Origin of the sequence: Burkholderia sp. 9775_39 (genome assembly GCF_015712225.1) — a bacterium.
GTDB classification, from domain to species: Bacteria; Pseudomonadota; Gammaproteobacteria; order Burkholderiales; family Burkholderiaceae; genus Burkholderia; species Burkholderia cenocepacia.
In genome coordinates this window covers 1-113,177 of record NZ_JACCQC010000014.1, presented here as the reverse complement: position 1 = coordinate 113,177, position 113,177 = coordinate 1, and the positions used below count along the sequence as shown (strand labels likewise).

The 113,177-nt window shown below is 68.3% G+C and carries 100 protein-coding genes, 1 other RNA gene and 1 pseudogene (1 of these 102 running past the window's edge); 45 read left to right on the top strand and 57 right to left on the bottom strand.

Annotated features, from left to right (window positions below):
• A protein-coding gene (locus H0X90_RS19990; protein WP_006492344.1) for an amino acid ABC transporter ATP-binding protein crosses the window boundary here: on the top strand, positions 1 to 397 show its 3' portion. Its footprint begins 329 nt before the window's first position; 397 of the gene's 726 nt are visible here — the last part of the coding sequence; its start codon lies off the left edge, out of view; the stop codon is at positions 395 to 397.
• 85 nt (positions 398 to 482) lie between these two features.
• Here the strand turns inward: H0X90_RS19990 and H0X90_RS19985 are convergent, their stop codons facing one another.
• On the bottom strand, positions 483 to 5,771 hold the full coding sequence (locus tag H0X90_RS19985) for an autotransporter outer membrane beta-barrel domain-containing protein (RefSeq protein ID WP_077189468.1): 5,289 nt from the start codon (positions 5,769 to 5,771) through the stop codon (positions 483 to 485).
• 613 nt (positions 5,772 to 6,384) lie between these two features.
• Positions 6,385 to 7,299, bottom strand: a complete 915-nt coding sequence (locus H0X90_RS19980) for a class II glutamine amidotransferase (RefSeq protein ID WP_006483857.1) — start codon at positions 7,297 to 7,299, stop codon at positions 6,385 to 6,387.
• Positions 7,300 to 7,504: 205 nt separating this feature from the next.
• Here H0X90_RS19980 and pyrC point away from each other — a divergent pair, with 205 nt between their 5' ends.
• The 3 genes from pyrC to rnpB all read left to right on the top strand — a co-directional run bounded on the left by pyrC (position 7,505) and on the right by rnpB (position 9,880).
• Positions 7,505 to 8,569 (top strand): dihydroorotase, encoded by a 1,065-nt coding sequence (pyrC, locus tag H0X90_RS19975; RefSeq protein ID WP_006492342.1) that lies wholly within the window; start codon positions 7,505 to 7,507, stop codon positions 8,567 to 8,569.
• Positions 8,566 to 9,456: a DUF3025 domain-containing protein gene (locus tag H0X90_RS19970; RefSeq protein WP_048987075.1), complete on the top strand. Its 891-nt coding sequence runs from the start codon at positions 8,566 to 8,568 to the stop codon at positions 9,454 to 9,456. Before pyrC ends, H0X90_RS19970 begins: the two co-directional genes overlap by 4 nt.
• 12 nt (positions 9,457 to 9,468) lie before the next feature.
• Positions 9,469 to 9,880: RNase P RNA component class A (gene rnpB / locus H0X90_RS19965), an RNA gene on the top strand.
• A 66-nt stretch (positions 9,881 to 9,946) separates the two neighbouring features.
• Here the strand turns inward: rnpB and H0X90_RS19960 are convergent.
• Both H0X90_RS19960 and H0X90_RS19955 read right to left on the bottom strand, forming a co-directional pair.
• On the bottom strand, positions 9,947 to 10,411 hold the full coding sequence (locus tag H0X90_RS19960; RefSeq protein WP_012492957.1) for an OsmC family protein: 465 nt from the start codon (positions 10,409 to 10,411) through the stop codon (positions 9,947 to 9,949).
• Between the two features lie 410 nt (positions 10,412 to 10,821).
• Positions 10,822 to 11,130: a DUF1090 family protein gene (locus tag H0X90_RS19955; protein ID WP_058902139.1), complete on the bottom strand. Its 309-nt coding sequence runs from the start codon at positions 11,128 to 11,130 to the stop codon at positions 10,822 to 10,824.
• A gap of 311 nt (positions 11,131 to 11,441) precedes the next feature.
• On the opposite strand from H0X90_RS19955, the gene rplM reads away from it, so the two are divergent.
• From rplM to erpA, 3 genes are all read left to right on the top strand, one after another.
• Positions 11,442 to 11,870, top strand: a complete 429-nt coding sequence (rplM, locus tag H0X90_RS19950; RefSeq protein ID WP_009687896.1) for a 50S ribosomal protein L13 — start codon at positions 11,442 to 11,444, stop codon at positions 11,868 to 11,870.
• Positions 11,871 to 11,881: 11 nt separating this feature from the next.
• Positions 11,882 to 12,274 (top strand): 30S ribosomal protein S9, encoded by a 393-nt coding sequence (gene rpsI / locus H0X90_RS19945; RefSeq protein ID WP_006476904.1) that lies wholly within the window; start codon positions 11,882 to 11,884, stop codon positions 12,272 to 12,274.
• A gap of 227 nt (positions 12,275 to 12,501) precedes the next feature.
• Positions 12,502 to 12,873, top strand: coding sequence for an iron-sulfur cluster insertion protein ErpA (gene erpA / locus H0X90_RS19940; protein WP_006476903.1), 372 nt, complete (start codon positions 12,502 to 12,504; stop codon positions 12,871 to 12,873).
• A 106-nt stretch (positions 12,874 to 12,979) separates the two neighbouring features.
• Here the strand turns inward: erpA and H0X90_RS19935 are convergent, their stop codons facing one another.
• Complete coding sequence (locus H0X90_RS19935) at positions 12,980 to 14,128, bottom strand: anhydro-N-acetylmuramic acid kinase (RefSeq protein ID WP_006483425.1); 1,149 nt, start codon at positions 14,126 to 14,128, stop codon at positions 12,980 to 12,982.
• 142 nt (positions 14,129 to 14,270) lie between these two features.
• Here H0X90_RS19935 and tyrS point away from each other — a divergent pair, with 142 nt between their 5' ends.
• From tyrS to H0X90_RS19920, 3 genes are read left to right on the top strand one after another with little or no spacing between them, the layout of a single operon-like run.
• Positions 14,271 to 15,512, top strand: coding sequence for a tyrosine--tRNA ligase (gene tyrS / locus H0X90_RS19930; RefSeq protein ID WP_006483424.1), 1,242 nt, complete (start codon positions 14,271 to 14,273; stop codon positions 15,510 to 15,512).
• On the top strand, positions 15,509 to 15,967 hold the full coding sequence (gene dtd / locus H0X90_RS19925; RefSeq protein WP_006483442.1) for a D-aminoacyl-tRNA deacylase: 459 nt from the start codon (positions 15,509 to 15,511) through the stop codon (positions 15,965 to 15,967). Before tyrS ends, dtd begins: the two co-directional genes overlap by 4 nt.
• A 23-nt stretch (positions 15,968 to 15,990) precedes the next feature.
• Positions 15,991 to 16,653 (top strand): histidine phosphatase family protein, encoded by a 663-nt coding sequence (locus H0X90_RS19920; protein ID WP_006483446.1) that lies wholly within the window; start codon positions 15,991 to 15,993, stop codon positions 16,651 to 16,653.
• Between the two features lie 62 nt (positions 16,654 to 16,715).
• Here the strand turns inward: H0X90_RS19920 and H0X90_RS19915 are convergent, their stop codons facing one another.
• From H0X90_RS19915 to H0X90_RS19870, 10 genes are all read right to left on the bottom strand, one after another.
• Complete coding sequence (locus H0X90_RS19915; RefSeq protein WP_102898911.1) at positions 16,716 to 17,840, bottom strand: ParB/Srx family N-terminal domain-containing protein; 1,125 nt, start codon at positions 17,838 to 17,840, stop codon at positions 16,716 to 16,718.
• A gap of 153 nt (positions 17,841 to 17,993) precedes the next feature.
• Positions 17,994 to 18,947 carry an oxygenase MpaB family protein gene (locus tag H0X90_RS19910; protein ID WP_006497524.1) on the bottom strand — a complete coding sequence of 318 codons (954 nt, stop codon included), beginning with the start codon at positions 18,945 to 18,947 and terminating at the stop codon, positions 17,994 to 17,996.
• Between the two features lie 23 nt (positions 18,948 to 18,970).
• Positions 18,971 to 20,041, bottom strand: coding sequence for a Holliday junction branch migration DNA helicase RuvB (ruvB, locus tag H0X90_RS19905; RefSeq protein WP_006483430.1), 1,071 nt, complete (start codon positions 20,039 to 20,041; stop codon positions 18,971 to 18,973).
• Between the two features lie 108 nt (positions 20,042 to 20,149).
• Complete coding sequence (ruvA, locus tag H0X90_RS19900) at positions 20,150 to 20,731, bottom strand: Holliday junction branch migration protein RuvA (protein ID WP_006483429.1); 582 nt, start codon at positions 20,729 to 20,731, stop codon at positions 20,150 to 20,152.
• 174 nt (positions 20,732 to 20,905) lie between these two features.
• Positions 20,906 to 21,448, bottom strand: a complete 543-nt coding sequence (gene ruvC / locus H0X90_RS19895; protein WP_006476894.1) for a crossover junction endodeoxyribonuclease RuvC — start codon at positions 21,446 to 21,448, stop codon at positions 20,906 to 20,908.
• A 154-nt stretch (positions 21,449 to 21,602) separates the two neighbouring features.
• Positions 21,603 to 23,168, bottom strand: coding sequence for a bifunctional phosphoribosylaminoimidazolecarboxamide formyltransferase/IMP cyclohydrolase (gene purH, locus H0X90_RS19890; protein WP_006483450.1), 1,566 nt, complete (start codon positions 23,166 to 23,168; stop codon positions 21,603 to 21,605).
• A 44-nt stretch (positions 23,169 to 23,212) separates the two neighbouring features.
• Complete coding sequence (locus tag H0X90_RS19885) at positions 23,213 to 23,446, bottom strand: Fis family transcriptional regulator (RefSeq protein ID WP_006476892.1); 234 nt, start codon at positions 23,444 to 23,446, stop codon at positions 23,213 to 23,215.
• Positions 23,443 to 24,510, bottom strand: a complete 1,068-nt coding sequence (gene dusB, locus H0X90_RS19880) for a tRNA dihydrouridine synthase DusB (protein WP_006497523.1) — start codon at positions 24,508 to 24,510, stop codon at positions 23,443 to 23,445. The genes H0X90_RS19885 and dusB overlap by 4 nt, the downstream gene beginning before the upstream one ends.
• Before the next feature lie 128 nt (positions 24,511 to 24,638).
• On the bottom strand, positions 24,639 to 25,826 hold the full coding sequence (locus H0X90_RS19875) for a UbiH/UbiF/VisC/COQ6 family ubiquinone biosynthesis hydroxylase (RefSeq protein WP_077189450.1): 1,188 nt from the start codon (positions 25,824 to 25,826) through the stop codon (positions 24,639 to 24,641).
• A gap of 37 nt (positions 25,827 to 25,863) precedes the next feature.
• Complete coding sequence (locus tag H0X90_RS19870; RefSeq protein WP_062884112.1) at positions 25,864 to 27,249, bottom strand: aminopeptidase P N-terminal domain-containing protein; 1,386 nt, start codon at positions 27,247 to 27,249, stop codon at positions 25,864 to 25,866.
• 184 nt (positions 27,250 to 27,433) lie between these two features.
• Between H0X90_RS19870 and H0X90_RS19865 the strand changes: the two genes are divergently transcribed.
• Positions 27,434 to 28,048: a glutathione S-transferase family protein gene (locus H0X90_RS19865; protein ID WP_034178360.1), complete on the top strand. Its 615-nt coding sequence runs from the start codon at positions 27,434 to 27,436 to the stop codon at positions 28,046 to 28,048.
• A 103-nt stretch (positions 28,049 to 28,151) separates the two neighbouring features.
• Here H0X90_RS19865 and H0X90_RS19860 read toward each other — a convergent pair whose 3' ends face one another.
• The 3 genes from H0X90_RS19860 to H0X90_RS19850 all read right to left on the bottom strand — a co-directional run bounded on the left by H0X90_RS19860 (position 28,152) and on the right by H0X90_RS19850 (position 31,571).
• Complete coding sequence (locus tag H0X90_RS19860; protein WP_006483441.1) at positions 28,152 to 29,771, bottom strand: FMN-binding glutamate synthase family protein; 1,620 nt, start codon at positions 29,769 to 29,771, stop codon at positions 28,152 to 28,154.
• Between the two features lie 118 nt (positions 29,772 to 29,889).
• The gene (gene mnmA / locus H0X90_RS19855; protein WP_006497521.1) at positions 29,890 to 31,065 is read right to left on the bottom strand and encodes a tRNA 2-thiouridine(34) synthase MnmA; all 1,176 of its coding nucleotides are present in this window, start codon (positions 31,063 to 31,065) and stop codon (positions 29,890 to 29,892) included.
• Positions 31,062 to 31,571, bottom strand: a complete 510-nt coding sequence (locus H0X90_RS19850; protein ID WP_006493325.1) for an NUDIX hydrolase — start codon at positions 31,569 to 31,571, stop codon at positions 31,062 to 31,064. Before H0X90_RS19850 ends, mnmA begins: the two co-directional genes overlap by 4 nt.
• A gap of 279 nt (positions 31,572 to 31,850) precedes the next feature.
• Here H0X90_RS19850 and H0X90_RS19845 point away from each other — a divergent pair, with 279 nt between their 5' ends.
• From H0X90_RS19845 to H0X90_RS19835, 3 genes are read left to right on the top strand one after another with little or no spacing between them, the layout of a single operon-like run.
• Complete coding sequence (locus H0X90_RS19845; protein WP_012492952.1) at positions 31,851 to 32,990, top strand: Re/Si-specific NAD(P)(+) transhydrogenase subunit alpha; 1,140 nt, start codon at positions 31,851 to 31,853, stop codon at positions 32,988 to 32,990.
• Positions 32,991 to 33,001: 11 nt separating this feature from the next.
• Positions 33,002 to 33,328, top strand: coding sequence for an NAD(P) transhydrogenase subunit alpha (locus H0X90_RS19840; protein WP_006476884.1), 327 nt, complete (start codon positions 33,002 to 33,004; stop codon positions 33,326 to 33,328).
• Positions 33,325 to 34,779, top strand: a complete 1,455-nt coding sequence (locus H0X90_RS19835; RefSeq protein WP_006483443.1) for an NAD(P)(+) transhydrogenase (Re/Si-specific) subunit beta — start codon at positions 33,325 to 33,327, stop codon at positions 34,777 to 34,779. The genes H0X90_RS19840 and H0X90_RS19835 overlap by 4 nt, the downstream gene beginning before the upstream one ends.
• An 89-nt stretch (positions 34,780 to 34,868) precedes the next feature.
• Here the strand turns inward: H0X90_RS19835 and H0X90_RS19830 are convergent, their stop codons facing one another.
• Positions 34,869 to 35,789, bottom strand: a complete 921-nt coding sequence (locus H0X90_RS19830; protein ID WP_077189449.1) for a LysR family transcriptional regulator — start codon at positions 35,787 to 35,789, stop codon at positions 34,869 to 34,871.
• A gap of 107 nt (positions 35,790 to 35,896) precedes the next feature.
• Between H0X90_RS19830 and H0X90_RS19825 the strand changes: the two genes are divergently transcribed.
• Positions 35,897 to 36,820, top strand: coding sequence for a carbon-nitrogen hydrolase family protein (locus H0X90_RS19825; protein WP_059721654.1), 924 nt, complete (start codon positions 35,897 to 35,899; stop codon positions 36,818 to 36,820).
• A 73-nt stretch (positions 36,821 to 36,893) separates the two neighbouring features.
• On the opposite strand, the gene H0X90_RS19820 is transcribed toward H0X90_RS19825, so the two are convergent.
• Together H0X90_RS19820 and H0X90_RS19815 are read right to left on the bottom strand one after the other, a co-directional pair.
• Positions 36,894 to 37,580, bottom strand: coding sequence for a YafY family protein (locus tag H0X90_RS19820; RefSeq protein WP_006497518.1), 687 nt, complete (start codon positions 37,578 to 37,580; stop codon positions 36,894 to 36,896).
• Positions 37,581 to 37,653: 73 nt separating this feature from the next.
• Positions 37,654 to 38,058: a VOC family protein gene (locus tag H0X90_RS19815; RefSeq protein ID WP_006483432.1), complete on the bottom strand. Its 405-nt coding sequence runs from the start codon at positions 38,056 to 38,058 to the stop codon at positions 37,654 to 37,656.
• A 177-nt stretch (positions 38,059 to 38,235) separates the two neighbouring features.
• On the opposite strand from H0X90_RS19815, the gene H0X90_RS19810 reads away from it, so the two are divergent.
• Both H0X90_RS19810 and H0X90_RS19805 read left to right on the top strand, forming a co-directional pair.
• Entirely contained in the window at positions 38,236 to 38,568 is a 333-nt protein-coding gene (locus H0X90_RS19810) for a helix-turn-helix transcriptional regulator (RefSeq protein WP_006483451.1), read from the top strand.
• Positions 38,561 to 39,025, top strand: coding sequence for an SRPBCC family protein (locus H0X90_RS19805; RefSeq protein ID WP_006493327.1), 465 nt, complete (start codon positions 38,561 to 38,563; stop codon positions 39,023 to 39,025). Before H0X90_RS19810 ends, H0X90_RS19805 begins: the two co-directional genes overlap by 8 nt.
• A 73-nt stretch (positions 39,026 to 39,098) precedes the next feature.
• Here the strand turns inward: H0X90_RS19805 and H0X90_RS19800 are convergent, their stop codons facing one another.
• From H0X90_RS19800 to H0X90_RS19775, 6 genes are all read right to left on the bottom strand, one after another.
• Complete coding sequence (locus tag H0X90_RS19800; RefSeq protein ID WP_059721653.1) at positions 39,099 to 40,400, bottom strand: class I SAM-dependent RNA methyltransferase; 1,302 nt, start codon at positions 40,398 to 40,400, stop codon at positions 39,099 to 39,101.
• Between the two features lie 152 nt (positions 40,401 to 40,552).
• A complete protein-coding gene (locus H0X90_RS19795) occupies positions 40,553 to 42,667 on the bottom strand; it encodes a site-specific recombinase (RefSeq protein ID WP_034201014.1) in 2,115 nt (704 codons plus the stop codon).
• Between the two features lie 479 nt (positions 42,668 to 43,146).
• On the bottom strand, positions 43,147 to 43,872 hold the full coding sequence (locus H0X90_RS19790) for a membrane integrity-associated transporter subunit PqiC (protein ID WP_077055954.1): 726 nt from the start codon (positions 43,870 to 43,872) through the stop codon (positions 43,147 to 43,149).
• On the bottom strand, positions 43,869 to 45,488 hold the full coding sequence (locus H0X90_RS19785) for an intermembrane transport protein PqiB (RefSeq protein WP_006482664.1): 1,620 nt from the start codon (positions 45,486 to 45,488) through the stop codon (positions 43,869 to 43,871). The genes H0X90_RS19790 and H0X90_RS19785 overlap by 4 nt, the downstream gene beginning before the upstream one ends.
• Complete coding sequence (locus tag H0X90_RS19780) at positions 45,481 to 46,116, bottom strand: paraquat-inducible protein A (protein WP_043205735.1); 636 nt, start codon at positions 46,114 to 46,116, stop codon at positions 45,481 to 45,483. The genes H0X90_RS19785 and H0X90_RS19780 overlap by 8 nt, the downstream gene beginning before the upstream one ends.
• Positions 46,113 to 46,778 (bottom strand): paraquat-inducible protein A, encoded by a 666-nt coding sequence (locus tag H0X90_RS19775; RefSeq protein WP_012492950.1) that lies wholly within the window; start codon positions 46,776 to 46,778, stop codon positions 46,113 to 46,115. The genes H0X90_RS19780 and H0X90_RS19775 overlap by 4 nt, the downstream gene beginning before the upstream one ends.
• 259 nt (positions 46,779 to 47,037) lie before the next feature.
• Between H0X90_RS19775 and H0X90_RS19770 the strand changes: the two genes are divergently transcribed.
• The 4 genes from H0X90_RS19770 to H0X90_RS19755 all read left to right on the top strand — a co-directional run bounded on the left by H0X90_RS19770 (position 47,038) and on the right by H0X90_RS19755 (position 50,284).
• Positions 47,038 to 47,598, top strand: coding sequence for a cytochrome b (locus H0X90_RS19770; RefSeq protein ID WP_006482464.1), 561 nt, complete (start codon positions 47,038 to 47,040; stop codon positions 47,596 to 47,598).
• An 8-nt stretch (positions 47,599 to 47,606) separates the two neighbouring features.
• Entirely contained in the window at positions 47,607 to 48,167 is a 561-nt protein-coding gene (locus tag H0X90_RS19765; protein WP_006482463.1) for a YceI family protein, read from the top strand.
• A gap of 65 nt (positions 48,168 to 48,232) precedes the next feature.
• Complete coding sequence (locus H0X90_RS19760; protein WP_006476873.1) at positions 48,233 to 48,814, top strand: YceI family protein; 582 nt, start codon at positions 48,233 to 48,235, stop codon at positions 48,812 to 48,814.
• Positions 48,815 to 49,006: 192 nt separating this feature from the next.
• On the top strand, positions 49,007 to 50,284 hold the full coding sequence (locus tag H0X90_RS19755) for an MFS transporter (RefSeq protein ID WP_006482466.1): 1,278 nt from the start codon (positions 49,007 to 49,009) through the stop codon (positions 50,282 to 50,284).
• A gap of 18 nt (positions 50,285 to 50,302) precedes the next feature.
• On the opposite strand, the gene H0X90_RS19750 is transcribed toward H0X90_RS19755, so the two are convergent.
• The 6 genes from H0X90_RS19750 to queA all read right to left on the bottom strand — a co-directional run bounded on the left by H0X90_RS19750 (position 50,303) and on the right by queA (position 58,094).
• The gene (locus tag H0X90_RS19750) at positions 50,303 to 51,712 is read right to left on the bottom strand and encodes a S41 family peptidase (protein WP_012492949.1); all 1,410 of its coding nucleotides are present in this window, start codon (positions 51,710 to 51,712) and stop codon (positions 50,303 to 50,305) included.
• 355 nt (positions 51,713 to 52,067) lie between these two features.
• Positions 52,068 to 53,018 (bottom strand): protein translocase subunit SecF, encoded by a 951-nt coding sequence (secF, locus tag H0X90_RS19745; RefSeq protein ID WP_006482457.1) that lies wholly within the window; start codon positions 53,016 to 53,018, stop codon positions 52,068 to 52,070.
• 18 nt (positions 53,019 to 53,036) lie between these two features.
• Positions 53,037 to 55,058, bottom strand: a complete 2,022-nt coding sequence (secD, locus tag H0X90_RS19740) for a protein translocase subunit SecD (RefSeq protein WP_006482461.1) — start codon at positions 55,056 to 55,058, stop codon at positions 53,037 to 53,039.
• Between the two features lie 106 nt (positions 55,059 to 55,164).
• Positions 55,165 to 55,488, bottom strand: coding sequence for a preprotein translocase subunit YajC (gene yajC / locus H0X90_RS19735; RefSeq protein ID WP_006476868.1), 324 nt, complete (start codon positions 55,486 to 55,488; stop codon positions 55,165 to 55,167).
• A gap of 233 nt (positions 55,489 to 55,721) precedes the next feature.
• Positions 55,722 to 56,909, bottom strand: a complete 1,188-nt coding sequence (gene tgt / locus H0X90_RS19730) for a tRNA guanosine(34) transglycosylase Tgt (RefSeq protein WP_006497510.1) — start codon at positions 56,907 to 56,909, stop codon at positions 55,722 to 55,724.
• Between the two features lie 117 nt (positions 56,910 to 57,026).
• Complete coding sequence (gene queA, locus H0X90_RS19725) at positions 57,027 to 58,094, bottom strand: tRNA preQ1(34) S-adenosylmethionine ribosyltransferase-isomerase QueA (protein ID WP_006482460.1); 1,068 nt, start codon at positions 58,092 to 58,094, stop codon at positions 57,027 to 57,029.
• A gap of 167 nt (positions 58,095 to 58,261) precedes the next feature.
• Here queA and recG point away from each other — a divergent pair, with 167 nt between their 5' ends.
• The 7 genes from recG to ubiA all read left to right on the top strand — a co-directional run bounded on the left by recG (position 58,262) and on the right by ubiA (position 66,470).
• A complete protein-coding gene (gene recG, locus H0X90_RS19720; protein ID WP_034201006.1) occupies positions 58,262 to 60,574 on the top strand; it encodes an ATP-dependent DNA helicase RecG in 2,313 nt (770 codons plus the stop codon).
• A 146-nt stretch (positions 60,575 to 60,720) separates the two neighbouring features.
• A complete protein-coding gene (locus H0X90_RS19715) occupies positions 60,721 to 61,680 on the top strand; it encodes a LysR substrate-binding domain-containing protein (RefSeq protein ID WP_006483664.1) in 960 nt (319 codons plus the stop codon).
• A gap of 394 nt (positions 61,681 to 62,074) precedes the next feature.
• The gene (locus H0X90_RS36040) at positions 62,075 to 62,203 is read left to right on the top strand and encodes a hypothetical protein (protein WP_006483667.1); all 129 of its coding nucleotides are present in this window, start codon (positions 62,075 to 62,077) and stop codon (positions 62,201 to 62,203) included.
• A gap of 101 nt (positions 62,204 to 62,304) precedes the next feature.
• The gene (katG, locus tag H0X90_RS19710) at positions 62,305 to 64,491 is read left to right on the top strand and encodes a catalase/peroxidase HPI (protein ID WP_077055952.1); all 2,187 of its coding nucleotides are present in this window, start codon (positions 62,305 to 62,307) and stop codon (positions 64,489 to 64,491) included.
• 110 nt (positions 64,492 to 64,601) lie between these two features.
• Positions 64,602 to 64,772: a hypothetical protein gene (locus H0X90_RS19705; protein WP_006483662.1), complete on the top strand. Its 171-nt coding sequence runs from the start codon at positions 64,602 to 64,604 to the stop codon at positions 64,770 to 64,772.
• Positions 64,773 to 64,910: 138 nt separating this feature from the next.
• Positions 64,911 to 65,399, top strand: coding sequence for a non-specific DNA-binding protein DpsA (dpsA, locus tag H0X90_RS19700; protein ID WP_006483665.1), 489 nt, complete (start codon positions 64,911 to 64,913; stop codon positions 65,397 to 65,399).
• A gap of 207 nt (positions 65,400 to 65,606) precedes the next feature.
• Complete coding sequence (gene ubiA, locus H0X90_RS19695) at positions 65,607 to 66,470, top strand: 4-hydroxybenzoate octaprenyltransferase (protein WP_034201004.1); 864 nt, start codon at positions 65,607 to 65,609, stop codon at positions 66,468 to 66,470.
• A 101-nt stretch (positions 66,471 to 66,571) separates the two neighbouring features.
• Here the strand turns inward: ubiA and proC are convergent, their stop codons facing one another.
• The 6 genes from proC to H0X90_RS19665 form a co-directional block, all read right to left on the bottom strand.
• A complete protein-coding gene (proC, locus tag H0X90_RS19690; protein ID WP_077189448.1) occupies positions 66,572 to 67,384 on the bottom strand; it encodes a pyrroline-5-carboxylate reductase in 813 nt (270 codons plus the stop codon).
• Positions 67,385 to 67,437: 53 nt separating this feature from the next.
• A complete protein-coding gene (locus H0X90_RS19685; RefSeq protein ID WP_006497504.1) occupies positions 67,438 to 68,136 on the bottom strand; it encodes a YggS family pyridoxal phosphate-dependent enzyme in 699 nt (232 codons plus the stop codon).
• Between the two features lie 128 nt (positions 68,137 to 68,264).
• Complete coding sequence (gene glcF, locus H0X90_RS19680; protein ID WP_006488935.1) at positions 68,265 to 69,491, bottom strand: glycolate oxidase subunit GlcF; 1,227 nt, start codon at positions 69,489 to 69,491, stop codon at positions 68,265 to 68,267.
• A gap of 7 nt (positions 69,492 to 69,498) precedes the next feature.
• Positions 69,499 to 70,587 (bottom strand): glycolate oxidase subunit GlcE, encoded by a 1,089-nt coding sequence (gene glcE, locus H0X90_RS19675; protein WP_006488938.1) that lies wholly within the window; start codon positions 70,585 to 70,587, stop codon positions 69,499 to 69,501.
• 183 nt (positions 70,588 to 70,770) lie between these two features.
• Positions 70,771 to 72,264: an FAD-linked oxidase C-terminal domain-containing protein gene (locus tag H0X90_RS19670; RefSeq protein WP_006492994.1), complete on the bottom strand. Its 1,494-nt coding sequence runs from the start codon at positions 72,262 to 72,264 to the stop codon at positions 70,771 to 70,773.
• Positions 72,265 to 72,301: 37 nt separating this feature from the next.
• On the bottom strand, positions 72,302 to 73,711 hold the full coding sequence (locus H0X90_RS19665) for an FAD-binding oxidoreductase (protein ID WP_077189447.1): 1,410 nt from the start codon (positions 73,709 to 73,711) through the stop codon (positions 72,302 to 72,304).
• A 136-nt stretch (positions 73,712 to 73,847) separates the two neighbouring features.
• Between H0X90_RS19665 and H0X90_RS19660 the strand changes: the two genes are divergently transcribed.
• On the top strand, positions 73,848 to 74,399 hold the full coding sequence (locus tag H0X90_RS19660; RefSeq protein WP_006497500.1) for a cob(I)yrinic acid a,c-diamide adenosyltransferase: 552 nt from the start codon (positions 73,848 to 73,850) through the stop codon (positions 74,397 to 74,399).
• A 94-nt stretch (positions 74,400 to 74,493) separates the two neighbouring features.
• A complete protein-coding gene (gene hmpA / locus H0X90_RS19655) occupies positions 74,494 to 75,702 on the top strand; it encodes an NO-inducible flavohemoprotein (RefSeq protein WP_062884107.1) in 1,209 nt (402 codons plus the stop codon).
• Between the two features lie 72 nt (positions 75,703 to 75,774).
• On the opposite strand, the gene H0X90_RS19650 is transcribed toward hmpA, so the two are convergent.
• From H0X90_RS19650 to aroG, 3 genes are all read right to left on the bottom strand, one after another.
• Positions 75,775 to 76,164, bottom strand: a complete 390-nt coding sequence (locus tag H0X90_RS19650) for a type II toxin-antitoxin system VapC family toxin (protein ID WP_077189446.1) — start codon at positions 76,162 to 76,164, stop codon at positions 75,775 to 75,777.
• A complete protein-coding gene (locus tag H0X90_RS19645) occupies positions 76,161 to 76,430 on the bottom strand; it encodes a type II toxin-antitoxin system Phd/YefM family antitoxin (RefSeq protein WP_006489304.1) in 270 nt (89 codons plus the stop codon). The genes H0X90_RS19650 and H0X90_RS19645 overlap by 4 nt, the downstream gene beginning before the upstream one ends.
• A gap of 109 nt (positions 76,431 to 76,539) precedes the next feature.
• On the bottom strand, positions 76,540 to 77,613 hold the full coding sequence (aroG, locus tag H0X90_RS19640; RefSeq protein ID WP_006489288.1) for a 3-deoxy-7-phosphoheptulonate synthase AroG: 1,074 nt from the start codon (positions 77,611 to 77,613) through the stop codon (positions 76,540 to 76,542).
• Between aroG and H0X90_RS19635 the strand changes: the two genes are divergently transcribed.
• On the top strand, positions 77,612 to 77,833 hold the full coding sequence (locus H0X90_RS19635) for a hypothetical protein (RefSeq protein WP_006497499.1): 222 nt from the start codon (positions 77,612 to 77,614) through the stop codon (positions 77,831 to 77,833). The genes aroG and H0X90_RS19635 overlap by 2 nt on opposite strands.
• Before the next feature lie 177 nt (positions 77,834 to 78,010).
• On the opposite strand, the gene tldD is transcribed toward H0X90_RS19635, so the two are convergent.
• The 3 genes from tldD to H0X90_RS19620 all read right to left on the bottom strand — a co-directional run bounded on the left by tldD (position 78,011) and on the right by H0X90_RS19620 (position 84,652).
• Complete coding sequence (gene tldD / locus H0X90_RS19630) at positions 78,011 to 79,477, bottom strand: metalloprotease TldD (protein WP_006489294.1); 1,467 nt, start codon at positions 79,475 to 79,477, stop codon at positions 78,011 to 78,013.
• A gap of 85 nt (positions 79,478 to 79,562) precedes the next feature.
• The gene (locus H0X90_RS19625) at positions 79,563 to 80,390 is read right to left on the bottom strand and encodes a carbon-nitrogen hydrolase family protein (RefSeq protein ID WP_034200997.1); all 828 of its coding nucleotides are present in this window, start codon (positions 80,388 to 80,390) and stop codon (positions 79,563 to 79,565) included.
• Positions 80,391 to 80,452: 62 nt separating this feature from the next.
• Positions 80,453 to 84,652 carry a YhdP family protein gene (locus H0X90_RS19620; protein ID WP_077189445.1) on the bottom strand — a complete coding sequence of 1,400 codons (4,200 nt, stop codon included), beginning with the start codon at positions 84,650 to 84,652 and terminating at the stop codon, positions 80,453 to 80,455.
• 231 nt (positions 84,653 to 84,883) lie between these two features.
• Here H0X90_RS19620 and glnE point away from each other — a divergent pair, with 231 nt between their 5' ends.
• Positions 84,884 to 87,685, top strand: a complete 2,802-nt coding sequence (glnE, locus tag H0X90_RS19615; protein WP_062911002.1) for a bifunctional [glutamate--ammonia ligase]-adenylyl-L-tyrosine phosphorylase/[glutamate--ammonia-ligase] adenylyltransferase — start codon at positions 84,884 to 84,886, stop codon at positions 87,683 to 87,685.
• Between the two features lie 97 nt (positions 87,686 to 87,782).
• On the opposite strand, the gene recN is transcribed toward glnE, so the two are convergent.
• On the bottom strand, positions 87,783 to 89,432 hold the full coding sequence (gene recN / locus H0X90_RS19610) for a DNA repair protein RecN (protein WP_034200994.1): 1,650 nt from the start codon (positions 89,430 to 89,432) through the stop codon (positions 87,783 to 87,785).
• A gap of 19 nt (positions 89,433 to 89,451) precedes the next feature.
• Positions 89,452 to 90,354, bottom strand: a complete 903-nt coding sequence (locus H0X90_RS19605) for an NAD kinase (RefSeq protein WP_006492558.1) — start codon at positions 90,352 to 90,354, stop codon at positions 89,452 to 89,454.
• A gap of 131 nt (positions 90,355 to 90,485) precedes the next feature.
• On the opposite strand from H0X90_RS19605, the gene hrcA reads away from it, so the two are divergent.
• The 3 genes from hrcA to H0X90_RS19590 all read left to right on the top strand — a co-directional run bounded on the left by hrcA (position 90,486) and on the right by H0X90_RS19590 (position 93,138).
• Entirely contained in the window at positions 90,486 to 91,508 is a 1,023-nt protein-coding gene (hrcA, locus tag H0X90_RS19600) for a heat-inducible transcriptional repressor HrcA (protein ID WP_006484956.1), read from the top strand.
• A gap of 155 nt (positions 91,509 to 91,663) precedes the next feature.
• Complete coding sequence (hemH, locus tag H0X90_RS19595; RefSeq protein WP_077189444.1) at positions 91,664 to 92,728, top strand: ferrochelatase; 1,065 nt, start codon at positions 91,664 to 91,666, stop codon at positions 92,726 to 92,728.
• A gap of 2 nt (positions 92,729 to 92,730) precedes the next feature.
• On the top strand, positions 92,731 to 93,138 hold the full coding sequence (locus H0X90_RS19590) for an RNA-binding S4 domain-containing protein (RefSeq protein WP_006484997.1): 408 nt from the start codon (positions 92,731 to 92,733) through the stop codon (positions 93,136 to 93,138).
• On the opposite strand, the gene H0X90_RS19585 is transcribed toward H0X90_RS19590, so the two are convergent.
• A complete protein-coding gene (locus tag H0X90_RS19585; protein WP_006476841.1) occupies positions 93,110 to 93,271 on the bottom strand; it encodes a hypothetical protein in 162 nt (53 codons plus the stop codon). The genes H0X90_RS19590 and H0X90_RS19585 overlap by 29 nt on opposite strands.
• A 352-nt stretch (positions 93,272 to 93,623) precedes the next feature.
• On the opposite strand from H0X90_RS19585, the gene grpE reads away from it, so the two are divergent.
• The 5 genes from grpE to H0X90_RS19560 all read left to right on the top strand — a co-directional run bounded on the left by grpE (position 93,624) and on the right by H0X90_RS19560 (position 100,040).
• Positions 93,624 to 94,169, top strand: a complete 546-nt coding sequence (gene grpE, locus H0X90_RS19580) for a nucleotide exchange factor GrpE (protein ID WP_006484988.1) — start codon at positions 93,624 to 93,626, stop codon at positions 94,167 to 94,169.
• A 10-nt stretch (positions 94,170 to 94,179) separates the two neighbouring features.
• Positions 94,180 to 94,623, top strand: a complete 444-nt coding sequence (locus H0X90_RS19575; protein WP_006497493.1) for a thioredoxin family protein — start codon at positions 94,180 to 94,182, stop codon at positions 94,621 to 94,623.
• Positions 94,624 to 94,771: 148 nt separating this feature from the next.
• Positions 94,772 to 96,724, top strand: a complete 1,953-nt coding sequence (gene dnaK / locus H0X90_RS19570; protein ID WP_006484920.1) for a molecular chaperone DnaK — start codon at positions 94,772 to 94,774, stop codon at positions 96,722 to 96,724.
• Positions 96,725 to 96,977: 253 nt separating this feature from the next.
• Positions 96,978 to 98,114, top strand: a complete 1,137-nt coding sequence (gene dnaJ / locus H0X90_RS19565; RefSeq protein ID WP_006476837.1) for a molecular chaperone DnaJ — start codon at positions 96,978 to 96,980, stop codon at positions 98,112 to 98,114.
• A 3-nt stretch (positions 98,115 to 98,117) separates the two neighbouring features.
• Positions 98,118 to 100,040, top strand: coding sequence for a chorismate-binding protein (locus tag H0X90_RS19560; protein ID WP_077189442.1), 1,923 nt, complete (start codon positions 98,118 to 98,120; stop codon positions 100,038 to 100,040).
• Between the two features lie 74 nt (positions 100,041 to 100,114).
• Here the strand turns inward: H0X90_RS19560 and panB are convergent, their stop codons facing one another.
• The 6 genes from panB to hda are packed head-to-tail and all read right to left on the bottom strand — an operon-like array spanning position 100,115 to position 105,220.
• The gene (gene panB, locus H0X90_RS19555) at positions 100,115 to 100,930 is read right to left on the bottom strand and encodes a 3-methyl-2-oxobutanoate hydroxymethyltransferase (RefSeq protein WP_006485002.1); all 816 of its coding nucleotides are present in this window, start codon (positions 100,928 to 100,930) and stop codon (positions 100,115 to 100,117) included.
• Positions 100,931 to 100,973: 43 nt separating this feature from the next.
• The gene (locus H0X90_RS19550; RefSeq protein WP_006484932.1) at positions 100,974 to 101,660 is read right to left on the bottom strand and encodes a deoxynucleoside kinase; all 687 of its coding nucleotides are present in this window, start codon (positions 101,658 to 101,660) and stop codon (positions 100,974 to 100,976) included.
• Positions 101,657 to 102,199 carry a 2-amino-4-hydroxy-6-hydroxymethyldihydropteridine diphosphokinase gene (gene folK / locus H0X90_RS19545; protein ID WP_006476832.1) on the bottom strand — a complete coding sequence of 181 codons (543 nt, stop codon included), beginning with the start codon at positions 102,197 to 102,199 and terminating at the stop codon, positions 101,657 to 101,659. Before folK ends, H0X90_RS19550 begins: the two co-directional genes overlap by 4 nt.
• A 35-nt stretch (positions 102,200 to 102,234) precedes the next feature.
• Positions 102,235 to 103,791, bottom strand: a complete 1,557-nt coding sequence (gene pcnB / locus H0X90_RS19540) for a polynucleotide adenylyltransferase PcnB (RefSeq protein ID WP_006497490.1) — start codon at positions 103,789 to 103,791, stop codon at positions 102,235 to 102,237.
• A gap of 5 nt (positions 103,792 to 103,796) precedes the next feature.
• The gene (locus tag H0X90_RS19535) at positions 103,797 to 104,474 is read right to left on the bottom strand and encodes an HAD family phosphatase (protein WP_060213961.1); all 678 of its coding nucleotides are present in this window, start codon (positions 104,472 to 104,474) and stop codon (positions 103,797 to 103,799) included.
• 11 nt (positions 104,475 to 104,485) lie between these two features.
• Positions 104,486 to 105,220, bottom strand: coding sequence for a DnaA regulatory inactivator Hda (gene hda, locus H0X90_RS19530; RefSeq protein ID WP_034200992.1), 735 nt, complete (start codon positions 105,218 to 105,220; stop codon positions 104,486 to 104,488).
• A gap of 247 nt (positions 105,221 to 105,467) precedes the next feature.
• Between hda and purM the strand changes: the two genes are divergently transcribed.
• Together purM and H0X90_RS19520 are read left to right on the top strand one after the other, a co-directional pair.
• The gene (gene purM, locus H0X90_RS19525) at positions 105,468 to 106,523 is read left to right on the top strand and encodes a phosphoribosylformylglycinamidine cyclo-ligase (RefSeq protein ID WP_006497487.1); all 1,056 of its coding nucleotides are present in this window, start codon (positions 105,468 to 105,470) and stop codon (positions 106,521 to 106,523) included.
• A 111-nt stretch (positions 106,524 to 106,634) separates the two neighbouring features.
• Entirely contained in the window at positions 106,635 to 107,030 is a 396-nt protein-coding gene (locus tag H0X90_RS19520; protein WP_077189441.1) for an SgcJ/EcaC family oxidoreductase, read from the top strand.
• Between the two features lie 11 nt (positions 107,031 to 107,041).
• Here H0X90_RS19520 and tet read toward each other — a convergent pair.
• A pseudogene (gene tet, locus H0X90_RS19515) lies at positions 107,042 to 108,208 on the bottom strand (Tet(A)/Tet(B)/Tet(C) family tetracycline efflux MFS transporter); the annotation flags it as partial.
• A gap of 56 nt (positions 108,209 to 108,264) precedes the next feature.
• On the opposite strand from tet, the gene tetR reads away from it, so the two are divergent.
• Complete coding sequence (gene tetR / locus H0X90_RS19510) at positions 108,265 to 108,897, top strand: tetracycline resistance transcriptional repressor TetR (protein ID WP_034200989.1); 633 nt, start codon at positions 108,265 to 108,267, stop codon at positions 108,895 to 108,897.
• A 4-nt stretch (positions 108,898 to 108,901) separates the two neighbouring features.
• On the opposite strand, the gene miaA is transcribed toward tetR, so the two are convergent.
• Together miaA and mutL are read right to left on the bottom strand one after the other, a co-directional pair.
• Positions 108,902 to 109,876, bottom strand: a complete 975-nt coding sequence (miaA, locus tag H0X90_RS19505; protein WP_077189440.1) for a tRNA (adenosine(37)-N6)-dimethylallyltransferase MiaA — start codon at positions 109,874 to 109,876, stop codon at positions 108,902 to 108,904.
• On the bottom strand, positions 109,873 to 111,873 hold the full coding sequence (gene mutL, locus H0X90_RS19500; protein ID WP_077189439.1) for a DNA mismatch repair endonuclease MutL: 2,001 nt from the start codon (positions 111,871 to 111,873) through the stop codon (positions 109,873 to 109,875). Before mutL ends, miaA begins: the two co-directional genes overlap by 4 nt.
• A 183-nt stretch (positions 111,874 to 112,056) precedes the next feature.
• Here mutL and H0X90_RS19495 point away from each other — a divergent pair, with 183 nt between their 5' ends.
• Complete coding sequence (locus tag H0X90_RS19495) at positions 112,057 to 112,740, top strand: DedA family protein (RefSeq protein WP_077189438.1); 684 nt, start codon at positions 112,057 to 112,059, stop codon at positions 112,738 to 112,740.
• A 187-nt stretch (positions 112,741 to 112,927) separates the two neighbouring features.
• Positions 112,928 to 113,113 carry a hypothetical protein gene (locus H0X90_RS19490; RefSeq protein ID WP_077189437.1) on the top strand — a complete coding sequence of 62 codons (186 nt, stop codon included), beginning with the start codon at positions 112,928 to 112,930 and terminating at the stop codon, positions 113,111 to 113,113.
• Positions 113,114 to 113,177 lie beyond the last annotated feature (64 nt).

Sequence of the window (113,177 nt, the reverse complement as noted above, 5' to 3'; positions counted from 1 at the left end):
GGACGAAGCGGCGGAGAAGGGCATGAAGCTGCTCGATCGCGTCGGCCTGAAGGCGCATGCGCACAAGTATCCGGGCCAGTTGTCGGGCGGCCAGCAGCAGCGTGTCGCGATCGCGCGCGCGCTGTCGATGGACCCGATCGCGATGCTGTTCGACGAGCCGACGTCCGCGCTCGATCCCGAGATGATCAACGAAGTGCTCGACGTGATGGTCGAACTCGCGCAGGAAGGGATGACGATGATGGTCGTCACGCACGAGATGGGCTTCGCGAAGAAGGTCGCGCATCGCGTGATCTTCATGGACAAGGGCGCGATCGTCGAGGACGACCGCAAGGACGATTTCTTCTCGAATCCGAAATCGGAACGCGCGAAGGACTTCCTCGCGAAGATCCTGCACTGATGAGCGTTCGCGCGTTTTGGCGCACGACCATGCGAAAACCGCCCGGCAGGCAGCCGGGCGGTTTTTTTTCGTCCGCCGCCGGGCGTTACCAGCTGTACCGGTAGCCGACCTGCCCGACGATCCCGCGCCGGTAGTCACCGCCGATGTTGCGCGCGATCTTCGCATTCGCGTACAACTCGCCCGACTTGCCGAAGCCGGCGGTCACGCCGACGCCGAGCTCGTACCAGGTGCGCCCGAGATGCGTGGCGAACGGCGTGCCGCCGACCACGGTCTGCCCCGGCGACAGGAAGTCGTGCAGCACGTCGGCCGTGAAGTACGGCGTCGCGGCGCCGCCGCCCGCGTCCGACTGGAGGTTCGGCCGGAAGATGCGCACGCCGACGCGGCCGCGCAGCGCATTCGTCGTCGTGCCCGATACGGCCGACACGTTGTCGTTGAACCCGTTCAGCTTCAGGTATTGATACATCAGCTGCGCCTGCGGCTCGATCGCGACGGGGAACGTGCCGATCGCGAACGGCTTGCCGACTTCCTGCGACAGCGCGACGCCGAAGCCGTTCTGCGACGCTTCGTTGCCGTAGCTGTCGCGATAGCGGTTGCCGTAGTGCGTGACCTGCCCGACGCTGTCGAAGTAGGTGCCGTCGGACAGGTAGCGGGTCCAGTAGCCGCCGACGCTCTGTGCATGCATCTCGACCGAGCCCGTCGACGTCGACAGGTTCGGCGAGCCGGCGCGCGCCATGTCGCTGAAGCTCGCATTCGACACGCCGATGCTGGCCGTCACGCCCGCATGCGTGCTGCCGGCGCCGCCCGGTGCCTGGTCGAGGGTCCAGTCCTTGCCGAACTGCGCGAAGAACGTGCGTTCGTCGGCCGAGAAGCGACCCGCGTTCGCATCGAGACTCTGGCCGCCGATGCGCCCCCACACGCCGTCGCGATTGCCGGGCTGTTGCTTCTCGACGTTGTAGAGGTCGCCGACGCGCTCGTGCAGCCTGCCGAGCGTCGAGAAGCCGTAGTCTGCGTTCAGCAGCGGCGTCATCGCGTAGCCGGAGACGCCCGGACGATACGCGAGCGCGCCGCCGTTGCCGTTGCCGTTTCCATTCCCGTTGCTGCCGCCGTCGCCGCCGCCGGACGGGTGGATCGGGTCGACCGGGTCGGTCGGGTCGAGCTGCGAACGCAGGTACCAGCCGCTCGCATCGCCTTGCCCGCCGCGATAGAGCCGGTATTCGTACGCGCCGGCCTGTACCGGGCCGGCGAGATGGAACGCCGACGCGGTGGTCGTGCCGCCGTTGGCCGTGACGACCACGGCAATCCCGTCGCCGGTCGTCTGCGCGCCGGCGCCGGCCGTGTTGGCGATCTTCAGGCCGGTCGTGCCGGTCGCCGCGCCGCCGTTCACGATCAGCCGGTCGGTCGGCGATGCGTCGGCGCCGAGATACGTGTTCAGCGCGATCGTGCCGCCGTTGCCGACGTAGCCGCCGGTCGTCAGCGTCTTGTAGCTGCCCGTCAGCGTCGGCGAGCCGGTCGGCGCGGCGAACGCGACGAGGCCCGCGTTGTTCAGGCGGCTCACGACCGAGCTGCCCGTCATGCGCCACGTGCTCGTGCCGTCGACGCTCAGTGCGACCGGGTCGATCCTGCCGGTCAGCGTGGTGCCGTTCGCGAGGAACACGTTGCCGGTGCTCGACGCGTCCGACACGATGTCGCCCGCGAGGTTGACCGCCGATGCGCTGAACGTCACGTTGCTGCCGTTCGCGAGATTCAGCAGCGTACCGTTGCCGGCCGTCACGACCGTGCCGTTGCGCACCGCGATGTCGGCCGTGCTCCCGCGCGCGGCGAACGCCGGCCCGGTGGCGGACGTCACGCTGCCGCCGTCGACGAGCACCGAGCTGGTCGCGCCGTTCGCGAGCGTGTCCGACGTCAGCACGCCGGCCGTCGCGCCCGTGAGCGCCGTGCCGGTCAACGCGAGCACGCCGCCGCTGTTCGCGGTGGCGCCGCTGCCGGCCGCGCTGGTGAGCGACGAACCCGTATCGGCGATGCGGCCGCCGTTTTGCGCGACGATGCCGTCGGCCGCGTTGCCCGACGCGGTGACTTTCGCGCCCGACAGCAGGGCTGTCGCGCCACCGTCCATGATGATCGCATGCGCGTTCGCGCCGGTCGTCGCGATGATCGTTCCATTGGCTGTAAGCGCGGAATCGGCGCCCGACACGGACACGCCGCGCGCATCGGCCCCCGCCGTGCGGACGACCGTGGCCGCATCGGTCGCGATGCGCGCGCCGGCGCCGGTCGACGTGAGGCCGTCGGCGCCGTTGCCGGTCGTGGCGACCTGCGTGCCGGACAGCGCGATCGTTGCATTCGCACCGAGGTTGCGGACCCCGCTGCCCGAGCCACCGACCGCGATCGACGTCGCGCCGGCCGCGATGCCGCCGCCCGTGACGGTCGAGTCGATCAGCACGCCGTCGGCGTTGCCGTTCGCGATGACGGTGCCGGCGCCCGACAACGCGACCGATGCGCCGGCCCCCGTCAGACGCACGCCCGCGACACCGTCGTCGGCTTCGATCGAACCCGCATTGGCGAGCGTGGCCGACGCACCCTGCACGAGCGCGCCGGTGCCGTTGGTCACGCGGATCGTCGACGCGTTGTTCACCGTGCCGAGCGTGCCGGCCACGACGCCCGTCGAGCCGGCGCCGGTCAGCAGCACCGTGCTGCGGTTCTCGAGCGTGCCGAGATTCTGCGCGATGAAGCCGGTCACGCCGGCGGTCGACGACGTGACGGCCGCGTGGTTGGTCAGCGTCGTCGCGACCGGCGCGCCGGCATTCGCGCCGGCGAGGTCGTGCGCCTGCCCGTCGACGACGCCCGCGGTCGCGCCGGCCGCGTTCAGGTTGATCGTCGCGCCGGCGTCGATCGTGCCCTTCGCGCCGCCTTCGACCGCGATCGCGATGCCGTTCGCGCCGTTGACGTCGTAGACCGCGTTGCCGGTCGACAGCGTGGTGCCGGCGTCGGTCGCGAGTACGCCGCGCGAGCGCTGGCCGTTGACGTCGGTCGTCAGCGCGCCGGCCGTCGATGCACCCGTGTAGGCCGCGCCACCCGCGACGCGGAACAGCGTCGAATCGTCGGTGTCGACGCTCAGGTGCTGCGCGGCGACGTTGATTTTCGAGCCCGCGCCGTAGGCGTAGAAGCCGATCTGGTTGGTGCCGGACATGAAGGCTGGCACGGCGTTCGCGCCGACGTCGATCGTCGCGCCCGAACGCGCATGCACGCCGATCGCGCCCACGCCCGTCAGGTTCAGCGCGCCGTCGAGCGTGGCCTTCGCGAGCGGCCCCTCGGCCCAGACGCCATAGTTGCGCGTGCCCGACGCCGGATCGAGGCCACCCGCCACGTTGATCGTGCCGGTCGACGTCGCGGCCGTCGCGTTCGTGCCGGTGCCGACGACCATCATGCCGATGCCGTTCACGCCATTCAGCGTGATCGTGCCCGTGTTGGTCACGGTCGCGGCGGTGTTGGCCGCCAGCATGCCGACGTTGGCGAGCGGCGTGCCGGCCGCGGCGCCGTTGACGACGATCGCGCCCGCGTTGGTCAGCGTGCCGGAAGTCGAGCCGATGCTCGCCAGCGCGGCGCCGTTCTGGGTCTGCGTGCCGATCACGATCGTGCCGAGATTGGTCGCGGTGCCCGACGCGCCGAGCAGGATGCCGTACGCGTGCGCGGCGAGCGCGACGTCGTTCGTCGCTTCGGGCGCGGCGACGTCGTACTGCGCGGCGCGGCCGAGATAGATCGTGCCGCCGGCTTCGTTCGTGAAGCTGCCGCCGGCGACGAGGCCGCCGATCACCTGGCTGTCCAGCGTCGTCGCGTTGACGCCGACGTTGATCGTGCCGGCGTTCGACGCGTGCGCGCCGTCCGTCGCGGCCACCGCGTAGTTCTGCAGGTCGAGCCGGTTGCGGGTGAGATCCCACGCGCCGACGTTCATCACGCCGTTGTTGACGAACGTGGTGCCCGTGCCGTTCGCATACACGCCGCTGCCTTCGACATACGTGCCGAGCCCGAAGTTGTCGGGCCGGGCGGTGCCCGTGTCGACGTTGTCGCCGGCCGTGTAGCCGGATGAGATCGTGCCGTTGTTGACGCCGCTCGCGCCGCTCAGCAGGCGCACCAGCGTGAAGTCGCCCGACAGGCGCCCGTCGTTGACGAAGTGCGCACCGTTCTCCGCGACGACCGCCGCGCTCGCGTCGATCGTGTTGGAGCCGCGGAAGTCGATCTGGCCGTCCTTGCCGATGTGCAGCGTCGCGTTTGCGCCCGTGCCGTGCATCGCGGACGGGTAGTTCCGGGGCAGCGCGTTCTTGTCGCCGGGCGACACGTTGTTCGCATACTCGAAGGTCTGCGGGGAGAGCGTCACGGCCTGGCCGAATGCGTTGTCGTAGGCGGTCTGCGAGCCGAGCGCGCCGTTGCGGACCGAACGCACGAGAAAGTCGTTGTACGCGGCGAGCGACGCGGCATCGGTGACGGTCCACGTGCTGCCGTCGAACGCGGTGAAGGTGCCGGCGTAGGTCGGCACGTCGAGCTGGATGCTGCCGACGGGGCCGCCGCTCGCGAGATAGTCGCCGGTGATGAACCAGATCTGGTTGCGCGAATTCCAGTTGATGACGCTCGGGACCGAGCCGGTGCCGTCCGCGTAGGTGAGATCGCTCTGCTTGGCCGCGATCGTCATTACGTTGCCGGTCGCCGCGGGCGCGTTCGCCGCGTTGCCGATCGAGACGTCGAGCGTGCCGCCCGAGCTTGCGACCGTGCCGATCCGCGTGTTCACGTACTGGTCGCCGTTCACGTTGTGGTACACCTGCACGACGGTCGAGCCGGCGTTCGACGACACGAACGCGGACGAGTCGTAGGTGGCGACGGACGTGCGACCGCCCGTGATCGAATCGGGGGTGCCGACGCTTTGCGTCTTGCCGCCGAGCGTGACCAACGGCTGATTCGGGTTGCCCGAAATGATGGACGTGTTGGCGAGCGGCATCGGCGTGTAGCCCATGTCGCCGGTCGCGCCCGTCCAGGCGCCCGTCAGGCCGACCCGGTCGCCGCCCGACACGGTCGTGGCGCCGACGAGGTCGTTGTTGACGGTCGGGTTGAAACTGTCGAGCACGCAGGTGCCGCCGCTCGCGATTGCGGCGCCGTTGCCGCAGGTCGACGCGTGTACGGTGCCGACCGACAGCGCGGCCAGGGCGGCGCCGAGCGCCGCGACGCGCAGTGGCGACCGGCGCACGGCGTGACGCGTTGCCTCGTGCGCGGTGCGGCGACTTGCCCCCGATGCGCTGCCCGAGCGCTTGCCGCGCGCCCGGGTCGTTTCCGCCACCGCGACCCAGCAGCCGGCGGCCTCGCTCCATATCGATCGAAATGAGTGATTCACGACATACCCCTCTTTCTTCTTTTGACGTGGCATTCGCCGCCATTCGGCGAATTCGCATTCCGCGGTGGGGAAATAATCCGAAGGGGCGTGCGGCGGCTATGGCTGCGTGTCGCGCCAATCGTGTTTAGTTACACCGAGGATGGGCGGAGTCTACTGATTCGAATGGGCGTCGATTATCGATAAACTGGAAACTGTAATGATGCGAACCGTAGTGCGTGGTATTTTTGATTTGTGTGGGTAATCGAACCGAAAGCTATGGTGGAGGCGGGTTTGGGCGGTGGGTGTGAGAATCCGGGAGGGTGGCCGGAGTGGGTGGGATAGCGCACGGTTCCGGCAGGCGTGGCGCGTTAAAATGCAGGCCCGGATTTTAGTTTTAATTGGTGATTATTTTGTTTGCTGCATCTTTTATTTATTTTCGCTTGTAATTTAATAAAATCAAGCGAATGTTGCGTGGCATCGATTGATTGCGCCGACTGGTGCTCGAAATGGAACCCGATTGGCTGGAGCCGAGCGATTTGCGCCGACGACGCGCGTCGTCGACAGTGCGGTATGACGCCTGCGCAGCCAGCAGAAAATGAGCAGAAAGCGGGCGCAGCCGATGCCGCGCCGGGCGTCAGAAATCGATCGCGTCGTCGGAATCGCCGTCGGCCGCGGTAGCGAGCGCTTCGCGAACCACCGCGCGCGGCGCGGACGCCGACGCGTCGAGTGACGGGTTGCGCAGCTTCTCGAGCACGCGCTCGGGCACCGGAATCTGCATCCGCGCGGCGACGTCGCCGCACTGGAACATGATCAGCTCGCCCGGCTCGAATGCGGTCCAGACTTCGTTGTCGGTGAGCGGCTGTGTCGCGATCACCGCGACGCGATCCTCGGGCGTCGTGTATTTGGCGAAGTCGATCGACAGGTCTTCGTCGACGAGATGCGCGGTCGAGAACGGCCAGCGCCGCACGAGGTAGTGCAGCCGCGTCGAGCAGTGCGCGAAGAGCGCCTGGCCGTTCGACATCAGGAAGTTGAACACGCCGTGATCGGTGATGCCGCGCGTCAGTTCGCCGACCCGCTCGAACAGCTCCGGCAGCGGCGGCTGCGCGCCGGGAAAGGCTTCGCGCAGCCCCTGCATCAGCACGCAGAACGCCTGTTCGCTGTCGGTCGTGCCGACCGGATGGTAGACGCTGCCGTCCATGTCCGGCGCGTAGTCCTGCAGGTCGCCGTTATGCGCGAAGATCCAGTGCCGGCCCCACAGTTCGCGCATGAAAGGATGGCTGTTCTCGAGCAGGATGTGCCCCTGCGTCGCCTTGCGGATGTGCGCGATCGTGTTCTTGGACTTGATCGGGTAGCGCTTCACCATTTCGGCGATCGGCGACGTGGCCGATGCCTGGTGATCGATGAAGAGGCGGCAGGCCTTGTCTTCGAAGAACGCGATGCCCCAGCCGTCGGCATGGTGATCGGTGAGCCCGCCCCGGGCCGCGAAACCTGTGAAGGAGAATGTGACGTCCGTCGGCGCGGCGCAGTTCATTCCTAGGAGTTGGCACATTTTACGTGGGGCGGCAGGCTGAAGCAGGGGGTAACGAACCGGGCGAACCCCGGTACAATGCGGCTTCTAGCATATCACCGAGCCCTGAGCGGTAAAAAGCGGATTCCGCTGGCCAAAGGCCCCGTGTTGCGGTTTGCCGTCAGTCGGCCCGCGCACGTGCGTTCCGGCCCCGCCGATGGCACGCCCGTTCCTCACGACGCCTCCTATGACTGCCTCGAACGCTTCTTCCCCGGCGACGCTTTCGCTCGCCCGTCCCGACGACTGGCACCTGCACCTGCGAGACGGCGACATGCTCGCCGCCGTGCTGCCGCACACCGCCCGCCAGTTCGGCCGCGCCATCGTCATGCCGAACCTGAAGCCGCCGGTCACGACCACCGCGCAGGCGCAGGCGTATCGCGAGCGCATCCTCGCCGCGCTGCCGGCCGGGATGACGTTCGAGCCGCTGATGACGCTGTACCTGACCGACAACACGCCGCCCGACGAAATCCGCCGCGCGCGCGAAAGCGGCTTCGTGCACGGCGTGAAGCTGTATCCGGCAGGCGCCACGACGAATTCCGACCATGGCGTCACCGATCTCGCGAAATGTGCGAAGACGCTCGAGGCGATGCAGGAAACCGGCATGCCGCTGCTCGTGCACGGCGAGGTGACCGATGCGTCGATCGACCTGTTCGACCGCGAGAAGGTGTTCATCGACCGCGTGATGACGCCGCTGCGCCGCGATTTCCCGGGCCTGAAGGTCGTGTTCGAACACATCACGACGAAGGACGCGGCCGACTACGTCCGCGATGCCGACGCGGCGCCCGGCCTGCTCGGCGCGACGATCACCGCGCATCACCTGCTGTACAACCGCAACGCGCTGTTCGTCGGCGGGATCCGCCCGCATTACTACTGCCTGCCGGTGCTGAAGCGCGAGACGCATCGCGTGGCGCTGGTCGAGGCCGCGACGTCGGGCAACCCGCGCTTCTTCCTCGGCACCGACAGCGCGCCGCACGCGCGCGACGCGAAGGAAACCGCGTGCGGTTGCGCGGGCTGCTACACGGCGCTGCACGCGCTCGAGCTGTACGCGGAAGCGTTCGACACGGCCGGCGCGCTCGACAAGCTGGAAGGGTTCGCGAGCTTCTTCGGCGCCGATTTCTACGGGCTGCCGCGCAGCGCCGAGACGGTCACGCTGCGCCGCGAGCCGTGGGAACTGCCGCGCGAGATCTTCGCGGGCGAGACGCCGGTCGTGCCGCTGCGCGGCGGCGAGACGATCGGCTGGAAACTGGCGTGAGCTGCGCGCCGCCGCGCGAACCGGGCCCCGCGGCCGGTCGCGCGGCGGCGGATTTCGCGCGGATCGACTGGTCCGCACCGTGGCTCGCGCCTTACGCGGAGCCGGGCCGCGCGTGGCAGGCGGCTGCCCGTGCGCGCGCGGCCGCGCTGCTCGATGCGTTGAACGGCGCGTTGGATCGCGTATCGCGAGGCGGCGATCGCGTCACCGGTCGCGGCAGGCCGCTGCGCTTCGTGCCGCAGGCCGAACTGCCGCCCGGCGTCGCGTACGAGACCCATATTGCCGACACCGGGCGGGTGCCGACCCGCCACCATCTTCACGACTTCTTCAATGCGCTCGTCTGGTTCGCGTACCCGCGCACCAAGGCCGCGTTGAACGCGCGCCAGGCCGCGGCGATCGACGCGGCGGGCGGCGTCGGCCCGGTGCGCGGCACGTTGCGCGATGCGCTCACGTTGTTCGACGAGAACGGCGCGCTGTTCGTCACCGCCGACCGCGCGCTCGCCGACGCGCTGCGCGGCTTCGACTGGCCGCGGCTGCTGGTGAGCTCGCGCGATGCGTGGGGCACGCGTTGCGAAGCGCGGCTCGTCGGCCATGCGCTGCTCGAACAGCTCGTCGCACCGTACAAGTCCTGCACCGCGCACGCCTGGATCGTCGAAGTGAGCGCCGACTATTTTTCATGGCCCGACGCGCGACGGATCGCGCATGTCGACGCGCACATCGCCGCCGAACTGGCGACGCGCGCGCTGACGAGCCGCGACTTCGCGCCGCTGCCGGTGCTCGGCGTGCCGGGCTGGTGCGCGGCGAACGCCGACGCCGCGTTCTACGACGATCCGGCCGTGTTTCGCCGCGGCCGCCGCTCGCGCGCTGCCGACGGCGGCGCGCAGTGCTAGAATGCGCGTCGCAAAGCAGGCCAGGCAGTCGCGGCCTCGCCGTCTTCGGGCGCGCGGGGGCGAGGAAAGTCCGGACTCCACAGGGCAGGGTGATGGCTAACGGCCATCCGTGGCGACACGCGGAACAGGGCAACAGAAAGCAAACCGCCGATGGCCCGGCGCAAGCCGGGATCAGGTAAGGGTGAAACGGTGCGGTAAGAGCGCACCGCGGCGACGGCGACGTTCGCCGGCACGGTAACCTCCACCCGGAGCAATTCCAAGTAGGCAGGCGCGCATTTTCGGATGCAGGACGGGGCCCCCGTCTCGTCTGCGGGTAGGAAGCTTGAGCGCGTCAGCAATGGCGCGCCTAGAGGAATGACTGCCACGCGTTGCGTGCTTCGGTGCGCGGCGTGCACAGAATCCGGCTTATCGGCCTGCTTTGCCGTTCGAATGCGAAAGGGCCGGCGTCTCCTTGCGGAGCGCCGGCCCTTTTTTCTTGCGCGCCGTGCGGTCAGGCCGCGACGATGTCGAACGAATGCGTGAGTTCGGCCGTCTTCGCGATCATGATCGACGCGGAGCAGTACTTGTCGTGCGACAGGTTGATCGCGCGCTCGACCGTGGCCGGGTTCAGGTTGCGGCCCGTGACCGTGAAGTGGAAGTGCACCTTCGTGAACACCTTCGGATCTTCGCTCGCGCGCTCGGCCTTCAGCGTAACCGAGCAGCCGGTGACTTCCTGGCGGCTCTTCTTCAGGATCAGCACGACGTCATAGGCCGTGCAGCCGCCGGTGCCGAGCAGCACCATTTCCATCGGACGCGGCGCGAGGTTGTGGCCGCCGCCTTCCGGCGCGCCGTCCATCGTGACGAGGTGCCCGCTGCCGGTCTCGGCGGAAAACGCCATGCCGTCCTGACCCATCCAGCTTACTTTGCATTCCATGCTTGCACTCCAGCGTTGCCTGATTCGGATTCGATCCGGCATTGTAGCCCGCGGTGCAACGATCGGCTGATGCGCTGCACGACGCGCCATGCCGGCGCCGCGCGAGCGGGGCGCCGGCCGATGATTTCCCTGCCGGATTTAGGGGTTTTGCTCTAGGCGAGGACGGTTTCAGGTCGTGTGAGAGGTGGTTATGTACCTGATTTAAAACAGAAAGTAGCCTCCGTAAGCTTGCCGGTCGAAATCCCGCATCATGAGATTTGATTTCGCAATGCAAATTTTCTTGTGAAGTCGGCGGGGCATTCGTATAATGAGCCTCATTGGTTGTCGCGCTGCGGCAACCTCCGAATGTCTCCTCCACCCTCCTCCTAAGGTGGATTAAGCCCGAACCAGCCGTTCGGGCTTTTTTTCGTCCCATGCAAACATCGGCGCGCGGCTTGCGCGCGTCGGCACCGTTACGCCGGCTGGCGCGCAGCCGGCTGCGAGGTCGCGTCGGGCGGCGTGCCGCGCGAGCCGGCATCGGGCGCCGGCGCATGGGCGGCGGCCGATGCATGGCCGTGGCTGCGCGCGCAGAAGTGGCGGACGCGTTCGCGCACCGCGCGCAGGCGCGCGATACGATCTTCGGCATGGGCGGTTCGGGCCTCGGCGATGCGCGCATCGAGCGCGTCGAGCTTGGCTTCGCAGCCGGAGCGGGCGGCGACGGCGGGCGCCGCGGCGGCCAGCAGGGCGGCCGCGACGAAGGGCGTAAGTCGTTGTTTCATCATGCTGGTTTGTTGTTTTTCGGGTTCGGCCGGTCTGGCGCGGCAAGGTCATGTGCCGCGCGTCGAGGGGTGCCGCCGCAGGCGCTCGGTTCGCCTGGCTTGTCGGGGCACGACCGAATTTTGGCCCATTTCGGCCGCCACGAACACGGGACGTGGATTCTCTTTGACCACGCAACCGTATTTCCTTTATAATTCAGGGCTTTTCCGCATTCATGCCCACGGAAAAAGAACAGGGAGAGCCTGCACCGCGCCTCGAAGCGCACACAGACAAGCAGGAAGAACACATCGGGCAAAGCATTTTTTTTGGATCGATCATGAAGACGTTTTCCGCAAAAGCCCATGAGGTGACGCGCGAATGGTACGTGATTGACGCGACGGATAAGGTTCTCGGCCGTGTTGCCAGCGAAGTGGCACGCCGTCTGCGCGGCAAGCACAAGCCTGAGTTCACCCCGCACGTCGACACTGGTGATTTCATCATCATCATCAACGCGAGCAAGTTGAAGGTCACGGGCAACAAGACGCTGGACAAGAAGTACTACCGTCACTCGGGCTACCCGGGCGGTATCTATGAAACGACGTTCGGCAAGATGCAGGAACGCTTCCCGGGCCGCGCGCTCGAGAAGGCGGTCAAGGGCATGCTGCCGAAGGGCCCGCTCGGCTACGCGATGATCAAGAAGCTGAAGGTCTACGCAGAAGCGACGCATCCGCACTCGGCTCAACAGCCGAAGGCGCTCGAGATCTAAGGGGAGCCCACATGATCGGTAACTGGAACTACGGCACGGGCCGCCGCAAGAGCGCTGTCGCACGTGTCTTCATCAAGGCTGGCAAGGGCGACATCATCGTCAACGGCAAGCCCATCGCTGACTACTTCTCGCGCGAAACGTCGCTGATGATCGTGCGTCAACCGCTGGAACTCACGAACCACGGCCAGACGTTCGACATCAAGGTGAACGTCAACGGCGGCGGCGAAACGGGTCAGGCAGGCGCAGTGCGCCACGGCATCACCCGTGCACTGATCGACTACGATGCGACGCTCAAGCCGTCGCTGTCGAGCGCAGGCTTCGTCACGCGCGATGCGCGTGAAGTCGAGCGTAAGAAGGTCGGTCTGCGCAAGGCACGCCGCGCAAAGCAGTTCTCGAAGCGTTAATTCCGCTTCATGGCCTCGCCGCTTTCGGGTGGCGTCCGCCGGAAAAACCGCCAGCTTTCACGCTGGCGGTTTTTTTATGCGCGCTGTTTCCCGCGCCCGGGCCGCTGCGGCGGCCGCCCGCGCGGGCACGCTTGATGAAATCGACAAGAACCTATTGATTTCATGGACTTCAGCACGATCTTCTGATCGGCCCTACAATAGCGGCTAAAGCTTTTTGGAGAGTTCGAATGAACGCTGTTACCGAAACCGCAGCAACGACGACCGATATGCCGCTGCCGTTCGTCTTCACCGACGCCGCGGCCGACAAGGTCAAGCAACTGATCGACGAAGAGGGCAATCCCGACCTGAAGCTGCGCGTGTTCGTGCAGGGCGGCGGCTGCTCCGGCTTCCAGTATGGCTTCACGTTCGACGAGGAAGTCAACGAGGACGACACCGTGATGAACAAGAACGGCGTCCAGCTCCTGATCGACTCGATGAGCTACCAGTACCTGGTCGGCGCCGAGATCGACTACAAGGACGACCTCAACGGCGCCCAGTTCGTGATCAAGAACCCGAACGCGACCACCACCTGCGGGTGCGGTTCGTCGTTCTCGGTCTGAGCGGCGACAGATTCGCGCCGGTTCGCCGGAATGAAAAACGGGGCTTCATGCCCCGTTTTTTTATGCGCGCTCGCGCTGCAGCGCTCGCCGCGCGGCGGATATCGCGTCAGCGCGGATAGAGCGCGCCCAGCACGCGGTTGCCGGCTGCGCCGGTGACCGTCGCGAGATTGCCGGGCTGGCGCGCGGTGAAGCGGTACGCGAGCCACGCGAACGCGAGCGCTTCGACCTGCTGCGGTGGCACGCCGAGCGCGGCCGTCGTATCGACGGTGGCCGGCACGCCGGCTTCACGCAGCGCGTGCCGGAGTGCGTCGAGCAGCACCGGATTGCGTGCGCCGCCGCCGCATACGAACACGGCCTTGCAGCCGGGTGCGTGCTGCGCGACTTCGCGCGCCACCGACACGGCGGTGAGCGCGGTGAGCGTCGCCTGCACGTCCTCCGGTGCGACCTGCGAGAACGCGGCGAGCTTCGCATCGAGCCACGCGGGATTGAACAGGTCGCGTCCGGTGCTTTTCGGCGGCGGCGCGGTGAAATACGGCTCGTCGAGCAGCGCAGCGAGCAGCGCCGCGTGGACGGTGCCGCGGGCGGCGAACTTGCCGCCGTCGTCGTACGGCTTGCCCAGATGGCGGGTCGCCCATGCGTCGATCAGCGCATTGGCGGGGCCGCAGTCGAAGCCGCGCACGTCGCCGCCCGCGCCGGGCAGGATCGTGATGTTGCTGATCCCGCCGAGATTGCAGACGACCCGCGTTTCGCCCGGTGCGCCGAACACCGTCGCATGGAACGCGGGCGCGAGCGGCGCGCCGTGACCGCCGGCGGCCACGTCGCGGCTGCGGAAATCGGCGATCACGTCGACCTGCGTCAGTTCGGCGAGCAGCGCTGGATTGTTGAGCTGGCGCGTATAGCCGCGCTCGGGGCGATGGCGCACGGTCTGGCCGTGCACGCCGATCGCGCGGATCTCGTCGCGCGACAGGCCGGCCGTGCGCTGCAATTCATGACAGCACACCGCATAGCGCGTGACGAGCGCATTCGCCGCGAGCGATTCGCGGTCGATCTCGTTGTCGCCGGGCTGCTGCAGCGCGAACAGCGCGTCGCGCAGCGATTGCGCGAAGCCGACGAACGCTTCCGCGAGCACGACCGGCGCGCGGCCGGCCTCGAAACGCACGGCGACGCCGTCGACGCCGTCCATGCTGGTTCCCGACATCAGCCCGAAGTAGATGCCGTCTGCCGGATGGGCAGGCTGCGGCTGTCGTTGCGGCACGTTGGGTTCTCCTGGATCGTGCGGCGCGGGCCGGTGCCGCGCGCCTTGCGCCCGATTATCCGCGTAACGTGACGCGTCGTTAAGCGATGCGCGCGCAAGTTATGGGAAAATCCCTGTTTTTGCGACATTCTTCCTGGCACCGATGAGCACCGAACCCAGTTCCAAGCCCGTTTTCCCGATCACCGACGAAGTCCGGCATGCGCTCGCCGTCACGAAGCGCGGCGTCGACGAACTGCTGATCGAGGAAGAGTTCGCGCAGAAGCTCGCGCGCAGCGCAGCCACGGGCACGCCGCTGCGCATCAAGCTCGGCCTCGATCCGACCGCACCGGACATCCACATCGGCCATACGGTCGTGCTGAACAAGATGCGCCAGCTGCAGGATCTCGGCCATACGGTGATCTTCCTGATCGGCGATTTCACGTCGCTGATCGGCGATCCGTCGGGTCGCAACGCGACGCGCCCGCCGCTCACGCGCGAGCAGATCGAATCGAACGCGAAGACCTACTTCGAGCAGGCCGCGCTCGTGCTCGATCGCGACAAGACCGAGATCCGCTACAACAGCGAATGGTCGATGCCGCTCGGCGCGGACGGGATGATCAAGCTCGCGTCGCGCTACACGGTCGCGCGGATCCTCGAGCGCGAGGATTTCACGAAGCGCTTCCAGGGCGGCGTGCCGATCTCGATCCACGAATTCCTGTACCCGCTGATGCAGGGCTACGATTCGGTCGCGCTGAACGCCGATCTCGAACTCGGCGGCACCGACCAGAAGTTCAACCTGCTGGTCGGCCGCGAACTGCAGAAGCAGTACGGCCAGGAACAGCAGTGCATCCTGACGATGCCGCTGCTCGAAGGCCTCGACGGCGTCGAGAAGATGTCCAAGTCGAAGGGCAACTACGTCGGCATCAGCGAGAAGCCGACCGACATGTTCGGCAAGCTGATGAGCATCTCGGACACGCTGATGTGGCGTTACTTCGAGCTGCTGTCGTTCCGCAGCCTCGACGAGATCGCCGGCTTCAAGCGCGAGGCCGAAGGCGGTCGCAACCCGCGCGATTTCAAGGTGCTGCTCGCGCAGGAAATCGTCGCGCGGTTCCACTCGCAGCCCGACGCCGAGCGCGCGCTCGAGGACTTCAACCACCGCGCGAAGGGCGGCGTGCCGGACGACATTCCGTCGGTCACGCTGGCCGGTGCGCCGCTGGCGATCGGGCAGTTGCTGAAGCAGGCGGGCCTCGTGCCGTCGACCAGCGAAGCGCTGCGCAACATCGAGCAGGGCGGCGTGAAGATCGACGGCGCGACCGTGTCGGACAAGGGCCTGAAGGTCGAGGCCGGCGAGTTCGTCGTGCAGGTCGGCAAGCGCCGCTTCGCACGCGTCACGCTGACCGCATGATCGCGCTGATCCAGCGTGTGACGCGCGCCGACGTGCGCGTCGGCGGCCGGACGACGGGCGAGATCGGCGCGGGCCTGCTCGCGCTGGTCTGCGCGGAGCGTGGCGATACCGAGGCCGCGGCCGACAAGCTGCTCGCGAAGCTGCTCGGCTACCGCGTGTTCAGCGACGCAGCCGGCAAGATGAACCTCCCGGTATCGAACATCGACGGCGAAGGCCGCGCGGGCGGGCTGCTGCTCGTGTCGCAGTTCACGCTGGCAGCCGATACCAACAGCGGACTGCGTCCGAGCTTCACGCCGGCCGCGCCGCCCGACGAAGGCGCGCGGCTGTTCGACTATTTCGTCGCCGCCGCGCGGGCGCGCCATCCGGTCGTCGAGACGGGCGAGTTCGGCGCCGACATGCAGGTGTCGCTCGTCAACGACGGCCCCGTGACGTTCTGGCTGCAAGTGCGGCCCTGATTCTTCCCCGGAGATTCGCCGCGATGGCCACCACGCAGATTCTTTTCATCCGCCATGGCGAGACGGCCTGGAACCGCATCAAGCGTATCCAGGGGCATATCGACATCCCGCTGGCCGACACCGGGCTCGAGCAGGCGCAGCGGCTGGCGGCGCGGCTCGCGAGAGAGGCGCGCGACGGCGCGCGGATCGACGCGGTGTATTCGAGCGACCTGATGCGCGCGCAACAGACCGCGCAACCGTTCGCCGATGCGCTCGGGTTGCCGCTGCTGCTGCGCGAAGGGTTGCGCGAGCGTTCGTACGGCGCATTCCAGGGGCACGACAGCACCGAGATCGAGGCGCTGTTTCCGGACGCGTATGCGGCCTGGCAGACGCGCGACCCGGGCTTCGCGCCGGAGGGCGGCGAGTCGCAGCGTGCGTTCTATCACCGCGTGCTGCATGCGCTCGAACCGATCGTCGCCGCGCATCCGGGCGGCCGCATCGCGTGCGTCGCGCACGGCGGCGTGCTCGATTGCGTGTATCGCTTCGCGAACGGGATCGAGCTGTCGGCGCCGCGTACCTATCAGCTGCTCAACACCAGCATCAACGTCGTCGATTACGTGGATGGTCGTGCGCAGGTCGTGCGGTGGGCCGACGTGTCGCATCTCGAAGCCGCGAGCGACGACGACGGGTACCGCAAGGTGCTTTGAGCGCGCCACCCCCGTCCGGCATGGCCGGCCCGGGGTGCCCTTTCTTCCTTTCGGTGTGATGCTTACTGCGGCAGCCCGTGACGCGTCTTGTAGTCGAGCGCGTACGCGATCTTGCCGGGCTTGTCGGCCGTGATCGGCTGGCGCAGCTTGTCGAATTCCCCCTTGCTGTATTTCTTCCCGCCGTTGATCGCATCGGCGCGCCCGAGGTCGGCGCCCGTCTTGCCGTCGATCACGGGGTCGGTGGCCGCGACCATCCGCGTCGATGCGTTCCAGACCGCATTCAGGTAGCCGGTGTCGGCCTTCGCCGGGTCGGGATCGGTCGTGCCGCCGCGCGTGAGGTCGTAGCTCGCCAGCGCGAACGTGCCGGGCTGCGCGCGCAGCCAGTCGGCCCAGTAGAACTCGAGGTAGTCGGTTGCTTGTGCGGGCTTGCTGTAGCCGATGTCGCGCGTGAAATAAACGAGCGAGCGGTAGCGGTCGTTCGTCATCCCGAGTGTCAGGCCGAGGCCGGTCGGCAGTTGCGCGGTCGTGATCGGCTTGCCTTCGCCGTTCTTCAGGCGCAGGTAGCCGCGGCTTTGCATCTGCTGCCAGAACGCGTCGCCCGAGTAGTCGCTGAGGTTGTCCTTGACGACGACGTGCACGTGCAGCGCCGGGCCGCCGTCGGGCGTCTCGTAATAGGTCGACAGGCCGTGGTGGCCGTCGGTCAGGTACAGCGCGTCGCCGTTCGGGCCGATCACGACGGGGTTCAGCACCGAGCGGTCGCGGGCGTTCGCGTCGGTCGTTGCGCACGTGTAGCTGGCCGGCTCGCGCAGCGACGATCGGGCCGTGTAGCCGCTTGATGCGACGCCGCCGAGGCCTTCATCCGCGCAGAAGTCGTCGAACTTCTTGTCGGGCTGCAGTTCGTAGCGGCCGAGCTTGTAGTAGATCTGGTCGTAGCCGATCGCACCCTGCGTCGGATGGAGATCGCCGAGCGTGACGTCGATCAGGTCGCCGGCGCGGGCCGCCTTCCACTTGCCCGGTGGCGGGGTGGTCGTGGCGGGCGGCGTGGGAGCCGGCGTCGTCGTGCCGCCGGATGGCGGTTGTGCGTCCGTGCGTGCGACGGAGACGACATCATCGCCGCCGCACGCGGCGAGGGCGAAGAGGGTGGACAGGCTGGCGGCAAGGGCGAAACGGATCGGCAGGCGTGGCATCGCGGGCATCGGGTGTCGGTAGCGGGTGGCGGGACACCGCGCGGGCCGCGGGCATGCGTGACAGGCAGGACGTGCGACCGTGCGCGGGTGCAAGCCCGTCAGCTTGTCACAGGTATTTGACGGTAAATTGAAATGATCCGAACAAGCGGATCGTCAGGCTGGCGGAGTGTCGTCGGACGGGGTGGCCGTCGCGCGGCGGCGCGCACGCTTCGACGCGCCGTTGACGAGCGCCCAGCGCAGCACGGGGGCGACCGCGCGGATGCCGGGCCGGACCACCGCACGCCGCAACGGCGCGAACGTCGACACGCCGAGCATGCGCTGCGCCCACGGCGGCAGCAGGTCGATCCCGGCATGCATCACCAGCGACGCGGCAGGCCGCAGCGCGGGCCTCGCGACCGGCACGTTCAGCAGGATCGACATCACGTCGAAGGTACGCGGCCCGGCTTCGAGTTCGGGCAGCATGCGCGCGAGATAGGCCGCCACCTCGGCGCGTGAACGAGGGACCTCATCGGCGCCGAGCAGCTCGGCGATCAGTGCCGTCTCCGCGTAGTAGCGGTCCTGCAGTTCGCCCGGCAGCGCCGGATTCACGTAACGCAGATGCGCGGCGAGGAAGCTCGACACTTCCGCGACGTGCACCCAGGTCAGCAACGCGGGATCGTCGGCGCGGTACGGCCGGCCATCCGGCGCGCTGCCCGTGACGCGCGCATGGATCGCTTTCACGCGCTCGATCAGCGCGAGCGCGTCCGCGCGGCTGCCGAACGTCGTCCCCGTGATGAACGTGGCGGTGCGCCGCAAGCGGCCGAAGATGTCGGTGCGGAACGACGAATGATCCCAGACGCCCGCGAGCGCGAGCGGGTGGAGCGCCTGCAGCAGCAACGCGGCGATGCCGCCCGTCATCATCGACGTGAAATCGGCATGCACGCGCCAGCAGACGGCGTCGGGGCCGAACAGCCCCGGGTCTCCGGGCGGAGAGGAGAGATCGATCGACGGGCCACCGCCGCCGGCCGTCAGGTGCGTGATGCCGGCCACGAGCCGCTTGCGGATCGGCTCGGCCCAGCGCGGGCCCGGCGCGGGCGCGGTGGGGTGGCGGCTGGGCGGCGTCGTCATGGCGGTGCGGCTCGGGCGACGGATTACTTCCCGTCGGGGGTATCCCACTCGTCGCGTTCGGGGCGGCGCGCGTCGGGTACCGACAGCCCGAAGTGGCGATACGTGAGCAGCGTCGCGACGCGCCCGCGCGGCGTGCGCTGCAGGAAGCCCTGCTGGATCAGGTACGGTTCGAGCACGTCCTCGATCGTGTCGCGCTCCTCGCCGATCGCCGCCGCGAGGTTGTCGATGCCGACCGGGCCGCCATCGAACTTGTACAGGATCGCTTCCAGCAGCTTGCGGTCCATCAGGTCGAAGCCGACCGGATCGACGTCGAGCATCGCGAGCGCGGCGTCGGCAACCGCCGCGGTGATCTGGCCGTCGGCCTTCACTTCCGCGAAGTCGCGCACGCGGCGCAGCAGCCGGTTCGCGATCCGCGGCGTGCCGCGCGAGCGTTTCGCGATTTCCAGCGCGCCGTTCGGATCGATCTGCGCATTCAGCAGCGACGCCGAGCGCCGTACGATGCGCGACAGTTGATCGGCGTCGTAGAACTCGAGGCGCGCGACGATCCCGAAACGATCGCGCAGCGGGTTGGTGAGCATCCCCGCGCGGGTGGTCGCGCCGACCAGCGTGAACGGCTGCAGGTCGAGCTTCACGCTGCGCGCGGCCGGGCCTTCGCCGATCATGATGTCGATCTGGTAATCCTCGAGCGCCGGATACAGGATTTCCTCGACGACCGGCGACAACCGGTGGATTTCGTCGATGAACAGCACGTCGTTCGCTTCGAGGTTCGTCAGCAGCGCGGCGAGATCGCCCGCGCGCTCGAGCACGGGGCCCGACGTCTGGCGCAGGTTCACGCCCATCTCGCGCGCGATGATGTGTGCGAGCGTCGTCTTGCCGAGACCCGGCGGCCCGAACAGCAGCACGTGGTCGAGCGGCTCGGAGCGGCGCTTCGCGGCTTCGATGAAGATCTCGAGCTGGCCGCGCACCTTTTCCTGGCCGACGTAGTCGTCGAGCTGGCGCGGTCGCAACGCACGTTCGAACACCTCCTCGTGCGACGAGGCAGGTGTGGCGGCGATGATCCGCTGCTCGGTGGCGAGTTTGTCGGTTTCAATCATGCGGCCATTGTACCGCGCGACGCAGCCCGGGCCACCTGGCCGAACGGCCGACTGGCGAGCGCCGCGCGGCGGCGCGACACTGGCTTCGACGGCCGGATCGAGCGCGCGTTACGCCTTCGACAATGCCTTCAGCGCGAGCTTGATGCCTTCGGACACGCCGGTGCCGGCCGGTACGTTCTTGATCGCGGCAAGGCCTTCCTTCTCGGAGTAGCCGAGCGCCAGCAGTGCGTTGAGGATGTCGGTCGCGTGGTCGGACGGCGACGCGGCGCCGGCGAGCGCGCCGAGGTCGGCGCCGAGCTTGCCCTTCAGTTCGAGCAGCAGGCGCTCGGCGGTCTTCTTGCCGATGCCGGGCAGGCGCGTGAGGCGGGCGGCGTCCTGCATCGTCACGGCCTGCGCGAGTTCCTGCACGCTCATGCCGGACAGCACGGCGAGCGCCATGCGCGCGCCGATGCCGGTGATCTTCAGCAGTTCGCGGAAGGTCGTGCGCTCCTGCTGCGTCAGGAAGCCGTACAGCAGGTGCGCGTCCTCGCGGACGATCTGCTGCGTGAGCAGCACGACGCGTTCGCCCGTTTGCGGCAGGTTGTAGAAGGTGCTCATCGGCACGTCGATTTCGTAGCCGACGCCGTTGCAGTCGACGAGCAGATGAGGCGGGTTCTTTTCGAGCAGGATGCCGGCGATGCGACCGATCATGGAGGACGGGATGCGAGGAAGAAAGCGCGAGTGTAGCGCACGCGCGGCGCAATGCCGATGGGCGCGGCCGTCAGGCCGAAGCGGCGCGGGTCGCGCGCATGGCGGGCGCGGGCAAACCGGGCAAGGCGGCCAATGCAGTCGAGCCGACGTGCCGGGCCGCGGTGTGCAGCGGCGTCAGCCGACCAGTCTGCCGCGCCGCACCCGCAGCCCTTTCTGCGCGAGCGCCGGCGCGAGGCCGCCCAGCGTGCTGAGCGTGTTGCCGCCGTGCGCATGGCAGATCGCCATGCCGAGCGCGTCGGCCGCGTCGGAGCCGGGCTGGCCGGACAGGTTGAGCAGCCGTGTGACCATTTCCTGCATCTGCGTCTTGGTCGCACGGCCGTAGCCGACCACGGCCTGCTTGAGCTGCAGCGCCGTGTATTCGGCGACCGGCAGGCCACCCGCGACGAGGCCGCAGATCGCGGCGCCGCGCGCCTGGCCGAGCAGCAGCGTCGACTGCGGGTTCACGTTGACGAACACCTTTTCGATCGCGGCCTGGTCGGGCGCGTGTTCGCGCACGATCGTCGACACGCCCTGGAAGATCGTGCCGAGCCGGGTGGCCAGGTCGGCCGTCGGCGTGCGGATCACACCGCTCGTGACATAGGCGAGCCGGTGGCCGCTGACGTCGATGACGCCGAAGCCGGTGACGCGCAGGCCGGGGTCGATGCCGAGAATTCGCATGAGTGAGGAGAGTGGCGTGATGCAGCGATACTACAACGAATGGTGCGGCCAACCGGTCGCCCGGTCGTGCGCGAAGGCGTCGCGCAATAAAAAACCCGGCGGGGATGATGCCGCCGGGTTCCGGTGCAGCGGCCGCGCGGGCCGCGTGCGGCGATCAGTGACGGAAGTGGCGCACGCCCGTCAGGATCATCGCGATGTTGTGCTCGTCGGCTGCCGCGATCACTTCGTCGTCGCGCATCGAGCCGCCCGGCTGGATCACGCAGGTCGCGCCGGCCGCCACGACGACGTCGAGGCCGTCGCGGAACGGGAAGAACGCATCCGACGCGACGGCCGAGCCGGTCAGCGTCAGGCCGGCGTTCTGCGCCTTGATGCTCGCGATGCGGGCGGAATCGACGCGGCTCATCTGGCCGGCGCCGACGCCGAGCGTCATGCCATTGCCGCAGAACACGATCGCGTTCGACTTCACGTACTTCGCGACGCGCCATGCGAACAGCAGGTCGTCCATTTCCTTCGGCGTCGGGTGCCGCTTCGTGACGACGCGCAGCTCGTGCGGCTGCACGTTCTTCGAATCGAGCGACTGCACGAGCAGGCCGCCGCCGACGCGCTTCAGGTCGAATGCGTTATGGCCGTCGCCCAGCGCGATTTCGAGCAGGCGCACGTTCTGCTTCGCGGCGAACACCTGCTTCGCGGCGTCGGAGAACGACGGGGCGATCAGCACTTCGACGAACTGCTTCGCAACGGCTTGCGCGGCCGCTTCGTCGACTTCGCGGTTGAACGCGATGATGCCGCCGAATGCCGAGGTCGGGTCGGTCTGGAAGGCCTTCGCGTACGCGTCGGCCGAGTCGTTGCCGACCGCGACGCCGCACGGGTTCGCATGCTTGATGATCACGCAGGCCGGCGCGTCGAACGTCTTCACGCATTCCCACGCCGCGTCCGAATCCGCGATGTTGTTGTACGACAGTTCCTTGCCCTGCAACTGGCGGTAGTTCGCCAGCGCGCCGGCCGGCGCCGCGAGGTCGCGGTAGAACGCCGCGCTCTGGTGCGGGTTCTCGCCGTAGCGCAGGTCCTGAACCTTGTCGAACGCCAGGTTCAGCGTGGCCGGGTACGCGCTGCGCGATGCGTGCTTCAGCTCGTCGGTCAGGCTCGTCAGGTAGTTCGTGATCGCGCCGTCGTATTGCGCGGTGTGCGCGAACACCTTCGTCGCGAGGCGGAAGTTGGTCGGGTAGCCGACCGTATTGCCGTTCGCCTTCATTTCATCGAGCACGACCGCGTAGTCGGCCGGATCGACGACGACCGTCACGTCGCGGTGGTTCTTCGCGGCCGAGCGCAGCATCGTCGGGCCGCCGATGTCGATGTTCTCGATCGCGTCGGCGAGCGTGCAGTCGTCCTTCGCGATCGTCGCGACGAACGGATACAGGTTCACGACGAGCAGGTCGATCGTCGGGATGCCGTGCTGTTCGAGCGCCTGCATGTGCTCGGGCAGGTCGCGGCGCGCGAGGATGCCGCCGTGCACCTTCGGGTGGAGCGTCTTCACGCGCCCATCGAGCATTTCCGGGAAGCCCGTGTAATCGGCCACTTCGGTCACGGGCAGGCCCGCGTCGGCGAGGAGTTTCGCGGTGCCGCCCGTCGACAGCAGCTTGACGCCGAGGTCGGACAGCGACTTCGCGAAGTCGACGATGCCGGTCTTGTCGGAAACGGAAATGAGCGCTTGCTTGATCATGATGGAACCACCAATAGCCAGGGAAACGGGGACGGGACGGCCGCCTACAGCAGGCCGTGCTGCTGCAGCTTCTTGCGCAGCGTATTGCGATTGATGCCGAGGTACTCCGCGGCAAGCGACTGGTTGCCGCCGGCCTGTACGAGCACGACCTCGAGCATCGGCTTTTCGACGCAGGACATCACCATTTCATAGACGTCGTGCGGATTGGAGCCGTCTAGATCCCGGAAATACACGTCCAGGCTCTCGCGGACACATTGTTCGATGTTGTGCTTGCTCATGCTGCTAACTGGTTATGGTCGTCCGACTCGCCCTGGCCGTTTTCCTCTTCGTCGTCGACGTAGACGAGGTGGTCCGACAGCGCCTTTTGCGCCTCGAAGAATGCATTGACGGCGGCGAGTTGCTCGCGGGTGGAATCGAGCGTGTTCATTCGGTGCCGGAACCCGTTGGCACCGGAAAGGCCGCGAGTGTACCAGCCGATGTGCTTGCGCGCAGTACGGACGCCGGTGAATTCGCCATAGAAAGCGTAGTGGTCTTCCAGGTGTTCGTTCATCACGTGCTGGATCTCGTCGATCCGCGGCGGGGGCAGCAGCTCGCCGGTTTGCAGGAAATGATCGATTTCGCGGAACAGCCACGGCCGGCCTTGCGCGGCGCGACCGATCATCAGCGCGTCGGCGCCGGTTGCATCGAGCACGGCCTTCGCCTTGGCGGGCGACGTGATGTCGCCGTTCGCGACGACCGGAATCCGCACGGCCGCCTTCACGGCCGCGATCGTGTCGTACTCGGCGTCGCCCCGGTACAGGTCGGCGCGCGTGCGGCCGTGCACGGTCAGCATCGAGATGCCGGCCGCCTCGGCCAGGCGCGCGACCGTGATCGCGTTCTTGTGCTCGCGGTCCCAGCCGGTGCGGATCTTCAACGTGACGGGCACCGCATCGGGCCCGGTACCGACCGCCGCGACGACCGCCTCGACGATCCGCTGCACGAGCGGCTCGTTCTGCAGCAGCGCGGAGCCGGCCGCGACGTTGCAGACCTTCTTCGCCGGGCAGCCCATGTTGATGTCGATGATCTGCGCGCCGTTGTCGACGTTGTAGCGGGCCGCTTCGGCCATCATCGCCGGATCGGCGCCGGCGATCTGCACCGCGATCGGCTCGACTTCGCCTTCGTGGTTCGCGCGCCGCATCGTCTTCGCGCTTTTCCACAGCTGCGCGTTCGACGCGACCATCTCGGACACGGCGTAACCGGCCCCCAGCCGTTTGCACAGCTGGCGGAACGGACGATCCGTCACCCCGGCCATCGGGGCGACGAACAGGTTGTTACGCAATACGTGAGGGCCGATAACGGGCATCGCAATGGCGCCGCCCGCGGCACGCGCGGGCAGGGGAAGGGAAGACGGAAAACGGGCATTTTACCGTATTCCCATGCCCCGCCGATTTGACCCGGTTTGCCTGGAGAGGCGGTGCGGCGCGCCGCGTGTCAGTTGCGCTGGCCGAACATCATCTGGCGTGCGATCGCCTTCTTGAGCGGCGGCACGAATTCGAGCGCGGTGAGCGCCGCGCCACGCAGCAGCGGCAGCGGGCCCGCATCGATCGTGAACAGGCGCGCCAGCGTGTCGGTCGCGCCGATCGTGAAGCGCCGGTCGAGCGCGCGGCGCGCGTTGAAGGTCGCGAGCGCGGTCGCTTCGAAGCCTTGTGCGGACAGTGTGTCGACGAGCGTGTGTGCATCGCGCAGGCCGAGGTTGAGCCCCTGGCCTGCCACCGGATGCAGCGTTTGCGCGGCATTGCCGACGATCGCGATGCGGCCGTTGACGAGCGTCTGCGCGGCGTTCAGGCCGAGCGGGAACGACGCGCGCCCGGCGATCGCGACGAATTCGCCCATGCGTTCGCCGAACACGCTGCCGAGCTCGCGCAGGAATGCATCGTCGGGCAGCGCGGCCCGTCGCGCCGCTTCGTCGGGCGTACAGCACCAGACGAGCGAGTAGTCGGCCTGACGCGGCCCGCCCAGCGGCAGCAGTGCGAGCGGGCCTTCGTGCGTGAAGCGTTCCCACGCGACGTTCGGGCGCGGCGCCGATACCGTGACCGTGCCGACGAGCGCGGTCTGGCCGTAGTCGCGGCGATGCTTGCCCGTATCGGCCTGCTGCTGGTGGAACAGCCCGCCTTCGGCGTTGATGACGATGCGCGCACGCAGCGTGCGTTCGCCTTGCGGGCCGTCGAGCGTCAGCGTGACGCCGTCGGCATCCTGCTGCGGCGTGTGCGCGGTGGTCGACGTGAGCCAGTCGACGCGCATGCCGCGTACGGCGCCCGCGAGCGCCTGCACGATCGAGCCGTAGCGCACCACGTAGCCGAGCGCCGCGAGCGCGTGTTCGTCGCGGTCGATCAGCGTGCGGCCGAAATGGCCGCGCTGCGACACGTGGATATGTTCGATCGGCGTGGCGTCGGCGGGCCATGCGAGCGTATCGAGCAGCACGCGGCTGCCGTGCGACACGGCGATCGCGCGCGGGTCGTTCGCGCTCGCGGCCGGTTCGCGCGCATCGATCAGCGCGATCGACGCGTGCTGCGTCGCGCTGCGGCGGGCGAGCCAGCCGGCGAGCGCGAGCCCGACGGGGCCCGCGCCGACGATGGCGAGGTCGTAGTCCGGCGTGGCCGGGGAGGAAGCGGTCGTCATCTTGATTCGTGAAACGGAGGGTACGGTCGGCGGCCGGTCATGCGTCCGCGCGCATCAGCGCCTCGATCTCGTCGGCCGCGACCGGCACGCCGCGCGTGATCAGTTCGCAGCCGTGTTCGCGCACGATCGCGTCGTCCTCGATGCGGATGCCGATGTTCCAGTACTCGGGCGGCACGTCGTCGGCCGCGCGCACATACAGGCCGGGCTCGACGGTGAGCGTCATGCCGGGCTTCAGCGTGCGCCACGGCAGCGCGCCGTTGGCGTCGCGCGCGGCGAGCCGCTCGCGGTAGTCGCCGCAATCGTGCACGTCCATGCCGAGCCAGTGGCCGGTGCGGTGCATGTAGAAGCGCGTGTACGCACGCTCGGCGATCACGTCGTCGACGTTCGAGAAGCGCGTTTTCGGGATGATGCCGGTGTCGAGCAGCCCCTGGGCGAGCACGCGTACGGCCGCGTCGTGCGGCGCCTCGAACGGCACGCCCGCGCGCGTCGCGTCGATCGCGGCCTGCTGCGCGGCGAGCACGATGTCGTACAGCGTGCGCTGCGCGGGCGAGAAGCGCCCGTTCGCCGGGAACGTGCGGGTGATGTCGGATGCATAGCCGTCGAGTTCGCAGGCGGCGTCGATCAGGATCAGGTCGCCGTCCCGCGCGGCCGCGTTGCCGGCCGGGTAGTGCAGCACGCACGCGTTCGCGCCGGCCGCGACGATCGAGCCGTACGCGGGCGCCTGCGCGCCGTGCTTGCGGAACAGGTACAGCAGCTCGGCCTCGAGCTCGTATTCGCGGATGCCGGGGCGGCACACCTGCATCGCGCGGCGATGCGCGAGCGCGGAGATGTGCGCGGCGCGCATCATGATCGCGAGTTCGTGTTCGTCCTTCACGAGCCGCATGTCGTCGAGCAGCGGCGTGAGATCGAGCAGCGCGTCCGGCGCGGCGACGCCCGCGCGTGCCTGCGCGCGCACCGCGTCGAGCCAGCCGGCGAGCTGGCGCTCGAAGTCGGCCGATGCGCCGAACCGGTAGTGGACGGTGCCCGCATCGGCGAGCAGGCGCGGCATCTCGGTGTCGATCACGTCGACCGCGAACGCCACGTCGAAGCCGAACGCGTCGCGCGCGGCCTCGGGCCCGTAGTGGAAGCCTTCCCAGATCTCGCGGTCGACGTTCTTGGCGCGGCAGAACAGGATCGATTCCGGCGCGCCGTGCGGCGCGGCCGCGTTCAGCACGAGCACGGCATCCGGCTCGGTGAAGCCCGTCAGGTAATGGAAGTAGCTGTCGAACCGGTACGGGTAGGCCGTATCGCGGTTGCGCAGCATTTCCGGCGCGGTGGGGACGATGGCGACGCCGCCGCCCGCGGCACGCAGTGCGGCAAGCACGCGTTCACGGCGCTGGCGGTAGACGTCGACGGCGATGGCGGTATCGAGGGGCGCGTTCATTCGTGCGATTGTAGCGCCGCGTGACGCCGTGCGTGAGAGTGGGGCCGGAAGCCGCACCGACTGGGCCCGCGCGGCCGCTGTTGCAAACCATCCACAGGCCGGACGGGCGATTTTCTACCCGGCTGCACCGGCCGGTTATGATCGACGACAACGTATACTCTCGGCGGTTCCCTTAAAAAGGCAGATGATGAAATTAATCGGTTCGCTCAGCAGCCCGTACGTCCGAAAGGCGCGGATCGTGCTTGCTGAAAAGAAGATCGACTACAAGCTGGAGCTCGAGAACGTGTGGGCGCCGGAGACGGATATTCATGCTTCGAATCCGCTCGGCAAGGTCCCGTGCCTCGTGATGGAGGATGGTGCCGCGGTGTTCGATTCCCGCGTGATCTGCGAATACGTCGATACGCTGTCGCCGGTCGGCAAGCTGATTCCGCCGTCGGGCCGCGAGCGCGTGGAAGTGCGCTGCTGGGAAGCACTGGGCGACGGCGTGCTCGACGCGGCGGTCGCGATCCGTCTCGAACACACGCTGCGCGAAGAAGGGCAGCGCAGCCCAAGCTGGATCGCGCGCCAGCAACGCAAGATCGACGATGCGCTCGTCGCGATGTCGCAGGGGCTCGGCGGCAAGACGTGGTGCGTCGGTAATCATTACACGCTCGCCGACATCGCACTCGGCTGCGCGCTCGGCTACCTCGACTTCCGGATGCCCGAGCTTAACTGGCGCGATCGCCACCCGAACCTCGACAAGCACTTCGTGAAGCTGCAGCAGCGACCGTCGTTCGCCGATACGCTGCCGCAGAACTGAGCCGCGGCCCGGCCCGCGCGCATTCGGCAGACGAAAGAAAAGCGCCCCGCGGGGCGCTTTTCTTTTTGTCGCGTGGGCCGCCGCAGCGGAGCGGCCGCGCGCGTCACTCGATCGATGCGTACACGGCTTCGCCGAGCGTGAACGAATCGCTGCGCGCGATCGGCCACCACTTGTCGTACAGCGAGAAGCCGCAGGTCTGGCCGTCGAGCAGCGCACCGGGCTTCAGGTACTTCAGCAGTTGCGACATCAATCGCACCTCGTGCGGCGCGACCCGCTGCACGATGTGATGCGCGCGCAGCTCGGACGGATGGGCGAGTCCGGCCGCCTGCACGAGTTCCTGCAGCGCATGCAGCGTGTTGCGGTGGAAGTTGTACACGCGCTCGGCCTTGTCGGGCACGACGAGCGCGCGCTGGCGCACCGGGTCCTGCGTCGCGACGCCGGTCGGGCAGCGGTCGGTGTGGCAGTGCTGCGCCTGGATGCAGCCGACCGCGAACATGAAGCCGCGCGCCGAGTTCACCCAGTCCGCGCCGATCGCGAGCGTGCGCGCGATGTCGAACGCGGTGATGATCTTGCCGCTCGCGCCGAGCTTCACGCGATCGCGCACGCCGATTCCGACGAGCGTGTTGTGCACGAGCAGCAGCCCTTCCTGCAGCGGCACGCCGACGTGGTCGGTGAATTCGAGCGGCGCCGCGCCGGTGCCGCCTTCCGCGCCGTCGACGACGATGAAGTCGGGCACGATGCCGGTTTCGAGCATCGCCTTGGCGATCCCGAAGAATTCCCACGGATGGCCGATGCACAGCTTGAAGCCGGTCGGCTTGCCGCCGGACAGCGTGCGCAGCCGCTCGACGAATTCGAGCAGTCCGCGCGGCGTCGAGAATTCCGAATGCGTCGCGGGCGAGATGCAGTCCTTGCCCATCGGCACGCCGCGCGTCTCGGCGATCTCGGGCGTGATCTTCGCGGCCGGCAGCACGCCGCCGTGACCGGGCTTCGCGCCCTGCGACAGCTTCACCTCGATCATCTTGACCTGCGGATCGGCGGCCTGCTTCGCGAACTTGTCCGGATTGAACGTGCCGTCGTCGTTGCGGCAGCCGAAGTAGCCGGACGCGATTTCCCAGATGATGTCGCCGCCGTGCTCGCGGTGGTACTTCGACAGCGAGCCTTCGCCGGTGTCGTGCGCGAAGCCGCCTTTCTTCGCGCCGAGGTTCAGCGAGCGGATCGCGTTCGCGGACAGCGAGCCGAAGCTCATCGCCGAGATGTTGAAGATCGAAATGTCGTACGGTTGCGCGCGACTCGCGCCGACGCGGATGCGGAAATCGTGGTTCGGCAGCTTCGTCGGCGCGAGCGAATGGCTGATCCATTCGTGCGCGACGGCCTTCACGTTCAGCTCGGTGCCGTACGGGCGGTTGTCGGCGACGTTCTTCGCGCGCTGGTAGACGAGGCTGCGCTGCGCACGCGAGAACGGTTTCTCGTCGGTGTCGTCCTCGACGAAGTACTGGCGGATTTCAGGTCGGATGAATTCGAACAGGAAGCGGAAGTGGCCCCAGAGCGGGTAGTTCCGCAGGATCGCGTGGCGGTCCTGGTTCAGGTCGTACAGGCCGAGCGCGACGAGGGCGACGGGGAGGATGATCCACAGCCACGAAAGCACGTGGATCGACGCGAGTGCGGCCGCGGCGATGAGCAGCAGGACAGCACACCACATCGCGAGGTAGCGTCTTGAAAGCATGGGGACTCCGTAAGAATCTTGAAATACCGCCATGCGTACGCTGCGCGGCGGCGCGCCGGCCGCGGCGGAATCGTGTTCCGCCGGGCGCGACGTGCCGCAAGTCTAAACCGAATGGATGTCAGCGTGCTTCGGCGAGTGCCGGCGCGTGGCCCGCCGACGTGGCCTGACCGGGCTGGCCGGTGGCCGCGGATTCGATGATGCCGCCGCCGAGGCAGATCTCGCCGTCGTACAGCACGGCCGACTGGCCGGGCGTGACGGCCCACTGCGCGTCGTCGAACGCGAGCGAGAAGCGCGCTTCGCCTGCCGGGCCGGCGGCCTCGGCGCCTGTCGCGGCCCGCCCGAATACGCACGCCGCGTCGGCCTGCCGGTAGCGCGTCTTCGCGCCGCACGCGAAGCCGTCGGCCGGCGGCTCGCCGGCGACCCAGCTCACGTTGCCGGCGACGAGCTCGCGCGACAGCAGCCACGGATGATCGTGGCCCTGCACGACGTACAGCGTGTTCGACGCGATGTCCTTCGCGGCGACGAACCACGGCTCGCCGCTGCCGCTCTTGCTGCCGCCGAGGCCGATGCCCTTGCGCTGGCCGAACGTATAGAACGCGAGGCCGATGTGCTCGCCGACCACCTTGCCGTCGGGCGTCTTCATCGGGCCCGGCTTGGTCGGCAGGTAGCGATTCAGGAAATCGCGGAACGGCCGTTCGCCGATGAAGCAGATGCCGGTCGAATCCTTCTTCTTCGCATTCGGCAGCCCGATCTGCGCGGCGATCTCGCGCACCTTCGTCTTCGGGATCTCGCCGAGCGGGAACATCGTCTTCGACAGTTGCGCCTGGTTCAGCCGGTGCAGGAAGTACGACTGGTCTTTCGTATGATCGAAAGCCTTCAGCAGTTCGAAACGCCCGTCGCGTTCGCGCACGCGTGCGTAGTGACCGGTAGCGATCATTTCCGCGTCGAGCGACATCGCGTGGTCGAGGAATGCCTTGAACTTGATCTCGGCATTGCACAGCACGTCGGGGTTCGGCGTGCGGCCGGCCGAGTATTCGCGCAGGAACTCGGCGAATACGCGGTCCTTGTATTCCGCGGCGAAGTTGACGGCTTCCACGTCGATGCCGATCAGGTCGGCCACCGACACGACGTCGATCCAGTCCTGGCGCGTCGAGCAGTACTCGCCGTCGTCGTCGTCTTCCCAGTTCTTCATGAACAGGCCGACCACGTCGTAGCCCTGTTCCTTCAGCAGCCACGCGGTCACCGACGAATCGACGCCGCCCGACATGCCCACCACTACACGGCGCTTGCTCATTTGCTGACCGCCTGACGTTCGAATGCCTCGGGGCGCGGGGCGACCGAATGCGTGTGCACGAAATCGAGCGGGATGCGCCGCCCGGCGAGATAGTCGTCGACGCAGCGCATCACCGCGGGCGAACGATGGCGCTCGCTGCACGCGCGCAGCTCGTCGGCCGTCATCCACAGCGTGCGCACGATGCCGTCGTCGAGCACATGGCCCGCGATCGGCTCGCCGGCCGTGCCGCAGAACGTGAAGCGCAGGTAGGTCGCGCCGGCGCTGCCGGGGCGCTCGTAGTGCGCGAGATAGACGCCGACGAGCGCGTCGGGCGTGAACGGGTGCGCGGTTTCCTCGAGCGTTTCGCGGATCACGGCGTCGGCCAGCGTTTCGCCGGCTTCAAGATGACCGGCCGGCTGGTTGATGCGCAGGCCCGTCGAGGTTTCTTCCTCGATCACGAGAAAGCGGCCGGCGCGCTCGACGAGCGCGGCGACCGTCACATGCGGGGTCCAGAGTTCGGGTTTCATGGTTCGGCATTTTACCGGTTGCGCCCGAACGCTGCCGGCCGTCTGGTTAGACGAATCCGACCCCGGCAGATCGTCCGTGCCGGGGATGCGTGACGGCACGGGGCAAGCGCATGTCGCATTCGAGCACGGTCGTGCGGAAAGTGCTGGCGGGGCCATCGCTTTCGGTTAAAGTGCAGCGTGAAAGCCGTTGCTCGTGAGCCGGTAAGTCAGCCTGTCCGGCTCGTTGCGCAGTAAAAATCGCAAGAAAAGAAATACTGACAATGACTGGAGGAACTGACGATGCATATTGGAGTGCCTGCTGAAACGCGGGCCAACGAGGCGCGTGTGGCTGCGACGCCGGAAACCGTGAAGAAATACGCGGCGGCCGGCCATCGCGTCAGTATCGCGAAAGGGGCCGGCAGCGCAGCCAGCTATCCCGATGAAGCCTATGTGGCCGCCGGTGCCGAATTGACCGACCAGTCGGCCGCTTTTGCCGCCGACCTCGTGCTGAAGGTCCAGGCGCCCACCGACGCCGAACTGCCGTTGCTCAAGCGCGGCGCCGTGCTGGTCGGCATGCTCGAGCCGTTCAACGGCGAGCAGGCGGCGAAACTCGCCGCGGCCGGCGTGACCGGTTTCGCGCTCGAGGCTGCGCCGCGCACCACGCGTGCGCAGAGTCTCGACGTGCTGTCGTCGCAGGCGAACATCGCCGGCTACAAGGCCGTGCTGGTGGCCGCATCGCTGTATCCGCGCTTCATGCCGATGCTGATGACGGCCGCGGGCACCGTGAAGGCGGCGCGCGTGCTGATTCTCGGCGCGGGCGTCGCGGGCCTGCAGGCGATCGCGACCGCGAAGCGGCTGGGCGCGGTGATCGAGGCGTCCGACGTGCGGCCGGCCGTGAAGGAGCAGATCGAGTCGCTCGGCGCGAAATTCCTCGACGTCCCGTTCGAAACCGACGAAGAGCGCGAAGCCGCGCAGGGCGTCGGCGGCTATGCGCGCCCGATGCCGCCGTCATGGCTCGGCCGCCAGGCCGCGCTCGTGCACGAGCGCGCGAAGCAGGCCGACATCGTGATCACCACCGCATTGATTCCCGGGCGTCCGGCGCCGACGCTGATCTCGGTCGACACCGCGCAGTCGATGAAGCCCGGCTCGGTGCTCGTCGATCTCGCGGCCGGCCGCGGCCCGGAAATCGACGGCCGCAAGGGCGGCAACTGCCCGCTGACCGTCGCCGACCAGGTGATCGTGCACCACGGCGTGACGATCGCCGGCTACACGAACCTCGCATCGATGGTCGCGTCGGACGCGTCGGCGCTGTACGCGCGCAACCTGCTGGACTTCATGAAGCTGATCGTCACGAAGGAAGGCACGCTGAACATCGACCTGACCGACGACATCGTCGCCGCGACGCTGCTGTGCCGCGACGGCGAGCTCGCGCGCAAATAACGGAGGAGACCATGGAAGTCATCAATCACACGGTGATCAACGTGATCATCTTCGTGCTGGCGGTGTACGTCGGCTACCACGTCGTCTGGAACGTCACGCCGGCGCTGCATACGCCGCTGATGGCCGTGACCAACGCGATCTCGGCGATCGTGATCGTCGGCGCGATGCTCGCGGCCGCGCTCACCGTCGGCGCGACCGGCAAGTTCTTCGGCACGCTCGCGGTCGCGCTCGCGGCCGTCAACGTGTTCGGCGGCTTTCTCGTGACGAGGCGCATGCTCGAGATGTTCCGCAAGAAGGAGCCCAAGCGTGTCGAGGGCGGCAAGGAGGGCGCGCGATGAGCATGAACGTCGTTACGCTGCTGTACCTCGTCGCGTCGGTGTGCTTCATCCAGGCGCTGAAGGGCCTGTCGAACCCGAAGAGCGCGCGGCGCGGCAACCTGTTCGGGATGGTCGGGATGGCCATCGCGATCCTCACGACGATCGCGCTGATCGTCAAGCAGGCCGCGTGGCTCGGCGCGAACCTGCCGCTCGGCCTCGCGCTCGTGCTCGGCGCGCTGATCGTCGGCGGGGGCGTCGGCGCATTTGTCGCCGCGCGCGTCGAGATGACCAAGATGCCGGAACTCGTCGCGGCGATGCACTCGCTGATCGGTCTCGCGGCCGTGTGCATCGCGTACGCGGTGGTGTCGGAGCCGGAAGCGTTCGGGCTCGTGCCGCAGGACGCGGTGTCGTCGAGTTTCATCCCGTACGGCAACCGCGTCGAGCTGTTCATCGGCACGTTCGTCGGCGCGATCACGTTCTCCGGTTCGGTGATCGCGTTCGGCAAGCTGTCGGGCAAGTACAAGTTCCGGCTGTTCCAGGGCGCGCCGGTCGTGTATGCCGGCCAGCACCTGATCAACCTGATGCTCGCGATCGCGATGCTCGGCTTCGGCATCCTGTTCTTCATCACGCAGGCGTGGCTGCCGTTCATCATCATGACGGCGATCGCGTTCGTGCTCGGCGTGCTGATCATCATCCCGATCGGCGGCGCGGACATGCCGGTGGTCGTGTCGATGCTGAACTCGTACTCGGGCTGGGCGGCGGCCGGCATCGGCTTCTCGCTGAACAACGCGATGCTGATCATCGCCGGTTCGCTGGTCGGCTCGTCGGGCGCGATCCTGTCGTACATCATGTGCCACGCGATGAACCGCTCGTTCTTCAACGTGATCCTCGGCGGGTTCGGCGGCGAAGCGGCGGCCGGTGGCGCGGCGGGCGCGCAGGAGCAGCGGCCGGTGAAGTCGGGTTCGGCCGACGACGCGGCGTTCATGCTCGGCAACGCGGAATCGGTCGTGATCGTGCCGGGTTACGGGCTCGCCGTCGCCCGCGCGCAGCACGCGCTGAAGGAGCTGACCGACAAGCTGGTCGAGAAGGGCATCGACGTGAAGTACGCGATTCACCCGGTTGCCGGGCGGATGCCGGGGCACATGAACGTGCTGCTCGCGGAAGCGGAAGTGCCGTACGAGATCGTGCACGAGATGGAGGACATCAACGGCGAATTCGGCCAGGTGGACGTGGTGCTCGTGCTCGGCGCGAACGACGTCGTGAACCCGGCCGCGAAGAACGATCCGAAATCGCCGATCGCGGGGATGCCGATCATCGAGGCGTACAAGGCGCGCACGGTGATCGTCAACAAGCGCTCGATGGCGGCCGGCTACGCGGGCCTCGACAACGACCTGTTCTACATGGACAAGACGATGATGGTGTTCGGCGATGCGAAGAAGGTCATCGAGGACATGGTGAAGGCCGTCGAGTAACGCCCGCCCCGGCTACGCGGCGCCCGCTTCGATGCGCGGACGTCGCGCCTCCGGACAGGCCCGACCGGTGCAAGCCGGCCGGGTCTTTTTCATGGTGTGACGAGGCGTGCGACGCAGGCGGCGATCGCGTCGCGTACGCGCACGATCGCCGGGTCGCGCTGCGTGCTCGTGCGCCAGCCGATTTCGACCGGATAGCGCGGCAGGTCGACCGGGCACGCGAGCGCGCGCAGCGAAGTCGCCTGCGCGATCGCACGCGCCGCATGCGCGGGAATCGTCGCGACCGCGTCGGAGCCGGCGAGCAGGTACGGCAGCGCGGCGAAATGCGTGGTCGACGCCGCGACGCGCCGCTTGTGGCCGAGCGCGGCCAGCGCCTCGTCGACGATGCCAATCACGCCGCCCGACGACACGAGCAGGTGGTCGCGCCGCAGGAACTCGGCGAGCGTCAGCGTGCGCGGTGTCCGTGCGCGGCCGGCCGGATCGATCAGGCACGCATAGCCGCCGGTGGCGACCGCGTGCCTGCTGAGGCCGTTCGCCGAGAATCCCCCCGACGCGATCGCGAGATCGACGCCGTGCCGCAGCAGCGCGTCGCCGGCGATGCCGCTGTGGGTCTGCCGGAAGATCAACCGGATGCCGGCGGCTTCGTGCGTGACCGCATCGATCAGCGCGCGGCCGAGCGCGATCTCGAAATCGTCGGACAGCCCGATCGAGATCGTGCGGCCAACGCGCTCGCCGCCGTCGGCCGCGATCGCGAGGCTTTCGCGGCAGCGGTCGAGCGCGTCGGACAGGATCGGCTTCAGTTCGTCCGCGCGCGGCGTCGGCGCGAGCCCGCGGCCGGTGCGCACGAACAGCGGATCGGCGTAGATCACGCGCAGCCGCCCGAGTGCCGCGCTGACCGCCGACTGCGTGAGATCGAGCCGCAGCGCCGCGCGGCTCGCGCCGCCTTCCTCGTACAGCGCCTCGAACACCTTCAGCAGGTTCAGGTCCAGGCTGGCGATATCATCTGTATTCATGTCAGTTATCGTTGTATCGATTTGATCGATGAAATGATATCGACAAAGATGGCGTCATCCCATTCACCGCATTCACCGCATTCACCGCATTCACCGGAGACGCCTTCATGTCCACGTCAGTCATCGCCGCGCTGCAGATCGGCGCATCGCCCGCCGGCACGCGCGCCACGCTCGACACGATCCTCGGCTACGAAACCGCGATCCGCGACAGCGGCGCGTCGCTGGTCGTGCTGCCCGAGGCCGTGCTCGGCGGCTATCCGAAAGGCGAAATCTTCGGCACGCGGCTCGGCTACCGGCTGCCCGAAGGGCGCGATGCGTATGCGCGCTACGCCGCGCAGGCGATCGACGTACCGGGGCCCGAAACCGACGAGCTGGCCGCGCTGTCGCAGCGCACCGGCGCGAGCCTCGTGGTCGGCGTGATCGAGCGCGGCGGCAGCACGCTGTACTGCACGGCGCTGTTCTTCGATCCGCGCGACGGGCTCGTCGCGAAGCACCGCAAGCTGATGCCGACCGGCACCGAGCGGCTGATCTGGGGGCAGGGCGACGGCTCGACGCTGCCCGTCGTCGAGACGGCCGCGGGCCGCGCGGGCGCCGCGATCTGCTGGGAGAACCACATGCCGCTGCTGCGCTGCGCGATGTACGCGAAAGGCGTGCAGATCTGGTGCGCGCCGACCGTCGACGAGCGCGACGTGTGGCAAAGCTCGATGCGGCACATCGCGCACGAAGGGCGTTGCTTCGTCGTGAGCGCGTGCCAGGTGCAGCCGTCGCCGCGCGCGCTCGGCATCGACGTGCCGGGCTGGGACCCCGAGCGGCCGCTGATCCGCGGCGGCAGCGTGATCGTCGGGCCGCTCGGCGACCCGTTGACGGAGCCGCTGATCGGCGAGGCCGGGCTCGTCACCGCCCGTATCGACACCGACGAGCTCGTGAAGGCGCGCTACGACTTCGACGTCGCCGGCCACTATGCGCGTGCGGACGTGTTTTCGCTGCACGTCGACGAGCGGCCGAAGCGGCCCGTGGTATTCGGCGGGTAGCGAAAGCGGAGGTGGGCGCCACACGGCGCGCGGAAAACGAAGGGCGGCGGCGGGTGCGCGCCGCCGCGTCGCGTCAGCGCATCGGCGCTTCCGCGATCCGCATGTAGTCGGCGATCCGCCGGCCTTCCATGTCCGGAAACTGCTCGTGCACGGTGATGTCGCCCATCCGCGCGATGTCGAAGGTGCGGAAATCGTCGCGCAGCTCGCACCACGCGCCGATCGTCCAGCGCCCGCCCCAGTAGACGAGCCCGAGCGGCCATACGCGGCGCTGCGAATGCGCGCCGAGCCGGTCGCGATAGTCGAAGCTGACGATGTGGCGCGTGTCGATCGCCTGGTGGATCGCGTCGACCTTCGCGCAAAACGTCTCGTCGATGTGGAACGACGGCGCGAACACGGGCAGGCGGTCGAGCGCCGTGCGCTTGTCGGCCGGCATCGCCGACGCGATCTTCGCGAGCGCCGAGCGTGCGCCGCTCGCGAAACGCGCCCCGCCCCAGGTCTCGAGCATGCGCGCGCCGGTGGCGAGCGCCGCCAGCTCCTCGGCCGTGAACGTGAGCGGCGGCAGGCTCGCGTTGCGGTTCAGCCGGTAGCCGATGCCGGCCTCGCCTTCGATCGGGACCCCTGACAGTTGCAGGTCGCGCACGTCGCGATAGACCGTGCGCGGCGACACCGACAGCCAGTCGGCCAGTTGCTGCGCGGTCGTGAGGCGACGCCCGCGCAACAGCTCGGCGATCTGGAACAGGCGGTCGGCACGGCGGGTCATGACAGCACCTCGATTCCTCTGGCTACGGGGACTTCGCGATGATAGCGCCGCGCCGGCCCGCTGAGCGCCGCGCTCAGTGGCATTTCGGCGCGTGCAGGCCGACGCGGTTGCCTTCCGTGTCGATCAGGTAGCCGACGTAGCCGTAGTTGTTCGGCAGCTCGACGACCGAGCCCTGCACGACGCCGCCCGCGCGCTTCGCGCGTTCGAGTGCCGCGACGACCGATTCGCCGGCGTTCAGGTAGACGAGCACGCCGTTCGCGCTCGGCTTCATCTGCTGCGGATCGAACACGATGCTGCCGCCTGTGCTCGACGCGTCGCGATCGAAGGTCGCCATCGGCACGCCGCCGATGATTTCGCGCTGCAACGTGGTTTGCAGCACGGTTTCGTAAAAGCGGATCGCGCGGTCGAAATCGAGGGACGGAATGTCGAACCAGGCGATCGCGCGTTCCAGGGTGGCAGTAGCGGTTGCTGACGTCATGACGAGCTCCTTGTTGCGTTGTTTGCGTTGTTATGCGGATTCGGTGTGGAAACCAGCCTGCATTGCGCCGGGATTGCAGTGTGATCGCGGGCTGCTGACACCGTATTGTCAGTAGAGTTGTCACCCTTGACATGCAACCATTTGGTTGCATAATGAGGTCATCGACCCGGGAGCGGCATGGACCTCGTTTTCAAGGCGCTGGCCGACGCCACGCGCCGTCAGTTGCTCGACCTGCTGCATGCGAAAAACGGCCAGACGCTGTCCGAGCTGTGCGACGGGCTCGCGATGAGCCGGCAGGCCGTCAGCAAGCACCTTGCGCTGCTCGAGGCCGCGAATCTGGTCGCGACGACGTGGCGCGGCCGGGAGAAGCTGCACTACCTGAATCCGGTGCCGATCCATGACATCGCGGAACGCTGGATCGGCAAGTTCGAGCGTCAGCGCCTGCAGGCGCTGGCGGATCTCAAGCGCGGGCTGGAAGCGCCCCGCGACACAGGAGATGACGATGGGTAATCCCGCCTTTGTGTACGTGACCTTCATCGCGGCCACGCCCGAGCGCGTGTTCGATGCGCTGACCAACGCCGAGCTGACGAAGGACTACTGGGTGCGGCATCGCAACGCGTCGCCCGACTGGCGGCCGGGGTCGCGCTGGGAACATCAGGACTACGACGATCCGTCGCGGGTCGACATCGTCGGCGAAGTGGTCGAGAACGATCCGCCGCGCCGGCTGGTCGTCACGTGGCGCACGCCGTCGGGAGAGGGCGAGGAATCGCGCGTGACCTATCTGGTCGAGCCGTACGAGGGCGTCGTGAAACTGACCGTCACGCACGACGGGCTGGTGCCCGGTTCGGAGATGGATCGCGGGATTCGCGGCGGCTGGCCGGTCGTGCTGTCGAGCCTGAAGACGCTGCTCGAGACCGGGCAGGCGCTGCCGTTCACGATGGCGCGCTGGTCGAAGTCGAAGCACTGACCGGTCGCGCAAAAGCACAGGGGCCGCGATGGCGGCCCCCGGACGTCGTTACTCGTGACAGCGGACGGCTGGCTTACGCGTCGCCTTCCGCGGCCGCCGGGCGCGCCTTCACGCTGCCGGCGATCAGGTCGAAGCGGAACAACCGGCATTCGAGCGCGCCGTTGAACAACGGCGTCTTGGCCGATTCGCGCAGGCGCAACTGGCCCGGCAGCGAACGGTCGGACGTCAGCAGGAACGCCTGCCAGCCCGTGAAGCGCTGCTTCAGCGCATCGCCAAGCGCGTTGAAGAACTCGCTGTCCGGCGCGTCGGTGTGCGTGCGGCGGAATGCGTCGTCGTTGCCGCGGTTGCGGCCGGTTTCGCGCACCTCGCCGCGGGCGCTGCGGCCGCGCACTTCGATCCGCTCGCCGTACGGCGGGTTCGCGAGGAGGATGCCCGGCCCGTCGGACGGCGGCGTCATCCCGCGCGCGTCGACCTGCTTGAGCCACACCGACGGCACGCCCGCGCGTTCGAGGTTCGCGCGCGCCTTCTCGAGCATGTCGCCGGAAATGTCGCTGCCGTAGACGCCGAGCGCTTCGCCGCGCCTGGCGCGCGCCGCGCGCTTCGCGTCGAGCGCCGGGACCTTCAGCCCCTGCCACGCGGTGATGTCGTACTGCTTGAGCTTTTCGAAGCCGAACCGGCGCTCGACGCCGGGCGCCACGCCGAGCGCGATCTGCGCGGCTTCCGCGAGGAACGTGCCGCTGCCACACATCGGGTCGTACAGCGCGGTGCCGGGCGTCCAGCCCGTCAGGCGCAGGATGCCGGCCGCGAGGTTCTCGCGCAGCGGCGCCGCCCCCTTGTCGAGACGCCAGCCGCGCTTGAACAGCGGCTCGCCCGATGTGTCGAGGTACAGCGTGCATTCGTTGGCCGTCAGGAACGCGAACACGCGCACGTCCGGCGCACCGGTGTCGATGCTCGGGCGCGCGCCGGTTTTCTCGCGCATCCGGTCGCAGATCGCATCCTTCACGCGCAGCGTCGTGAATTCGAGGCTCTTCAGCGGCGACTTGATCGCGGTGATGTCGATGCGCAGCGTCTGCGTCGACGCGAACCAGCGCTCCCACGGCTGCTCGAGCGTGAGCGCGTAGACGTCCTGCTCGTTGCGGTACGGGCCGTGCGCGATCTTCAGCAGAATGCGGCTCGCGATCCGCGAATGGAGGTTCGCGGCCATGCCGGCGGCCCAGCCGCCGCTGAAATGGACGCCGCCCGGCACCTGCGCGCCCGCGGTGAACGGCGCGCCGTTCAGGTGGCGGCCGGCGATTTCGGCCAGCTCGGCGGCAAGCGCCGCTTCGAGGCCGCGCGGGCAGGGGGCGAAGAATTCGAACAGGGTGGGCGAGGACATAAGGCGGGTGAGGACGTGCAAAAGTCCACTATTGTACGCGGCGCGGACGACCGGGGCCGGCGTTTCGGCGCGGTGGCGCCGGCGCGACGGTCATAGGTGCGCGCCGGAAGGGCGGCGCGGCGGCGCCCGGCCGCCTCGCACCCCGCCGCAGGTCAGTGCGCGCCCGGCTGGCCGGCGCGCGCGGCGGGGTTGCCCGCCGGCCAGAACAGCGCGAGCGGATTCGACAGCACCGTGCGGACGATCGCCGCGACGAGCGCGCGCACCTTGGTCGGGCGCAGGCTGCGCGAGCGCACGGCCATCGTGAACGCGAGCGCGAAGCTCACGAGCACGTTGAGGATCGCCATGCTCAGCACGCCGGCGCCGGCCCACCACAGTTCGGGCGTACTGAGCGCACCCTTGCCCAGCACGCCGAGCGCGATCCCGATCGAGCCGGCCGACAGCGTCACGTGCCGCACCTCGAACGGGAACATGAACACGGTGACGATCGCCGGGATCAGGCCGAGCATCAGGCCGAGGCCGACGTTCGCGACCACGCCGGCGACGTTCGACCGGCAGAAGTGCGCGAGCTTCGCGGCGCCGGCCGCGCCGAGCGTCAGGCGCAGCCGGCGGTTGTACGCGAGCGCGTCGCCGACCCGGTGCAGCACGAACCAGTTGTCGGCCCAGCCGGCGAGCAGGCTCGACGCCCACAGCAGCACGCCGGTGAGCGCGGCGTAGAACGGCGTCGGGCCGAGCAGCGAGAACGAATGCAGCGTCGCGTGCGCCTTCTCCGGCGAGATCAGGTTCGCGTGCAGCACGTTGCTCGCGAACAGCTGCACGAGCAGGCACACCGGCAGCACGACCAGCACGTTGCCGGAAATCGCGGCCGCCTGCGTGCGGATCAGCGCGATCACCGACGCGACGAACGCCTTCACGCCTTCCTCGTGGCCGGTGTCGTCGAGCTCGCGCGCGAGCGTCGGCGCGGTCATCGCGGGCTGCTTGGTCGCGAGCGTGAAGTGCAGGAAGTGCATCAGCATGAAGCTGGCCGCGTAGTTGATGCCCGCGAGCAGCCCTTCGAGCATCGACTGCAGGTGCGCGCCCGTGATCGCGAACTTCACGCACACGGTCGCGACGGTGACGAGGCCGCCGCCCGCGGCCATCCGCAGCATCTTCAGGTACTCGGCGCGGCCGCGCGAGATGTAGTGCTCGCCGGTGTCCGCGTTGGTCTCGACGAGCTTGCGCGCGAACAGCGAGAAGTTGCTGCGCACGAGGTGCGCGACGCTCTGGCTGTTCTGGTTCGCGTCGACGAGCTCGGCGGTCAGGTGCGCCATCCCGTGCAGGTCGTCGCGCGCCATCCATGCGTTCAGCAGCGTTTCGGCGCGCAGGATGCGCATGCGCATCCGCTCGACCTGGAACACGATGTCGACCGACACGCCGTTGCGGTACAGGTGCGCGAACACGTCGTCGACGGCGATCCGGCATTCGTCGAGCAGCACGCGCAGGTAGTTCACCTCGTGCAGCAGCTTGCTCGGGTCGCCGCCGTCCTCGACGGCCGCATGCGCGGTCTCGACCGCGAGCATCGCGCGCGTGAGGCGGTAGAACGGCTGCGATTCGAGCGGCTTGCGCGCATCGTCGTCGGACAGCCGGCTGCGCACCGTCTGCGACAGGCCCGTCGAGCTGATCTGGCAGGTCAGGTTGTGCAGCGCGGCCAGCAGGTCGCGCGAGAACGAGCCGGGCTCGTGGCGCTCTTCTTCGGTGACGTCGAACGAGATCAGCTCGGCCAGGCGTGCGAGCAGGTCGTCGGGCAGCGCGTCGATCCATTTCGCGTCCTCGGGCGTCGGGAACATCAGCGTGAACAACGCCGACAGCTCGCGGCGGTTCGGCGCGGGCGGGATCAGCGACGAGTCGATCCGCTCGAACAGCGCGCCGAAGAAGCCCGAATGCACGGGCATGCCTGCATCGCACAGCAGCGAGATGCCGTCGCACTCGCGCAGGATGCCGCGCAGGATGCGTGCGGCGTGCGCTTTCCACGCGGGATTGCGGTCGAGCACGTGGAACAGGTAGCGCAACCGCGCATGGGCCGGATACGCGCGCGTGTCGGCGTCGCGTTCGGCCTGCGCGTCCTGCACCGTGCCGTTGCGGCGCAGCCAGTGCGCGAGCTCGATCAGCCATTCGCTGCGCTCGGCGTACGACGCGTCGGCATCGGCGTGCGCGAGCAGCGCATCGAGCTGGTGACCGGCATTGCGCGACGCGCGCCACTTCTTGATCAGGGTCGTCAGGGAACGAAACATAAACGGAATAGCGAAAGCCCGGGACGGGCGGGTTCGGGATGCCGGCCGGAGCAACGGCGCGGCGCCGGTGAGAACGGGTGAGACGGGGCCGGTGCCGGACGACGGGCGGCGACCCGCGATGCGGCTGCCCCGCTGCGGTGCACGCGATTCGCGTGCGGGCGCCGGCAGGCATGGCGGTCGGGCCGAACGCGGCCCGGCGCCGCTGGCTGGTGCGCACGGCGAACGGCGCGAGCCTGAAAGTGCGTAGGATCGTCAATCGGGCCGGAAAACGCAAGCCGACCGCGTTGCATGGCGCGGGTTCCGGCGGCTTTGACAAAGAATGTCAACGACCGCTTGGCCAATGACGCCGATCGGCGAAGCCGGCTGCAGCGGCGTGCGGCCGACGATACTCGGCGGGCACGGCCGAGCGGGCGGCGCCATTCGACACCGCGCAGTTGCACGTCGTGTCGAACGTTCGCCCGCGCGCCGTCCGCGTCCGCTTATGCGCCGGACTTGCCCGTCGCGCCGGCATCGCCGCCGGACGTCGGGCTGGCCGGGCACGGCACGACCGGCGCGGCGGCCGTCTTGCCGCCGGCCGTGGGCGTGGCCGTCGCCGTCGTGCCGCGGCGTGCGGCCATCGCGCGCACGCCGGCCGCGGCCTGCGAGGCGATCACGTCGAGCGCGCGCCGATGGCCGGCGACGAGCGCGTCGTAGCCGTCGGCGACCGGTTCCGCGACGCTCGTGCGGCAGGTCATCACGGCCTGAGTGGCGAGCGAGCGCACGCTCCACACGGCGTCGACCGCGGCGCGCTTGCCCGGCCACGACTCGAAGCGCTGCACGTTCACGCTGATGCGGTACACGGGCACGCCGGGCGGGTAAGCGGAATTCGCGACGTCGATCGTGCCGAGCTGCGCGGCGAGATCGTCCGACAGCGCGCGGCGGATCTCGTCGGCGGGCGGCGACGCCCAGCGTTCCTGCTCGAGCACGTCGACCTGCGCGGCGTTCTTCTGCACGACCAGCTGGCTCTTCGCGACCTGCTCGGGCACGCCGACCGACGGCACCTCGATCAGGAACGCCGGATTGGCCGGCGCGGTGCGCAGCGGCGCCGCGGCGTCGGCCGGGCTGAGCGTGTAGAACCGTGCGGGCGGCGAGCTGCACGCGGCGAGCGCGAGTACGGCGAGCGCCGTCGCCGCGCCGCTCGCGAAACCGTTCACGCGTGTCGTCATTGTTTATCTCCTGGCTTGCCCTTGAGCAGCGATTCGGGGTGGCGCTCCAGATAGTCGGCGAGCGCGTTCAGCGATTGCAGCGTGCGCGTGAGTTCCTTCAGCGCGCCGCGCACGTCGGACTGCAGCGGCGAATCCTGCTGCAGCGTCGCCTCGGCGGTCGAGAAGGTCTGCTTCGCGGCCGACAGCGTGTCGCGCGCTTCCGGCGCGACCTGCGTGTCGAGCTGCTTGAACAGCTTGTCGGCGTTCGCGAGCGCGCTGTTCAGGTTCGCGCCGATCTGGTCGAACGGCACCTTGTCGAGCTTCTTCGCGATGTCGGCGACCTGCAGCTGCAACTCGTCGAGCGTATTCGGCACGGTCGGCAGCTCGAGCGGCAGGCGGCTCGTGTCGATCTTCACGGCCGGCGCCTTCGGGAAGAAGTCGAGCGCGACGTACAGCTGGCTCGTCAGCAGGTTGCCGGTGCGCAACTGGCCGCGCAGCCCGTGCTGGACGAGCCGCTCGACGATCTCGCGGCGCGCCGGTTCGCCCTTGCTCTCGATCGTCTCGCGGAAGCGGCGGCCGAGGCGTTCCGGATACACGTTGATCGTCACCGGCATCAGGAAGTTCTTCGTCTTCGGATCGAAATCGATGCCGATGTTCGTCACTTCGCCGAGCACGATGCCGCGGAAGTCGACCGGCGCGCCGACGGCGAGCCCGCGCAGCGACTGGCTGAAGTTCATCACGACCTGCAGCGGCTGGCCGTCCGGGTCGCGCATCGCGTCGCCCTCGTCGGAGCCGAGGCGGAACGTCGTGTTGTTCGGTGCGGTCGCGCCGCTGCCCTGGTTCGGCGGCGTCTGGAACGCGATGCCGCCGAGGATCACCGTCGCGAGCGACTGCGTGTTCAGCTTCAGGCCGCTCGAATCGAGCCGCAGGTCGACGCCGCTCGCCTGCCACCAGCGCGAGTTCAGGCCGACGTACTGGTCGTACGGCGCATTCACGAACACGTTGAACGTGACGCCCGTGCCGTCCTTGTCGAGCGAGAAGCCGACCACCTGGCCGACCTGGACGCGGCGGTAGTAGACCGGCGAGCCGATGTCGACCGAGCCGAGCGAATCGCCGCGCAGCACGTATTGCGTGCCTTTCTGGTCGCCGGTGACGGCGGGTGGCGTCTCCAGGCCGGTGAAGTCGGTCAGCGTGTCCTGGCCGTGACCGGCGTCGACGCCGATGTACGCGCCGGACAGCAGCGTGCCGAGCCCCGACACGCCGGTCGCGCCGACGCGCGGCCGCACGATCCAGAAGCGCGAACCCTGGACCGCGAAGTCCTCGGCTTCCTTCTTGAGCTGCACCTGGACCAGCACGCGCGACAGGTCCTTCGACAGCTTGATCGTCTTGACCATGCCGATCTCGACGTCCTTGTACTTGACCTGGGTCTTGCCCGGCTCGAGCCCTTCGGCGCTGTGGAAGCTGATCGTGATTTCCGGGCCGCGCTCGCGCACGGACTTGATCACGAGGCCGATGCCGATCAGCGCGGCGATCAGCGGCACGAGCCAGACGAGCGACGGCAGCCAGCCGCTTTTCGTCGAGATCGCCGGATCGGGCGGCCGGGGCGCGTCGTGCTGCGGGCCTTGTGGACTATTCATGGTGATTCCCTGAGGTTTCGACTGGATCCCAGATCAGGCGGGGATCGAACTGCATCGACGCGAGCATCGTCAGGATCACGACCGAGCCGAACGCGAGCGCGCCGGGGCCGGCCGTGATGACGGCGAGCGAACGGAAATGGACGAGCGCGACGGTCAGCGTCACGACGAAGATGTCGAGCATCGACCAGCGGCCGATGCGCTCGACGATCCGGTAGAGGCGCGTGCGCTGCAGCGGCCGCCACGCGGCGCGACGCTGCGCGCTGGTGACGAGGATCGTCAGCACGCCGAGCTTGAGCATCGGCACGAGAATGCTGGCGACGAACACGACCACGGCGAGCGGCCAGTCGCCGGACGTCCAGAAATAGATGACGCCGCTCATGATCGTGTCCTGCTGCGACCCGACGATCGACGACGTGCGCATGATCGGCAGCAGGTTCGCCGGAATATAGAGGATCGCGGCCGCGAGCAGCAGCGCCCACGTGCGCATGATGCTGTTCGGCGTGCGCACGTGCAGCGCGCTGCCGCAGCGCGCGCAATGCGCGTGCGGCCGGTCGATCGTCTGCACGAGCCCGCACGCGTGGCAGCTGGCGTAACCCTCGCGGGCGGCGGTCGGCATGGGCCTCGTCATCGGCGGGGTGCGTCCGGCAGCGGCGCGGCGGCGTCGGGCCGCTCCGGCGCGCGGCCGGCGCGCAGGTCGTCGGCGATGTCCCACAGCGTGCGCGGGTCGAACATCAGCACGACGGCGGTCATCAGCGTGAGCGCGCCGAACGCGAACAGCGCCGCGTCGGGCACGACGCGCGCGAGGCTCACCATCTTCACGATCGTGACCAGGATGCCGAGCATGAACACCTCGATCATCCCCCACGGCCGCACGAGCTGGATCGTGCGCAGCACGAGGTTCAGGCCGGGCGGCACGATGCCGCGCCGGATCGGCAGCAGCACGTACAGCAGCGCGGCCATCTCGACGAGCGGGAACAGCACGGTCGAGCAGAACACCATCACGCCGACGATCGCCATGTCCTGACGCCACAGCGCGTCGATCGCGCCGATCAGCGTCGTCTGCACGCGCGTGCCGTTCAGGTCCATTTCCAGGATCGGGAACGTCTGCGCGATGATGAACGTGACGAGCGCGGCGACCGCGAGCGCGGTGATGCGCTCGATCTGCGTGGTGCTGTTGCGATAAAGCAGCGCGTCGCAGCGCGGACAGCGCGCGATCTCGCGGCCGCTCAGGCGCGGTTTATGCAACAGTGCGTCGCATTCGTGGCAGGCAATCAGGTCGTATCGTTGCATGGAAAAGGCGGTGTCGCGACGGCTGGGGGAACGCGTCGACGGGGCCGGAACCCGCGCCAATCTTACCAAAAGGGCTTTTTCGATGCGTCAAGGATCGTGAGTTTCGTGACCGGTCGGTAACATGGCGGGAAGCCGTCAGCCGGCTGGCGCGCCTGTTCTCGGAGTCCGCGCACGTCAAAAGGTTGCGGTAGCATGGCGCCCTTGACATGCGTCGGACGAATTTACCGGCGCAGCCGTTCGCTGAACTGAGGAATCCAAGATGGCATCGAAATCGCCGCCGGCCGCGCCGGCACGGTACGCACACACCGCGATCGCCTTGCACTGGCTGATCGCGCTGCTGATCGTCTGCGGCTTCGCGCTCGGCTGGGTGATGACGGACATCCCCGGCTTCACGCCGACCAAGCTGAAGTACTTCTCGTGGCACAAGTGGATCGGCGTGACGGTGTTCGCGCTGGCCGTCGTGCGCGTGCTGTGGCGGGCGACCCACGTGCCGCCGCCGCTGCCGGGCGACACGCCGGCGTGGCAGCGCGCGGCATCGCACGGCGTGCACATGCTGCTGTACGTGCTGATGATCGTGATCCCGGTGACGGGCTACCTGTACAGCTCGGCGTCGAACATCCCGGTCGTCTATCTCGGCATCGTGCCGCTGCCGCGCCTGATCGATCCCGATCCGGCGCTCAAGGAAACCTTCAAGACGCTGCACGTGTCTTTGAATTACATTCTGCTTGCGCTCGTCGCGATGCACGTGCTCGCGGCGCTCAAGCACCAGCTGTTGGACCGCGACGGCCTGCTGTCGCGCATGCTTCCCTTTGCCAAATGAAGGATCCCATGAAAGTGTCTTTCTCCCGCTCCATGCTGACCGCGTTCGCCGCGGCGGCGCTTGTCGCGTCGGGCGCGGCGCATGCCGACGTCGATCTCGCGAAGAGCAAGGTGTCCGCCGTGTCGAAGCAGATGAACGTGCCGACCGAAGGCGCGTTCAAGAAGTTCTCCGCGCAGGTGAAGTTCGACCCGGCGAAAGCCGCGCAGGGCAGCGCGCAAATGACGATCGACGTCGCGAGCTTCGACCTCGGCGACAAGATGTACAACGACCAGGTCGCCGGCAAGGACTGGTTCGACGCGAAGACCTATCCGCAGGCGACCTTCGTGTCGTCGGCGATCGCGCCGGCCGGCGGCAACAAGTACAACGTGACCGGCAAGCTGACGATCAAGGGCAAGGCCGAGACCGTCACGGTGCCCGTCACGGTCGCGCAAAACGGCGCGACGCAGACGTTCGACGGCGTGCTGCCGATCAAGCGTTCGGCCTTCAACGTCGGCACCGGCGAGTGGAAGGACACGTCGATCGTCGCGGACGAAGTGCAGATCAAGTTCCATCTCGTCGCCACGAAGTAAGCGGCGGGTTGTTGCCTCAACTGAATGCCGCGCGAGGGCGCGGCGCCGTTTCCAGGAGAAAAGGTTTGAAAAAGCATCTGATCATCGCCGCCGGCGCGCTGGCCGCTTCGCTGTCGTTCTCGGCCTTCGCCGAAAGCGCCACCTACCAGTTCGACCCGAGCCACACGTACCCGAGCTTCGAGGCCGACCACTTCGGCGGCCTGTCGGTCTGGCGCGGCAAGTTCGACAAGTCGAGCGGCACCGTGACGCTCGACCGTGCGGCGAAGACCGGCACGGTCGACGTGACGACCGACATCGCGTCGATCCACACGGGCAGCGCGAAGCTCGACGAGCACCTGCAGACGGCCGAGTTCTTCGATGCGGCGAAGTTCCCGCAGGCGAACTACAAGGGCACGATCAAGTTCGACGGCGACAAGCCGGTGTCGGTGGTCGGCAACCTGACGCTGCATGGCGTCACGAAGCCGCTCACGCTGAAGATCGATTCGTTCAAGTGCATGCCGCACCCGATGCTCAAGCGTGAAGTGTGCGGCGTCGACGCGGTCGGCGAATTCAGCCGCGACGATTTCGGCCTCGACTACGGCAAGCAGTACGGCTTCAAGATGAAGACGAAGCTGCTGATCACGGCCGAAGCGGTCAAGCAGCAGTAAGGCTTCCCGGCACGGCCAGCCATCGTGCCGGCCGCCGCGGATCAACCGCCGCGTTCCCGTTACCGGGGCGCGGCGGTTTTTTTGCGCGCCTATAATCGCCCGAGCGCCGCATGTGGCCATGCGGCGCCGGGCAGGCCGACGGCGCGACGGCGGCCGCCTCGAACAGAACGTACAACGACAAGGAGATCGCCGATGCATGCCGTCACGCAGTCCAGCTCCATTGCCTCGTCGCCGCGCGTCTGGCGCGCGGTGGTCGCCGCGTCGATCGGCAACGCGCTCGAGTGGTTCGATCTCGTCGTCTACGGCTTTTTCGCGGTGACGATCTCGAAGCTGTTCTTCCCGGCCGGCAACGACACCGTGTCGCTGCTGCTCACGCTCGGCACGTTCGGCGTGTCGTTCTTCATGCGGCCGCTCGGCGCGATCGTGCTTGGCGCGTATGCGGACCGCGCCGGTCGCAAGGCCGCGCTGACGCTGTCGATCCTGCTGATGATGGCCGGCACGCTGATCATCGCGGTGCTGCCGACCTACGAGACGATCGGTGTCGCCGCGCCGGTGATCCTCGTCGCCGCGCGGCTGATGCAGGGCTTCTCGGCCGGCGGCGAGTTCGGCAGCGCGACCGCGTTCCTCGCCGAGCACGTGCCCGGCCGGCGCGGCTTCTTCGCGAGCTGGCAGGTCGCGAGCCAGGGGCTCACGACGCTGCTCGCCGCGGGCTTCGGCACCGTGTTGAACGCGCAGCTGTCGGCCGCGCAGATGGCGTCGTGGGGCTGGCGCGTGCCGTTCTTCTTCGGGCTGCTGCTCGGGCCGGTCGCGTACTACATCCGCACCAAGGTCGACGAGACGCCCGAATTCCTCGCGGCCGAAGGCACCGCGAACCCGCTGCGCGATACGTTCGCGTCGCACAAGGCGCGCCTCGTCGCGGCCATGGGCGTGGTCGTGCTCGGCACCGTCGCCACCTACCTCGTGCTGTTCATGCCGACCTACGGCGTGAAGCAGCTCGGCCTCGCGCCGTCCGCCGCATTCGCCGCGATCCTCGTGGTCGGCGTGATCCAGATGGCGTTCGCGCCGCTCGTCGGCCACTGGTCGGATCGCTACGGCCGCGTGCGCGTGATGATCGCGCCGGCCGTCGGCATCCTCGTGCTGATCTATCCGGCGTTCGCGTATCTCGTCGCGCATCCGGGCTTCGGCACGCTGATCGCGCTGCAGGTGCTGCTCGCGTTCCTGATGACCGGCTACTTCGCGGCGCTGCCGGGGCTGTTGTCCGAGGTGTTTCCGGTGCAGACGCGCACGACCGGGATGTCGCTCGCGTACAACGTCGCGGTGACGATCTTCGGCGGCTTCGGGCCGTTCATCATCGCGTGGCTGATCCGCGAGACCGGGATGAAGACCGCGCCGAGCTTCTACCTGATGTTCGCGGCCGTGTTGAGCCTCGCGGCGCTGGTCGTGCTGCGGCGGCGGTTCGGATTCCGCTGAAACGGGGCGGGCGGCGGCTCAGTTGCCGCCGCGCTCGCAGACCGGCTGCGCCGGCATCAGTTGCGCGGGCGCGGCGATGGTCTGCACCGGGCGGCCGGCTAGGGCATCGAGCGCCTGCCGGAGCTGCCAGTCGGCCGCCGTGCCGAATGCGCGCTGCGGCAGCGCCGCGCTCCGCGCCGTATCGACCTTCGCGCGCACGCGCTCGTCGCGCAGCTTCTGGCGGGCCTTGCGCACCTGCGCGAACGGGTCGGGCGCCTGCCGGTCCGCATACGGGGCGCGGGCGAGATCGACTTCCCGGTACCACAGCAGCACGCCGTCGACGTCCGCATCGCGGCGCGGCGGCACGAGCCAGTCCGGCACGACGCCGTAGCCGTCCATCGGGCAGCCGTTCGGCCGCAGATTGCGCGCGAACGTGAAATTCAGGCGCGTGCCGTCGATCAGGTCGACGCCCGTCTGCGCGAGCCCTTTCCCGTAGGTCGGCATGCCGAGCAATTTGGCGCGGCCGAGATCCTTCAGCGCCGCCGCGGTCGCTTCTGCAGCCGACGCGCTTTGCCCGTCGACGAGCACGACGAGCGGCACGGTGCGCCACCAGTCGTCGGCCTGCAGCGGCGCGAGCGGATCCTGGCCGTGCATGACGGGCAGTTCGTAGTCGGGCCAGTTGGTCGTGTATCGGCGGCGATGCGTGTCGCCGCGCTCGACCGTCACCATCGCGGTGCGGTCGCGTCCCGCGAACAGCGCGGTGATGCCGATCGCCGCATTGAGCGCGCCGCCGCCATTGATGCGCAGGTCGAGGATCATCTGCTTGACCGGCGGCCCCGCGCGACGCGCGGCCTGCACCGCATCGATATAGTCGCCGACCGCCGGCTCCGGAAAGCTCGACAGCCGCGTGTACAGGATGTCGCCGTCGAGCCGCTTCACGGTTGCCGGGCGCGGTTTGACGATCGCCCGCACCGGCGCGAAGGTCAGCACCGCATGCTTCGGGCCGCGCTGCACCGTGAGCTTCAGCGGCACGCCCGCGTCGCCCTTCGCGAGTTTCATCAGTTCGCCGCCGTCGATGCCGACGACGCTCCGGTCGTTCATCGCGACGACGAGATCGTCGGGCCGCACGCCGGCCTTTTCCGCCGGCGCATCGGGAACCACGTCGATGATGTGCAGCCCGTCGGGCCGCGTTTCGAACACGATCCCGATGCCCGGCGTGCCGTCGCGGGCGCGCCGCTCGTCGTCGCGCCGTTCCTGCTCTTCCTTCGCGTTGAAGAAGCGCGCGTACGGCAGTGTCTTGATCCCGTCGTGGGTCGCGGCGTCGAGCAGCGCGCCGATGTCGACGTCGGTCAGGTGCTGTTGCTTCAGCACGTCGACGGCCGCCTTCAGTTCGCAGATCTGCGGCTCCCAGTCGGGCGGGCAGGGCGATGGCGGTGGGGCGGCGGGCACCGAAGCGGCGGCGGGTGACACGGCTGGCAGCGCAGCGGCGGCCGGCACGGATGCCGGTTGCGCACCGACGAGCGGCGCATACGGGAACGCGGCCGCGACGGCTGCGCAGACGGCGAGGCGACGAACGACACGCATGGGAGGCATCATCGGGACCGCACGTTCGGACGGGTGAAGAGGGGGGCTTGCCCGGTCCACGCGCGCGGCCGGCAGGCGGCGGGGCAGGGCGGTGACGATTGTAGCCGACACCCGCGACGATGCAGGCCGGGCCGTTGGCATGCCGCATCGTGGCGGCCCGCGCATAAAAAAAGCCGGCCCAGAGGGCCGGCTTTGCTTCGATGCCGAAACGGCGGGGCGCTCAAACCTGCGCGCCGGCGTTCGGATCGTCCGGATCGTGCGCGGTCTTCTTTTCCTTGATCAGGTCTTCGCGCTTGATGCCGAGCCACATCGCGAGCGAGCCCGCGACGAACACCGACGAGTAGATGCCGAACATGATGCCGACCGTCAGCGCGAGCGCGAAGTAGTGCAGCGTCGGGCCGCCGAAGAAGAACATCGACAGCACCATCATTTCCGTCGACGTGTGCGTGATGATCGTGCGCGACATCGTGGTCGTGATCGCGTGGTTGATCACTTCCTGCACGCTCATCTTGCGTTCGCGGCGGAACGTTTCGCGGATCCGGTCGAAGATGACGACCGACTCGTTGACCGAGTAGCCGAGCACCGCGAGGATCGCCGCGAGCACCGCCAGCGAGAACTCCCACTGGAAGAACGCGAAGAAGCCGAGAATGATCACGACGTCGTGCAGGTTGGCGATGATGCCCGCCACCGCGTACTTCCATTCGAAGCGGAACGACAGGTAGATCACGATGCCGATCACGACGCACGCGAGCGCGAGCAGACCGTCGGTCGCGAGCTCGCGGCCGACCTGCGGGCCGACGAACTCGACGCGCTGCAGCGTGACGTCCGGGCTCTGCGCCTTCAGCGCGCCCATCACCTGGTCGCTCTGCTGCGCGGACGTGAGGCCTTCCTTCAGCTGCAGGCGGATCAGCACGTTGCGCGACGTGCCGAAGTTCTGCACCTGCGCGTCGGCATAGCCGAGCTTGCCGAGCGTCGCGCGCACGGGTTCGAGCTCCGCGGCCTGCTGGTACTGCACCTCGATCACCGTGCCGCCGGTGAATTCGACGGACAGGTGCAGCCCGCGGTGGAACAGGAAGAACACGGCGGCGAGGAACGTGACCAGCGAGATCACGTTGAACACCAGCGCGTGCCGCATGAACGGAATGTCTTTACGGATGCGGAAAAATTCCATGGCTTCGTCTCCGGGGCCTTATTGGGTCGAGCCCGGTTTCTTCGGCGACACGCCTTGCTGCGCGCGGTTGCGCAGCTGCGGCTTGCCGGCGCGCGGCGCGTTGCCCTTCGCCGGGGCGGCGAGCTTCGCGGCGCGCGCGGTGTCGGTCGATTCGTCCGCGTCGGTGAACGACGCGGCGGCAGCGGCGCCTTCCGGCTTCCACACCTGGCCGATCGCGAGCGACTTCAGCTTCTTGCGGCCGCCGTACCAGAGGTTGACGATCCCGCGCGAGAAGAACACCGCGGAGAACATCGACGTCAGGATACCGAGGCAGTGCACGATCGCGAACGCGCGAACCGGGCCCGAGCCGAACGCGAGCAGCGCGAGGCCGGCGATCAGCGTCGTGACGTTCGAGTCGAGAATCGTCGCCCACGCGTGTGCGTAGCCGGCCTGGATCGCGAGCTGCGGCGGCTGGCCGGCGCGCAGTTCTTCACGCACGCGCTCGTTGATCAGCACGTTCGAGTCGATCGCCATACCGAGCGCGAGCGCGATGGCCGCGATACCCGGCAGCGTCAGCGTCGCCTGCATCAGCGACAGCACGGCGACGAGCAGCAGCAGGTTCACCGACAGGCCGATCACCGACACCACGCCGAACAGCATGTAGTACGCGATCATGAACACGGCGATCGCACAGAAGCCCCAGATCACCGAGTGCACGCCCATCTTGATGTTGTCGGCGCCGAGGCTCGGGCCGATCGTGCGTTCCTCGATGATGTCCATCGGTGCGGCGAGCGAACCGGCGCGCAGCAGCAGCGCGAGGTCGGCCGCGGCCTGCGGCGTCGGCTGGCCCGTGATCTGGAAGCGGTCGCCGAGTTCGGACTGGATCGTCGCGACCGTCAGCACTTCGCCCTTGCCCTTCTCGAACAGCACCATCGCCATCGGCTTGCCGATGTTGTCGCGCGACACCGTGCGCACCGCGCGGCCGCCCGCCGAATCGAGGCGGATGTTGACCGACGGACGCTGGTGTTCGTCGAAACCGGCCGATGCGTCGATGATGCGGTCGCCGGTGAAGATCACGTCCTTCTTCAGCAGCACGGGCGCCTGGATGCCCTGCGTGAACAGCTCCTCGCCCGGCGGCACGGGGTCGTTCGGGTTCGGGTGCGTGTTGATCGGGTCGGCGAGGCGCGCCTCGAGCGTCGCGGTGCGGCCGATGATGTCCTTCGCCTTCGCGGTGTCCTGCACGCCCGGCAGTTCGACGACGATGCGGTCGCTGCCTTGCTGCTGCAGGATCGGCTCGGACACGCCGAGTTCGTTCACGCGGTTGTGGAGCGTCGTCAGGTTCTGCTTGAGCGCGGCGTCCTCGACGGCCTTCTGCACGGCCGGCGTAAACGTGCCGACCACCTGCGTGCCGCCGCCGCCGGGCTGGGTCGCCCATTGCAGCTCGGTGATCGACGCGGCGAGCACCTTGCGGGCGTCTTCCGCCGTCTGCGCATCGCTGAAGTTGACGACCACGGACTGCTCGACGCGGCTCACGCCGCCGTCGCGGATGTTCTTGTCGCGCAGCAGCGAGCGCGCGTCGGAGGCGTCGGAGTCGAGCTTCTTGGTGAGCGCGCCCGTCATGTCGACCTGGAGCAGGAAGTGCACACCGCCGCGCAGGTCGAGGCCGAGATACATCGGCAGCGCGTGCAGGGCGGTCAGCCAGCGCGGCGACGCGCTCTGCAGGTTCAGTGCGACGACGTACTGCGGATCGTTCGGGTCGGCGTTCAGCGACTTCTGCAGCAGGTCCTTGACGCGCAGCTGCGTATCGGTGTCCTTCAGGCGCACGCGGATGTTCGCGTTGGTCGCCGTGTTCTCGAAGGTGACGTCGTCCGGCTTGATCTGCGCGGATGCGAGCGCCGATTCGACCTGGGTCAGCGTGGTCGAGTCGAGCTTGACCGTGGCCTTGCCGCTCGACACCTGCACCGCCGGCGCTTCGCCGAAGAAGTTGGGCAATGTGTACAGAAGGCCGATGGCGAGCGCCACGACCATCACGACATATTTCCAGAGTGGATAACGATTCATGAGGGGGCCGAACGGGTGGTTGGCGTGAAAGCGTCGCGTCCGGCGCCGCGGCGGCCCGCTCTCTCAGGCGGGCACGGCGCGGGGAGCCGGACGCTCGGTGAAAGCCTTACAGCGACTTGATCGTGCCCTTCGGCAGAATGGTCGTGACGGCAGCCTTCTGCACGGTGATTTCGGTGCCTTCGGCGATTTCGACGCCGATGTAGCCTTCGGTGACCTTCGTCACCTTGCCGACGAGGCCGCCGCTCGTGACGACTTCGTCGCCCTTCGCCATGGCCGCGAGCATGTTGCGGTGTTCCTTCTGACGCTTCATCTGCGGACGGATCATGATGAAGTACAGCACCGCGAACATCAGGATGAGCGGCAGGAAGCTCATCAGGCTCGATTCGGCGCCACCGGCACCTTGCGCGAAGGCATTGGAAATGAACGGCACGTTGGTCTCTCCGTAGGGGAAGATCGAAAAATAAGCCGGTTATTCTACCACCGGCCCCATGCGCAGACGGATCGGCAAATGCGCTTTCGGATCAAGCTGTTAAATCGCCAACCGACACCGTTGCGACTTGTTTGGAAAGGTAATTGTAATGTTTGGCGGTCGCGACCGGTGATTTGATCAGGCCAATTAGTACACGTCCTATGTGACTGGCCGCGATGCGGGCCGCCGGCCCGTCAGTCGACCCCTCTCGCGCGATCCTCCGCGAAGCGTTGCCGGAATGCGTCGAACGTGTGCGTCTCGATTGCCTCGCGGATCTCGCTCATCAGCTGCAGGTAGTAGTGCAGGTTGTGGATCGTGTTCAGCTGCGCGCCGAGGATTTCGCCGACCCGGTGCAGGTGATGCAGGTAGCCGCGCGAGAAGTTCTGGCACGTGTAGCAGGTGCAGGTCGAATCGAGCGGCTTCAGCGAGTTCTTGTGCGTCGCGTTGCGGATCTTCACGTCGCCGAAGCGCGTGAACAGCCAGCCGTTGCGCGCGTTGCGGGTCGGCATCACGCAGTCGAACATGTCGACGCCGTTCGCGACGCCTTCGACCAGGTCCTCCGGCGTGCCGACGCCCATCAGGTAGTGCGGCTTGTTGGCCGGCAGCTTCGGGCCCACGTGGCGCAGCACGCGCATCATGTCTTCCTTCGGCTCGCCGACCGACAGCCCGCCGATCGCGAGGCCGTGGAAACCGAGTTCCGCGAGGCCCGCGAGCGATTCGTCGCGCAGGTCCTCGAACATCCCGCCCTGGACGATCCCGAACAGCGCGTTCGGGTTGCCGAGCCGGTTGAACTCGTCGAGCGAGCGTTTCGCCCAGCGCAGCGACATGCGCATCGAGTCGGCCGCTTCCTGGTGCGTCGTCGGCACGCCGTTGGTCGCGTACGGCGTGCATTCGTCGAACTGCATCACCACGTCGGAGTTCAGCACCTTCTGGATCTGCATCGACACTTCCGGCGACAGGAACAGCTTGTCGCCGTTGATCGGCGACGCGAACGTGACGCCGTCCTCGGTGATCTTGCGCAGGTCGCCGAGCGAGAACACCTGGAAGCCGCCCGAGTCGGTCAGGATCGGCTTGTTCCAGCCCATGAAGCCGTGCAGGCCGCCGTGCGCGTCGATCGTGTCGAGGCCCGGGCGCAGCCACAGGTGGAACGTGTTGCCGAGGATGATCTGGGCCTTGATCTCGTGCAGCTCGCGCGGCTGGATCGCCTTCACGGTGCCGTACGTGCCGACCGGCATGAAGATCGGCGTTTCGACCGTGCCGTGGTTGAGCTTCACGCGGCCGCGGCGCGCGTGGCCGTCGGTCGTCAGCAGTTCGAATTCGAGCCCGTTGGCCGGGCGGTCCTGCACGGGGGCGTGCGTATCGTGGGATGAACCTTCGGTCATCGTGTCGTGCTCCTCGCTACCGGAAAACAGTCCGGCGCATGTTGGAAACGCCGCCGGGAAGCCCGGCGGCGGTGAAAAAACGGGTGACGCACCAGGCGGACGAGCCGCCCGCGGAGCTTACGCGCCCGGCGCCTCCGGCGTGTCGCGCCGCGTGAGCAGCATCGCGTCGCCGTAGCTGAAGAACCGGTAGCGTTCTTCGATCGCGTGCCGGTACGCGGCGCGGATCGTCTCGACGCCCGCGAACGCGGACACCAGCATCAGCAGCGTCGATTTCGGCAGGTGGAAGTTCGTCACGAGCCGGTCGACCACGCGGAAACGGTAGCCGGGCGTGATGAAGATGTCGGTCTCGGCCTGCGTCGCCGCGAGCGGGCGGCCGGCTTCGTCGGCCGAGCGCGCCGCGGCTTCGAGCGCGCGCATCGACGTCGTGCCGACCGCGATCACGTTGCCGCCGCGCGCGCGGGTCGCGGCGATCTTGTCGACGAGCGACTGCGGCAGGTCGTACCACTCGCTGTGCATCTTGTGCTCGGCGATGTTGTCGACGCGCACCGGCTGGAACGTGCCGGCGCCGACGTGCAGCGTGAGCGTCGCGCGCTCGACGCCCAGCGCGTCGAGCTGCTCCAGCAGCGGCTGGTCGAAATGGAGCCCGGCCGTCGGCGCGGCGACCGCGCCCGGGTTGCTCGCATAGACGGTCTGGTAGCGCGTCTCGTCGGTCGCATCGGGATCGTGCTCGATATACGGCGGCAGCGGCAGGCGGCCGTACTGCTCGATCAGGTCGAGGCACGGCGCGGGAAAGTGCAGCGTGAAGAACGGCTCGACGCGCTCGCCGACCGTCACGTCGAACGCGTCGGCCAGGCGCAGCGTCGTGCCGGCGCCCGGCGACTTGCTCGCGCGGATCTGCGCGAGCGCCGTGTGCGTCCCGGTCACGCGCTCGATCAGCACCTCGATCTTGCCGCCGCTGGCCTTCTGGCCGAAGAAACGCGCCTTCAGCACCTTGGTATCGTTGAACACGAGCAGGTCGCCGGGCGCGATGCACGACGGCAATTCGGCGAAATGGCGGTCGACGAGGCGTGCGGGCTCGACGCTGCGGTCGACCTCGAGCAGGCGGCTCGCGGTGCGATCGGGCAGCGCGGTTTGTGCAATCAGCTCGGGCGGCAGATTGAAATCGAAATCGGAAAGCGTGAACATGCGGGCTGGTTCGAAGCGGCCGGCGGGCGTCGCCGGCAGGGCGGAAACGCGTAATCGGGGCGCGCGAGCCGCTATGATGACGGGATGCGCGGCCTGGCCGGCGTCGTTCGTTCGGACGACGTGAAAGCCGCTATTGTACTTGCCTTGCGAAGCACCCAGACGATCCGATGCCTGTGTCACCACGCCGTTCTCCCGCCGCCGTTGCCGATTCCGCCGATCCGTTCGACGCGGACGATGCCGCGTCGCCCGCGCCGTTCGCATCGGGCTCCGGTACGCGTCGCGCCGGCCCGAAGCGCGGCGCCGACGGCCGGCTCGCGCAGCCCGCGGCCGCCGCGCCCGACGCCGACGGCGCCGCCGCGAGCGACGAGGCAGGCGCGGCCGGTGCGAAGCGCAAGAAGAAGCCGGCCGCCGACAAGCCGGTGAAGACCGCCGACAAGCTCGCGAAGCTCGGGCTCACGCGTTCGATCGATCTCGTGCTGCATCTGCCGATGCGCTACGAGGACGAGACCACGCTCACGCCGATCGGCGAGTTGTTGCCGGGCGGCATCGCGCAGACCGAAGGCGTCGTGTTCGACAACGAGGTCGCGTACCGGCCGCGCCGCCAGCTCGTCGTGAAGATCCGGGACGACGACGGCGAGCAGCTCGTGCTGCGCTTCCTGAATTTCTACGGGTCGCAGGTCAAGCAGATGGCCGTCGGCCAGCGGCTGCGCGTGCGCGGCGACGTGCGCGGCGGCTTTTTCGGGATGGAGATGGTGCATCCGGCCGTGCGCGTCGTCGAAGCGGATGCGCCGTTGCCGCAGGTGCTCACGCCCGTCTACCCGAGCACGGCCGGCGTGTCGCAGGCGTATCTGCGCAAGGCGATCGAGAACGCGGTCGAGCGCACGCCGCTGCCCGAACTGCTGCCGCCGGAGATCCAGCGCGATTACCTGAAGCCGCTCGACGTGCCGACGCTCGAGCAGGCGGTGCGCATCCTGCACCACCCGCGCGTCGATTCCGACGAAGCCGCGCTGATGGACGGCTCGCATCCGGCGTGGACGCGCATCAAGTTCGAGGAACTGCTCGCGCAGCAGCTGTCGCTCAAGCGTGCGCACGAGGAGCGCCGCACGCGCGCCGCGCCCGCGATGCCGCGCCGCACCGCGCGCGATGCCGACGCGCTGACCACGCGCCTTTACGCGGCGCTGCCGTTCACGCTGACGGGCGCGCAGGCGCGCGTCGTCGACGAGATCGCGCACGACCTCACGCTCGCGCACCCGATGCAGCGGCTGCTGCAGGGCGACGTCGGCAGCGGCAAGACGGTCGTCGCGGCGCTGGCCGCCACGCAGGCGATCGACGCCGGCTACCAGGCCGCGCTGATGGCGCCCACCGAAATCCTCGCGGAACAGCACGCGCGCAAGCTGCGCGCATGGCTCGAGCCGCTCGGCGTCACGGTCGCGTGGCTCGCGGGCAGCCTGAAGGCGAAGGAGAAGCGCGCGGCGATCGAGGCGGCCGCGCTCGGCACCGCGCAGCTCGTGATCGGTACGCACGCGATCATCCAGGACACGGTCGAATTCGCGCGGCTCGGCCTCGTGATCGTCGACGAGCAGCACCGCTTCGGCGTCGAGCAGCGTCTCGCGCTGCGCGCGAAGGCCGCGAACGCGGCCAACGGCGCGCGCGACTTTCAGCCGCACCAGCTGATGATGTCGGCCACGCCGATTCCGCGCACGCTCGCGATGACGTACTACGCGGATCTCGAAGTGTCGACGATCGACGAGTTGCCGCCCGGCCGCACGCCGGTGCTGACGCGCGTCGTCGGCGACGCGCGGCGCGACGAGGTGATCGCCCGCGTGCGCGAGGCCGCGCTCACCGGGCGTCAGGTGTACTGGGTGTGCCCGCTGATCGAGGAGAGCGAGACGCTGCAGCTGCAGACGGCCGTCGAAACCTACGAGACGCTGGCCGCGGCGCTGCCCGAGCTTAAGGTCGGGCTCGTGCACGGCCGGCTGTCGCCGGCCGACAAGGCGGCCGTGATGGAGGCGTTCACGCGCAACGAAGTGCAGCTGCTGGTCGCGACGACGGTGATCGAGGTGGGCGTCGACGTGCCGAACGCGTCGCTGATGGTGATCGAGCACGCGGAACGTTTCGGCCTCGCGCAGTTGCACCAGCTGCGCGGCCGGGTCGGGCGCGGCACCGCGGCGTCGGTGTGCGTGCTGCTGTACAGCGGGCCGCTGTCGCTCACCGGCCGCGAGCGGCTGAAGACGATGCGCGAGACGACCGACGGCTTCGAGATCGCGCGGCGCGACCTCGAAATCCGCGGCCCGGGCGAATTCCTCGGCGCGCGCCAGTCGGGCGCGGCGATGCTGCGTTTCGCGAACCTCGAGACCGACGGCTGGCTGATCGACCCGGCCCGCGAGGCCGCGGCGCGGCTGATTGCCGCGTACCCGGAGGTCGTCACGCAGCATCTCGCGCGCTGGCTCGGCGCGCGCGAACAGTACCTGAAGGCCTGATCGAGCGGCTCGGGGCCGGATCGAAAGCCGCCGATCGACGCCAATCGACGCCAATCGACGCCTCGCGATGCAGAGAAACTTGGCGAACCGGTGCCAACAGGTGTATAAATTAAACCTATCGCCTGTATATCTCTGATTGACCCACAATGACGCTGACTGAATTGAAATACATCGTCGCGGTTGCGCGCGAGCGGCATTTCGGCCGCGCGGCCGAAGCGTGCTTCGTGAGCCAGCCGACGCTCTCGGTGGCGATCAAGAAGCTTGAAGACGAGCTCAACGTGCAGATTTTCGAGCGCGGCGCGAGCGAAGTGAGCGTGACGCCGATCGGCGACCAGATCGTCACCCAGGCGCAGCGCGTGCTGGAGCAGACCTTCGCGATCAAGGAGATCGCGAAGCAGGGCAAGGACCCGCTCGTCGGCCCGTTCCGCCTCGGCGTGATCTACACGATCGGGCCGTACCTGCTGCCGACGCTCGTCAAGCAGATGATCCAGCGTGTCCCGCAGATGCCGCTGATGCTGCAGGAGAACTACACGCTGAAGCTGCTCGAACTGCTGAAGCAGGGCGAGATCGACGCCGCGATCATGGCGCTGCCGTTCCCCGAAACCGGCCTGATGGTGCGGCCGCTGTACGACGAGCCGTTCGTCGTCGCGCTGCCGGCGGGCCACCCGTGGGAGAAGCGCGACGAGATCGACGCCGAGGACCTGAAGCAGGAAACCATGCTGCTGCTCGGCAACGGCCACTGCTTCCGCGATCACGTGCTCGGCGTGTGTCCGGAACTGATGCGCTTCTCGCAGACGGCCGACGGCATCCAGAAGACCTTCGAGGGCTCGTCGCTCGAAACCATTCGCCACATGGTCGCGAGCGGCGTCGGCATCACGGTGCTGCCGCGAATGTCGGTCGCCGAGATCGGCCCGCGCGCGAACGGTCCCGATGCCGAACTGCTGTCGTACGTGCCGTTCAACGAACCGGTGCCCGATCGGCGTGTGGTGCTCGTATGGCGCAAGAGCTTCACGCGGATGCCCGCGATCGACGCGATCAGCGACGCCATCTCTGCCTGCGAGCTGCCCGGCGTCGCGAAGCTCGACATGCCGGCCACGATGAATTGACGCACCCGCGCATGCGGGTGTGGCGGCATGATGAACGGGGCCTTGCGGCCCCGTTTATTTTTCCCTATCGCATAGATGAAATTTATCAAATTCAAATAATTGATAGATGCAGATACAATCCTCTACATGGATCGGCGTCGTAGCCGACGTGCGGGATGCACGTTGAATGCAAACGTCAAAGGAGGATGTCATGATGCGGTCGGTATTGCAGCACGCGCAACGGAACATCCCGTCGCGCGACATGGTCGTACATCGCGCCAGGGCGGCGGTTCGCGGCCTGCGTCCGATTGCGTTCGCGTACCTGGCGGACCGTGTGTATGGCGGATGAGTGCCGCCGCGCACCGGTTCTGTGTTCCCCCGATTCACCCGCCGTCAAGCCATGAGGGAGCATTGCATGTCCGATACACGAAAAACCACCCGCCGCGCCGGCATGACGACTGCCGGCCGCCGCGTCCCCGAGCGCCCCGCCTGCGGCGCGTTGCAGCGGGAACGCGTGCCGAAGGCCGCGCACGACATCCCGTAGTACGACAGGAGAAGCCGCCTGTTCCGTTTCTTACCCCCCGCAATGCTCCACGAACCGCGCCCGGCACGTGGGGGCCTACGAGCAAGTAAAGGAGAAAAAGCATGTCGAACGAAACCAAGTGCCCGTTCAACCACACCGCAGGCAGCGGCACGACGAACAAGGACTGGTGGCCGAATCAGCTGAACCTCAACGTCCTGCATCGGCATTCGGCGCTGTCCGATCCGATGGACCCGGATTTCGACTACGCCGAGGCGTTCAAGAAGCTGGATCTCGCCGCGGTGAAGCAGGACCTGCACGCGCTGATGACGACGTCGCAGGACTGGTGGCCGGCCGACTTCGGCCACTACGGCGGCCTGTTCGTGCGCATGGCGTGGCATAGCGCGGGCACGTACCGCACGGCCGACGGCCGTGGCGGCGCGGGCGGCGGGCAGCAGCGCTTCGCGCCGCTCAACAGCTGGCCGGACAACGTGAGCCTCGACAAGGCGCGTCGCCTGCTGTGGCCGATCAAGCAGAAGTACGGCCGCAACATCTCGTGGGCCGACCTGCTGATCCTGACCGGCAACGTTGCGCTCGAATCGATGGGCTTCAAGACGTTCGGCTATGCCGGCGGCCGCGTCGACACGTGGGAACCGGACGACGTCTACTGGGGCTCGGAAAAGATCTGGCTGGAACTGAGCGGCGGCCCGAACAGCCGCTACACGGGCAAGCGCGAGCTCGAAAGCCCGCTCGCCGCGGTGCAGATGGGCCTGATCTACGTGAACCCGGAAGGTCCGGACGGCAACCCCGACCCGGTCGCCGCCGCGCACGACATCCGCGAGACGTTCGCGCGGATGGCGATGAACGACGAGGAAACCGTCGCGCTGATCGCGGGCGGTCACACGTTCGGCAAGACGCACGGCGCCGGCCCGGCCTCGAACGTCGGCCCCGAGCCGGAAGCCGCGGGCCTCGAGGAGCAGGGGCTCGGCTGGAAGAGCACCTTCGGCACCGGCAAGGGCAAGGACACGATCACGAGCGGCCTCGAAGTCACGTGGACCTCGACGCCGACGAAGTGGAGCAACGACTTCTTCAAGCACCTGTTCAGCTACGAGTGGGAGCTCACGAAGAGCCCGGCCGGCGCGCACCAGTGGGTCGCGAAGGATGCGGACGAGGTGATTCCCGATGCGTACGACGCGTCGAAGAAGCATCGCCCGACGATGCTGACGACCGACCTGTCGCTGCGTTTCGACCCGGCCTACGAAAAGATCTCGCGCCGCTTCTACGAGAACCCGGCCGAATTCGCCGACGCATTCGCACGTGCGTGGTTCAAGCTGACGCACCGTGACATGGGTCCGCGCTCGCGCTACCTCGGCCCGGAAGTGCCGGCGGAACACCTGCTGTGGCAGGACCCGATCCCGGCCGTCGATCATCCGCTGATCGACGACGCCGACGTCGCCGCGCTGAAGGCGAAGGTGCTGGCCACGGGCCTGTCGGTGTCGCAGCTCGTGTCGACCGCCTGGGCGTCCGCGGCGACGTTCCGCGGGTCGGACAAGCGCGGTGGCGCGAACGGCGCGCGCATCCGCCTCGCGCCGCAGAAGGACTGGGAAGTGAACCAGCCGGCGGCGCTCGCGGCGGTACTCGAAGCGCTCGAAGGCGTGCAGAAGGCGTTCAACGATGCGCAGACGGGCGGCAAGAAGGTGTCGCTGGCCGACCTGATCGTGCTGGCCGGTGCGGCCGGCGTCGAGCAGGCGGCGAAGAACGCGGGCGTCGCGATCACGGTGCCGTTCGCGCCGGGCCGGATGGATGCGTCGCAGGAAGAAACCGACGTCGACGCGATGGCCGTGCTCGAGCCGCTCGCCGACGGGTTCCGCAACTACCTGAAGCACCCGTACAAGACGCCGGCAGAGGCGCTGCTGGTCGACAAGGCGCAACTGCTGACGTTGACGGCGCCGGAGATGACCGTGCTGGTCGGCGGCTTGCGCGTGCTCGGCGCGAACGTCGGCGACTCGAAGCACGGCGTGTTCACCGATCGTCCGGGCACGCTGTCGAACGACTTCTTCGCGAACCTGCTCGACATGCGCACGGAATGGAAGCCGGTGTCGGCCGCGAACGACGTGTTCGAAGGGCGCGATCGCGCGACGGGCGCGGTCAAGTGGACGGGCACGCGCGTCGACCTGATCTTCGGCTCGCACTCGCAACTGCGCGCGCTGGCCGAGGTGTACGGCAGCGCGGATGCGCAGGAGAAGTTCGTGCGCGACTTCGTCGCCGCCTGGAACAAGGTGATGAACCTCGACCGCTTCGACCTCGCATGAACCTGGCCGTGATGCGGTGATGCAGTAAAGCAGTGATGCAGTAACCTGAAACGGCCGGTCGAACGACCGGCCGTTTCTTCTCTGAACGATGTCTTGTCGAAGGAGTGACCATGACGCAAATGATGCTCAACATGCGTGCCGCCGCGTCGCCCATTCTGCGCTCGCCGGTCGAACTGGCGCGCTACGCCGTCGGCTTCGCGATCGTCGTCGGCGGGGCGGTGGAGCTGGTCTCACAGGCGCTGCACGCGCTCGCGCCGGTCGTGTCGGCCGCAGGCGGCTGACGACAACGATGGCAGCGAGGGCAGCGACGATTTCGCGACGCTAGACTGGCGAGTCGCGAACGGATGCCGCGCGACGCGGCATGCGGATTGCTCGACGCATTTTCGCCGGTTCAACATTTCGAATGAGGAGTCCCGAAGATGGCCAAGAAAGGCAACGCCACGCAGATCAACATCGGTATCAGCGACAAGGACCGCAAGAACATCGCGGACGGCCTGTCGCGCCTGCTCGCCGATACGTTTTCGTTGTACCTGAAGACCCACAATTTCCACTGGAACGTGACCGGACCGATGTTCAACACACTGCACCTGATGTTCGAGGAGCAGTACAACGAACTATGGCTCGCGGTCGATTCCGTCGCGGAACGCATTCGCACGCTGGGCGTCGTCGCGCCCGGTACGTTCGGCGAGTTCGCGAAACTGTCGTCGGTGCCGGAAGCGAAGGGCGTGCCGGCCGCCGAGGAAATGATCCGTCAGCTCGTCGAAGGGCACGAGGCGGTCGTGCGCACCGCGCGTGAAATCTTCCCCATCGCCGATGCGGCGAGCGACGAGCCGACCGCGGACCTGCTGACCCAGCGCCTGCAGACGCATGAAAAGACCGCATGGATGCTGCGGTCGCTGCTCGCGTAAGCCGCACGCGGCCGGGGACGGCAGGCCGGCCTGCTTCTGAGCGGCTTTGCATCTGTCCCCGGATTGATGCGCGCCGCTGCGTGGCCGCGCGTAGCGGGTCGCGGCGGCCCGCCGGCCCGCTGCGGTCACCGGCCGCGCGGCGCGCCGACATGACGCGAAGCACCGCTCGGCTCTAAAATGCCGGGATTCTCTTCCCGGTGCTTCGCCATGCTTGCCCGCTTTCCCCTGTATCTGCGGCTCGTCCGGATGGACAAGCCGATCGGCAGCCTGCTGCTGCTGTGGCCGACGCTCAACGCGCTGTGGATCGCGTCGGACGGCCACCCGCGCTGGCCGCTGCTCGTGATCTTCACGCTCGGCACGCTGCTGATGCGCTCGGCCGGCTGCGCGATGAACGACTACGCCGACCGCGATTTCGACCGTCACGTGAAGCGCACGGCCGACCGGCCGCTGACGTCCGGCAAGATCCACGCATGGGAAGCCGTCGCGATCGCGGTCGGGCTGTCGTTCATCGCGTTTTTGCTGATCCTGCCGCTCAATACGCTGACGAAACAATTGTCGGTCGTCGCGCTGTTCGTCGCCGGCTCCTATCCGTTCATGAAGCGCTTCTTCGCGATTCCGCAGGCGTATCTCGGCATCGCGTTCGGCTTCGGCATCCCGATGGCGTTCGCGGCCGTGCAGGATACGGTGCCGATGCTGGCGTGGGTGATGCTGGTCGCGAACATCTTCTGGTCGGTCGCGTACGACACCGAATATGCGATGGTCGATCGCGACGACGACATCAAGATCGGCATCCGCACGTCCGCGCTGACGTTCGGCCGTTTCGACGTCGCGGCCGTGATGGCGTGCTACGCGATGACGCTCGGCATCTACGTGTGGATCGGCGTGACGCTCGGCTTCGGTCCCGCGTACTGGGTGGGCTGGGCGGCGGCGCTCGGCTGCGCGTTGTATCACTACACGCTGATCAAGGACCGCGAACGGATGCCGTGCTTCGCGGCGTTCCGCCACAACAACTGGCTGGGCGGCGTGCTGTTCGCGGGCATCGCCGCGCATTACCTGCTGGCGGGCAACTGAACGACACACCGCGCGCTTTTTCTCGCGGCGCCAACGAAAAAGCGACCTGACGGTCGCTTTTTTTACATCCGGCGCCGGCATGACCGGTGCCGCCGTCACGCTTACGCGCGGCCGAGCTCGTCGCCCATTTCCTTCGCGCGTGCTTCGGCCGCGAGCGCGCCGCGCACGATCGCGTCCTTCACGCCCTGCGCGTCGAACGCCGCGAGCGCGGCGGCCGTCGTGCCGCCCTTCGACGTCACGCGTTCGCGCAGCACGCTGGCCGGCTCGCCCGACTGCGCGGCCAGTTGCGCGGCGCCGGTGAACGTCGCGACCGCGAGCGCGCGGCCCTGCTCGTCGTTCATGCCGAGGCGGCGCGCGGCTTCCTGCAGCGCTTCGATGAAATAGAACACGTACGCGGGGCCGCTGCCCGAAATCGCGGTGACCGCATCGAGCTGCGCTTCGTCGTCGAACCACACGATCTCGCCGACCGCGCCGAGCACGTTCGACGCGAGTTCGCGGCCGGCGGCGTCGACGCCCGGCAGCGCGGCCAGGCCCGTCACGCCCATGCCGACCAGCGCCGGCGTGTTCGGCATCGTGCGCACGACGCGCGCGTAGCCGCCGAGCCAGCGGGCGACATCCGTGCCGCGGATGCCGGCCGCGATGCTGATCACGAGCTGCGACTTCAGGTGCGGCGCCAGCGCCTGCGCGACGTCGTGCAGCACCTGCGGCTTCACCGCGAGCACGATCGCGTCGTAATCGGCGAGCGTCGCGTCGATCGCCGCGCCGGTGTGCACGCCGAATTGCTGTGCCGCGCGCGCGCGGACTTCTTCGTTGACGTCGATGGCATACAGGCCGTCCGCGGCGACGCCGCGCTTGATCAGGCCGCCGATCAGGGCCGCGGCCATGTTGCCGCCGCCGATGAATGCGATTTTCATGATGTCGGGAATGAGCGAGTGAGTGAACGGAAAGGCGGAAAAGGGCGCGGCGTTCAGTGCGAGTAATCGCGCGCGCCGAAGATCGCGGTGCCGACGCGCACGATCGTCGCGCCTTCGAGCACGGCGGCATCGAGATCGGCGGACATGCCCATCGACAGCGTGTCGAGCGGCAGGCCGTCGGCGCGCAACGTGTCGAACAACGCGCGCAGCGCGCGATGCGGCGCGCGTTGCGCGTCGGGGTCGTCGGCCGGTTCGGGAATCGCCATCAGGCCGCGCAGCCGCAGCGACGGCAGCGCGGCGACCGCCCGCGCGACTTCGGCCACGTCGGCCGGCGCGACGCCGCTCTTCGACGCCTCGCCGCTGATGTTCACCTGCACGCACACGTTGAGCGGCGGCAGGTGCGCGGGGCGCTGTTCCGACAGGCGCTGCGCGATCTTCAGCCGGTCGACCGAATGGACCCAGTCGAAGCGCTCGGCGACGGGGCGCGTCTTGTTCGATTGCAGCGGGCCGATGAAATGCCATTCGAGGCTCGCGCGCAGGTCGGCGAGCGCGTCGATCTTGTCGATCGATTCCTGCACGTAGTTTTCGCCGAAGGCGCGTTGGCCGGCCGCATGCGCGGCGCGCACGTCGTCGGCCGGAAACGTCTTCGACACGGCGAGCAGCGCGACGGTGGCGGGATCGCGGCCGGCCGCGCGGGCGGCGTCGGCGATGCGGCGGTGAACGGAGTCGAGACGGGCGGCGAGATCGGACATGACGGGCACGGAAGCAGGCACGGGAGCGGCACGGAAGCGGGCATGAAGCCGATGCGTCGCGATCCGCGGCGCATCGATCCGCTCATTATACGGACGCCGCGCGCGCCCGTTACGAGCGCGAACAGCCCCTAGCCGTACAGCAGATGCTCGACGAGCTGGACCCAGTGGGCGACCGGCACCTGCGTGCCGCTTTGCAGGTGCGCGATGCAGCCGACGTTGCCGGACACGATCATCTGCGGCTCGAGCGCCTGGAGCTTCAGCAGCTTCTGCTTGCGCAACCGGTACGACAGCGACGGCTGCGTCAGCGAGTAGGTGCCGGCCGAGCCGCAGCACAGGTGGCTGTCGGCCGGCAGCCGCACGTCGATGCCGAGCGTCTCCAGCAGGCGCTCGACCTTGCCGCGCGATTGTTGACCGTGCTGCAGCGTGCACGGCGGGTGGTAGGCGACCGTATGGATCGCGCGGCGCCGCGCGATCGTCGCGAGTTCGGCCTCGAACGCGAGCAGCACGTCGGAGATGTCGCGCGTCAGCGACACGATGCGCTGCGCCTTCTCCGCGTAGGCCGGATCGTCGCGCAGCAGGTGCGCGTACTCGAGCACCGTCGCGCCGCAGCCCGACGCGTTCATCACGATCGCCTCGGCGCCCTGTTCGACGTGGGGCCACCACGCGTCGATGTTGCGACGTGCGTCGTCGAGCGCTTCGTCGTGATAGTTCAGATGCAGGCGGATCGCGCCGCAGCAGCCCGCGTCCGGCGCGACGACCGTCTCGATGCCGAGCGCGTCCAGCACGCGCGCGGTCGCGATGTTGATGTTCGGCAGCATGGACGGCTGCACGCAGCCGCCGAGCATCAGCATCTTGCGCGGATGCGTGCGGTGCGGCCATTCGAGCAGCCGCGTGCGCGGCGGCACCTTGTCGCGCAGCCGCTTCGGCAGCAGCGGCCGCACGTGCTGGCCGAGCCGCATCATCGGCGAGAACAGCGCGGCGTTCGGCACGACGCTCGCGAGCACGCGGCGCATCAGCCGCTGCTGCGCGGGGCGCTCCACCTGCGCCTCGACGTGCTTGCGGCCGATCTCGACGAGCCGGCCGTACTGGACGCCGGACGGGCAGGTCGTCTCGCAACTGCGGCACGTGAGGCAGCGGTCGAGATGCTGTTGCGTGCTGCGCGTGACGGCCGCGCCTTCGACCATCTGCTTGATCAGGTAGATGCGGCCGCGCGGGCCGTCGAGTTCGTCGCCGAGCAGTTGATAGGTCGGGCAGGTCGCGGTGCAGAACCCGCAGTGCACGCACTTGCGCAGGATCGCGTCGGCCTCGTCGCCGTCGGGCGTATTGCGGATGAAATCGGCGAGATTCGTTTGCATCCAGCCCTCAGAGCTCAGGGTAAAGCCGGCCGCGATTGAAGATGCGGGCGGGATCGAACGCGCTTTTCAGCCCGCGGTGGATCTTCATCATCGGCGCCGGCAGCGGCGTGAACACGCCCGCGCTGCGGTCGTAGGTGTCGCCCGCGCGGAACAGCGTCGCATGGCCGCCGGCCTGCTTCGCGCTCATGCGCACGGTTTGCGCGTCGGCGTCGGTGATCCACCAGCGCTGCGCGCCGCCCCATTCCATCAACTGGGTGCCCGGCAGGTGCATCGGTTCGGTGATCGACGGCAGCGACAGGCGCCACAGCGCGTAGCCGGGCGGGATGCCGTTGAAGAACGGGTCGGTGTGCTCGCGCAGACCGGACCAGAAGCGCTCGGCCTCGACCGCGTCGACGACTTCGCCGCCGAGCAGCGTTTTCGCGGATTTGACGGCGGCTTCCGCGCCCGACAGGCGCAGCACGAGCGTGCCGTTGCGCCACGCGCTCGCGCTGACCGGCAGCGGATGGCCGCCCCATTCGTTGAGCTTGCGCACCGCGTCGGTCGCGGTCATCTCGAACTTCAGCGTGACTTCGGCGACGGGCATCGGCAGCACCTTGATCGACAGGTCGAGCATCAGCCCGAGCGTACCGAGCGCGCCGGCCATCAGCCGCGACACGTCGTAGCCGGCGACGTTCTTCACCACCTGCCCGCCGAAGCGCAGCATCTCGCCGCGGCCGTTCATCAGCGTAGTGCCGAGCACGAAATCGCGCGGAGCGCCGCAGGTGGCGCGGCGCGGGCCCGCGAGACCGGCTGCGACGCAGCCGCCGACGGTGGCCGCGCGCCCGAAATGCGGCGGTTCGAACGGCAGCATCTGGCCGCACTCGGCGAGGACGGTTTCAAGCTGCGCGAGCGGCGTGCCCGCGCGGACCGTGACGACGAGTTCGGCCGGGTCGTACGACACGACGCCCTGAAACGCGCGCGTGTCGAGTATTTCGCCCTCGAGCGCCTGGCCGTACCAGTCCTTGGTGCCGCCGCCGCGAATCCGCAGCGGCCGGCCGTCGGCACTGGCGGCGCGGATGCGCTCGGCCCATCCGGCGACGATGTCGTCCTCTTCCATGTTCCGTTGCTTTCTCGTCTCGTTGTCCGGTCGATTGTACCGGGGTGGCGCGATTCCACATCGCGACTATCCCTAAGCCCCGTATCGCGTGCGGCAGGCTCGCGCCGGCGCGCGAACGCGCCGCGCGGGCGCGGCAGACCCGCGGACCGCGGCCACCGGTGCGGGCCACGGCCCGCACGCCGCTCAGAAGCGCGGCAGGTCGGGGCGTGGCAGCAGCCCGCCGCGCACGTGCTGGCGACCGTATTCCGCGCAGCGCGCACGGGTCGGGATGCCCTTGTCCGGGTTCAGCAGCCCGGCCGGATCGAACGCGCGCTTGACCGCGAAGAACGCGTCGCGCTCCTGCGGCGAGAACTGCACGCACATCGAATTGAGTTTTTCGATGCCGACACCGTGCTCGCCCGTCACGCTGCCGCCGAATTCCACGCAGCATTCGAGGATTTCCGCGCCGAACTGCTCGGCGCGGTGCAGCTCGTCCGGATCGTTCGCGTTGTACAGGATCAGCGGATGCATGTTGCCGTCGCCCGCATGGAACACGTTGATGCAGCGCAGCCCGTAGCGCGTTTCGAGCTGCTCGATGCGCGCGAGCAGCGGGCCGATCGCGCGGCGCGGCACGGTGCCGTCCATGCAGTAGTAATCGGCGGAAATGCGCCCGGCGGCCGGGAACGCGTTCTTGCGGCCGGACCAGAAGCGCAGCCGTTCATGTTCGTTGCGCGACACCTGGATGCGCGTCGCGCCGTGTTCGCGCAGCACGGCCGTCATCCGCACGATTTCCTCGGCGACTTCTTCCGGCGTGCCGTCCGATTCGCACAGCAGGATCGCCTTCGCGTCGAGGTCGTAGCCCGCGTGCGTGAACGCCTCGACGGCCTGCGTGGCCGGCTTGTCCATCATCTCGAGCCCGGCCGGGATGATGCCCGACGCGATGATCGCTGCCACCGCCTCGCCGCCCTTGACGACGTCGTCGAAGCTCGCCATCACGAGCTGCGCGGTCTGCGGCTTGGGGATCAGCCGCACCGTGACCTCGGTGACGATCGCGAACATCCCTTCGCTGCCGATCATCACCGCGAGCAGGTCGAGGCCCGGCATGTCGAGCGCGAGCGAGCCGAATTCGACGACCTCGCCGTCGATCGTCACCGCGCGCACGCGCATCACGTTGTGCACGGTCAGCCCGTATTTCAGGCAGTGGACGCCGCCGGAGTTTTCCGCGACGTTGCCGCCGATCGTGCACGCGATCTGCGACGACGGATCGGGCGCGTAATACAGGCCGTACGGCGCGGCCGCTTCCGAGATCGCGAGGTTGCGCACGCCGGGCTGCACGGTCGCCGTGCGCGCGTACGGGTCGACTTCGACGATGCGCGTGAAGCGCGCGAGCGACAGCACGACGCCGAGCGCGATCGGCAGCGCGCCGCCCGACAGGCTCGTGCCGGCGCCGCGCGGCACGATCGGCACTTCCATGCGGCGGCAGATCTGCACGATCCGCTGCACTTGCGATTCCGTCTCGGGCAGCGCGACCGCGAGCGGCAGCCGGCGGTACGCGGACAGGCCGTCGCATTCGTACGGCGCCGTGTCCTCGTCGCGGTACAGCAGGCAGTGCGTCGGCAGCACGGCCATCAGCGCCTGCACGACTTCGCGCTGGCGCTGCGCGCGTGCGGCGCTCGACAGTTCGACGGGAGCGTTCATGAAGTCTCCTGCGTGAGGCGCGAGCTCGCGCCGCCGGTCAGCACGTGAAAATCTTGCCCGGATTCATCAGGTTGCGTGGATCGAGCGCGAGCTTGATCGCGCGCATCGTGTCGATCGCGTTGTCGCCGTGCTCCTTCGGCAGGAAGCGCATCTTGTGCAGCCCGACGCCGTGCTCGCCCGTGCAGGTGCCGCCCAGGCGCAGCGCGCGCTCGACGATCCGGTCGTTGATGTGTTCGGCTTCGGCGAGTTCCTCGGGCTTGTCGGGATCGATCAGGATCGCGACGTGGAAATTGCCGTCGCCGACGTGGCCGACGATCGGGCAGGGCAGCGACGACGCGCGCAGGTCGACCTCGGTTTCCTCGACGCACGCGGCGAGCTGCGAGATCGGCACGCACACGTCGGTCGTCACCGCGCGGCAGCCGGGCTTCAACTGCAGCATCGCGAAGTACGCGTTGTGGCGTGCGGACCAGAGCCGCGTGCGATCCTCGGGACGGGTCGCCCATTCGAAGCCCTGGCCGGCGTTCTGGCCGGCGAGCGCCTGCACGAGTTCGGCCTGTTCCTTCACGCCGGCATCGGTGCCATGGAACTCGAAGAACAGCGTCGGCGCCTCGGTCAGCGTCAGGTTCGAGTGACGGTTGATCGAGCGCACCGCGAGCGCATCGACGAATTCGACGCGCGCGATCGGCACGCCGATCTGGATCGTCTCGATCACCGTGCGCACCGCGTCGCCCATCGTCGGGAACGTACAGATCGCGGCCGACACGGCCTCGGGCAGCGGGTGCAGGCGCAGCGTGATCTCGGTGATCACGCCGAGCGTGCCTTCGGACCCGACGAACAGGCGCGTGAGGTCGTAGCCGGCCGACGACTTGCGCGCGCGCGAGCCGGTTTTCACCACGCGGCCGTCCGCGAGCACCGCGGTCAGGCCGAGCACGTTCTCGCGCATCGTGCCGTAGCGTACGGCGTTGGTGCCCGATGCGCGGGTCGCGGTCATCCCGCCGATGCTGGCGTCGGCGCCCGGATCGATCGGGAAGAACAGGCCGGTGTCGCGCAGCGCTTCGTTGAGCGCCTTGCGCGTGATGCCCGGCTCGACCGTCACGGTCAGGTCTTCGGCGTTGATCGACAGCACGCGGTTCATTTCGGACAGGTCGAGCGACACGCCGCCGCGCACCGCGAGCAGGTGGCCTTCGAGCGACGAGCCGGCGCCGTACGGAATCAGCGGCACGCTGTAGAGCGAGCACAGCGACACGACCTCGCGCACGTCGTCGGTGCCGTGCGCGAACACGACGGCGTCGGGCAGTTGCGGATCGAACGGGGATTCGTCGCGGCCGTGATGGGCGCGGACCGCGTCGGCGGTCGACACGCGCTCGCCGAAGGCGGCGCGCAGTGCATCGAGCATGGCGGGGGGCAGCGGGCGGCGCGTGGCGGCCGGCGGGGCAGGGTGATTCACGAATGTCTCCTGACTGCTTGTCGAACTGTCGGCCCATTCTACGCTGTAACGTCCGCTGCGCCTGCCGCCGCGGGCTGCGATAATCGCGTTCCAGCCAACCGGGCCGCGTGGCGGCCGCGCACGAGAGGACATTCGCATGGGCAACCGCTTGAGCAAGATCGCGACGCGCACGGGCGACGACGGCACCACCGGCCTCGGCGACGGGCGGCGCATCGGCAAGGACGACGCGCGGATCGCCGCGATCGGCGACGTCGACGAACTGAACTCGAATCTCGGCGTGCTGCTGGCCGAGACGCTGCCGGACGACGTCCGCACGGCGCTCGTCACGATCCAGCACGACCTGTTCGATCTCGGCGGCGAGCTGTGCATTCCCGGCCACGCGGTGCTCGACGACACGCATCTCGCCCGGCTCGACCAATGGCTCGCCGACTACAACGCGACGCTGCCGCCGCTGAAGGAATTCATCCTGCCGGCCGGCTCGCGCGCGGCGTCGCTCGCGCACGTCTGCCGCACCGTGTGCCGCCGTGCGGAGCGCTCGATCGTCGCGCTCGGGCGTAGCGACACGCTCAATGACGCACCGCGGCGGTACGTGAACCGGCTGTCCGACCTGCTGTTCGTGCTGGCGCGCGTGCTGAACCGCGCGGGCGGCGGCGCCGACGTGCTGTGGGAGCGCGGGCGCGTCCGCTAGCCCGCCGTCGCGTTTTTGCGCACTGCGACAATTTGCCCGGGGGACGTCCGTTTTTAAACATGTATTGTTTGTGCATGTTTAACGGAGAACGAACATGACCCACATCACCGCTGACCAGATGGCCCGTGTGAAGGCCACCGCCCCCGTCCTCGCCGAGCACGGCGCGACGATCACGAAGCACTTCTACCAGCGCATGTTCGCGCGTCATCCGGAACTGAAGAACCTGTTCAACCAGACGCACCAGAAGACCGGCAGCCAGCCCGAGACGCTCGCGAAGGCCGTCTACGCGTATGCGGCGAACATCGACAACCTCGGCGCGCTGGGCGGCGCGGTGTCGCGCATCTCGCACAAGCACGCGAGCCTGAACATCCGCCCCGAGCATTACCCGATCGTCGGCGAGAACCTGCTCGCATCGATCGTCGAGGTGCTCGGCGACGCGGTCGATGCCGACACGCTCGAAGCCTGGCGCGTCGCATACGGCCAGCTCGCGCAGATCATGATCGGCGCCGAGGCCGATCTGTACGCGAACGCCGCGTGGAGCGGCTTCCGTCCGTTCAAGGTCGCGCGCAAGGTGCGTGAAAGCGACGAGATCACGTCGTTCTACCTGACGCCCGCCGACGGCGGCGAAGCGCCGACGTTCGAGCCGGGCCAGTACGTCACGGTGAAGCGCTTCGTCGGCGAGCTCGGCGTCGACCAGCCGCGCCAGTACAGCCTGTCCGATGCGCCGCACGGCCAGTGGCTGCGCATCTCGGTGAAGCGCGAGGCCGGCAAGCCGGAAGCGATTCCGGCCGGCAAGGTGTCGACGCTGATGCACGATGGCGTCGAAGAGGGCGCGATCGTCGAAGTCACCGCGCCGATGGGCGACTTTTCGCTGAAGCGCGACGTGGATACGCCGGTCGTGCTGATCTCGGGCGGCGTCGGCATCACGCCGATGATGTCGATGGCGTCGGCGCTGATCGCGGCGGGCAGCCCGCGCGACGTGCGGTTCATCCACGCCTGCCGTTCGGGCGCGGTGCACGCGTTCCGCGACTGGCTGAACGACACCGTCGGCGAGCACGCGAACGTGAAGCGCACGGTGCTGTACGAACTGGTCGGCCCGAACGATCGCGTCGGCATCGACCACGACCTCGAAGGGCGCCTCACGCCGGAGCGCGTGCAGCAGTACGCGCTGGTGGCGGACGCCGATTACTACATCTGCGGGCCGGTCGCGTTCATGAAGGCCCAGCGCGACGCGCTCGTCGCGCTGGGCGTCGCGCCGGAGCGCGTGAATACCGAGATCTTCGGTTCGGGCGCGCTCGAGTGATGCGCGCACCGATGGTCTCCGGCCAATAAAAAAGCCCGGCGCGAGCCGGGCTTCTTCGTTGCGGATGGCGCGTCAGGCGCGCAGCATCAAGGTGGGGTGATAGCGCCACACCTTGGCATCGGCGCTGATCAGCGGTATCCCTTCATGGAGTGCCTGCGCGACCATCATGCGGTCGAATGGATCGGCATGATCCGGAAAGTCGGGCAGTACGGCGACGCCTTCGACGTGATCGCTGCTGATCGGCAACTCCGCAAAACCCGCAAGCCGAAAGGCCGAACGTGCATCTCTCGGATGGACGGGCAGATTGCCTGTGCGGTACTTGATCGCGATTTCCCAAATTGATGCGGCGCTGACGTACAGCGTGTTTTCGGGATGTTCGATCAACGCGGCCGCGGTTGCCGACAGTTGCGGTGCGCCTTCAGCCGCCCAGAGCGCGATGTGCGTGTCGGGCAGCAGCTTCACGGCGCGAGCCCGTGATCCGAGCTGGCATCGAAGTCGGCGGCGATCGATTCATCGCCGGCATTGAATGCGTCGACGCTTGTCGGGATATTCAATCCGGCCAGCAGCTGACGGGCTGCGCCGATCCGCTTCGGCGCGGCGTAAGGAACGATCCGGGCGACCGGATGCCCATTGCGGGCGATCACGACTTCGGACTCCCGCCCCAATTCAAGCGCTTCGACGAGGCTCGAAAGCCGCGACTTGGCATCGTGCATGTTGACGGTCGGCATGGTCGGCCTCTGATTAGCTAGGTAGTGTTAGCTAGTCTGGCAGGGCGACGCGCCGACCGCAGGCTGGCCGGGTGGCCAATCTGCCGCCAGGCGAGGCCGTACGCGTCCTTCAGTTGCCGCTGCCGCGCGCGACGCGGCGCGCCTTCACCGATTCCGCGAGGCCTTCGAGCACCTTCACGCTGTCGTCCCACGCGATGCACGCGTCGGTGATGCTCTGGCCGTAGGTCAGCGCGCAGCCTTCCTTCAGGTCCTGACGGCCCTCGACCAGGTGCGACTCGATCATCACGCCGACGATGCGTTCGTCGCCGGCCGCGACCTGGCGGCCGATGTCGGCGCACACGGGAATCTGGTTCTCGTGCTTCTTCGAGCTGTTCGCATGGCTCGCGTCGATCATCAGACGCGCGGCGAGGCCGGCCTTGCCGATGTCCGCGCACGCGGCATTCACGCTGTCCGCGTCGTAGTTCGGCGCCTTGCCGCCGCGCAGGATCACGTGGCAGTCCTCGTTGCCGGCCGTCGACACGATCGCCGAATGGCCGCCCTTCGTCACCGACAGGAAATGGTGCGGCTGCGACGCGGCCTTGATCGCGTCGACCGCGATCTTCACGTTGCCGTCGGTGCCGTTCTTGAAGCCGACCGGGCACGACAGCCCCGACGCGAGTTCGCGGTGCACCTGCGACTCGGTCGTGCGCGCGCCGATCGCGCCCCACGAGATCAGGTCGGCGATGTACTGCGGGCTGATCATGTCGAGGTATTCGGTTGCTGCCGGCAGCCCCATTTCGTTGATCTGCAGCAGCAGCTCGCGCGCGGTGCGCAGCCCTTCGTTGATCTTGAAGCTATTGTCGAGGTGCGGATCGTTGATGAGCCCCTTCCAGCCGACCGTCGTGCGCGGCTTCTCGAAGTACACGCGCATCACGATTTCGAGTTCGCCCTTGAAGCGCTCGCGTTCCTTCACGAGCCGGCCCGCGTATTCGATCGCCGCCTTCGTGTCATGGATCGAGCACGGCCCGATCACGACGATCAGCCGGTCGTCCATCCCGTGCAGGATGCGGTGCATCGACTGGCGCGAGTGGTAGATCAGCTCGGACGCGGCTTCGGAGCACGCGAATTCGCGGATCAGGTGGGCGGGCGGCGTCAGTTCCTTGAGTTCGCGGATGCGGACGTCGTCGGTGTTGTGCGGGGGCATGCTGTTTCTCCTCATTTTCCGGGCGCCGTTCGGTCAGTGGGCGTGCGGCAGATTCATCGATTCGGGCGATTCAGTGGTGTCGGTCGGGGCTGCTGAACGGCTGCGGCGGCGACCGGCTGGCGAAGGGCGAAAAAAAACCGCCGGGTTCGCCGGCGGTTTTTTCGGGAATTTCGGTTGCGCTTTACGCGCCATCAACCCTCTCGATCCGCCAGCGGTCTGAGATACCAAAAAAAGTAAAAGTAAAACTTGGCGGACATGACGGAAATTCGGCTCGTCAAAAAAGTTGATTCGGAATTTATACCCCGTCCCCGTCCGGCTGGCAACCGGGAACCGTCGAAAATGCGGACAATCCGCGCGTTTTCGTCAAACTGCGCGGATTGTCTGCGCCGCGATGCGGTTATGCCGTACCGCCGACCGTCATCTTGTCGATCCGCAGGGTCGGCTGGCCGACGCCGACCGGCACGCTCTGGCCTTCCTTGCCGCATACGCCGACGCCCGTGTCGAGCGACATGTCGTTGCCGATCATGCTCACGTACTTCAGCGATTCCGGGCCGCTGCCGATCAGCGTCGCGCCCTTCACCGGGTAGGTGATCTTGCCGTTCTCGATCATGTACGCCTCGGACGCCGAGAACACGAACTTGCCGTTCGTGATGTCGACCTGGCCGCCGCCGAAGTTCACCGCGTACAGGCCGTTCTTCACCGACGCGATGATTTCTTGCGGATCCTTGTCGCCGTTCAGCATGTAGGTGTTCGTCATGCGCGGCATCGGCAGCGCCGCGTACGACTCGCGCCGCGCGTTGCCCGTGACCGGCATCTTCATCAGGCGCGCGTTCAGCGTGTCCTGGATGTAGCCCTTCAGGATGCCGTCCTCGATCAGCGTCGTGCACTGCGTCGGGTTGCCCTCGTCGTCGATGTTCAGCGAGCCGCGGCGGTTCGGCAGCGTGCCGTCGTCGACCACCGTCACGCCCTTCGCGGCGACCTGCTCGCCGATCCGGCCCGCGAACGCGGACGAGCCCTTGCGGTTGAAGTCGCCTTCGAGGCCGTGGCCGATCGCCTCGTGCAGCAGCACGCCCGGCCAGCCCGGCCCGAGCACGACCGTCATCGCGCCGGCCGGCGCGGGACGTGCATCGAGGTTGACGAGCGCCGCGTGCACGGCGTCGTCGACGTAGCGCGACAGCACGTCGTCGGTGAAGTAGCCGTAGTCGAAGCGGCCGCCGCCGCCGCCCGAGCCGATCTCGCGACGGCCGTTCTGCTCGGCGATCACCGTCACCGACACGCGTACGAGCGGGCGGATGTCGGCCGCGAGTGCGCCGTCGCTGCGTGCGACCAGCACGACGTCGTATTCGCCGGCGAGGCCCGCCATCACCTGCGTGATGCGCGGATCGCGCCCGCGCGCCATCTGCTCGATGCGTTCGAGCAGCTTGACCTTGGCCGTCGCGTCGAGCGACGCGAGCGGGTCGGACGGCAGGTACAGGTCGCGGCCCGAGATGCCCGTCAGCGACGTGGCTGCCTTGATCTTCTGGCGGCCGCCGCCGGCCGCCGCGATCGCCTTGGTGGCGGCGGCGGCTTGCGCGATCGCTTCGGGCGACAGGTCGTCCGAGTACGCGAACGCGGTGCGGTCGCCCGCGACCGCGCGCACGCCGACGCCCTGGTCGATGCTGAAGCTGCCCGATTTGACGATGCCTTCCTCGAGGCTCCACGCTTCGCTGCGGGTCGCCTGGAAGTACAGGTCCGCGTAGTCGACGCGATGCGTGAAGATGTCGGCGATCGTGCGCGTGAGCAGGCTTTCGTCGAGGCCGTACGGCGTGAGCAGGATGTCCTTCGCCAGCGCGAGGTTGCGGATGCCGGGTTCGATGATGTTCATGCGGATATCGGGGTTTCTCAAAAAGTTGTCGGGTGCTGCCGGGCAGATGGGTGGGCCGCGCGGCGTTTCAAGCGGTGCGGCGGATTCAGGTCAGCACGCGGTGCCGCCACGCAGGCAGGCTCTGGCGTACGTCGGCGATGCGTTGCGGATCGATCGCGCCGAGCACGACGCTGGCGCCCTCGTCGCGCACCGCGACGATCTCGCCCCACGGGTCGATCAGCATGCTGTGGCCCCACGTGCGCCGGCCGTTCTCGTGCTTGCCGCCCTGCGCGGCCGCGAGCACGTAGCACTGGTTCTCGACGGCCCGCGCGCGCAGCAGCGTTTCCCAGTGTGCGCGGCCCGTCGTATACGTAAACGCCGACGGCACGACCATCAGCGCGCAGTCGCCCATGCGGCGATACAGCTCCGGAAAGCGGAGATCGTAACAGACCGACAGGCCGACCTGCCCGAACGGCGCGTCGAACGCGACGACCGTGTCGCCCGCGCGGATCGTGCGCGCCTCGTCGAACGATTCGTCGCCTTTCTCGAAGTTGAACAGGTGGATCTTGTCGTAGCGCGCGGCTTCGTTGCCGGACGGATCGAACACGAGCGTCGTGTTCAGCACGCGATCGGGTTCGGGCGCCTTCAGCGGCAGCGTGCCGCCGATCACCCAGATGCCGTGGCGGCGCGCGGCGTCGGCGAGGAACTGCTGGATCGGGCCGTCCCGGTACGGTTCGGCGAGCGCGAGCTTGTCGGTGTCACGGTGGCCCATGAAGCAGAAATACTCGGGCAGCAGCACGAGCTGCGCGCCTTCGCCGGCGGCTTCCGCGATCAGGCGGCGCGCTTCGGCGAGATTGCGTGTGACGTCCGGCGTGCTCACCATCTGCAGCGCGGCGACCTGGAAGGGCGTGGCGGAACGGGCGTGGTCGGTCATCGCGGAATCGGTTGCGTCATAAATGGGGTGCGGCCCGGCGCCCTGCGTGGTGCGATGCGCGCTCAATGGCTCGCCGCATCGGCCGGACCGTGATTCATCTTACCCTGATCGCTCCGCACCCGCTCGATGTGCGGGTGCGCCCACGAGCCGGTGATCGCGTAGTCGAGCGCGAACGCGCGCGACAGCGTCTCGGACAGCGCGTAGTTCGCGGCCAGTACGCCGACGCCGAGCAGCGGGTTGATGATGGCCGCGCCGATCGCGGCCGCGCCCGCGCTGATTTTCGGCGCGACGTGCGCATGCAGGTCCTGTGTCTCGGTGCCGAGATCGACCGCGCCGCGCACGGTGACGTTCGCGGGCCCCGTCATCATCGAGAAATCGTCGGTGCGCGCGATCCCGTTCGAGATTCGGCCGGTGCCGGTGATCTTGTCGAACGGCAGCCCCTTGCCAACCACGTCGCGGAAGTTCAGCGTCAGGAAGCGCGCGAGGCTCTGCAGGCTCAGCACGCCGAGGAGTTTCGCCGCGCCCGGATCGACCTTCAGGATCTGCCCGTGTTCGAGGTCGAGCGCGACCTGCCCGCCGAGCGACGGGAAGTCGAGCGCGGTCGGGCCGCCGCGCCAGCCGACCTTGCCCGTGACCGAGCCGTGACCGTCCGCGAGCGTGCGCGGCAGGCCGACGCGGTCGAGCAGCGCGCCCGCGTTGTCGATGTCGAGCTTGAAGTCGAACACGGTCCGGCGCGGCGCGTCGTTTTCGTCGACGCCGCGGGCCAGTGCGCGGCGCGAGGTGCGCCAGTTGCCGGTCGCCGTGAGCTTCGCGGCCGGGTTCGACAGTTCCAGCTTGTCGAGCTGCCACACCGGCGTGCCGTCTTCGTCAATGTTGCGCGCGTTGACGACGAGCCGGCCGATGTCGTGATCGCGCGCAACGACCTGGTCGACGATCAGGTCGATCGACGGCATCGGCCGGTCGGTCGGCGTCGGCAGGTTCATCGCGCGGCCGACGAGGTCGTGCTGCGAGCTCTGCGGCACGACCAGCTTCGCGAGCCGCGCGTTCAGCACGCCCGCGCCGTTGTGACCGCCGCCCGGCGCCCACGACAGGTAGCCCGACACCTGGTTCGACGCGATGTTGGCCTGCCACAGGTCGTCGACGTGCGACGCGCCGACGATCACGTTCTCCCAGTTGCGCTTGAGCAGCTTCAGCGTGCCGAAGTGGAACGCGAAGCGCTTCGGCGCGAAGCTCGCGAAATCGACGCGCGGCGCGGCTTGCGGTTCCGGCGCCCGCGGCGTGTCGGGCTGCAGCGTGTGGGCGAGGGCGAGCCACGCGTCGGCGTCCAGCTCGGTGACGTCGACGGCCGCGCTCACGCCGTCCTGCGGCATGTCGGGCATCCGGTGGATGCCCATCGCGCCGCGCACCGCGCGCAGCGGCTGGCCGCGCGTCGCGTCGAGCAGGTAGGTCGCGGACACGGGGCCGAGCGTCAGGTCGGCATGTTCGAGGCGTTTGCCGTCCGCCTGCGGCGCCGGCTGCAGCGTGAAGCGGAACGGCATCGGCGTGCCGGCCGGTTTCGCGAACGGCGCCGGGAAGTTCAGCGCGACGCCGGTCAGGTCGGATTGCGCGCTGACGTCGGGCAGGCGGCCCGGCGCGCCGCGCACCGCGACCTTGTACGGCGCGTCGCCGACCACGTGTTCGAGCAGCGCGGCGGCCGCGCCGTGCAGGTTCAGGCCGCGCGCGGCGTCGAGCGCGAGCCGGCCGTCGACGTCCACCGCGTACGGGCCGTGTGACTGGAAGGTGCCGTTCGCGCGCACCGGGCCGCCGAGGAAGCGCCCCGACAGCGCGTGCAGCGACGCGCCCGCCTCGGTGAAGCGGACGCTGCCGCGCAGCGCCGACAGCGGCGGCACGCCGCTCGTCGACAGCGTGTTGCCGCCGAACCCGAGCGCGCCTTCGATGTGCGTGTGCGGATGGGCGACGTGCTGCGGAATCGTGATCTTGAGCGCGAGCGACGCGGGGCCCTGCGCGTCGATCCGCTGGCCGATGTGGTTGCTCATCGTGCCGAGCGAGCTGTTGTCCGCGTAGTCGATCAGGTCGGCGAGCGGGCCCTGCGCATGGCCGTCGATGATCAGCGGCGAGTGCGACGGATTGCCGAGGTCGTCGATGCGGCCCGCGACCTTCGTCAGCGCGACGCGCTTGTAGTGTGCACGGTCGATGTCGAAACGCAGCTTGTTCTGCGCGAGCTCGAACACGCCGTCGATTCCGTCGAGCGCCGGCCAGACGCTCGGCGTGCCGTTCGCAAGCTTGCGCGGCGGGTACGGCGTCGGCTCGAAGCGGCCGCCGGTGAACGGCGCGACGATGTGGAACACGCCGGCGTCCGGCTCGTGTTCGAACGGGAATTTCTCGAGCGGGCCGCGCGCGACGATCGATGCGCCCTTGGTCACCTTGCCGTCCTGCAGCGCGTGGCCGAGATAGTCGCGCAGGTGCTCGGACATCCCGGTCGGCAGGTAGCGCGGAATGCGCGCGACCGACGCGCGCGCGAAATCGGCGCGCAGGTCGAGCGAGCCGCGGCCGTGGCCGGGGTTCGTGTACGAGCCCGACACCGCGATTTCGGCATCCGGGTTCGACACGAGCAGGTCGGGCAGCGACACGTCGACGCGCGCGTGCTTGTCGCCGGGCGCGGGCGTGATCGTCCATTTGGCATTGCCGCGCAGCCGGTCGAACGTCAGGCGCGGCTCGTCGAATTCGCCGGGCACGGTGACGGCCGCGTTGACCGTGTCGATATGCGCGGCGCCGCCGGTCTCGTTCGCATCGACGCGGCCCCACAGGTTCTCGACGCCCGGCCAGCCGGCGCGCGGGTGGCCGCGCGGCGAGAGCCCGGGCGGCGGCTCCTGCGCGGCGAAGCTGATGCCTTGCAGATCGCCGAGGAAGCGGTAGCGGACGATCGGTGCGGCGCCCATGCGCCGCTCCTCGTCGGCGAGATCGGGGTGCGCGGGTTTCGCGCGCTCGACCTCGATGTGATAGTTCGACACCATCCCGCGCGGGTCGATCTTGATCAGCTCGTTGCGCAGGCGCGCCGGCAGCGGCAGGCCGCGGATGAATTCGCTGAGGATGCCGAGATCGACGCGGTCGCCGACCACGCTGAGCAGTTGCCCCTGGTTCGCGGTCGGCACGCGGTAGCGCGCCGTCAGCGTCGACAGCGCGAGCGAGCGCGCGAGCGGCGTGCCGTCCGGCAGCGGCGGCTGGCCGAGTTCCGCATTGAAGCGCGTCAGGTGCAGCGTGTAGTCGTGGCCCGCGTCGAGCACCATGTCCCAGCCGAAGCCGACCGTCGGCACGTCGAGCCGCGGTTGCGTCGGGCGCACGCGCAGCGCGACGTCGGCGCCTTGCAGGTCGCCGCCCGCCGAGCGCAAGTGGCCGTCGCCGAAGGTCGCCCAGATCGCGTTGTCGATCCGCCCCGCGTGGATCGTGAGCGGCACGTCGAGATAGCGCGTGAGCGTCTGCAGGTCGACGGGGCCGGTCGACAGGTACGCGTCGCCGGTCCAGTTCGCCGGCTTGCCGATCGGCGCGAGCGGCTTGTGTTTGAAGCGTGCGCGGAAATCGAGCGGGCCGAGCAGCAGCGTGCCGTTGGCCGGCGCCTGCAGCGCCGCCTTGTGCACGCGGCCGTCGTTGAGCACCGCGAGCCGGATGCCCGACAGCACGAGCTCCGGTGCGTCGTGCTGCGCGTCGCGCCAGCGCAGCGTGCCGCCGCGCAGCACGATCGCCTCCTGCTTCAGCAGCCAGGTGCCGAACGTGTCGTTGCCGCCGTGGGTGGTGGCCACGCCGACGCCCGCGACGCTCAGCGAGCCGTCGGCCGCCCGCGCGACGACCAGGTCGGGCTGGTCGACGATCAGGCTCGACAGCGCGGGCGACAGCCGCAGCAGCGACATCCACGACAGCGCGGCGGTCGCATGCGGCACCGACAGCGCGACCTTGCCGTCACGGCCGCGGATCGTCAGGTTCGTGAGTTCGACGCCCGGCTGCATGCCGGACCAGTTCGGGGAAAGCTTGCCGATCGAAAGCTGCGCGTGGAGCTTGTCGGACACCGCGCGCTCGATGCGCGGGCGGAATTCGTCGATGCGGGGCAGCAGCACGTAGCGCAGCCCGAGGAAGGCGCCGGACGCGACGAAGTAGGTGCCGATCCCGACTGCCAGCGTCACCCTGAACACGCGACGCAGGACCGGATGATCGTGCTTCGGAGGTCCCGCTTCGGGCGCAGCTACGGCGGATTCCTGACGGTCGGACATGCGGCGGACGGGCGGCGATATGGTAGTTTTGCAGACTGACGTTGAAATGTATCACACGGGTTCGTGCCGGCGGCCGTTGGGGCAGCCCGGCACGGGCTTTCCGGCGCGCGGTGTCGCGACGGGCGCACGCGCGTCCGGCGGGTGCCGCGCCGAGTCCATGGGGCCGGTCGGCAGCGGGGCGCGCACGCGCCGGCCGCAGCCTGCCGGCCTTTTCGCCAGGCCCGCTTCTCGATGACCGACGCTTCCGCCCTGATCAGCACGTCCTATTCCCGATACCTTGCCCGCGCCGCTGCCGCGCGGCCCGCGCTGGCCGAGCAGATCGCCGCGTGGGCGGCCGCGCCGCTCGGCCGCGCGCAGCTCGACGCGCGCCTCACCGAGCTGCTCGCGACACCCGCCGGCACGGCGGCGCCGGGCGAGGAGCAACTGAAGCGCGCGCTGCGGCAGTTGCGCGCCGAGGCGTTCGGCGCGGTCGCGGAGCGCGACCTGCGCGGGCTGGCCGACGTCGCCGAGGTGACGGGCGCGATGACCGACCTCGCCGAAGTGGCCGTGCAGCGCTCGCTCGCGCTGCTGTCGGCCGAACTCGAGGCGCTGTACGGCGAGCCGCGCGGCGCCGACGGCCAGCGCGTCGTGCTCGGCGTGGTCGGGATGGGCAAGCTCGGCGGCCGGGAGCTCAACGTGTCGTCGGACATCGACCTGATCTTCGTCTACGAGGACGACGGCGAGACCACCGGCGGCGCGCGTTCGCCGCTGTCCACGCAGGAATACTTCACGCGGCTCGGCCGGCGCCTGATCGGCGTGCTGTCCGAGGTCACGGCCGACGGTTACGTGTTTCGCGTCGACATGCGGTTGCGGCCGAACGGCGATTCGGGGCCGCTCGTCTGCAGCATCGGGATGCTCGAGGAATATTTCTACGTGCAGGGGCGCGAATGGGAGCGCTATGCGTGGATCAAGGGGCGGCTCGTGTCGGAAGGCGACAGCGACGCCGCGCAGCGGCTCGCGGCGCAGCTCGAATCGATCGTCAAGCCGTTCGTGTACCGCCGCTATCTCGATTTCGGCGTGATCGGCGCGATCCGTTCGCTGCACCAGCAGATCCGGCAAGAAGCCGCGCGCCGCGCATCGATGCGGCCCGACAAGGCCGACGACATCAAGCTCGGGCGCGGCGGGATCCGCGAGATCGAGTTCAGCGCGCAGGTGTTCCAGTTGATCCGTGGCGGCCAGGATGCGGAATTCCGCGTGCGGCCGACGCTCGCGGTGCTGCGACATGCGCAGGCGCGCGGGTTGATCGGTGACGACGTATGCGCGCGGCTGACCGACGCCTACAATTTCCTGCGCACGCTCGAGCACCGGTTGCAATACCGCAACGACGCGCAGACGCATGCGATGCCGGTCGAGCCCGACGAACGTGCGGCGCTTGCCGCGTCGCTCGGGTTTGCCGACTATGCGGCGCTGATGACGGTGCTGGACGGCCACCGCACGTTCGTCGAAACGCAGTTCGACCAGATTTTTGCCGACAAGGCGAACGGCGCGCCGTGCGCGGCCGGCGACGACACGGCCGCCGCGTGGATCTGGAGCGGCGCGCTGGCCGACGACGGCGAGGACGACGCGCTGGTCGCGCGCCTCGACGGCCTGGGTTTCACCGATCCGGCCGCCGTGCTCGCGCGGCTGCGCGCGATCTGGCAATCGTCGCGCTACACCGGGCTGCCGGAAAAGAGCCGGCAGCGCTTCGACAGCGTCGCGCAGCGGGCGCTCGACGCCGCGCCGAAGATCGACGCCGCGCGCCGCGACGACACGATCGTGCGCCTGTTCGACCTGCTGGAGACGGTGAGCCGGCGCGGCGTCTATCTCGCGCTGCTGACCGAATACCCGGCCGCGCTCGACCGCGTGCTGTCGGTGCTCGGCGCGACGCGCTGGGGCGGCGGCTACCTGATCCGCCACCCGCAACTGCTCGACGAATTGCTCGACGACGAGGCGATCGCGAGCCCGTTCGACTGGCCCGCGTTCAAGGATGCGCTGCGCGCGCGGCTCGCGGCGGCCGACGGCCCCGAGCAGCAGATGGACCTGCTGCGCCACGCGCAGCACGCCGAGGTGTTCCGGATTCTCCTGATCGATCTGGCCGGCCAACTGTCGGTCGAGCATGTGAGCGACCGGCTGTCCGAGCTGGCCGACGCGGTGCTCGACGTGACGATCGAAGTCGTCTGGTCGCAGCTCGCGAAGCGCCATCGCGACGTGCCGAAGTTCGCGGTGATCGCGTACGGCAAGCTGGGCGGCAAGGAGCTCGGCTACGCGTCGGATCTCGACCTGATCTTCCTGTACGACGATCCGGACGAACGCGCGGCGGACGTCTACACCACCTTTACGCGGCGCCTGATCACCTGGCTCACGACGGCGACCGGCGCGGGCGCACTGTTCGACATCGACCTGCGGCTGCGGCCGAACGGCGAGGCCGGGCTGCTCGTCACCGATCTCGACGCGTTTCGCCGCTATCAGCTGCGCGAGGGCGATGCGGCGAATACCGCGTGGGTGTGGGAGCACCAGGCGCTGACGCGCGCCCGCTACAGCGCGGGCGACGCGCAGATCGGCGCGGATTTCGAGGCGATCCGCCAGCAGGTGCTGACGACGCCGCGCGACGGCGGCGTGCTCGCGAAGGAGATCGTCGACATGCGCGGCAAGGTATTTGCCGGCCACCCGAACCAGACCGAGCTGTTCGACCTGAAGCACGATCGCGGCGGGATGGTCGACATCGAGTTCATCGTCCAGTACTGGGTGCTGCTGCATGCGTCGAGCGACGCCGAGCTGATCCGCAACACCGGCAACATCGCGCTGCTGCGCGAGGTCGCGCGCTTCGGGCTGATGGGCGAGGACGAGGCCGAGCGCGTCGGCGCGGCGTACCGCAAGTACCGGAAGCTGCAGCACAAGCTGCGGCTCGACGGGATGGAGAAGGCGCGCGTCGACCCGGCGGTGGTGGCCGACGAGCGGGCGGCCGTGACGGCGTTGTGGACACGCGTATTCGGTGCGGTTGAAACGGCCGTTTGAAGAAAGCAGGGCGGGCGCGGCATCGATCCGCGTACCGCCCTGAATCGAAGGGGCGAGCCCGTTCGGCTTGCGCGGGACGGGCCGCTCCCGCCGCGCGTCAGGCCGCCAGCATTTCCTTCGCGTGCTTGCGTGTGGTGGCCGTGATTTCGAGCCCGCCGAGCATCCGCGCGACTTCCTCGATCCGGTTCGCGCGGTCGAGCGCAACAACGGTCGATACCGTGCCGCCGCGCTCGTCGGCGCCCTTCGCCACCTGGAAATGATGGTCGCCGCGCGCGGCGACCTGCGGCAGGTGCGTCACGCACAACACCTGGCGGTCGCGCCCGAGCTGGTGCAGCAGGCGGCCGACCACTTCGGCGACGCCGCCGCCGATCCCCGTGTCGACTTCGTCGAAGATCAGCGTCGGCGTCGGGCTCGCCGCGCTGGCGATCACCGCGAGCGCGAGGCTGATCCGCGCGAGCTCGCCGCCCGACGCGACCTTCGCGAGCGGCCGCAGCGGCACGCCCGGGTGCCCGGCCACGCGGAATTCGACCTGTTCGAGCCCGTGCGGGCCGCCGTCGGCGAGCGGCACGAGCGCGACCTCGAAGCTTCCGCCCGCCATCGACAATTCCTGCATGCCGGCCGTGACGGCCGTGCCGAGCGCCTTCGCGGCCTGCGCGCGCGCTTTCGACAGGCGTTTGGCGTCGGCGAGATAGGCTTCCCGCGCCTTCGCCTGCGCGGCCTCGAGCGCGCCGAGATCGGCGGCCGCGTCGAGCGCGGCGAGCTGCGCGCGGCGCGCCGCATGCTCTTCGTGCAGCGTATCGGGCGGCAGCCGGAACTTGCGGGCGGTCGAGTGCAGCGCGTCGAGCCGCGCTTCGACCTGCGCGAGCCGCTCCGGGTCGAGATCGACGCGCTGCGCGTAGTGCGACAGCGAATAGACGGCTTCCTGCAACTGGATCTCGGCCGGCTCCAGCGACGCCAGCGCATCGCCGAGCGCGGTGTCGTAGTCGGCCAGGCTGCGCAGCTTCGACACGATCGCGCCGAGCTGCGCGAGCATCGCGTCGTCTGACTCGGACAGCGCGTTGAGCGCGCCGCGCACGCCTTCGATCAGGTTCGCCGAATGCGACAGGCGCTTGTGTTCGTTGCTGACTTCATCCCATTCGCCGGCTTGCGGCGCGAGCTTGTCGAGCTCGGCGAGCTGCCACGCGAGCTTTTCGCGTTCGAGCTGCAATTCGCGCTCGTGCGCCTTCGCGGCATCGATCGCCTGCGTCGCGTCGCGCCACACGCGCCATGCGCGCGCGACGTTCGCGGCATCGGCGACGAGCCCCGCGTGCGTGTCGAACAGCTCGCGCTGCGCGTCGGGCCGCATCAGCAGCTGGTGTGCGTGCTGGCCGTGGATGTCGACGAGCATCTCGCCGAGCTCGCGCAGTTGCGCGAGCGTCGCGCTGGTGCCGTTGATGAACGCGCGCGACCGGCCGTTCACGTCGATCACGCGGCGCAGCATCACGGTGTCCTCGGCGTCGAACGCGTGTTCGTCGAGCCAGCGCGCGACGCGGTCGTGCGGCGTGAATTCGGCCGTGATGTCGGCGCGGCCGCAGCCGGTGCGCACGACGCTCGCGTCGGCGCGTTCGCCGAGCGCGAGGGCGAGGGCGTCGATCAGGATCGATTTGCCGGCGCCGGTTTCGCCGGAAAAGACGGAAAAGCCGCTGTCGAATTCGAGATCGAGCGCGGCGACGATGACGAAGTCGCGGATCGAGAGGTGGCGGAGCATGGTGTCGGGAGCAGCGTCGTCAGGACGCCTTGTCGTCTTCGTTCGATGCGTGTTCGTTCCAGTGCAGCTTCTTGCGCAGCGTCGTGTAGTAGCTGTAGCCGATCGGGTGCAGGAACGGCACCGTGTGCTTCGAGCGGCGCACCTCGATCGTATCGTTCAGTTCGAGCGACGTGAACGACTGCATGTCGAAGTTCACGTTGACGTCGCGGCCGCCGACGATCTGGATCGCGATCTTCGAATCGTCGGGCAGCACGATCGGCCGGTTCGACAGCGCGTGCGGCGCGATCGGCACGAGCACGATGCCCGCCAGCTGCGGATGGAGGATCGGGCCAGCCGACGACAGCGCATACGCGGTCGAGCCAGTGGGCGTCGCGACGATCAGCCCGTCCGAGCGCTGGTTGTACATGTAGCGGCCGTCGACCGACGCGCGCAGCTCGACCATCCCGGAGAAGCCGCTGCGGTTCACGACGACGTCGTTGAAGGCGAGCGCGTGGTAGATCGGTTCGCCGTCGCGCACGATCCGCGCCTCGAGCAGCGAGCGCTCCTCGCGCTCGAACTTGCCGGCCAGCATCACGGGGACGAGCGCCTGCATGTCGGATGCCGCGATGTCGGTGATGAAGCCGAGCCGCCCGTGGTTGATCCCGATCAGCGGTGTCCGGTACGGCGCGAGCTGGCGGCCGATGCCGAGCATCGTGCCGTCGCCGCCGAGCACGATCGCCACGTCCGCTCGCGCCCCGATTTCGGCCGGGGTGAGCGCCGGGTAGCCGGCGATGCCGATTTCCCGCGCGGTATCGCCTTCGAAGACGACCTCGAAGCCGAGCGTGGCGATGCTGTCCGCCAGCGTGGCGAGCGGCTCGGCGATGCCGGGCGTGTTGCTCCGGCCGACGAGCGCGACAGTATTGAACTGATTACCGGTTTTCATGCCGGCATTACACCATAGCTCGTTGACGAAAAGAACCGGCTGTGCGCCGACGGGGCCGGATCGGGCCGCCCCGCGCAACGGTGGCGGACGGTACTCGCCGCGGTCGCGCGGTTGCGCTAAAATTTTCCACCATGCTAGATCCTCGCGCACGAACCCTCCTGAAAACCCTGATCGAACGGTATATCGCCGACGGTCAGCCAGTCGGATCGCGCACGTTGTCCCGTTACTCCGGGCTCGAGCTGAGCCCGGCGACGATCCGCAACGTGATGTCCGACCTGGAGGAGCTCGGCCTCGTGTCGAGCCCGCACACGTCGGCCGGACGCATTCCGACGCCGCGCGGCTACCGGCTGTTCGTCGATACGATGCTGACGGTCGAGGCGCCGATCGACGCCGAGGCCGTCGCGCGCCAGGTGCAGAACACGCTGCAGGCCGGCGAGCCGCAGCAGCGGGTGGTCGCGGCCGCCGCGAGCGTGCTGTCGAACCTGTCGCAGTTCGCGGGCGTCGTGCTGACGCCGCGCCGCAGCCACGTGTTCAAGCAGATCGAGTTCATGCGCCTGTCCGACAAGCGCATCCTGCTGATCATCGTCACGCCCGAGGGCGACGTGCAGAACCGCATGCTCGCGACGCCGCGCGACTATTCGCCGTCGCAGCTGACCGAGGCGTCCAACTACATCAATGCGCATTTCGCCGGCCTGTCGTTCGACGAGGTGCGCCGCCGCCTGCGCGACGAGATCGACCAGTTGCGCGGCGACATGACGACGCTGATGCACGCGGCCGTGACGGCCAGCACCGAGGTGCCCGACACCGAGGACACCGTGCTGATTTCCGGCGAGCGCAACCTGCTCGAAGTGGCGGACCTTTCGTCCGACATGGCGCGGCTGCGCAAGCTGTTCGACGTATTCGACCAAAAGACGGGCCTCCTGCAACTGCTCGACGTATCGAGCCACGCCCAGGGCGTGCAGATCTTCATCGGCGGCGAATCGACGCTCGTGCCGATCGAGGAAATGAGCGTCGTGACCGCACCATACGAGGTGAACGGCAAGATCGTCGGCACGCTCGGCGTGATCGGCCCGACCCGCATGGCGTACAACCGCGTGATACCGATCGTCGACATCACCGCGCGCCTGCTGTCGCTCACGCTGAGCCAGCAATAACCCGCGATTGCCGGCGATTGCAGGCAATCACCGTCCCGATCCCGCCCCGCTATCATGCCGCGGCGCCGCTCGCGGCGACAGTCGGCCGAACGGCACGGGGCGGCCCGCTATAATTGAGGGCCGTCCGGTCCCGTGCCCCGAGCACGTTCTTGCCCATGCGTTTCGATCTTGAGCCGCCTTCGAGCGTCGCGGCCGCCCACCGCATCGGTGTGTTGCTGATCAATCTCGGCACGCCCGACGCGCCCACGCCGCGCGCGGTGCGGCGCTATCTGGCCGAATTCCTGTCGGATCCGCGGGTCGTCGAAATCCCGCAGGCCGTCTGGCAGGTGCTGCTGCGCACGCTGATCCTGCCGCTGCGCGGCCGCGCGTCCGCGAAGAAGTACGCGGCCGTCTGGATGCCCGAGGGTTCGCCGCTGCGCGTGTACACCGAACGCCAGACCGACAGCGTGCGGCATCTGCTCACGTCGAACGGCTATCACGTGACGGTCGACTACGCGATGCGCTACGGCAGCCCGAACATTTCGCACGCGCTTGCCCAGTTCAAGCGCGCGGGCGTCGAGCGCGTGCTGTTGATGCCGATGTATCCGCAATACTCGGCGTCGACCACGGCCACCGCATTCGATGCCGCGTTCGACGCGCTCGCGCGCATGCGCAATCAGCCGGAAGTGCGCACGGTGCGGCACTATGCCGACCATCCGGCCTATATCCACGCGCTGGCCGAGCAGGTGCGCCAGTACTGGGCGCAGCACGGCCGACCCGATTTCGCGGCCGGTGACAAGCTGGTGCTGAGCTTCCACGGCGTGCCGAAGCGCACGCTCGACCTCGGCGATCCGTATCACGACCAGTGCCAGCAGACGGGCGCGTTGCTGATGGCCGCGCTCGGGCTGTCGACCACCGAGTGCCGCGTCACGTTCCAGTCGCGCTTCGGCAGGGCCGAATGGCTGCAGCCGTACACCGCGCCGACGCTGCGCGAATTCGGCGAGGCCGGCGTGCGGCGGGCCGACGTGTTCTGTCCCGGCTTCACGGCCGATTGCCTGGAGACGATCGAGGAAATCGGCATGGAAGTGCGCGACGAGTTCCTTGCGGGCGGCGGCAAGACCTTCCACCGCATTCCGTGCCTGAACGGCGCGTCCGCATGGATCGGCGCGCTCGGCGAAATCGTCGCGGAGAATCTGCAGGGCTGGCCCGTCAAGGCTGCGCAGCCCGAACCGGTCAACTGAACATGAACTACAAGATTTCCACCGAGCCGGGCGCGAAGCTGCGCATCGACAAATGGCTGTGGGCGGCCCGGTTCTTCAAGACGCGCTCGCTCGCGACCGACGCGGTCGACAAGGGCCACGTGAAGATCGGCGGCGCGGCGGTCAAGCCGGCGAAGGACGTGCGGGTGGGCGACGAGGTCGAGATTGCGATCGACGGCATCGTCTGGCACATTGCCGTGCTGGGCGTATGCGACGTGCGCGGGCCCGCGAGCGTCGCGCAGACGCTCTACGAGGAAACGGAAGCGGGGCGGGCCGCGCGGCTCGCCGAACTGGAGCGGCGCCGCACGTATCGCGAGCCGGCGGCCGAACTGCACGGCCGGCCGACGAAGCGCGACCGGCGCATCATCGACAGATTTTCTGGTGGGAGCTGAACATCTGGTCGAACGTCGCCCGCGCGCTTCCGTACTCGGTCGTGCGGTCGGTGACGGCTCCCGACAGGCAGATGGTGGTGGTGCCGGCAATGAGTACCAGCGCGACCACCGATATCGCAAAGGTCAGTTTCACGGTACTCCCCTCGAGAACAAGGGTGAAAACGGCGCCAGGTGGATGTCAGGCGGCGGTCAGCTCAGGGTAAACACGCTTTCCGACGCTTGAATGGAGTGTAGTGCAGCCGGCCTGTGCGGAGCTAGTCCTTGCCGGGTAAGCGTTGTTACAGGCCGTTTCGCCCGATCCGGCGGACTATGCGACGCCTGCACCGGAAAATGCGCGGTTGTTTCGCGGCATTGGCGAATGCCGGCGAATGACCCTCTTGAAATCGGAGTTTTCGCCCTTATTTGCACCAGTAATGTGCGGTGCCGCCGGGTATACGTCCGGCGGTTGCCGATTTGGCTTCAACCTCTAATCGACTTTCAGCGACATGGAAAACACGCAAGAGAACCCGGCTACCCCATCGGCCGAAGACATCGGCAGCGAGAAGCAGGCGGCGCAAGGCGCCGCACCCGCCGCCGAAGCCGCCGACGCGGCGCTCGCGGAGGCTCAAGCCAAGGTCGCCGAGCTCCAGGAAAGCTTCCTGCGGGCGAAGGCCGAGACCGAGAACGTGCGCCGCCGCGCGCAGGACGACGTGTCGAAGGCGCACAAGTTCGCGATCGAGAGCTTCGCGGAACACCTGCTGCCCGTGCTGGACAGCCTGGAAGCGGCCGTCAGCGATACCTCCGGCGACATCGCGAAGGTGCGCGAAGGCGTCGAGCTGACGCTGCGCCAGTTGACGAGCGCGCTCGAGAAGGGCCGCGTCGTCGCGATCAACCCGGTCGGCGAGAAGTTCGATCCGCACCAGCACCAAGCCATTTCGATGGTGCCGGCCGAGCAGGAGCCGAACACCGTCGTCACCGTGCTGCAAAAGGGTTACATGATCGCCGACCGCGTGCTGCGCCCGGCGCTCGTCACCGTCGCGCAGTCGAAATAAGGCAGCGGAAATGGTGCCCGCCGGCGTCGATCCGGCCGCGTTCGACGCGTTCGACATGCAGGCGCTCGACGCCGGCACGTTCGACGCGGCCATCGATGGCGCGGGCGATGCGCTGGCGGTGGTGTTCTTCTGGGGCGTCGACTGCTTCAACTGCGAGATCGCGAAGAAGGCGATGCTCGCGCAGCCCGATGCCATCCGTGCGCTCGGCCTGAAGTGGTTCCATTGCAACGTGTACGAACATCGCGAGCTGGGGCGCCGCTTCGGGCTGCACGGCGTGCCGACGTGGTTCTTCTTCCACCGCGGCAAGCGGCTCGGCCGCGCGACGGGCTGGCATGGCCTCGCGCAGTTCCAGGCAGCCGTCGCGGCGGCACGCGCGAAGATCGCCGCGGCGGCCGGTGCGCCGGCCGGCGACGGCACCGATGGCCCACACGATCCGCTAGCCGGCGGCGATTGAAAAAATTTAATATCCGCATCGCTCGTCCGGTCTTGAAAACGGATCGGACGGACGCATTTCGGGAACAGAGTTGAATTCTGGCGTGCGAAACCGCCCAAAAACGCGGCGTTTCGCGCAGCAAACAAGCATTTCTGGAGATTAGGAAAAAATGGGAAAGATCATCGGTATTGACCTCGGCACCACGAACTCGTGCGTCGCCATCATGGAAGGCAACCAGGTCAAGGTCATCGAGAACTCGGAAGGTGCGCGCACCACGCCGTCGATCATCGCGTACATGGACGACAACGAAGTGCTCGTCGGCGCGCCGGCCAAGCGCCAGTCGGTGACCAACCCGAAGAACACGCTGTTCGCGGTGAAGCGCCTGATCGGCCGCCGCTTCGAAGAGAAGGAAGTCCAGAAGGACATCGGCCTGATGCCGTACTCGATCATCAAGGCCGACAACGGCGACGCATGGGTCGAAGCGCACGGCGAAAAGCTCGCGCCGCCGCAGGTCTCGGCCGAAGTGCTGCGCAAGATGAAGAAGACCGCCGAAGACTACCTCGGCGAGCCGGTCACGGAAGCCGTGATCACGGTGCCGGCGTACTTCAACGACAGCCAGCGCCAGGCGACCAAGGACGCCGGCCGCATCGCGGGCCTCGAAGTCAAGCGGATCATCAACGAGCCGACCGCGGCGGCGCTCGCGTTCGGCCTCGACAAGGCCGAGAAGGGCGACCGCAAGATCGCCGTGTATGACCTCGGCGGCGGTACGTTCGACGTGTCGATCATCGAGATCGCGGACGTCGACGGCGAAATGCAGTTCGAAGTGCTGTCGACCAACGGCGACACGTTCCTCGGCGGCGAAGACTTCGACCAGCGCATCATCGATTACATCATCGGCGAGTTCAAGAAGGAGCAGGGCGTCGACCTGTCGAAGGACGTGCTCGCGCTGCAGCGCCTGAAGGAAGCCGCCGAAAAGGCGAAGATCGAGCTGTCGTCGGGCCAGCAGACCGAAATCAACCTGCCGTACATCACGGCGGACGCGTCGGGCCCGAAGCACTTGAACCTGAAGATCACCCGCGCGAAGCTGGAAGCGCTGGTGGAGGATCTCGTCGAGCGCACGATCGAACCGTGCCGTATCGCGATCAAGGACGCAGGCGTCAAGGTGTCGGACATCGACGACGTGATCCTGGTCGGCGGCCAGACGCGCATGCCGAAGGTCATGGAGAAGGTGAAGGAGTTCTTCGGCAAGGATCCGCGCCGTGACGTGAACCCGGACGAAGCCGTCGCGGTCGGCGCGGCGATCCAGGGCCAGGTGCTGTCGGGCGACCGCAAGGACGTGTTGCTGCTCGACGTGACCCCGCTGTCGCTCGGTATCGAGACGCTCGGCGGCGTGATGACGAAGATGATCAACAAGAACACGACGATCCCGACGAAGCACGCCCAGGTGTACTCGACGGCGGACGACAACCAGGGCGCCGTGACGATCAAGGTGTTCCAGGGCGAACGCGAAATGGCAGCGGGCAACAAGCTGCTCGGCGAGTTCAACCTCGAAGGCATCCCGCCGGCACCGCGCGGCGTGCCGCAGATCGAAGTGACCTTCGACATCGACGCGAACGGCATCCTGCACGTCGGCGCGAAGGACAAGGCGACCGGCAAGGAAAACAAGATCACGATCAAGGCGAACTCGGGCCTGTCCGAGGCTGAAATCGACCAGATGATCAAGGACGCGGAAGCGAACGCAGCGGAAGATCACAAGCTGCGCGAGCTGGCCGATTCGCGCAACCAGGGCGACGCGCTGGTGCACAGCACGAAGAAGGCGCTGACCGAGTACGGCGACAAGCTGGACGCGGGCGAGAAGGAAGCGATCGAAGCCGCGCTGAAGTCGCTCGAGGACGTGTTGAAGGACACGTCGGCCGACAAGGCGGCGATCGACGCGAAGGTCGAGGAGCTCGGCAAGGTCTCGCAGAAGCTCGGCGAGAAGATGTACGCCGACATGCAGGCCCAGCAGGCGGGTGCCGCCGGCGCGGCCGGTGCAGCGGAAGGCGCGGCCCATGCGGGCGGTGCGCAACAGGCTGCCGACGACGTCGTCGACGCCGAGTTCAAGGAAGTGAAGAAGGACTGAGCCGGGTTGCAATGGCACCGTACGCCGCGCGCGAAACGCGCGCGGCGCGGCTGACAAGCGGTCTGTCTTTCCTTCCGGATGGCCGGATCGACTCCACGCCTGGCGGGCCTTGCGGCCCTCCGGGCACATTTGTTTTTTGGCGGGTGCTGCGCGAGCCGTCCGCGGACGGTGCAGCGCCAGACGAGTCGAGAGACTTTACTGCGGGCGAAAGGAGCCGCCGCGTGCGCGATGCGTGGCGGCACAGTGAATCGATATGGCGAAACGGGATTACTACGAGGTTCTGGGCGTCGCGAAGAATGCGAGCGACGACGAAATCAAGAAGGCATATCGCAAGCTTGCGATGAAGTATCACCCTGACCGCAATCCGGACAGCAAGGATGCGGAAGAGCATTTCAAGGAGGCGAAGGAAGCCTATGAAATGCTGTCGGACGGCCAGAAGCGGGCGGCGTACGACCAGTACGGCCACGCGGGCGTCGATCCGAACATGGGCGGTGCGGGCGCACAGGGCTTCGGCGGCTTCGCGGATGCCTTCGGCGACATCTTCGGCGACATCTTCGGCCAGGCCGCGGGCGGCGCCGCGCGCGGCGGCCGCGGCGGCCCGCAGGTGTATCGCGGCGCCGACCTGCGCTACAGCATGGAAATCACGCTCGAGCAGGCCGCGCACGGCTACGACACGCAGATCCGCGTGCCGAGCTGGGTGTCGTGCGAAGTCTGTCATGGGTCGGGGGCGAAGCCCGGCACGAAGCCGGAAACCTGCCCGACCTGTCACGGCCAGGGCACGGTGCGCATGTCGCAGGGCTTCTTCAGCATCCAGCAGACCTGCCCGAAGTGCCACGGCACGGGCACCTACATCCCCGAGCCGTGCGCGCATTGCCACGGGTCGGGCAAGGTGAAGGAAACCAAGACGCTCGAAGTGAAGATCCCGGCCGGGATCGACGACGGAATGCGGATCCGTTCGGCCGGCAACGGCGAGCCGGGCATCAACGGCGGGCCGCCGGGCGACCTGTACGTCGAGATCCACATCAAGCCGCACTCGGTGTTCGAGCGCGACGGCGACGATCTCCATTGCCAGATGCCGATCCCGTTCACGACCGCCGCGCTCGGCGGCGAGATCGAGGTGCCGACGCTGGCCGGCCGTGCGTCGTTCCCGGTGCCGGAAGGCACGCAGTCGGGCAAGACGTTCCGCCTGCGCGGCAAGGGCATCAAGGGGCTGCGCTCGAGCATTGCGGGCGATCTGTACGTGCACGTGCAGGTCGAGACGCCCGTGAAGCTGACCGACCAGCAGCGCGATCTGCTCAAGCAGTTCGAGAAGTCGCTGGCCGAGGGCGGCGCGCGTCACAGCCCGCAGAGCAAGAGCTGGTTCGACCGTGTGAAGAGCTTCTTCGAGTAAAGCATGACTGAAGGCAACGAGAGCGCGTCGTTCGCGCTCTTGGACGATTGCGACTCGACCGCGTCCGCGCGGTCGAGTCGTTTGTATTCGGGCTTCGTGCGCGAACGCGTGTGCACGGACCCGGCGCAGCTCGACGCGGTCGATGCGGCGCTCGCGCAGGATCTGCGCGATGGGCTGCATGCGGTCGTCGTCGGCGATTACGCATTCGGACGCAACCTGCAACGGGCGCAGCCGGGCGATGCCCCGCTGCGCTTTTTGCTGTTTGCGCGCTGCGAGCGGCTGTCGCGCGACGAAGTCGATGCGTGGCTCGCGCAGCAGGACGGCGGCGGCACGCCGTCGATCGCCGGTGTCGCGCATGTCGCGAAGAGTGTGTCGCGCGATGCATTCGACGCGGCGATCGCCGCGGTGCACGACGCGTTGCGCGCAGGCGATTCGTATCAGGTCAATTACACGTACCGGCTGAATTTCGACGTGTTCGGCACGCCGCTTGCGCTGTACCGGCGGCTGCGCGCGCGTCAGCCGGTGCGCTACGGCGCGCTGATCGCGCTGCCGGGCGGCGCATGGGTCGTATCGTGCTCGCCCGAGCTGTTCGTCGAGAAGCACGGCGACGTGCTGCGTGCGCGGCCGATGAAGGGCACCGCGCCGCGCTCGGCCGATCCACGTGAAGACACGGCGGCCGCCGCGTTCCTCGCGAGCGATCCGAAGAACCGCGCGGAAAACGTGATGATCGTCGACCTGTTGCGCAACGACGTGTCGCGGATCGCGCGCACGGGCACCGTCAAGGTGCCGGCGCTGTTCTCCGTCGAGCCTTATGCGTCGGTGTGGCAGATGACGTCGACGGTCGAAGCCGGCTGGCGCGACGGCACGACGTTCGCGCAGATGCTGCGCGCGCTGTTTCCGTGTGGGTCGATCACCGGTGCGCCGAAGTACAAGACGATGCAGCTGATCGACACGATCGAGTCGACGCCGCGAGGGCTCTATACGGGCGCGATCGGCTGGCTCGATGCGCCGCAGGATGAGGCCGCGCCGGCGGGCGCTGCAGCATCCGACGGCGCGGCCGGTTGCGGCGATTTCTGCCTGTCGGTCGCGATCCGGACGCTGACGCTCGAGGCGGTCGCAGCCGATGCCGTCGCGACGAGCGCCACGCGCGACGCGGCAACGGCGACCGCCGGCCGGCGGCGTGGCACGATGGGCGTCGGCGCGGGCATCGTGCTCGACAGCGTCGCGGCCGACGAATATGCGGAGTGCGAATTGAAAGCGCGATTCCTGACGGATGCCGATCCCGGCTTCCAGCTGTTCGAAACGACGGCCGCCACGCGGGCGGACGGCATCCGCCACCTCGATCGTCATCTTGCGCGGCTGCAGCGCAGCGCCGATGCGTTCGGCTTCCGCTTCGACGCCGACGCGTTGCGTCGCGAGATCGATGCACGCTGCGCGGCGCTCGACGGCAACGGCGCGTACCGGATGAAGCTCGCGCTGGCGAAGGACGGCACGATCGAGATCGTCGCCGCGCCGCTCAAGCCGCTGCCGGCGGGGCCGGTCGGCGCGATGCTCGCGTCGGCCCACGGCTTCGCGCCGACCCGCGCGAGCGATGCGCTGCTGCTGCACAAGACCACGCGCCGCGCCGAATACGACCGCGCGTGGCAGGCGGCGGAGGCGCTCGGCGGGTTCGACATGCTGTTCGTCAACGAGCGCGGCGAGGTGACGGAAGGCGGGCGCTCGAACCTGTTCGTGAAGCTCGATGGCCAGTGGGTGACGCCGCCGCTGGCGTCCGGCGTGCTGCCGGGCGTGATGCGCGGCGTGCTGCTCGACGATCCCGCATTCGGGGCGGTCGAGCGCGTCGTGACCCGCGATGATCTGGCGCGCGCGCAGGGGCTGCTGTTGACCAATGCACTGCGCGGTGCGCTCGACGCGGTGCTGAAGTAACGACGCGACGGGGCGGGCGCTGGAGCCGCGAGCCGGTCGTCCATGCCGCGCTTTTTTACATCCGGGCTTCTACGTCAGAACGAGTGTTCGGGGCCGGGGAACGACCGATCCTTCACCGCGCGCACGTAGGCTTCGACGGCCGCCTGAATGTTCGGCTGCCCCTGCATGAAATCCTTCACGAAACGCGGCCGCTTGCCGGGGAACACGCCGAGCATGTCGTGCAGCACGAGCACCTGCCCCGAGCAGTCGACGCCCGCGCCGATGCCGATCGTCGGAATCTTCAGCATGTGCGTGACTTCGGACGCGACGAGCGTCGGCACGGCTTCGAGCACGACGAGTTGCGCGCCGGCATCCTCGATCGCGCGCGCATCGCGCAGCAGCTGCGCGGCGCCGGCTTCGGTCTTGCCCTGGACCTTGAAGCCGCCGAACGCATGCACCGATTGCGGCGTGAGGCCGAGGTGCGCGCAGACGGGCACCGAGCGCTCGACGAGGAAGCGGATCGTATCGGCGAGCCATTCGCCGCCTTCGAGCTTGACCATCTGCGCGCCCGCGCGCATCAGCTTGACCGCATTCGCGAACGCCTCGGCCGGCGTGCCGTACGTGCCGAACGGCAGATCGGCGACGACGAGCGCGCGCGGCTGGGCCCGCGCGACGCACGCGGTGTGGTACGCGATGTCGTCGAGCGACACCGGCAGCGTGGTCGTGTGGCCCTGCAGCACGTTGCCGAGCGAATCGCCGATCAGCAGCACGTCGGTGCCGGCGCGATCGAGCAGCGCGGAGAAGCTCGCGTCGTAGCAGGTGAGCATCGCGATCTTCTCGCCGGCGTCGCGCATTGCCTGCAGCTTGGGTACCGTCACGGCAGGCCGGCTCGATTCCTGGAGATAGGTCATGGGAAATCCGGGTCGATGGGTGAAGAGCGACAGGCGGGACGCGTCAGCGCGTCGTCTCGCCCTTGACGAAGAATTCCTTGCGGCCGCGCATCGTCTCGATGCGCTCGACCAGCAGGGCGAGATCTTCGGGGGAATCCAGCGGGTTCAGGTGTTCGGCTGCGACCGTCAGCACCGGCGTGCGGTCGTAGTGGTAGAAGAATTCGTTGTACGCGTCGACGAGCGAGCGCAGGTACGCGTCGCTGATCTGCAGTTCCATCGGCAGCCCGCGCTTCTGGATGCGCGAGAACAGCACTTCGGGGCTCGCCTGCAGATAGACGACGAGATCGGGCGACGGCGCCTGCGGCACGTCGACGTGCGTGGCGACCGAGCGATACAGTTGCCACTCGTCTTCCGGCAGGTTCAGCCGCGCGAAGATGTCGTTCTTCTGCGGCATGAAATCGGCGATGACGGGGCGGCCCGTGTCGAGCGCGCCGATCAGCTCGCGCGCCTGCTGCGCGCGCTGCAGCGCGAACGACAGCTGGACCGGCAGCGCGTAGCGCGCGGTGTCGCGGTAGAAGCGTTCGAGGAACGGGTTGTCCTGCGGGCGCTCGAGCAGCGTCTGCATCGACCAGCGCTCGCCGAGCAGGCGCGCGAGCGTCGTCTTGCCGACGCCGATCGGGCCTTCGATCACGAGATAGCGGTGTGGGGCGCGCAGGTCGGGCGCGGTGACGGTCAGCGGAGTGGCGTTCATCGGCAGCGGGTCTTGTCGGCGTCTTCGCCGGCAGCGAGCGCCTTTTGCATCAGGCACTGGCAGGTCTGCACCTTTTCGACGCGCTGATCCGCGACGGCGGCGAGAAAGGCGTCGGCCCGGCCGCGCGCGGGGATGTCGAGCGCCGGCTCGATCTCGACGAGCGGCACGAGCGCGAACGCGCGGTCGGTGAGGCGCGGGTGCGGGACGATCAGGTCGGGCTCGTCGATCGAATCGGCGCCGAACAGCAGGATGTCGAGGTCGAGCGTGCGCGGCGCATTGCGATACGGGCGCTCGCGGCCGAAGTGATGTTCGATCTTCTGGCAGAGCGCGAGCAGCTCGCGAGCCGACAGCGTCGTGTCGAGCTTGACGACGCAGTTGTAGTAATCGTCGCCGCCCGCTTCGAAGGGCGCCGTGCGATACAGGCTCGATTTGCCGAGGATCGAGATGGTGCGCTGCTGCGCGAGGCACACCACCGCGTCCTTCAGGGTCTGGCGCGCATCGCCGAGATTCGCCCCCAGTCCGATATATGCAACCGTCATGGCATCACTTCCTACGTCGTTCGCCGGCGCGCGCGTCAGTCGTCGGAACCGCTCGCGGTATCGCCTGCGGTATCCGGTGCCTGCTCGGCGGCACCTTCACCCGGCTTGCGGTTGCGCGCCCCGCCGCGGCGCCGCCGCTTGCGGGGCGATTTTTCCTTCGAGCCGCCCTGCGTGAGCAATGCCTCGCGAGCGGCCGCGTCGCCTTCGATGAAATCCGTCCACCACTGTCCGACTTCCGCATCGAGCTCGCCGGATTCGCAGCGTAACAGGAGGAAATCATACCCCGCTCTAAACCTTTGGTGTTCCAGCAGCCGCATCGCGCTGCGGCCCGAGCGTTTCTCGAGGCGCAGCTGCAGGCCCCAGATCTCGCGCATGTCGGCCGAGTAGCGCTTGTGGATCGCGAGCTTCTCGGTCTGCATGTCGAGCACGTCGTCCATCGCGCGATGGAGCGCCGGCACCGGGATCTCGCCCGCGGCGGTGTATTGCTCGAAGCGCTGGCGCATGTCGTGCCACAGCAGCGTCGCGAACAGGAAGCCCGGCGACACCGGCTTGCCGGCGCGCACGCGCGCGTCGGTGTTGTTCAGCGCGAGCGTGATGAACTTCTCGCCCTGCGGCTGTTCCAGCACGACGTCGAGCAGCGGCAGCAGCCCGTGGTGCAGCCCTTCCTTGCGCAGCCGCTGCAGGCACGCGAGCGCGTGGCCCGACAGCAGCAGCTTCAGCATTTCGTCGAACAGGCGCGCGGCCGGCACGTTGTTGATCAGGTCGGCGAGCGCGTGGATCGGCTCGCGCGTATGCGGTTCGATCTCGAAGCCGAGCTTCGCCGCGAAGCGCACGACGCGCAGCATCCGCACCGGATCCTCGCGGAAGCGCGTGGCCGGATCGCCGATCATCCGCAACAGGCGGGCGCGCACGTCGGCCATCCCGTCGTGGTAGTCGAGCACCGTCTGCGTCGACGGGTCGTAGTACATCGCGTTGATCGTGAAGTCGCGGCGCGCGGCGTCCTCATGCTGCTCGCCCCACACGTTGTCGCGCAGCACGCGGCCACTCGCGTCGACCGCGTGCGTGCGGCGATCGAGTTCGTCGCGCTTCAGGCGCTTCGGCGGTTCGGCCGTGGCCGCGGCCGCCTCGGGCGGCGCGTCGACCAGCGCGCGGAACGTCGACACCTCGATCAGTTCCTGGCCGAACTGCACGTGCACGATCTGGAAGCGGCGGCCGATCAGGCGCGCGCGGCGGAACAGGCGCTGCACCTCGGTCGGCGTCGCGTCGGTCGCGACGTCGAAGTCCTTCGGCGCGATGCCGAGCAGCAGGTCGCGCACGGCGCCACCGACGATGAACGCGCGAAAGCCCGCCTGCTGCAGCGTGTCGGTCACGCGCACCGCGTTCTTCGAGATCAGCGCCGGGTTGATGCCGTGCACGCTGGCCGGCACGACGGTCGGCTCATGGTTGCTGCGCGGTTTCTTCGCGCCGCCGCCGCGGGCGCCCTTCGGGGTGCGCGGGGCAGCAGGGGCCGCTGCGTCGGCCGGGGCCGCGGCGGGAGGCGTTTGCTCGGTTTCGTCCTGGCCGAGCAGCTTGCGGATGAATTTTTTGATCACGACGTTCAGAAGAGATCGAGGATGCGCCAGCCGCGCGCGTTTGCATGCGCGCGCAGCGTGTCGTCGGGGTTGGTCGCGATCGGGTCGGTGACTTTCTCGAGCAACGGGATGTCGTTGTGCGAGTCGCTGTAGAAGTAGCTGTGTTCGAAGTCGTCCCAGTGCTTGCCGAGCGACGCGAGCCACGCTTCGGTCCGCACGATCTTGCCTTCGCGATAGCTCGGCGTGCCGGTCGGGCGGCCCGTGTACGGGGAATCGGGGTGGCCGTCGGTCGTCTCGACCTCGCAGGCGATCAGCGTGTCGACGCCGAACGCGGTCGCGATCGGGCGCGTGATGAATTCGTTGGTCGCCGTCACGACGCAGCACAGGTCGCCCGCATCGAGGTGCCGGCGCACGAGTTCGAGCGCGGCGGGCGTCATCGCGGGCCGGATCACCTCGTGCATGTACTGCTCGTGCCATTGCGCGAGCTGCGCGCGCGAATACTTCGCGAGCGGCGTGAGCATCGCGCACAGGTACGCGTGGATGTCGAGCTGGCCGGCCTTGTAGTCGGCGAAGAACTGGTCGTTCTGACGCGAGAAGCTTTCCGCGTCGACGATGCCGAGCTTCACCATGAAGCGACCCCATTCGTGGTCGCTATCGGTCGGGATCAGCGTGTGATCGAGGTCAAAGAGTGCCAGATTAGTCATGGAAGCGCATTTTACTCGAAGCGGTTCGGGCCCGTGCCCGGTGGTGTGATGTCGTCGCCGGGACGCGCGAGCATCCGGCGCAGCAGCGGCAGCGTGACCGCGCGTTTCTGCTCGAGCGAGAAGCGGTCGAGCGCGTCGAGCAAGGCCATCAGGCTCGGCATGTCGCGGCGGAAATGGGTCAGCAGGTACGCGGCGATGTCGTCGGTCAGCGCGATCCCGCGCTCCTTCGCCGCGAGCTTGAGCACCGCGATCTTGCCGGCGTCGGACGGCGGCGACAGGTGGAACACGAGCCCCCAGCCGAGCCGCGTGCGCAGGTCCTCGCGCACGTCGAGCGCGAGCGGCGCCGCCGGGCCCGCGGCGACGAACGCGCTCGACGGGTGCGCGCGCACTTCGTTGAACAGGTTGAACAGCGCGACCTGCTGCGTGTCGCTCATCCGGTCGCAGTCGTCGATCGCATAGATGCCGATGCGCGGGTCGAACGTGAACGCGCCGAGCGGGCTCTGCGGCGTCAGGTAGCGCGCATAGCCGTACGACGCGTCGCTCACGAGCGCCTGCAGCAGGTGGGTGCGGCCGCTGCCGGGCTCGCCCCAGATATAGAACGACCGGTCCGGCACGGGGCCGGCCGCGAGCGCGAGATCGAGCTTCTGCAGGCGCGAGACGAGCTCGTCGTTCTCCTCGTTCATGATGAAGTTGTCGAACGTGGCGGGCGGCGGCGTGCCGAGATCGAGCGTCAGTTGACGGGACACAACAGTCACAATGCAGATCGGTTGGAAAAACGCGTGCCGTACGCCGGGCGCGCGCGGGGGAGGGCTCCGGTGCTCGACCACGCGGCCGCACGCACGGCGGCGCGCGGGTTCCGGCGCGGCTCGCGTGGCGAAGAAAACGGGGACGTGTCGACCAAGATGCAATCCCTGACGATTCGGTGCTGGGAATTCCGGCCAACGGGCCGGCTTCGGGTAAAATCGCATTTTACCGACCTTCTCGCATTCCCCCATGAATCCTCCGAAATCCGCTCCCGACGCTCAGGGTCTGTCCTATCGCGACGCAGGTGTCGACATCGACGCCGGCGACGCGCTCATCGACAAGATCAAGCCTTTTGCGAAGAAAACCCTGCGCGACGGCGTGCTCGGCGGCATCGGCGGGTTCGGCGCGCTGTTCGAAGTGCCGAAGAAATACAAGGAGCCGGTGCTCGTGTCGGGCACCGACGGCGTGGGCACCAAGCTCAAGCTGGCGTTTCATCTGAACAAACACGATACGGTCGGCCAGGATCTCGTCGCGATGAGCGTGAACGACATCCTCGTGCAGGGCGCCGAGCCGCTGTTCTTCCTCGACTACTTCGCGTGCGGCAAGCTCGACGTCGACACGGCCGCCACCGTCGTCAAGGGCATCGCGCAGGGCTGCGAACTGTCGGGCTGCGCGCTGATCGGCGGTGAAACGGCCGAAATGCCGGGCATGTACCCGGACGGCGAATACGACCTGGCCGGCTTCGCGGTCGGCGCGGTCGAGAAGAGCAAGATCATCGACGGCAGCACGATCGCCGAAGGCGACGTGGTGCTCGGCCTCGCATCGAGCGGCATCCACTCGAACGGCTTCTCGCTCGTGCGCAAGATCATCGAGCGCGCGAACCCGGACCTGTCGGCCGATTTCCACGGCCGTTCGCTCGCCGACGCGCTGATGGCGCCCACGCGCATCTACGTGAAGCCGCTGCTCGCGCTGATGCAGAAGCTGTCGGTGAAGGGCATGGCGCACATCACCGGTGGCGGCCTCGTCGAGAACATCCCGCGCGTGCTGCGCGAAGGCCTCACCGCCGAGCTCGACCAGCACGCCTGGCCGCTGCCGCCGCTGTTCAAGTGGCTGCAGGAGCACGGCGGCGTCGCCGACGCGGAAATGCACCGCGTGTTCAACTGCGGGATCGGCATGGCCGTGATCGTGTCGGCGGCCGATGCCGACGCGGCGATCGCCGACCTGACCGCCGCCGGCGAACAGGTGTGGAAGATCGGCACCGTGCGTGCGACCCGCGAAGGCGAGGCGCAGACGGTCGTGGTCTGACGCATCGCCGCAGCAGAATGCAGCACGGAAAGCCGCCCGGAATCGCTCCGGGCGGTTTTTTTTTCGGGCGCCGCGTCTGTATGGACGCAGGCCGATGAAGGAGGGGCGACGATGACCGAAGACGAACGGGCAATCCGCGAACTCGTGGACAACTGGTTCGTGTCGAGCCGGCGCGGCGATCTGGCGACGGTGCTGGACCTGATCGCCGACGACGCGATCTTCATGGTGGCCGGCAAGCCGCCGTTCGACAAGGCGGCGTTCGCGGCCGCGTCGCGCGACGCGAACGCCGGCGCGGAGCACGCGCCAAAGATCGACGGCCGCTACCGGATCGACGAACTGCGTGTGATCGGCGACTGGGCGTACCTGCGCAATTTCATCGAGATCGACGCGACGCCGCCGGGCGGCGAGACGATCCGCCGCTCGGGCCACACGCTGACGATCTTCCGCAAGACCGGCGGCCGCTGGCAGCTCGTGCGCGACGCGAATCTCGTCACGCTCGCGGGCTGAACGCGACGGCGCGCGCCGGCCAGCAACGGCGGCACGAGCAGGTACAGCAGCGCGGCGGCAGCCCAGACGAGCCCCGGCCACGTCGTGCGCGTCGCCGCGTAGGTCGCGGTGACGACCAGTGGCCCCGCGACGCCGATCAGGCTCGCCACGCTCGCCAGCGTGCCCTGCAGTTCGCCCTGACGCGTATCGTCGACCTGCCGTGCGAGCATCGCCTGCAATGCCGGCAGCGTCATGCCGCCGGCCGCGAACAGCGGCAGCAGCGCGAACGGCACCCACGCGGCGGTCGCGAACGCGATGACCGCCAGCCCGAGTGCATCGCCTGCAAGGCCCAGCGCGAGCGCGCGCCGCTCGCCGAGCCGCGCGATCAGCGGCCCGATCGCGAACGCTTGCGCGAGCGCGTGGCACGCGCCGTAACCGGCGAGCGACAGCCCCGCGACCGGCGTCGACCAGCCGAAATGTTCCTGGCCGTACAGGATCCACAGCGTCGCGGGCGCCTGCGACACGAGTGCCACGATCACGTAGATGCCGATCAGCGGCGCGAGCGCGGGCGCGCCGCTCAGCCGGCGCAGGTTCGCGAACGGGTTGAGCGCGCCAGCCGTGCGGCCGCCCCCGGCCGAGCGCGGCCGCGATTCCGGCAATACGTGCCACACGAGCACGAGATTCAGCGCGTTGAGCAACGCGGCCGCGACGAACGGCGCACGCAGGTGCAGCGCGCCGAGCAGCCCGCCGATCAGCGGGCCGGCGATGAAGCCGATGCCCATCATCGCGCCGAGCTGGCCGAAGCGCCGCGCGCGGTCGGGTTCGGCCGTCACGTCGGTCACGTACGCGGTCGCGACCGCGACGTTCGCGCCGGTGACGCCCGCGATCAACCGCCCGACGTAAAGCCATGCGAGCGTCGGCGCGAGCGCCATCAGCAGATAGTCCAGCGCGGCGCCCGCGAGCGACGCCAGCAGTACCGGGCGGCGGCCGAAACGGTCGCTCAGCGCGCCGAGCAGCGGCGCACACAGGAACTGCGCGAACGCGTACAGCGCGAGCAGGACGCCGTAATGGGTGTCGGTGCTGCCGGTGGCGGCGAGCGAGCGCAGCAGCCCGGGCAGGATCGGCATCACGATCCCGACGCCGATCGCGTCGAGCAGCACCGTGGCCAGAATGGCAATCAGGGACGGATTCAAGAGGATGACTCTATCGATGATAGAGTGAGGATTATTCCACAGTTTCCCTATCGGTGATAGAGATGAAGGACACAGGGGCGCGACTGACGCGCGACACGGTATTGCGCGCGGCGCTCGACCTGCTGGATGAAGTGGGGATCGATGGACTGTCCACCCGGCGGCTCGCCGAGCGGCTCGGCGTGCAGTCGCCGACGCTTTACTGGCATTTCAGGAACAAGGCCGAGCTGCTCGACGCAATGGCCGAGGCGATCATGCTGGAGCGCCACGGTGCGTCGCTGCCGGAGCCGGGCGAAGTATGGGATGCATGGCTCGCGGAGAATGCGCGCAGTTTCCGCCGCGCGCTGCTCGCTTACCGCGACGGCGCGCGCCTGCACGCCGGCACCCGGCCGCGCGCGCTGCATTTCAGTTCGATCGAACGCAAGATCGCGCTGCTCGGTGAAGCGGGGTTCAAGCCGGACGAGGCGGTCGACGTGATGGTCGCGATCGGGCGCTTCGTGGTCGGCTGGGTGCTGGAAGAGCAGGCGCGGCCGGACGGCGACGCCGATGCGCTGCTGCCGGATGCGGCCGAGTATCCGTTGTTCGCGCAAGGCTGGGCCACGCTGCGCGAGCGCAGCGGCGACGAAGCGTTCGAGCGCGGCATCGCATGGATCGTCGACGGCGCCCGCGCGCGCCTGGCGGCGCGTCGGGCCGGCTGACGCATCAGCCCGGTGTGCGGCCGTCGAGGACGCGTTCGAGCGCGTCGAGCGCGCGGGCCGTCGAATCCGGCGCGACGCAGTCGACCACGATCCGCTCCGGCATCGCGCGCAGCCACGTGATCTGGCGTTTGCACAGCTGGCGGGTCGCGAAGATGCCCTTGTCGCGCATCGTCCGGTAGTCGGTGTCGCCGTCGAGGAATTCCCACGCCTGCCGGTAGCCGACGCAACGCATCGACGGCAGGTCGGGATGGAGATCCTCGCGGCGCCGCAGCCGTTCGACTTCGTCGATGAAGCCCGCGTCGAGCATCGCATCGAAGCGCTGCGCGATCCGCGCGTGCAGCACCGCGCGATCCGACGGCTCGAGCGCGACCGGCACGAAGCGGTACGCGGCGGCCGCATCGTCGGTGCGGCGCGGCGCGGCGAGCAGCACCGACATCGGCTGCCCGCTCAACATGAAGATTTCCAGTGCCCGCTGGATCCGCTGCGAATCGTTCGGCGCGAGCCGCGCGGCCGTGTCGGGATCGACCTGCGCGAGCCGCGCGTGCAGCGCGGGCCAGCCGTCGCGCGCGGCGTCGGCGTCGAGTGCCGCGCGGATCTCCGGGTCGGCGCCCGGCAGGTCGTTGAGCCCGTGCGTCAGCGCCTTGTAGTACAGCATCGTGCCGCCCGCGAGCAGCGGCGTGCGGCCGCGCGCGACGATCTCGCCGATCAGCCGCAGCGTGTCCGCGCGGAATTCCGCGGCCGAATACGCGTCGGCCGGGTCGATGATGTCGATCAGGTGATGCGGCACGCTCGCGCGCTCGTCGCGCGACGGTTTCGCGGTGCCGATATCCATGCCGCGGTAGACGAGCGCCGAATCGACGCTGACGATCTCGATCGGGCGGCGCGCGGCGAGCGCCAGCGCCGCGGCCGTCTTGCCCGAAGCGGTGGGGCCGAGCAGGCAGGCGATCGTCGTCGGGGTGGACTGCGAAGAAGCGCTCATTGCCCGCGCATGAAGAGGCGGTCGAGATCGTTCAGCGTGAGCTGATACCAGGTCGGCCGGCCGTGATTGCACTGGTCCGCGCGCTCGGTCGCCTCCATCTGGCGCAGCAGCGCGTTCATCTCGTCGAGCGTCAGGCGCCGGTTCGCGCGCACCGCGTGATGGCACGCGAGCGTGCCGAGCAGTTCGTGCTGGCGCTCGGTGAGCACCCGCGAGCCGCCGAACGCGTGCAGGTCGGCCAGCACCGCGCGCGCGAGCGACTGCAGGTCGGCATCCTTCAGCAGCGCCGGCACCGCGCGGATCGCGAGCGTCGTCGGCGACAGCACCGCGAGGTCGAAGCCGAGCGATTCGAGCGTGTCGCGCTCTTCCTCGACCGTGCCGATCTCGACCGGCGTGGCTGTCATCGAGATCGGCAGCAGCAGCGACTGCACGGCGACCGTGCGATCCGCGAGCGCGTTCTTGAACTGTTCGTACAGGATTCGCTCGTGCGCCGCGTGCATGTCGACGATCACGAGACCGTACGCATTCTGCGCGAGCACGTAGATGCCGTGGATCTGGCCGAGCGCGAACCCGAGCGGCTGGTCGTCGTGCGCGCCGGCGGCGAGCGGCGACGCGGCGAAGCCCGGCAGCGGCGCGGCCGGTGCGTCGGCCGAATCGCGCGCGATGAGCGTCGTGCCGTCCGGCGTGCCGGCGCCGCTGTCCTTGCGGCCGAACAGCGCGTCGTAGAGCGCGAGCGGCTGCGCGACGGGCAGCGTGCCCTGCGTCATCCGTGCCTGGCGCATCCACGTGTTGCCCGCCGATGATGAAGACGACGGCGACGAGAAGCCGCTGCCGCCGCTACCGCCAATGCCGCCGGCGCCGCCGGGACTCTGGCCGAGCGGCGTGTCGAGGAACGACGCCGGCCCGCGCGGGGCGGGCTCGATATGCGCGGCATGGCCGCCCGCGGTGGTTTCCGGCGACGCGCCCGCGTGGCGCGCGAGCGCCCGCTGGACCGCGTGGAACACGTACTGGTGGATCGAGCGCGAATCGCGGAACCGCACTTCGATCTTCGACGGATGCACGTTCACGTCGACGGCTTCGGGCGGCAGGTCGAGGAACAGCACGTACGACGGATAGCGGTCGCCGTGCAGCACGTCCTCGTAGGCCGCGCGCACCGCGTGCGTCAGCAGCTTGTCGCGCACGAAGCGGCCGTTCACGAAGAAATACTGCTGGTCGGCGCGCCCGCGGCTCGCGGTCGGCAGGCCGGCGCAGCCGTAGACGGCGAGCGGGCCGGCCTGCTCGTCGAGCGGCAGGTGCGCGGTCGCGAAGCCGTCGCCGAGGATCTTCGCGACGCGCTGCGCGGGCTCGGTCGCATTCCAGTGCTCGACGGCCTTGCCGTTGTGCAGCACCGAGATCGCGACGTCCGGCCGCGCGAGCGCCGCGCGGCGGATCATTTCCAGGCAGTGGCCGAATTCGGTCTGCTCGCTCTTCAGGAACTTGCGCCGCGCGGGCGTGTTGAAGTACAGCTCGCGCACCTCGATCGTCGTGCCGACCGAGCCGGCGGCGGGCGACAGCACGCCCGTCTGCGCATCGATCTTCATCGCATGCGCGGCATCGGCCGTCCGGCTCGTGATCGACATCTCGGCGACCGACGCGATCGACGCGAGCGCTTCACCCCGAAAACCCAGCGTCGCGACCGCCTCGAGCTCCTCGAGCGAGCGGATCTTGCTGGTCGCATGGCGCATCAGCGCGAGCGCCAGTTCGTCGGGCGGAATCCCGCAGCCGTCGTCGGTGATCGAGATGCGCTTGACGCCGCCTTCTTCCAGCACGATGCGCAGCGTCGTCGCGCCGGCGTCCATCGCGTTCTCGAGCAACTCCTTGACGACCGACGCCGGGCGTTCGACGACCTCGCCGGCGGCGATCTGGCTGATCAACTGGTCGGGCAAGGGCTGGATCGCGCGCAGCGGGCGCGCGGCGGGGGCGGGCGCGGCGCCCGCGGCCGTTTCGGTGATATCGGACATGGCCGAATTATAGCGAGGCGGCGAACGTGTGCCGGGGCAGCCGGCCGTTACGTTTTTTCACGGAGCCTTAAGGTAGTTTCGGTATCATCGCTGGGTTGCACGCGCCGCCTTGGCTGGCGGGCGCCTCGGCCATGTCTGGCCGGTTCCGGCCGTTCCGGCCCCATCGCCTTCGAGGAATCGCATTTGGATACGCTGCTTCATTTCGTCAATCTTGTCCTGCATATCGACGCTTTCCTCGGCGATTTCATCCGGCAGTACGGCGCATGGGTCTATCTGGTCCTGTTCCTGATCGTGTTCTGCGAGACGGGGCTCGTCGTGTTCCCGTTCCTGCCCGGCGATTCGCTGCTGTTCATCGGCGGCGCGTTCGCGGCGACGGGCGAAATGAACGTCGGCCTGCTGATCGTGCTGCTGCTCGTCGCGGCGATTTCCGGCAACACCGTGAACTACCTGATCGGCCGCTGGATCGGCCCGAAGGTGTTCAATACGCATATCCCGGTGCTCGAGCGCTTCCTCGATCGCGCCGCGCTGCAGAAGACCCACTCGTTCTACGACAAGCACGGCGGCAAGACGATCGTGCTCGCACGCTTCATTCCGGTCGTGCGGACGTTCGCGCCGTTCGTCGCGGGGGCTTCGTCGATGAGCGTCGCGCGCTTTCAGTTGTTCAACGTGATCGGCGCGCTGGTGTGGGTGCTGCTGCTCGTGCTGCTCGGCTATTTCTTCGGCAACATTCCGTTCATCCGCCAGTACCTGAACGTGATCGTGCTGGTCGGGATCGGCGCGGCGATCGTGCCGGTCGCGCTGGGTGCGGTGTGGAAGCTGGTGCGCGGGCGGCGCTCGGATAATGTGCCGAAGGCGGGGGGGCGTTGAGCGGGTGAGGGCTTCCGAGCCTGCTTCAGGCAAAAAAATGGCGGTTGCCACGCTCGACTGCTGACGAATCCCTCGTTTTTCGGGGCGCGGGTTTCGTTTTTTGAGGAACTGGATTCAGAGCGGCGAGGTAGGCGAGTCGGCCGATTTACCGCGCAGTCGGTAACGAGGCACCGGAGAATTTGCACAAATGGTCGGCCTGGGCCTGCGTGAGTCTTTTTCCCTTGGCAGCAGCATCGCGATTTCGAAGGTGCTGCGAGTTCTCGACAACAAGGTCTTGAAGGTGACGCTGTTGAGTATCGATTCGGCAAACGAACCTGTCCGCATTTTTGTGGGTGAGGCGGTTGAACAACGCGTTATCCGCGCGCCTTCATAAATCGCTCTCCGAACAGGATAGCAAACTGGTTCATCGCTGATTTCCAGTCGAACGCAGTCCGCAC

Coding starts and splice junctions, on each gene's coding strand:
- glcE (WP_006488938.1), bottom strand. CDS start 70,587: ATGGAAGAGGACGACATCGTCGCCGGATGGGCCGAGCGCATCCGCGCC.
- recN (WP_034200994.1), bottom strand. CDS start 89,432: ATGCTCCGCCACCTCTCGATCCGCGACTTCGTCATCGTCGCCGCGCTC.
- dnaJ (WP_006476837.1), top strand. CDS start 96,978: ATGGCGAAACGGGATTACTACGAGGTTCTGGGCGTCGCGAAGAATGCG.
- proC (WP_077189448.1), bottom strand. CDS start 67,384: ATGAAAATCGCATTCATCGGCGGCGGCAACATGGCCGCGGCCCTGATC.
- H0X90_RS19715 (WP_006483664.1), top strand. CDS start 60,721: ATGACGCTGACTGAATTGAAATACATCGTCGCGGTTGCGCGCGAGCGG.
- H0X90_RS19575 (WP_006497493.1), top strand. CDS start 94,180: ATGGTGCCCGCCGGCGTCGATCCGGCCGCGTTCGACGCGTTCGACATG.
- H0X90_RS19550 (WP_006484932.1), bottom strand. CDS start 101,660: ATGAACGCCACTCCGCTGACCGTCACCGCGCCCGACCTGCGCGCCCCA.
- hmpA (WP_062884107.1), top strand. CDS start 74,494: ATGACCCACATCACCGCTGACCAGATGGCCCGTGTGAAGGCCACCGCC.
- H0X90_RS19620 (WP_077189445.1), bottom strand. CDS start 84,652: ATGTCCGACCGTCAGGAATCCGCCGTAGCTGCGCCCGAAGCGGGACCT.
- dusB (WP_006497523.1), bottom strand. CDS start 24,510: ATGCCCGTTATCGGCCCTCACGTATTGCGTAACAACCTGTTCGTCGCC.
- tldD (WP_006489294.1), bottom strand. CDS start 79,477: ATGAACATCATCGAACCCGGCATCCGCAACCTCGCGCTGGCGAAGGAC.
- H0X90_RS19820 (WP_006497518.1), bottom strand. CDS start 37,580: ATGACCCGCCGTGCCGACCGCCTGTTCCAGATCGCCGAGCTGTTGCGC.
- secF (WP_006482457.1), bottom strand. CDS start 53,018: ATGGAATTTTTCCGCATCCGTAAAGACATTCCGTTCATGCGGCACGCG.
- tetR (WP_034200989.1), top strand. CDS start 108,265: ATGAAGGACACAGGGGCGCGACTGACGCGCGACACGGTATTGCGCGCG.
- aroG (WP_006489288.1), bottom strand. CDS start 77,613: ATGCCCCCGCACAACACCGACGACGTCCGCATCCGCGAACTCAAGGAA.
- dpsA (WP_006483665.1), top strand. CDS start 64,911: ATGGCCAAGAAAGGCAACGCCACGCAGATCAACATCGGTATCAGCGAC.
- tgt (WP_006497510.1), bottom strand. CDS start 56,909: ATGACCGAAGGTTCATCCCACGATACGCACGCCCCCGTGCAGGACCGC.
- H0X90_RS19960 (WP_012492957.1), bottom strand. CDS start 10,411: ATGCCGGATCGAATCCGAATCAGGCAACGCTGGAGTGCAAGCATGGAA.
- H0X90_RS19790 (WP_077055954.1), bottom strand. CDS start 43,872: ATGACGACACGCGTGAACGGTTTCGCGAGCGGCGCGGCGACGGCGCTC.
- H0X90_RS36040 (WP_006483667.1), top strand. CDS start 62,075: ATGTCCGATACACGAAAAACCACCCGCCGCGCCGGCATGACGACTGCC.
- H0X90_RS19865 (WP_034178360.1), top strand. CDS start 27,434: ATGATGAAATTAATCGGTTCGCTCAGCAGCCCGTACGTCCGAAAGGCG.
- H0X90_RS19785 (WP_006482664.1), bottom strand. CDS start 45,488: ATGAATAGTCCACAAGGCCCGCAGCACGACGCGCCCCGGCCGCCCGAT.
- H0X90_RS19920 (WP_006483446.1), top strand. CDS start 15,991: ATGGCCACCACGCAGATTCTTTTCATCCGCCATGGCGAGACGGCCTGG.
- H0X90_RS19850 (WP_006493325.1), bottom strand. CDS start 31,571: ATGAAACCCGAACTCTGGACCCCGCATGTGACGGTCGCCGCGCTCGTC.
- H0X90_RS19875 (WP_077189450.1), bottom strand. CDS start 25,826: ATGACGACCGCTTCCTCCCCGGCCACGCCGGACTACGACCTCGCCATC.
- H0X90_RS19860 (WP_006483441.1), bottom strand. CDS start 29,771: ATGCTTTCAAGACGCTACCTCGCGATGTGGTGTGCTGTCCTGCTGCTC.
- grpE (WP_006484988.1), top strand. CDS start 93,624: ATGGAAAACACGCAAGAGAACCCGGCTACCCCATCGGCCGAAGACATC.
- H0X90_RS19815 (WP_006483432.1), bottom strand. CDS start 38,058: ATGACGTCAGCAACCGCTACTGCCACCCTGGAACGCGCGATCGCCTGG.
- H0X90_RS19955 (WP_058902139.1), bottom strand. CDS start 11,130: ATGATGAAACAACGACTTACGCCCTTCGTCGCGGCCGCCCTGCTGGCC.
- ruvA (WP_006483429.1), bottom strand. CDS start 20,731: ATGATCGGTCGCATCGCCGGCATCCTGCTCGAAAAGAACCCGCCTCAT.
- H0X90_RS19915 (WP_102898911.1), bottom strand. CDS start 17,840: ATGCCACGCCTGCCGATCCGTTTCGCCCTTGCCGCCAGCCTGTCCACC.
- panB (WP_006485002.1), bottom strand. CDS start 100,930: ATGACCTATCTCCAGGAATCGAGCCGGCCTGCCGTGACGGTACCCAAG.
- H0X90_RS19520 (WP_077189441.1), top strand. CDS start 106,635: ATGACCGAAGACGAACGGGCAATCCGCGAACTCGTGGACAACTGGTTC.
- H0X90_RS19780 (WP_043205735.1), bottom strand. CDS start 46,116: ATGACGAGGCCCATGCCGACCGCCGCCCGCGAGGGTTACGCCAGCTGC.
- H0X90_RS19795 (WP_034201014.1), bottom strand. CDS start 42,667: ATGTTTCGTTCCCTGACGACCCTGATCAAGAAGTGGCGCGCGTCGCGC.
- H0X90_RS19910 (WP_006497524.1), bottom strand. CDS start 18,947: ATGACGACGCCGCCCAGCCGCCACCCCACCGCGCCCGCGCCGGGCCCG.
- H0X90_RS19765 (WP_006482463.1), top strand. CDS start 47,607: ATGAAAGTGTCTTTCTCCCGCTCCATGCTGACCGCGTTCGCCGCGGCG.
- dnaK (WP_006484920.1), top strand. CDS start 94,772: ATGGGAAAGATCATCGGTATTGACCTCGGCACCACGAACTCGTGCGTC.
- rplM (WP_009687896.1), top strand. CDS start 11,442: ATGAAGACGTTTTCCGCAAAAGCCCATGAGGTGACGCGCGAATGGTAC.
- H0X90_RS19625 (WP_034200997.1), bottom strand. CDS start 80,390: ATGACCGACCACGCCCGTTCCGCCACGCCCTTCCAGGTCGCCGCGCTG.
- purH (WP_006483450.1), bottom strand. CDS start 23,168: ATGATCAAGCAAGCGCTCATTTCCGTTTCCGACAAGACCGGCATCGTC.
- H0X90_RS19810 (WP_006483451.1), top strand. CDS start 38,236: ATGGACCTCGTTTTCAAGGCGCTGGCCGACGCCACGCGCCGTCAGTTG.
- queA (WP_006482460.1), bottom strand. CDS start 58,094: ATGTTCACGCTTTCCGATTTCGATTTCAATCTGCCGCCCGAGCTGATT.
- secD (WP_006482461.1), bottom strand. CDS start 55,058: ATGAATCGTTATCCACTCTGGAAATATGTCGTGATGGTCGTGGCGCTC.
- ruvC (WP_006476894.1), bottom strand. CDS start 21,448: ATGCGAATTCTCGGCATCGACCCCGGCCTGCGCGTCACCGGCTTCGGC.
- H0X90_RS19835 (WP_006483443.1), top strand. CDS start 33,325: ATGAGCATGAACGTCGTTACGCTGCTGTACCTCGTCGCGTCGGTGTGC.
- glnE (WP_062911002.1), top strand. CDS start 84,884: ATGACCGACGCTTCCGCCCTGATCAGCACGTCCTATTCCCGATACCTT.
- H0X90_RS19635 (WP_006497499.1), top strand. CDS start 77,612: ATGCTGTTTCTCCTCATTTTCCGGGCGCCGTTCGGTCAGTGGGCGTGC.
- H0X90_RS19755 (WP_006482466.1), top strand. CDS start 49,007: ATGCATGCCGTCACGCAGTCCAGCTCCATTGCCTCGTCGCCGCGCGTC.
- H0X90_RS19980 (WP_006483857.1), bottom strand. CDS start 7,299: ATGTGCCAACTCCTAGGAATGAACTGCGCCGCGCCGACGGACGTCACA.
- H0X90_RS19660 (WP_006497500.1), top strand. CDS start 73,848: ATGGGCAACCGCTTGAGCAAGATCGCGACGCGCACGGGCGACGACGGC.
- H0X90_RS19705 (WP_006483662.1), top strand. CDS start 64,602: ATGACGCAAATGATGCTCAACATGCGTGCCGCCGCGTCGCCCATTCTG.
- dtd (WP_006483442.1), top strand. CDS start 15,509: ATGATCGCGCTGATCCAGCGTGTGACGCGCGCCGACGTGCGCGTCGGC.
- tyrS (WP_006483424.1), top strand. CDS start 14,271: ATGAGCACCGAACCCAGTTCCAAGCCCGTTTTCCCGATCACCGACGAA.
- ubiA (WP_034201004.1), top strand. CDS start 65,607: ATGCTTGCCCGCTTTCCCCTGTATCTGCGGCTCGTCCGGATGGACAAG.
- glcF (WP_006488935.1), bottom strand. CDS start 69,491: ATGCAAACGAATCTCGCCGATTTCATCCGCAATACGCCCGACGGCGAC.
- H0X90_RS19645 (WP_006489304.1), bottom strand. CDS start 76,430: ATGCCGACCGTCAACATGCACGATGCCAAGTCGCGGCTTTCGAGCCTC.
- katG (WP_077055952.1), top strand. CDS start 62,305: ATGTCGAACGAAACCAAGTGCCCGTTCAACCACACCGCAGGCAGCGGC.
- hemH (WP_077189444.1), top strand. CDS start 91,664: ATGCGTTTCGATCTTGAGCCGCCTTCGAGCGTCGCGGCCGCCCACCGC.
- H0X90_RS19845 (WP_012492952.1), top strand. CDS start 31,851: ATGCATATTGGAGTGCCTGCTGAAACGCGGGCCAACGAGGCGCGTGTG.
- H0X90_RS19870 (WP_062884112.1), bottom strand. CDS start 27,249: ATGAACGCGCCCCTCGATACCGCCATCGCCGTCGACGTCTACCGCCAG.
- H0X90_RS19840 (WP_006476884.1), top strand. CDS start 33,002: ATGGAAGTCATCAATCACACGGTGATCAACGTGATCATCTTCGTGCTG.
- folK (WP_006476832.1), bottom strand. CDS start 102,199: ATGACGGTTGCATATATCGGACTGGGGGCGAATCTCGGCGATGCGCGC.
- recG (WP_034201006.1), top strand. CDS start 58,262: ATGCCTGTGTCACCACGCCGTTCTCCCGCCGCCGTTGCCGATTCCGCC.
- miaA (WP_077189440.1), bottom strand. CDS start 109,876: ATGAGCGCTTCTTCGCAGTCCACCCCGACGACGATCGCCTGCCTGCTC.
- mnmA (WP_006497521.1), bottom strand. CDS start 31,065: ATGAGCAAGCGCCGTGTAGTGGTGGGCATGTCGGGCGGCGTCGATTCG.
- mutL (WP_077189439.1), bottom strand. CDS start 111,873: ATGTCCGATATCACCGAAACGGCCGCGGGCGCCGCGCCCGCCCCCGCC.
- H0X90_RS19490 (WP_077189437.1), top strand. CDS start 112,928: ATGGTCGGCCTGGGCCTGCGTGAGTCTTTTTCCCTTGGCAGCAGCATC.
- H0X90_RS19825 (WP_059721654.1), top strand. CDS start 35,897: ATGTCCACGTCAGTCATCGCCGCGCTGCAGATCGGCGCATCGCCCGCC.
- rpsI (WP_006476904.1), top strand. CDS start 11,882: ATGATCGGTAACTGGAACTACGGCACGGGCCGCCGCAAGAGCGCTGTC.
- hrcA (WP_006484956.1), top strand. CDS start 90,486: ATGCTAGATCCTCGCGCACGAACCCTCCTGAAAACCCTGATCGAACGG.
- H0X90_RS19685 (WP_006497504.1), bottom strand. CDS start 68,136: ATGTCCGATCTCGCCGCCCGTCTCGACTCCGTTCACCGCCGCATCGCC.
- H0X90_RS19830 (WP_077189449.1), bottom strand. CDS start 35,789: ATGAATACAGATGATATCGCCAGCCTGGACCTGAACCTGCTGAAGGTG.
- purM (WP_006497487.1), top strand. CDS start 105,468: ATGAATCCTCCGAAATCCGCTCCCGACGCTCAGGGTCTGTCCTATCGC.
- H0X90_RS19670 (WP_006492994.1), bottom strand. CDS start 72,264: ATGAACGCTCCCGTCGAACTGTCGAGCGCCGCACGCGCGCAGCGCCAG.
- H0X90_RS19805 (WP_006493327.1), top strand. CDS start 38,561: ATGGGTAATCCCGCCTTTGTGTACGTGACCTTCATCGCGGCCACGCCC.
- H0X90_RS19560 (WP_077189442.1), top strand. CDS start 98,118: ATGACTGAAGGCAACGAGAGCGCGTCGTTCGCGCTCTTGGACGATTGC.
- pyrC (WP_006492342.1), top strand. CDS start 7,505: ATGACTGCCTCGAACGCTTCTTCCCCGGCGACGCTTTCGCTCGCCCGT.
- H0X90_RS19770 (WP_006482464.1), top strand. CDS start 47,038: ATGGCATCGAAATCGCCGCCGGCCGCGCCGGCACGGTACGCACACACC.
- H0X90_RS19590 (WP_006484997.1), top strand. CDS start 92,731: ATGAACTACAAGATTTCCACCGAGCCGGGCGCGAAGCTGCGCATCGAC.
- H0X90_RS19605 (WP_006492558.1), bottom strand. CDS start 90,354: ATGAAAACCGGTAATCAGTTCAATACTGTCGCGCTCGTCGGCCGGAGC.
- H0X90_RS19885 (WP_006476892.1), bottom strand. CDS start 23,446: ATGAGCAAGCACAACATCGAACAATGTGTCCGCGAGAGCCTGGACGTG.
- erpA (WP_006476903.1), top strand. CDS start 12,502: ATGAACGCTGTTACCGAAACCGCAGCAACGACGACCGATATGCCGCTG.
- H0X90_RS19800 (WP_059721653.1), bottom strand. CDS start 40,400: ATGTCCTCGCCCACCCTGTTCGAATTCTTCGCCCCCTGCCCGCGCGGC.
- H0X90_RS19535 (WP_060213961.1), bottom strand. CDS start 104,474: ATGACTAATCTGGCACTCTTTGACCTCGATCACACGCTGATCCCGACC.
- H0X90_RS19775 (WP_012492950.1), bottom strand. CDS start 46,778: ATGCAACGATACGACCTGATTGCCTGCCACGAATGCGACGCACTGTTG.
- ruvB (WP_006483430.1), bottom strand. CDS start 20,041: ATGATTGAAACCGACAAACTCGCCACCGAGCAGCGGATCATCGCCGCC.